113 protein-coding genes, 2 tRNA genes and 1 pseudogene (2 of these 116 cut by a window edge) are annotated in these 115,343 nt (G+C 49.6%); 85 read left to right on the top strand and 31 right to left on the bottom strand.

Translation table 11 applies throughout. The annotated features are described in order from the left end of the window. The 7 genes from NST37_RS17535 to NST37_RS17505 form a co-directional block, all read left to right on the top strand. Positions 1-611: the 3' portion of an LCP family protein gene (locus NST37_RS17535; protein ID WP_003386680.1), read on the top strand. 841 nt of this gene lie to the left of the window's left edge; 611 of the gene's 1,452 nt are visible here — the last part of the coding sequence; its start codon lies beyond the left edge, outside the window; its stop codon occupies positions 609-611. A gap of 201 nt (positions 612-812) precedes the next feature. Next, positions 813-1,127: a hypothetical protein gene (locus tag NST37_RS17530; protein ID WP_003386679.1), complete on the top strand. Its 315-nt coding sequence runs from the start codon at positions 813-815 to the stop codon at positions 1,125-1,127. Positions 1,128-1,204: 77 nt separating this feature from the next. Further along, complete coding sequence (locus NST37_RS17525; RefSeq protein ID WP_003386678.1) at positions 1,205-1,654, top strand: hypothetical protein; 450 nt, start codon at positions 1,205-1,207, stop codon at positions 1,652-1,654. Positions 1,655-1,761: 107 nt separating this feature from the next. Beyond that, the gene (locus tag NST37_RS17520) at positions 1,762-3,765 is read left to right on the top strand and encodes an NADPH-dependent 2,4-dienoyl-CoA reductase (RefSeq protein ID WP_031933471.1); all 2,004 of its coding nucleotides are present in this window, start codon (positions 1,762-1,764) and stop codon (positions 3,763-3,765) included. Between the two features lie 129 nt (positions 3,766-3,894). Next, positions 3,895-4,191: a hypothetical protein gene (locus NST37_RS17515; protein ID WP_039070878.1), complete on the top strand. Its 297-nt coding sequence runs from the start codon at positions 3,895-3,897 to the stop codon at positions 4,189-4,191. A gap of 62 nt (positions 4,192-4,253) precedes the next feature. Then, on the top strand, positions 4,254-5,105 hold the full coding sequence (locus NST37_RS17510) for an MBL fold metallo-hydrolase (protein ID WP_339185617.1): 852 nt from the start codon (positions 4,254-4,256) through the stop codon (positions 5,103-5,105). Between the two features lie 237 nt (positions 5,106-5,342). Then, positions 5,343-6,575: an MFS transporter gene (locus tag NST37_RS17505; RefSeq protein WP_339185616.1), complete on the top strand. Its 1,233-nt coding sequence runs from the start codon at positions 5,343-5,345 to the stop codon at positions 6,573-6,575. A gap of 18 nt (positions 6,576-6,593) precedes the next feature. Here NST37_RS17505 and NST37_RS17500 read toward each other — a convergent pair whose 3' ends face one another. Beyond that, complete coding sequence (locus NST37_RS17500) at positions 6,594-7,382, bottom strand: GDSL-type esterase/lipase family protein (protein WP_339185615.1); 789 nt, start codon at positions 7,380-7,382, stop codon at positions 6,594-6,596. A 174-nt stretch (positions 7,383-7,556) separates the two neighbouring features. Here NST37_RS17500 and NST37_RS17495 point away from each other — a divergent pair, with 174 nt between their 5' ends. Next, a complete protein-coding gene (locus tag NST37_RS17495; protein ID WP_227277895.1) occupies positions 7,557-8,474 on the top strand; it encodes an ABC transporter ATP-binding protein in 918 nt (305 codons plus the stop codon). Then, complete coding sequence (locus NST37_RS17490; protein ID WP_003386669.1) at positions 8,452-9,435, top strand: ABC transporter permease; 984 nt, start codon at positions 8,452-8,454, stop codon at positions 9,433-9,435. The genes NST37_RS17495 and NST37_RS17490 overlap by 23 nt, the downstream gene beginning before the upstream one ends. A gap of 190 nt (positions 9,436-9,625) precedes the next feature. Here the strand turns inward: NST37_RS17490 and NST37_RS17485 are convergent, their stop codons facing one another. The 3 genes from NST37_RS17485 to NST37_RS17475 are packed head-to-tail and all read right to left on the bottom strand — an operon-like array spanning position 9,626 to position 13,365. Then, a complete protein-coding gene (locus NST37_RS17485) occupies positions 9,626-11,044 on the bottom strand; it encodes a hypothetical protein (RefSeq protein ID WP_339185614.1) in 1,419 nt (472 codons plus the stop codon). Beyond that, a complete protein-coding gene (locus NST37_RS17480; RefSeq protein ID WP_003386667.1) occupies positions 11,025-11,594 on the bottom strand; it encodes an RNA polymerase sigma factor in 570 nt (189 codons plus the stop codon). The genes NST37_RS17485 and NST37_RS17480 overlap by 20 nt, the downstream gene beginning before the upstream one ends. A gap of 52 nt (positions 11,595-11,646) precedes the next feature. Continuing rightward, positions 11,647-13,365, bottom strand: coding sequence for a DNA repair helicase XPB (locus NST37_RS17475; RefSeq protein ID WP_174768861.1), 1,719 nt, complete (start codon positions 13,363-13,365; stop codon positions 11,647-11,649). Positions 13,366-13,513: 148 nt separating this feature from the next. On the opposite strand from NST37_RS17475, the gene NST37_RS17470 reads away from it, so the two are divergent. From NST37_RS17470 to NST37_RS17450, 5 genes are all read left to right on the top strand, one after another. Then, a complete protein-coding gene (locus NST37_RS17470) occupies positions 13,514-14,857 on the top strand; it encodes a hemolysin family protein (RefSeq protein WP_003386662.1) in 1,344 nt (447 codons plus the stop codon). Positions 14,858-14,963: 106 nt separating this feature from the next. Then, positions 14,964-15,974 carry an ABC transporter substrate-binding protein gene (locus NST37_RS17465; protein WP_024984975.1) on the top strand — a complete coding sequence of 337 codons (1,011 nt, stop codon included), beginning with the start codon at positions 14,964-14,966 and terminating at the stop codon, positions 15,972-15,974. A 139-nt stretch (positions 15,975-16,113) separates the two neighbouring features. Continuing rightward, positions 16,114-17,175 (top strand): ABC transporter substrate-binding protein, encoded by a 1,062-nt coding sequence (locus NST37_RS17460; RefSeq protein WP_024984976.1) that lies wholly within the window; start codon positions 16,114-16,116, stop codon positions 17,173-17,175. 15 nt (positions 17,176-17,190) lie between these two features. Beyond that, positions 17,191-18,123, top strand: a complete 933-nt coding sequence (locus tag NST37_RS17455; protein WP_024984977.1) for an ABC transporter permease — start codon at positions 17,191-17,193, stop codon at positions 18,121-18,123. Next, on the top strand, positions 18,116-18,913 hold the full coding sequence (locus NST37_RS17450) for an ATP-binding cassette domain-containing protein (protein ID WP_003386658.1): 798 nt from the start codon (positions 18,116-18,118) through the stop codon (positions 18,911-18,913). Before NST37_RS17455 ends, NST37_RS17450 begins: the two co-directional genes overlap by 8 nt. Before the next feature lie 44 nt (positions 18,914-18,957). Here NST37_RS17450 and NST37_RS17445 read toward each other — a convergent pair whose 3' ends face one another. Then, on the bottom strand, positions 18,958-20,184 hold the full coding sequence (locus NST37_RS17445) for an MFS transporter (protein WP_339185613.1): 1,227 nt from the start codon (positions 20,182-20,184) through the stop codon (positions 18,958-18,960). A 117-nt stretch (positions 20,185-20,301) separates the two neighbouring features. On the opposite strand from NST37_RS17445, the gene NST37_RS17440 reads away from it, so the two are divergent. The 7 genes from NST37_RS17440 to NST37_RS17410 all read left to right on the top strand — a co-directional run bounded on the left by NST37_RS17440 (position 20,302) and on the right by NST37_RS17410 (position 26,844). Then, the gene (locus NST37_RS17440) at positions 20,302-22,110 is read left to right on the top strand and encodes an ABC transporter substrate-binding protein (RefSeq protein ID WP_339185612.1); all 1,809 of its coding nucleotides are present in this window, start codon (positions 20,302-20,304) and stop codon (positions 22,108-22,110) included. A 107-nt stretch (positions 22,111-22,217) separates the two neighbouring features. Then, positions 22,218-22,643, top strand: a complete 426-nt coding sequence (locus NST37_RS17435) for a TerB family tellurite resistance protein (RefSeq protein WP_003386654.1) — start codon at positions 22,218-22,220, stop codon at positions 22,641-22,643. A gap of 215 nt (positions 22,644-22,858) precedes the next feature. Continuing rightward, positions 22,859-23,659, top strand: a complete 801-nt coding sequence (gene surE, locus NST37_RS17430) for a 5'/3'-nucleotidase SurE (RefSeq protein WP_003386653.1) — start codon at positions 22,859-22,861, stop codon at positions 23,657-23,659. Then, complete coding sequence (locus NST37_RS17425; RefSeq protein WP_039070888.1) at positions 23,656-24,717, top strand: hypothetical protein; 1,062 nt, start codon at positions 23,656-23,658, stop codon at positions 24,715-24,717. The genes surE and NST37_RS17425 overlap by 4 nt, the downstream gene beginning before the upstream one ends. Positions 24,718-24,870: 153 nt before the next feature. Beyond that, positions 24,871-25,359 carry a hypothetical protein gene (locus tag NST37_RS17420; RefSeq protein ID WP_003386651.1) on the top strand — a complete coding sequence of 163 codons (489 nt, stop codon included), beginning with the start codon at positions 24,871-24,873 and terminating at the stop codon, positions 25,357-25,359. 142 nt (positions 25,360-25,501) lie between these two features. Then, positions 25,502-26,086 carry an RNA 2',3'-cyclic phosphodiesterase gene (gene thpR, locus NST37_RS17415; RefSeq protein ID WP_227277891.1) on the top strand — a complete coding sequence of 195 codons (585 nt, stop codon included), beginning with the start codon at positions 25,502-25,504 and terminating at the stop codon, positions 26,084-26,086. 89 nt (positions 26,087-26,175) lie between these two features. Beyond that, positions 26,176-26,844, top strand: coding sequence for a hypothetical protein (locus tag NST37_RS17410; protein WP_003386649.1), 669 nt, complete (start codon positions 26,176-26,178; stop codon positions 26,842-26,844). A 108-nt stretch (positions 26,845-26,952) separates the two neighbouring features. Here the strand turns inward: NST37_RS17410 and NST37_RS17405 are convergent, their stop codons facing one another. From NST37_RS17405 to NST37_RS17380, 6 genes are all read right to left on the bottom strand, one after another. Further along, on the bottom strand, positions 26,953-27,864 hold the full coding sequence (locus NST37_RS17405; RefSeq protein ID WP_003386648.1) for a M23 family metallopeptidase: 912 nt from the start codon (positions 27,862-27,864) through the stop codon (positions 26,953-26,955). After that, positions 27,852-28,328, bottom strand: coding sequence for a chemotaxis protein CheW (locus NST37_RS17400; RefSeq protein ID WP_339185611.1), 477 nt, complete (start codon positions 28,326-28,328; stop codon positions 27,852-27,854). Before NST37_RS17400 ends, NST37_RS17405 begins: the two co-directional genes overlap by 13 nt. 93 nt (positions 28,329-28,421) lie before the next feature. Then, complete coding sequence (locus tag NST37_RS17395; RefSeq protein ID WP_003386645.1) at positions 28,422-28,742, bottom strand: AzlD domain-containing protein; 321 nt, start codon at positions 28,740-28,742, stop codon at positions 28,422-28,424. After that, a complete protein-coding gene (locus NST37_RS17390; RefSeq protein WP_024984983.1) occupies positions 28,739-29,479 on the bottom strand; it encodes an AzlC family ABC transporter permease in 741 nt (246 codons plus the stop codon). Before NST37_RS17390 ends, NST37_RS17395 begins: the two co-directional genes overlap by 4 nt. Continuing rightward, on the bottom strand, positions 29,476-30,900 hold the full coding sequence (locus tag NST37_RS17385) for a PLP-dependent aminotransferase family protein (RefSeq protein WP_031933465.1): 1,425 nt from the start codon (positions 30,898-30,900) through the stop codon (positions 29,476-29,478). Before NST37_RS17385 ends, NST37_RS17390 begins: the two co-directional genes overlap by 4 nt. 155 nt (positions 30,901-31,055) lie before the next feature. Beyond that, positions 31,056-31,577 (bottom strand): hypothetical protein, encoded by a 522-nt coding sequence (locus NST37_RS17380; RefSeq protein ID WP_003386642.1) that lies wholly within the window; start codon positions 31,575-31,577, stop codon positions 31,056-31,058. A 131-nt stretch (positions 31,578-31,708) separates the two neighbouring features. On the opposite strand from NST37_RS17380, the gene NST37_RS17375 reads away from it, so the two are divergent. Further along, positions 31,709-32,392, top strand: coding sequence for a TerC family protein (locus NST37_RS17375; RefSeq protein WP_003386641.1), 684 nt, complete (start codon positions 31,709-31,711; stop codon positions 32,390-32,392). A 163-nt stretch (positions 32,393-32,555) separates the two neighbouring features. On the opposite strand, the gene NST37_RS17370 is transcribed toward NST37_RS17375, so the two are convergent. Then, entirely contained in the window at positions 32,556-33,644 is a 1,089-nt protein-coding gene (locus tag NST37_RS17370; protein WP_003386640.1) for an HD-GYP domain-containing protein, read from the bottom strand. A 150-nt stretch (positions 33,645-33,794) separates the two neighbouring features. After that, positions 33,795-34,418 (bottom strand): MerR family transcriptional regulator, encoded by a 624-nt coding sequence (locus NST37_RS17365; protein ID WP_339185610.1) that lies wholly within the window; start codon positions 34,416-34,418, stop codon positions 33,795-33,797. A 208-nt stretch (positions 34,419-34,626) separates the two neighbouring features. On the opposite strand from NST37_RS17365, the gene NST37_RS17360 reads away from it, so the two are divergent. From NST37_RS17360 to fabI, 3 genes are all read left to right on the top strand, one after another. Further along, the gene (locus NST37_RS17360) at positions 34,627-35,364 is read left to right on the top strand and encodes a ZIP family metal transporter (protein WP_003386637.1); all 738 of its coding nucleotides are present in this window, start codon (positions 34,627-34,629) and stop codon (positions 35,362-35,364) included. Positions 35,365-35,439: 75 nt separating this feature from the next. Next, positions 35,440-35,607: a hypothetical protein gene (locus tag NST37_RS17355; RefSeq protein WP_227277894.1), complete on the top strand. Its 168-nt coding sequence runs from the start codon at positions 35,440-35,442 to the stop codon at positions 35,605-35,607. 106 nt (positions 35,608-35,713) lie between these two features. Then, on the top strand, positions 35,714-36,487 hold the full coding sequence (fabI, locus tag NST37_RS17350; RefSeq protein WP_003386635.1) for an enoyl-ACP reductase FabI: 774 nt from the start codon (positions 35,714-35,716) through the stop codon (positions 36,485-36,487). A 207-nt stretch (positions 36,488-36,694) separates the two neighbouring features. Here fabI and NST37_RS17345 read toward each other — a convergent pair whose 3' ends face one another. Next, positions 36,695-37,597, bottom strand: coding sequence for a LysR family transcriptional regulator (locus tag NST37_RS17345; protein ID WP_327956445.1), 903 nt, complete (start codon positions 37,595-37,597; stop codon positions 36,695-36,697). A gap of 124 nt (positions 37,598-37,721) precedes the next feature. On the opposite strand from NST37_RS17345, the gene NST37_RS17340 reads away from it, so the two are divergent. The 3 genes from NST37_RS17340 to NST37_RS17330 all read left to right on the top strand — a co-directional run bounded on the left by NST37_RS17340 (position 37,722) and on the right by NST37_RS17330 (position 41,127). Further along, positions 37,722-38,987 carry an FAD-dependent oxidoreductase gene (locus NST37_RS17340; protein WP_243014640.1) on the top strand — a complete coding sequence of 422 codons (1,266 nt, stop codon included), beginning with the start codon at positions 37,722-37,724 and terminating at the stop codon, positions 38,985-38,987. A gap of 90 nt (positions 38,988-39,077) precedes the next feature. Then, on the top strand, positions 39,078-40,313 hold the full coding sequence (locus tag NST37_RS17335) for an MFS transporter (RefSeq protein ID WP_003386630.1): 1,236 nt from the start codon (positions 39,078-39,080) through the stop codon (positions 40,311-40,313). A 4-nt stretch (positions 40,314-40,317) separates the two neighbouring features. Beyond that, positions 40,318-41,127 (top strand): methyl-accepting chemotaxis protein, encoded by an 810-nt coding sequence (locus NST37_RS17330; protein ID WP_003386628.1) that lies wholly within the window; start codon positions 40,318-40,320, stop codon positions 41,125-41,127. Positions 41,128-41,298: 171 nt separating this feature from the next. Here the strand turns inward: NST37_RS17330 and NST37_RS17325 are convergent, their stop codons facing one another. Both NST37_RS17325 and NST37_RS17320 read right to left on the bottom strand, forming a co-directional pair. Further along, on the bottom strand, positions 41,299-43,923 hold the full coding sequence (locus tag NST37_RS17325; RefSeq protein WP_031933460.1) for an ATP-dependent helicase: 2,625 nt from the start codon (positions 43,921-43,923) through the stop codon (positions 41,299-41,301). A 106-nt stretch (positions 43,924-44,029) separates the two neighbouring features. After that, complete coding sequence (locus tag NST37_RS17320) at positions 44,030-45,442, bottom strand: hemolysin family protein (RefSeq protein WP_003386625.1); 1,413 nt, start codon at positions 45,440-45,442, stop codon at positions 44,030-44,032. Positions 45,443-45,651: 209 nt separating this feature from the next. On the opposite strand from NST37_RS17320, the gene NST37_RS17315 reads away from it, so the two are divergent. Both NST37_RS17315 and NST37_RS17310 read left to right on the top strand, forming a co-directional pair. Further along, positions 45,652-46,287 (top strand): YitT family protein, encoded by a 636-nt coding sequence (locus tag NST37_RS17315; RefSeq protein ID WP_339185609.1) that lies wholly within the window; start codon positions 45,652-45,654, stop codon positions 46,285-46,287. Positions 46,288-46,316: 29 nt separating this feature from the next. Then, complete coding sequence (locus NST37_RS17310) at positions 46,317-47,234, top strand: MBL fold metallo-hydrolase (protein WP_031933459.1); 918 nt, start codon at positions 46,317-46,319, stop codon at positions 47,232-47,234. Here NST37_RS17310 and NST37_RS17305 read toward each other — a convergent pair. After that, positions 47,195-47,563 carry a hypothetical protein gene (locus NST37_RS17305; protein WP_024985103.1) on the bottom strand — a complete coding sequence of 123 codons (369 nt, stop codon included), beginning with the start codon at positions 47,561-47,563 and terminating at the stop codon, positions 47,195-47,197. The two genes, NST37_RS17310 and NST37_RS17305, sit on opposite strands and share 40 nt — an antisense overlap. 105 nt (positions 47,564-47,668) lie before the next feature. Here NST37_RS17305 and NST37_RS17300 point away from each other — a divergent pair, with 105 nt between their 5' ends. Continuing rightward, complete coding sequence (locus NST37_RS17300) at positions 47,669-48,529, top strand: PHP domain-containing protein (protein ID WP_024985104.1); 861 nt, start codon at positions 47,669-47,671, stop codon at positions 48,527-48,529. A 139-nt stretch (positions 48,530-48,668) separates the two neighbouring features. Here NST37_RS17300 and NST37_RS17295 read toward each other — a convergent pair whose 3' ends face one another. Together NST37_RS17295 and NST37_RS17290 are read right to left on the bottom strand one after the other, a co-directional pair. Then, positions 48,669-49,070, bottom strand: coding sequence for a GNAT family N-acetyltransferase (locus NST37_RS17295; protein WP_051567433.1), 402 nt, complete (start codon positions 49,068-49,070; stop codon positions 48,669-48,671). A gap of 227 nt (positions 49,071-49,297) precedes the next feature. Then, a complete protein-coding gene (locus NST37_RS17290; RefSeq protein WP_003386617.1) occupies positions 49,298-49,807 on the bottom strand; it encodes a 2'-5' RNA ligase family protein in 510 nt (169 codons plus the stop codon). 168 nt (positions 49,808-49,975) lie between these two features. Between NST37_RS17290 and NST37_RS17285 the strand changes: the two genes are divergently transcribed. Continuing rightward, positions 49,976-50,134 carry a hypothetical protein gene (locus NST37_RS17285; protein WP_003386616.1) on the top strand — a complete coding sequence of 53 codons (159 nt, stop codon included), beginning with the start codon at positions 49,976-49,978 and terminating at the stop codon, positions 50,132-50,134. A gap of 2 nt (positions 50,135-50,136) precedes the next feature. On the opposite strand, the gene NST37_RS17280 is transcribed toward NST37_RS17285, so the two are convergent. Next, the gene (locus NST37_RS17280; protein WP_339185608.1) at positions 50,137-50,841 is read right to left on the bottom strand and encodes an alpha/beta hydrolase-fold protein; all 705 of its coding nucleotides are present in this window, start codon (positions 50,839-50,841) and stop codon (positions 50,137-50,139) included. A 374-nt stretch (positions 50,842-51,215) separates the two neighbouring features. On the opposite strand from NST37_RS17280, the gene NST37_RS17275 reads away from it, so the two are divergent. The 31 genes from NST37_RS17275 (at position 51,216) to sigJ (ending at position 76,040) form a co-directional block, all read left to right on the top strand. Continuing rightward, the gene (locus NST37_RS17275; protein WP_339185607.1) at positions 51,216-51,788 is read left to right on the top strand and encodes a phosphatidylglycerophosphatase A; all 573 of its coding nucleotides are present in this window, start codon (positions 51,216-51,218) and stop codon (positions 51,786-51,788) included. Between the two features lie 174 nt (positions 51,789-51,962). Next, positions 51,963-52,039 (top strand) — tRNA-Ile (locus tag NST37_RS17270). A gap of 40 nt (positions 52,040-52,079) precedes the next feature. After that, a tRNA-Val gene (locus NST37_RS17265) sits at positions 52,080-52,155 on the top strand. A gap of 132 nt (positions 52,156-52,287) precedes the next feature. Then, positions 52,288-53,208 carry a tyrosine-type recombinase/integrase gene (locus NST37_RS17260; protein ID WP_339185606.1) on the top strand — a complete coding sequence of 307 codons (921 nt, stop codon included), beginning with the start codon at positions 52,288-52,290 and terminating at the stop codon, positions 53,206-53,208. Positions 53,209-53,257: 49 nt separating this feature from the next. Further along, positions 53,258-53,440: a hypothetical protein gene (locus NST37_RS17255; RefSeq protein ID WP_339185604.1), complete on the top strand. Its 183-nt coding sequence runs from the start codon at positions 53,258-53,260 to the stop codon at positions 53,438-53,440. Positions 53,441-53,460: 20 nt separating this feature from the next. Further along, positions 53,461-53,856, top strand: coding sequence for a hypothetical protein (locus NST37_RS17250; protein ID WP_339185603.1), 396 nt, complete (start codon positions 53,461-53,463; stop codon positions 53,854-53,856). Positions 53,857-55,944: 2,088 nt separating this feature from the next. Continuing rightward, a complete protein-coding gene (locus NST37_RS17245; protein WP_339185602.1) occupies positions 55,945-56,157 on the top strand; it encodes a BhlA/UviB family holin-like peptide in 213 nt (70 codons plus the stop codon). 12 nt (positions 56,158-56,169) lie between these two features. Beyond that, complete coding sequence (locus NST37_RS17240) at positions 56,170-56,589, top strand: hypothetical protein (RefSeq protein WP_339185601.1); 420 nt, start codon at positions 56,170-56,172, stop codon at positions 56,587-56,589. Between the two features lie 61 nt (positions 56,590-56,650). Next, complete coding sequence (locus tag NST37_RS17235; RefSeq protein WP_339185600.1) at positions 56,651-57,541, top strand: DUF5309 family protein; 891 nt, start codon at positions 56,651-56,653, stop codon at positions 57,539-57,541. Between the two features lie 480 nt (positions 57,542-58,021). Further along, positions 58,022-58,822, top strand: coding sequence for a hypothetical protein (locus tag NST37_RS17230; RefSeq protein ID WP_339185599.1), 801 nt, complete (start codon positions 58,022-58,024; stop codon positions 58,820-58,822). A gap of 63 nt (positions 58,823-58,885) precedes the next feature. Then, positions 58,886-59,077, top strand: a complete 192-nt coding sequence (locus NST37_RS17225) for a hypothetical protein (RefSeq protein WP_280207794.1) — start codon at positions 58,886-58,888, stop codon at positions 59,075-59,077. Positions 59,078-59,127: 50 nt separating this feature from the next. Then, positions 59,128-60,558, top strand: coding sequence for a hypothetical protein (locus NST37_RS17220; protein WP_339185598.1), 1,431 nt, complete (start codon positions 59,128-59,130; stop codon positions 60,556-60,558). Between the two features lie 163 nt (positions 60,559-60,721). Beyond that, on the top strand, positions 60,722-60,943 hold the full coding sequence (locus NST37_RS17215) for a hypothetical protein (RefSeq protein WP_280209588.1): 222 nt from the start codon (positions 60,722-60,724) through the stop codon (positions 60,941-60,943). Continuing rightward, positions 60,943-61,332 (top strand): hypothetical protein, encoded by a 390-nt coding sequence (locus NST37_RS17210; RefSeq protein WP_280209586.1) that lies wholly within the window; start codon positions 60,943-60,945, stop codon positions 61,330-61,332. Before NST37_RS17215 ends, NST37_RS17210 begins: the two co-directional genes overlap by 1 nt. Before the next feature lie 40 nt (positions 61,333-61,372). Beyond that, positions 61,373-61,918, top strand: coding sequence for a hypothetical protein (locus NST37_RS17205; protein WP_327930983.1), 546 nt, complete (start codon positions 61,373-61,375; stop codon positions 61,916-61,918). A 76-nt stretch (positions 61,919-61,994) separates the two neighbouring features. Next, entirely contained in the window at positions 61,995-63,593 is a 1,599-nt protein-coding gene (locus NST37_RS17200; protein ID WP_339185597.1) for a DNA packaging protein, read from the top strand. A gap of 43 nt (positions 63,594-63,636) precedes the next feature. Continuing rightward, on the top strand, positions 63,637-64,998 hold the full coding sequence (locus tag NST37_RS17195; protein WP_339185596.1) for a phage portal protein: 1,362 nt from the start codon (positions 63,637-63,639) through the stop codon (positions 64,996-64,998). A 497-nt stretch (positions 64,999-65,495) separates the two neighbouring features. After that, positions 65,496-66,401 (top strand): FxLYD domain-containing protein, encoded by a 906-nt coding sequence (locus NST37_RS17190; protein WP_339185595.1) that lies wholly within the window; start codon positions 65,496-65,498, stop codon positions 66,399-66,401. Positions 66,402-66,496: 95 nt separating this feature from the next. Next, positions 66,497-66,787, top strand: coding sequence for a hypothetical protein (locus tag NST37_RS17185; protein ID WP_281868036.1), 291 nt, complete (start codon positions 66,497-66,499; stop codon positions 66,785-66,787). 34 nt (positions 66,788-66,821) lie between these two features. Next, positions 66,822-67,046: a hypothetical protein gene (locus tag NST37_RS17180; RefSeq protein WP_281868037.1), complete on the top strand. Its 225-nt coding sequence runs from the start codon at positions 66,822-66,824 to the stop codon at positions 67,044-67,046. Positions 67,047-67,116: 70 nt separating this feature from the next. Further along, positions 67,117-67,467: a hypothetical protein gene (locus tag NST37_RS17175; RefSeq protein ID WP_339185594.1), complete on the top strand. Its 351-nt coding sequence runs from the start codon at positions 67,117-67,119 to the stop codon at positions 67,465-67,467. Positions 67,468-67,529: 62 nt separating this feature from the next. Beyond that, positions 67,530-68,693: an Ig-like domain-containing protein gene (locus NST37_RS17170; RefSeq protein WP_339185593.1), complete on the top strand. Its 1,164-nt coding sequence runs from the start codon at positions 67,530-67,532 to the stop codon at positions 68,691-68,693. Positions 68,694-69,622: 929 nt separating this feature from the next. Then, positions 69,623-69,853, top strand: coding sequence for a hypothetical protein (locus tag NST37_RS17165; RefSeq protein ID WP_339185591.1), 231 nt, complete (start codon positions 69,623-69,625; stop codon positions 69,851-69,853). 312 nt (positions 69,854-70,165) lie between these two features. Beyond that, positions 70,166-70,642 carry a MarR family transcriptional regulator gene (locus NST37_RS17160; RefSeq protein ID WP_003386479.1) on the top strand — a complete coding sequence of 159 codons (477 nt, stop codon included), beginning with the start codon at positions 70,166-70,168 and terminating at the stop codon, positions 70,640-70,642. 64 nt (positions 70,643-70,706) lie between these two features. Then, on the top strand, positions 70,707-71,900 hold the full coding sequence (locus tag NST37_RS17155; protein WP_339185590.1) for an ArsA family ATPase: 1,194 nt from the start codon (positions 70,707-70,709) through the stop codon (positions 71,898-71,900). Then, positions 71,897-72,082 (top strand): hypothetical protein, encoded by a 186-nt coding sequence (locus tag NST37_RS17150; protein WP_003386477.1) that lies wholly within the window; start codon positions 71,897-71,899, stop codon positions 72,080-72,082. The genes NST37_RS17155 and NST37_RS17150 overlap by 4 nt, the downstream gene beginning before the upstream one ends. Before the next feature lie 22 nt (positions 72,083-72,104). After that, positions 72,105-72,464 carry a DUF6463 family protein gene (locus NST37_RS17145; protein ID WP_003386476.1) on the top strand — a complete coding sequence of 120 codons (360 nt, stop codon included), beginning with the start codon at positions 72,105-72,107 and terminating at the stop codon, positions 72,462-72,464. A 48-nt stretch (positions 72,465-72,512) separates the two neighbouring features. Beyond that, complete coding sequence (locus NST37_RS17140) at positions 72,513-73,193, top strand: DUF3995 domain-containing protein (protein WP_003386473.1); 681 nt, start codon at positions 72,513-72,515, stop codon at positions 73,191-73,193. A 122-nt stretch (positions 73,194-73,315) separates the two neighbouring features. Further along, positions 73,316-73,699 (top strand): hypothetical protein, encoded by a 384-nt coding sequence (locus tag NST37_RS17135; protein WP_003386472.1) that lies wholly within the window; start codon positions 73,316-73,318, stop codon positions 73,697-73,699. 108 nt (positions 73,700-73,807) lie between these two features. Further along, entirely contained in the window at positions 73,808-75,133 is a 1,326-nt protein-coding gene (locus NST37_RS17130; RefSeq protein ID WP_339185589.1) for an FAD-dependent oxidoreductase, read from the top strand. Further along, positions 75,111-76,040 carry an RNA polymerase sigma factor SigJ gene (gene sigJ / locus NST37_RS17125; protein ID WP_339185588.1) on the top strand — a complete coding sequence of 310 codons (930 nt, stop codon included), beginning with the start codon at positions 75,111-75,113 and terminating at the stop codon, positions 76,038-76,040. The genes NST37_RS17130 and sigJ overlap by 23 nt, the downstream gene beginning before the upstream one ends. Before the next feature lie 914 nt (positions 76,041-76,954). On the opposite strand, the gene NST37_RS17120 is transcribed toward sigJ, so the two are convergent. Together NST37_RS17120 and NST37_RS17115 are read right to left on the bottom strand one after the other, a co-directional pair. After that, complete coding sequence (locus NST37_RS17120) at positions 76,955-78,148, bottom strand: hypothetical protein (RefSeq protein ID WP_003386469.1); 1,194 nt, start codon at positions 78,146-78,148, stop codon at positions 76,955-76,957. A 182-nt stretch (positions 78,149-78,330) separates the two neighbouring features. Continuing rightward, positions 78,331-78,783: a GNAT family N-acetyltransferase gene (locus NST37_RS17115; protein WP_003386468.1), complete on the bottom strand. Its 453-nt coding sequence runs from the start codon at positions 78,781-78,783 to the stop codon at positions 78,331-78,333. Between the two features lie 402 nt (positions 78,784-79,185). Between NST37_RS17115 and NST37_RS17110 the strand changes: the two genes are divergently transcribed. Then, positions 79,186-80,685, top strand: a complete 1,500-nt coding sequence (locus tag NST37_RS17110) for a malate:quinone oxidoreductase (protein WP_003386467.1) — start codon at positions 79,186-79,188, stop codon at positions 80,683-80,685. 213 nt (positions 80,686-80,898) lie between these two features. Beyond that, entirely contained in the window at positions 80,899-81,468 is a 570-nt protein-coding gene (locus NST37_RS17105; protein ID WP_024985657.1) for a sce7726 family protein, read from the top strand. Here NST37_RS17105 and NST37_RS17100 read toward each other — a convergent pair. Beyond that, on the bottom strand, positions 81,439-82,521 hold the full coding sequence (locus NST37_RS17100; protein ID WP_024985656.1) for a hypothetical protein: 1,083 nt from the start codon (positions 82,519-82,521) through the stop codon (positions 81,439-81,441). The genes NST37_RS17105 and NST37_RS17100 overlap by 30 nt on opposite strands. Positions 82,522-82,867: 346 nt before the next feature. Next, positions 82,868-83,749 (bottom strand): LysR family transcriptional regulator, encoded by an 882-nt coding sequence (locus tag NST37_RS17095; RefSeq protein WP_003386464.1) that lies wholly within the window; start codon positions 83,747-83,749, stop codon positions 82,868-82,870. Positions 83,750-83,869: 120 nt separating this feature from the next. Between NST37_RS17095 and hutG the strand changes: the two genes are divergently transcribed. The 3 genes from hutG (at position 83,870) to mutT (ending at position 86,699) form a co-directional block, all read left to right on the top strand. Further along, positions 83,870-84,856 carry a formimidoylglutamase gene (gene hutG / locus NST37_RS17090; protein ID WP_003386463.1) on the top strand — a complete coding sequence of 329 codons (987 nt, stop codon included), beginning with the start codon at positions 83,870-83,872 and terminating at the stop codon, positions 84,854-84,856. After that, complete coding sequence (gltS, locus tag NST37_RS17085) at positions 84,840-86,027, top strand: sodium/glutamate symporter (RefSeq protein WP_003386462.1); 1,188 nt, start codon at positions 84,840-84,842, stop codon at positions 86,025-86,027. Before hutG ends, gltS begins: the two co-directional genes overlap by 17 nt. Positions 86,028-86,312: 285 nt before the next feature. Further along, a complete protein-coding gene (gene mutT, locus NST37_RS17080) occupies positions 86,313-86,699 on the top strand; it encodes an 8-oxo-dGTP diphosphatase MutT (RefSeq protein WP_339185587.1) in 387 nt (128 codons plus the stop codon). 86 nt (positions 86,700-86,785) lie between these two features. On the opposite strand, the gene NST37_RS17075 is transcribed toward mutT, so the two are convergent. After that, on the bottom strand, positions 86,786-87,040 hold the full coding sequence (locus NST37_RS17075) for a YciI family protein (RefSeq protein ID WP_003386460.1): 255 nt from the start codon (positions 87,038-87,040) through the stop codon (positions 86,786-86,788). 392 nt (positions 87,041-87,432) lie between these two features. Here NST37_RS17075 and NST37_RS17070 point away from each other — a divergent pair, with 392 nt between their 5' ends. The 4 genes from NST37_RS17070 (at position 87,433) to NST37_RS17055 (ending at position 91,654) form a co-directional block, all read left to right on the top strand. Then, positions 87,433-88,086: a hypothetical protein gene (locus NST37_RS17070; RefSeq protein WP_003386459.1), complete on the top strand. Its 654-nt coding sequence runs from the start codon at positions 87,433-87,435 to the stop codon at positions 88,084-88,086. 31 nt (positions 88,087-88,117) lie between these two features. Further along, on the top strand, positions 88,118-88,723 hold the full coding sequence (locus NST37_RS17065) for a DUF4241 domain-containing protein (RefSeq protein WP_122959091.1): 606 nt from the start codon (positions 88,118-88,120) through the stop codon (positions 88,721-88,723). Between the two features lie 149 nt (positions 88,724-88,872). Continuing rightward, positions 88,873-89,394 carry a DinB family protein gene (locus tag NST37_RS17060; protein WP_031932748.1) on the top strand — a complete coding sequence of 174 codons (522 nt, stop codon included), beginning with the start codon at positions 88,873-88,875 and terminating at the stop codon, positions 89,392-89,394. 685 nt (positions 89,395-90,079) lie between these two features. Continuing rightward, positions 90,080-91,654, top strand: a complete 1,575-nt coding sequence (locus NST37_RS17055) for an FAD-dependent oxidoreductase (RefSeq protein ID WP_024985652.1) — start codon at positions 90,080-90,082, stop codon at positions 91,652-91,654. Between the two features lie 296 nt (positions 91,655-91,950). Here NST37_RS17055 and NST37_RS17050 read toward each other — a convergent pair whose 3' ends face one another. From NST37_RS17050 to NST37_RS17040, 3 genes are all read right to left on the bottom strand, one after another. Further along, positions 91,951-92,124, bottom strand: coding sequence for a hypothetical protein (locus tag NST37_RS17050; protein WP_155808082.1), 174 nt, complete (start codon positions 92,122-92,124; stop codon positions 91,951-91,953). A gap of 251 nt (positions 92,125-92,375) precedes the next feature. After that, a complete protein-coding gene (locus NST37_RS17045; RefSeq protein ID WP_339185586.1) occupies positions 92,376-93,755 on the bottom strand; it encodes a DUF4179 domain-containing protein in 1,380 nt (459 codons plus the stop codon). After that, positions 93,752-94,318, bottom strand: coding sequence for a sigma-70 family RNA polymerase sigma factor (locus tag NST37_RS17040; protein WP_238986221.1), 567 nt, complete (start codon positions 94,316-94,318; stop codon positions 93,752-93,754). Before NST37_RS17040 ends, NST37_RS17045 begins: the two co-directional genes overlap by 4 nt. Positions 94,319-94,568: 250 nt before the next feature. On the opposite strand from NST37_RS17040, the gene spoIIP reads away from it, so the two are divergent. From spoIIP to NST37_RS16980, 12 genes are all read left to right on the top strand, one after another. Beyond that, positions 94,569-96,461, top strand: a complete 1,893-nt coding sequence (spoIIP, locus tag NST37_RS17035) for a stage II sporulation protein P (protein WP_327955520.1) — start codon at positions 94,569-94,571, stop codon at positions 96,459-96,461. Positions 96,462-96,893: 432 nt separating this feature from the next. Continuing rightward, on the top strand, positions 96,894-97,229 hold the full coding sequence (locus tag NST37_RS17030) for a potassium channel family protein (protein WP_003386449.1): 336 nt from the start codon (positions 96,894-96,896) through the stop codon (positions 97,227-97,229). 196 nt (positions 97,230-97,425) lie between these two features. Then, positions 97,426-99,309 carry a sigma-54-dependent Fis family transcriptional regulator gene (locus tag NST37_RS17025; protein WP_024985648.1) on the top strand — a complete coding sequence of 628 codons (1,884 nt, stop codon included), beginning with the start codon at positions 97,426-97,428 and terminating at the stop codon, positions 99,307-99,309. Between the two features lie 224 nt (positions 99,310-99,533). Next, positions 99,534-100,865, top strand: coding sequence for a four-carbon acid sugar kinase family protein (locus NST37_RS17020; RefSeq protein ID WP_003386447.1), 1,332 nt, complete (start codon positions 99,534-99,536; stop codon positions 100,863-100,865). Between the two features lie 4 nt (positions 100,866-100,869). Next, entirely contained in the window at positions 100,870-101,910 is a 1,041-nt protein-coding gene (locus NST37_RS17015) for a TRAP transporter substrate-binding protein (RefSeq protein ID WP_339185585.1), read from the top strand. Between the two features lie 67 nt (positions 101,911-101,977). Next, entirely contained in the window at positions 101,978-102,493 is a 516-nt protein-coding gene (locus NST37_RS17010; RefSeq protein ID WP_339185584.1) for a TRAP transporter small permease, read from the top strand. Positions 102,494-102,495: 2 nt separating this feature from the next. Next, positions 102,496-103,770, top strand: a complete 1,275-nt coding sequence (locus tag NST37_RS17005; protein WP_003386444.1) for a TRAP transporter large permease — start codon at positions 102,496-102,498, stop codon at positions 103,768-103,770. A gap of 37 nt (positions 103,771-103,807) precedes the next feature. Beyond that, complete coding sequence (locus NST37_RS17000) at positions 103,808-105,076, top strand: lactate racemase domain-containing protein (RefSeq protein ID WP_003386443.1); 1,269 nt, start codon at positions 103,808-103,810, stop codon at positions 105,074-105,076. A gap of 31 nt (positions 105,077-105,107) precedes the next feature. Beyond that, positions 105,108-106,553: an aldehyde dehydrogenase family protein gene (locus NST37_RS16995; RefSeq protein ID WP_339185583.1), complete on the top strand. Its 1,446-nt coding sequence runs from the start codon at positions 105,108-105,110 to the stop codon at positions 106,551-106,553. A 27-nt stretch (positions 106,554-106,580) separates the two neighbouring features. Next, positions 106,581-107,783, top strand: a complete 1,203-nt coding sequence (locus tag NST37_RS16990) for a hydroxyacid-oxoacid transhydrogenase (protein WP_003386440.1) — start codon at positions 106,581-106,583, stop codon at positions 107,781-107,783. A gap of 33 nt (positions 107,784-107,816) precedes the next feature. Beyond that, positions 107,817-108,821, top strand: coding sequence for a 4-hydroxythreonine-4-phosphate dehydrogenase PdxA (gene pdxA / locus NST37_RS16985; RefSeq protein WP_031932757.1), 1,005 nt, complete (start codon positions 107,817-107,819; stop codon positions 108,819-108,821). A gap of 84 nt (positions 108,822-108,905) precedes the next feature. Then, positions 108,906-109,886, top strand: coding sequence for a D-glycerate dehydrogenase (locus tag NST37_RS16980; protein ID WP_327985538.1), 981 nt, complete (start codon positions 108,906-108,908; stop codon positions 109,884-109,886). Between the two features lie 33 nt (positions 109,887-109,919). On the opposite strand, the pseudogene NST37_RS16975 reads toward NST37_RS16980, so the two are convergent. From NST37_RS16975 to NST37_RS16965, 3 genes and pseudogenes are all read right to left on the bottom strand, one after another. Continuing rightward, positions 109,920-111,175, bottom strand: a pseudogene (locus NST37_RS16975) (HAMP domain-containing sensor histidine kinase). A gap of 267 nt (positions 111,176-111,442) precedes the next feature. Continuing rightward, the gene (locus NST37_RS16970) at positions 111,443-112,261 is read right to left on the bottom strand and encodes a WYL domain-containing protein (protein ID WP_024985643.1); all 819 of its coding nucleotides are present in this window, start codon (positions 112,259-112,261) and stop codon (positions 111,443-111,445) included. After that, on the bottom strand, positions 112,236-113,561 hold the full coding sequence (locus NST37_RS16965; protein ID WP_003386435.1) for a WYL domain-containing protein: 1,326 nt from the start codon (positions 113,559-113,561) through the stop codon (positions 112,236-112,238). Before NST37_RS16965 ends, NST37_RS16970 begins: the two co-directional genes overlap by 26 nt. Before the next feature lie 457 nt (positions 113,562-114,018). Here NST37_RS16965 and NST37_RS16960 point away from each other — a divergent pair, with 457 nt between their 5' ends. After that, positions 114,019-115,343 carry the 5' portion of a TROVE domain-containing protein gene (locus NST37_RS16960; RefSeq protein ID WP_122958220.1) on the top strand. 181 nt of this gene lie beyond the right edge of the window, so 1,325 of the gene's 1,506 nt are visible here — the first part of the coding sequence; its start codon is at positions 114,019-114,021; its stop codon lies off the right edge, out of view.

Here is a 115,343-nt window from a genome sequence, read left to right as displayed (position 1 = left end):
TCATGGATGTCGGAGCCAAGCACATACATACCGACTTGTCCAAGGAGCAGATCAAAGGGCTGGCTTATGATTTCAAAGGCTTGAATTCCGCTTCCGTGACGACTCTGGACAACGGCGCCTACTGGCAAGGAAGCTACACGTTCCTGCCAAAGGAGAACCTGAATTCGATACGTGCCGCGCTGCAAACGGAGATGGGGCAGACGGAAAGCATCGTTGCGAAATTGAACGACTCTCCAATTCTTGCGGCCGGGGACGATTCTTATGCCAGCAGCAAGCCTCGCACGACAAAGAAAACGAGCGAGTCGGCCGCTTCATCGCAACCGGCGAAGCCAAAGAAGGAGCAGGCAGCCAGCAAGCCGAAAGAAACGCAGCCTGACACCGCAGAGGCGGATGAAACAGTCGCGCCGCCGCCTGACATTATGGCGCCTGACGACAACCAGCAGAGCGGGCAGACGACTCCGACACCGGACGCCACCACTCCAGGATCGGGTGCGACGCCAGGCAACGGATCGACGCCGCCGCCGGATATTGTTCAACCAACGCCCACTCCTGCTCCAAGTCAGGAAATGACTCCACCACCAGCAGGGGAAGGCGAGAAAACGACCTCCTGATCCATAACAAAATGACAGAGGAACACCCGAGATGTCGGGTGTTCTTTTTTCGTCGATGCCGTATTTGGAAAAAGATTCATAAAAAAACTTTTTGGATAAATCATTGCAAAGTGGTTTAAAAACACCAAAAGCATGGTAAAATAATAATATGCTGAGAAGACAGATAAATCTGATAAATGAAACGGACAGGGAGGGATTTGGATGACAATTTTTCTGGTCAACCTGTTTCTGGTGATCGCGTTCGTGTACCTGATCAGCCGCCAACAAAACGAAGAAATCATATATGATGAAGATTTTTTTCTCCAGAACCCCTCAGCCCTTGAAGAATACCAACAGATGCCCATCGACTTCCAACAGGCGTTCTTTCGCAAACATAAGGACTGGATCAAGGAAAAATACATGCGCGGCGAAAGCTACGTGCTCGCTTTTTGCCCCAACAAGGAAGTAAGGCGTGCCTGGCTCTCGGAATTCGTCAATAACAAGGACTTGAACAATACACCCACCCCTTCGCCATGAAGGGGTTTTTCGTTGATCCCCCCGGCGTGGTATACTTCGGATAGGAACGTAAGTGTGCAACAGAAGGAGTAGACAAAATGCTGCAAAGACTGATTGAACTATGGGACCAAAACATGCCGGAGAACGGTATGATCCATGATGTGATTTTGCGTTCGGAGCATTCCTTGCTGGAAGACGAAGAAACCAAGGAAGTAAAGCTGATCATTGCTCCAGCCGAAGGGGAGCAGCCGGCTGCGTCTGTTTTTCTCTACGAGCTGGAGCCGGGAAAAAGCTGTGAAGTGGAGATCGAGCTGGAATACCCGGGCCTTGACCTTTCGGAGCAGGGTGAACGCTTGTGGGAGCAGGCGAGAGAGATTGTAGCAGAGGTGTCCCTATCGGAGAAAAAGCGATTCCTGGCCCCTGGCCAGTTGGCAGAAGCCACCTTTATCCTCGACTATCATTTCGTCGTGGAATGCTCCGATGAAGAGGGGACCGAGAAGATTATCAAGCAAGCGGCCAGCGATTTGGGAAAATTGCTGGGGCTGTAGGGGGAGGTCGGACAGAATGAAGAGAAGGAAAATGAAAGGAGCGTGGAGAATTGTATTACGCAAAGAAATGAATGAGCATTCATTCGGATGGTGAGGAGTGAGCTGATATGGCGATCAGACGGGTATTTGAACCGATTCAGATCGGGCAGTTGACGCTGGACAATCGGGTCATGATGGGATCGATGCACGTCGGCCTGGAAAGGCTGGAGGGGGGCGTTCAGCGGCTGGCCGCTTTTTATGCCGAGCGAGCAAAAGGCAAAGTGGGCCTGATCGTAACAGGCGGAGTTGCAGTTCTCCCTGAGGGCGGCATGGGTGAAGCGTACTGCAATGCGTATGCCGACCATCATGTCGAGCAGCTTGGCCATCTTACGCAAGCCGTACATGCGGCAGGCGGCAAGATCGCGATGCAGCTTTTCCATGCGGGCCGCTATGCGTACAAAGAGACGACCGGCCTGGAACCGGTCGCCCCGTCCCCCCTGCAAGCGCCGATCAACCGGACGAAGCCGCGCGAGCTGAGTCCGGAAGAGATCGAACGGACGATTCAGGCGTTTGCCGATGCAGCGCTTCGGGCCAAACGGGCGGGGTTTGACGGTGTCGAGATCATGGGATCGGAAGGATATTTGATCAATCAATTTCTTTCTCCTGTCACGAACCATCGCACTGACGAATGGGGAGGAGACTTCGAGCGCAGGTCGCGATTTGGCATCGAAGTGATGAAACGGGTCAGAGGGGCAGTCGGAGAGGGCTATCCGGTCATTTTCCGCATGTCCGGTCTCGACCTCATACCCGACAGCACCACGATGGAAGAGACGCTCGAGTTCGCCAGACAGATCGAGGCTGCCGGAGCAGATGCGCTCAACGTCGGGATCGGCTGGCACGAATCAAAAGTCCCCACGATCGCCATGATGGTACCGCGCGGCGCTTATGTCTGGGTCGCCAAACAGGTCAAGGAAGCCGTCAACATTCCGGTTATCGCCAGCAATCGCATCAACGATATCAGGCAGGCAGACGCAATCCTGGAGGACCAATATGCGGATATGGTTTCGATGGCAAGACCGCTGCTGGCCGACCCGGATATCGTGAAGAAAAGCATGGAGGGCAGATTTGACGAAGTCAATACATGCATCGCCTGCAACCAGGCTTGCCTGGACCACATCTTCGAAGGCAAGACAGCGTCCTGTCTGGTCAACCCGATGGCTGGCAGGGAAGAGGAGTGGAAGCTGGCGAGTGCGCCTGTGAGAAAAAAAGTAGCTGTTGTGGGAGCGGGCCCGGCAGGTTTGGAAGCGGCACGAGTTCTCGCCGAGCGCGGCCATCAGGTCGTCGTTCTGGAAAGACAGACACAGATCGGCGGGCAGCTGACATACGCGGTTCAGGTCCCAGGCAAATCCGAATTTGCCGAAACATTGCGATATTACCGAACAAAGCTGCGCCTGCTGGGTGTAGAGGTCAGGCTTGGTGTCGAGGCAAGCGCTGATCAGCTTATCGCAGAAGGGTTCGATGAAGTAGTGATTGCTACAGGTGTCATCCCTCGCATTCCGGAGCTTCCCGGCATCGATCTGCCTCATGTAGTCAGCTATGCGCAGATCTTTGAAAAGAAGGCAAGCGTGGGGAGCAGGGTCGTGATCATCGGAGCAGGAGGAATCGCCTGCGACTTGTCCCATCTTTTGGCGGAATCCGCCCAGCTGTCCTCCGAGACAATGAAATATTTGCTGGAGTATCGGATTGTGGAGCCAAAGCAGCTGCAGCGGATGCAGACAAGTCCGAGACGAATCTCGATACTGAGGCGTGGCAAGCATGTGGGAACAGGACTGGGCAAAACGACCCGCTGGGCTGTGCTCGCCAATTTGAAAAGGCAGGGAGTGGAAATGCTGACGGAGGTGGAGTACCGCGAGATAATGCCGGAGGGCGTGCGGATCGTCCATCAGGGGGAAGAGAAGCTGCTGCCGGCAGATACAGTCGTGATCGCGGCCGGAAACACGCCAAACAATCGCCTGTATGAAGCATTGCGGGAAAAGCTGCCGGTCCATCTGATTGGCGGCGCCAGAGAGGCAGGAGAGCTGGATGCCAAACGGGCCATTTACGAGGGAGCGGCGATCGGCAGGAATATATAATCCATTCGCACCATAATAGAATATTGTCGGCTTTTAGGATCTTTTGTCGAAAGACTATCATTTGTACATGTTTTTTTGCAAAATAAAAATGTGCTGTTCAAATCAATTTGAATGGGGGCTCTCGCCTTGATGAATCAAAATGGCATCTTATTGGGAAAACGTCATTTCTTGCACTCTACCGAGCGGGTTGTAAAAGTGGAGGGATGGACGTTTACAATAGCCCCGGGTTTTAAGGTGATTGCCGGCGGCAGTGCCAATCCGCTGCAAACGTTGATCAGCATTTATCACGAAACCGAGAAAATCGCACAACTCGTGCTCAGTCATAGACGCTGCGATTCGGATCTGTCTGTCCAGGCCATCTCCAGTGAAATTTGTCTGGAAATGTCGCCCGCGACTCGTACGGTCAACGTAGCAGTAAAACAATAGGGCACCCAGGCAGGGTGCTTTTTCACTATCCTGACCCTATTTTCAGACAGGAGATGAGGCAAATGAAGTTGACAGAATGGAAGCTGGGGGAGTTTTCCCTGACCTGGCTGCGAGGCGGCCTGACACAGTTGGATGGCGGTGCGATGTTTGGAGTGGTGCCAAAGCCTCTGTGGAGCAAGCGTTACCCAAACAACGAGCTGAACCAGATACCGCTCCGGGCTGATCCCATTCTCCTGCAAGCGGGCGGGAAGCGCATCCTGATCGAATCGGGAATCGGGAAAGATCGTTTGACCGAAAAGCAGAAGCGCAATTTCGGATTGCAGGAAGAATCAGAGGTGCTCGAGTCTCTGCAAGCGGTTGGACTCTCTCCGGAAGATATTGATATTGTATTAATGACCCACATGCACTATGATCACGCCAATGGACTGGTATCGGTCAAGGACGGCGGCCAGTTGTCCTCCACCTTCCCCAGGGCCGTTATTTACGTACAGGAGATGGAGTGGGAGGAGATGAGAAACCCCAACATCCGTTCCCGCAATACATACTGGGAAGAAAACTGGCGTCCGATCGAGCAGCAGGTGCAGACCTTCGGCTCCGAGCTTTCTGTCATCCCGGGTGTCACGATGCACCATACAGGGGGACACAGCCAGGGACACAGCATTGTCAGAATGGAAAGCGGGGGCGAGCTTGCCCTGCACATGGCTGATCTGATGCCGACTCATGCACATCAAAATTCTCTGTGGGTGCTGGCTTATGACGATTACCCGATGGACTCCATTTTTGCCAAGGAAAAATGGGTCAAACAAGGCTTGAAGGATGGAGCGTGGTTTACCTTCTACCACGACGCCATCTATCATGCGGTAAAGTGGAATGAGCAGAACGAATTGATCGGTCAGATCAAAGTGGAAGCATAAAGACGTGCCATTGCGATTCAGAGCCGGGGAGAAGCCCCGGCTTTCTTGCATTTTCATCTGTCCGCCTCCGAGTTTTTCCAACCTTATCAAATAATCGAACATCCTCATCGAAATTTTCCATAATCAAAAAGCTTCAAACTTGATTGACGAATCAAGTGCCGCTCACTACAATAAAAAAAAACTTACGGAACTGTTCGGAATTGGTAGAAGAGCAGAACACCTAGAGGAGAGAGAAAAATGAGTAGGGTCAGCGCAATGTTTCGTGAGTTTCACCCGATTGTCTGGTCATTGGTGGTCGGGACGGTATTTGTACGGGCGGCCAGCTCGATGAGCATGCCCTTTCTGTTTCTGTTTTTGTCCAACCATACGGATATGGACCTCGGGATGATTGGACTGACGATTGGTGCCGGTGCGCTTGCCGGAACAATCGGAGGATTTTTCGGGGGAACCCTTTCGGACAAGTTCGGACGGCGCCGGGTCATGCTCGGTGCCCTTTATGTATGGATGCTTGTGTTCGTCGGTTTTGCATTCGGGAAAAGCCCGCTTTTGTTTCTGCTGCTCAATATTATCGGCGGGCTCTGCCGTTCTTTTTACGAGCCTGTTTCCCAAGCGCTGATGGCGGATGTCACTCCGCCGGAAAAACGCTTCCGCGTCTTCGGACTCCGCTATACGGCGATCAACGTCGGGGTCGCGGTCGGGCCGATACTGGGCGCGATGCTGGCCATGACTTCCGCCGCACTGCCGTTTCTCGTAACGGCGGCCATTTACCTGGTGTACGTAATCAGCTTGCAAATGATGCTGAACGTGTTTGGGATCAAAAAGATCGAGGGGCAGAAGAAGGAAGCCGTCAGCTTTCAGCGAGCTTTTGAAGTCGTGGTCAAGGACAAGGCCTTCCGCCTGTACATGGTGGCTGGCGTCTTCGGGGCGATCGGCTACTCGCAGATGTCCTCTACCCTGGCAAAGTACGCGGAAATGTCTGTGGTTGACGGGACGAAGCTGTTTGCGATCCTGATGAGCGTAAACGCGATTGTCGTCGTGCTGATGCAGATGCCGCTTATGCGCTGGTCGGAAAAACGGACGCCGCTCACCAGTATCGTGGTCGGAAACGTGGCCTATGCGCTGGGGGATGTAGGATTTGCTTTTGCCGGTTCGTGGAGCGTGTTCATCATCGCCATGGTCGTCTTTACATTGGGTGAAATCCTCACCTTTACCGCATCTGACGTGCTGATTGACCGCATGGCCCCGGAGGATATGCGCGGTACGTATTACGGGGCCAAGAGCTTCAGCAATCTGGGGCAGTTCATCGGTCCGTGGATGGGCGGCATTTTCCTGGCTACTTTGGGAGGCAGCGCTTTATTCTGTGTCGTCGCCGCTTTTTCCTTGACCAGTACAGCCTTCCAGTGGGCTGGACAGCGCGCGTACTTGAAGCAGAGCGGGAAAGCGCTCGATGTCGCGCGAGTCCAGGCCTAAAGGGAGCGGGGAGCGAAGTTATTCCAACGCCTGCAGGATCCGGTCGGCAATCCGCTTGTAGCCCGCTGCGTTCGGGTGAAAATGATCCGTATACAAATAAGCTTGCTCCTTGTTTACGAACAGGTCATAGGTCGGCACGACCAGCACGCGGGGATAGCGAGCGGCAATATCGGAAGCTGCGCTGTTCCAATCCAGGACAGGCTGAATCGTATCCGCTGCTGCTTCGGTGTCTCCAAACGGGTTGTACAGGGACGCATAGACAATCGTTGCATCCGGGTTTGCTTTTCTGATTTGCTTGATGATCTCTTCAAAGTTGGCCGTCAGCCGTTTTGTGGCTGCGGCCAATATTTTTTCATCGAGTTCCTCCAGCTCTCCGGACTGCTTGAACAGATCGTTCCCGCCAATGGTAAAGAAGATGAGGTCGGAGGCTGCCAGCTGGCTTTGCACCTGCTTCTGAGACAACTGGGCTACGAGGGAGGGCGATTCTTGCCCGTTGATAGCCAGATTGGACAGCGTGATCTTGTTGCCGCTCTTTTTTTCCAGAGCTTGCCGCACAAGTCCGATGTAGCCAAGCCCGTTGGCGTCACCGACACCTCTTGTCAACGAATCACCGAGCCCGACGATTTGCCGGACTCCTTCTTCCGGGACCAGAGTAGGCGGCTTTGCCTCTTTTACAGGGCCGACTGGGCCTTCTGGAGCAAGCTGGCTCGGGTCAAGAGCGAGCACAAAACCAGCCGCCAGCAGCAGCATCGAGGCCAGCGAGAGAAGTCCAAACACGCGCCATAACCAATTACCGGAGCTTTGCATGGGTACCTCCCGTTTCGGTATTGAATCGTGTTGCATGGTATAATGTGACAGTAAACGTATATTTTGAGTGTACCACAACAGACCCTTTTTTGCCCAAGCAGGGGCAGGTGACAGGATAGGAGGTGCAGCTATTTGACGGAAACGGTATTGTCAATCAAAGGGCTACGCAAGAAAATGGGAGGAAAGCCGATCATCAAGGACATTTCCTTTGACGTATATGCGGGTGAAGTATTTGGCTTTCTCGGGCCAAACGGTGCCGGCAAGACCACGACTATCAGGATGCTGGTCGGGCTTGCGTCGGCAGATGCGGGAGAAATTCACATTGGCGGCATCTCGCTGCACAAGCATTTTCCCCAGGCAATCGCTCAAGTGGGATGCATTGTGGAAAATCCGGAGCTTTACAAGTTTATGACAGGCCGGGAAAACCTGGAGCACTTTGCCAGAATGAGCGGCGGCATCTCGCGTGAGCGGATTGAAGAGATTGTCCGTTTTGTCGATTTGCAAAGAGCGATCGACGACAAGGTAAAGACGTATTCGCTCGGGATGCGGCAGAGGCTCGGGATCGCTCAGGCCCTGCTTCACAATCCGAAGCTGCTGATCCTGGACGAGCCGACCAACGGCCTCGATCCCGCAGGAATTCGCGAGCTGCGCCAGTTTATCCGCAGACTTGCCGAAGAGGAAGGGCTGGCTGTCTTCATTTCCAGCCATTTGCTCAGCGAAATCGAGATGATGTGCGACAGGGTAGCGATCATAGGCAAGGGCAAAGTCATTTCGGTCGGACTTGTCAAAGACTTGATGGAACAGTTTGGCGATCAGGTGGAATGGAGCGTTTCTCCAGAGACGACAGAGGCGGCCAGCCGTATCTTGCGTGCTCTTCCTTTCGTCGAAGAAGCCGTGGCATCCAAGGAAGGCCGGATCATGTGCAAAATGGACACCGAGCGGATCGCAGAAGCCAATCGGACTTTGGTTCTGCAGGGCATCGCCGTCCTGGGCATCGCCGCAAAAACAGTAACGCTGGAGGACCTGTTCCTCGCGCTAACGACAGAAGAAGGGGGAGCAGAACATGGGCATGCTGGACCTGGTGCAAAATGAGACCATCAAGATACTGCGCCGTCGCCGTTTTCTCGTCATTCTGCTCATCCTGGCCATTCTGATCCCGATTTTTACCTATGCCCAATACAGATCCGTTCTCACTGCCCAAGAGCAGATGGGAACAAGCGACTGGAGAGCGCTGCTTCAACAGAAAATCGTCGACACGCAAAACCGGCTTGCCTCCAGCCGATTGCCGGAGGAATGGCGCGAGTTTCTGAAAATCACCGTGCAACAGCAGCAGTATTATCTGGATCACGACATTAATCCGATGGCTCCGGGGGCTCCGACGTTTGCCCGCGGCTTTATGGATCAGGCGATATCGCTGTTTCTGCCGATGATCATCGTAGTGCTGGCCGTCGACCTCGTATCGGCGGAATTCAGCGAGGGGACAATCAAGCTGCTGCTTACCAGGCCCGTCAGACGCTGGAAGGTGCTGACCAGCAAGTATGTGACACTTTTGCTGTTCACTTCGCTCACAGTGCTGATGACCCTGATCCTGGCTGCGCTGATTTCAGGAGTGGTGTTTGGCTATGCAGGCTGGGACATGCCGGTGCTGACAGGCTTCGAAATTGCCGGAGGAGAGCTGGAGACTGCCGGAGTCTTTGCGCTGCCGCAATGGAAGTACCTGCTGATGCAATACGGATTGGGCTGGTTTGTTTCGGTAGTAGTGGGAACGATCACCTTTATGGTTTCGGTATTGGTCCGCAGCGCGGCCGCAGGTATGGGCATTATGATGGCCGCATTGATCAGCGGGGCGATTTTGACCCAGATGGCCTCCTCATGGGAAAGCGCCAAATACTTGTTCGTCGTCAACCTGCAGTTGACCGATTACCTGGCAGGGACGCTGCCTCCGATCAAAGGCATGAGCCTGCCGTTCTCACTGACAGTGTTGACAGTATGGGGGGCGGCATCGCTCGTCGTTGCCTATGCTGTGTTTATCAAGCGGGATGTGACGTCGTAGACGGATTGGTTGGGGGGGCTTGGGCCAATAACGAGACTGTGCTTCAATAACCCGAGCAGAGCCGTTTTGATAGAGCAGGGATTTGAGAGTGAGGGTGATGCCTCACTCCCCAAAATAAAAAATGGCCAGCCAACTTCTGCTGGCTACCCTCATATAACGAAAGACGCGGGAGCGACTACCCGCGTCTTTCTTACTGCCATGTGATTTGCTTTGACGCTTCCACAAGCTGATCCAGTGTAACCCCGTTTGCTGTGACAACGACGTACAGCGATTGATTGTCCGGTTGGGCGTTGAAGTGTACGGCGTGCTGTGCTGCGGCTTCGCCCGCGTTTGCCTGTTTGTCAAAAGTAACCGCAATGGCTTGCTCTGATTGAACGGTAAACAGTTGGGTCGCAGTGAAGGTGCCAGGGATGGACAGACTCCGTTTCCCGTGTTCATTGCGAACCACTTCTACCTTGATCCAGTCTTTGTTTCGCTTGTACTCAGATGTCAAACGAATGACCTTTTGACTGGTTTGCGATTCGTATTGAGCGGAAATCGCATGCAGAGAAAAACCTTCAGGCAGCTGTCCTGCCTGGGGTACAGGCATATCTGAGGCGTGTGCCGCCGTCTCCACATCAGAAAAGCTGGAAAGGGTAATTTCCGACTTTGCCATAGTCGAGACAGCAGGTCCAACGAGCGCAGGTGCGTGCTCCGCGGCAGGCTGTCCTGCTTCGTCGGCATTCGCGTCCAGAGCCAGTGCGCCTACAGGCTGATTGGCAAGCGCTTTGTTCTGTTCGTCCGCTGGAACGCCTGCGATCGTGTTGTGCTGCCCTGGCTGATTTGGCGCGGCTTCCGTATTGCCTTTCGCTTTTGGCTGATCTGCAGGAGGCTTTCCATTTGCATTGCGGGCAGCGATTATCGGCCGTTTGGGTTCGGGCGCTTCATTTCCTTCCGGTTTTGCAGACTCCCTGGCAGACTTCAGCTCGCCGATTTTCTCAGCAGGTACATCCATGGCAATCTGATTGCCAAAAGCCGATTGGTTTGGGCCACCTGCATTCCCATCGGGTTGTCCGGCTTTTTCCTGAGCAGGTGCTGCTTTACTTTCAGGCGGTGCTGCCTGGATTGACTCAGTTGAACTGCCGCCGAAGGCCTGAGTGCCTGATTTTGTGTCCATGGCCGCAGAAGCCGGGCTGTTTGCAGCGGGAGCGGAAACGATGGCGCCTTGCATATCGGCTGCGCTGGACTCCGCTTTCATGCTGATTTCCTGGCTGCTGTTTTGTGTTTGCTGGAAGCCGATCGCACCGACGACAAGCAGGATAGCCGCGGCACCAACCCATGCCATCGAAGAGATGTTCGGTCTGAAGCGGCGCGGCGCAGCCGGTTTGACGACAAGGGCTGCAGCGGCTTGGGGAGTAGACTCTTGTCCGGTCATCTTGTATATCGCTTGCATAATGTTGTCTTCCAATTGCGCCGACGGCTGAGGAACCTCTTTCAAGAACTGCACCTCCTCGCCGTTTGCAAATTGTGCTTCGATCCAGACCATGCACTCTTCACATGTTTCGATATGGAAAAGCGTGCTCTCATTCGTGGTGTCTTCCCAAGCTTTTCTAAATTCCTGGCAGTTCATGTACGAGCCCCCCTTCCTTGCGTGAAAGTAGTTTGGCCAGTTCCTGGCGAGCGCGCAAATATCGGACGCGGGCTGTCGACTCGGCGATGCCGAGCAGCGCAGCAATCTTTTCGAAAGGATATTCATGCGTACAGCGCAGCACGATGACCTCCCGATACGAATCAGACAACAAGGCAAAAGCCTCCTCGATTTCCCTGCGCGTTTCCTTGTTCATGAGCGACTCCTGGGGAGATTCGTCGCGCACCTGGGAAGGGACGTAGGCCAGTTGTTCGTCAGAATCATGGAACTTGCGCCGTCTGATAAAATCGATTGTCTTGTTGCGTGCGAGCGTATGCAGCCAGGAGGAGAATTGACTGTCCCCCCGAAAGGTGGAGAGTTTTTCATACGCTTTGACGAAGACCTCCTGCGTCAGGTCTTCCGCATCGGAACGATTGTTTACCATTTTGTAGATAAACACGTAAATCATGTGCTGATACCTTTGGATCAACTCCCGGTATCCTTCAATGTCGCCCTGGAGAATCCGCTGAATGATTTCGGCGTCGGATTGCATCGAATCTCCGGCCTCCTTCCCTCTATGTGACGCTGGCATATGCTGAAACGTTTCAGTCCAGCGACTCTATTTCTATCACATCGTATTTATATCCTTGTTCTACCAGAAACAACTGGCGATTCATAGCAAATTCTTGCTCTCTCGTATCCCTGGTGACCAAGGTGTAGAAATGGGCCGTGTTTTCTTTTTGTTTTGGCCGCAGTATTCTGCCCAGCCGCTGCGCTTCCTCCTGCCGCGAGCCAAACGTACCGGATATTTGAATCGCGACATTGGCATCGGGCAGGTCGACCGCAAAGTTGGCTACCTTGGAGACGATCAAGCGCGTAAGATCGCCAGCCTTGAAGCGCTGGTAGAGCGACTCCCGTTCTTTTTCCGGCACTTTTCCGGTAATGACAGGGATGTCCAGCAGCTGTGCCATTTGCTCCAACTGCTCCACGTATTGACCGATAATCAAGACCCGGTCATTTCCGTGGCGGTCGAGCAGCTTTCTGACGACATCGAGCTTGCGGGGGTTTTCTGCAGCGATCCGGAACTTTTGTCTCGCTCCGGCATGGGCGTAAGCCTCCCGCCACTTCGCCTCAAAGGGCAGACGGATTTCCTGGCATGTGGCACCGGCGATCCACCCCTGCTCTTCAAGCACTTTCCACGGCATCTCGTACTTTTTCGGGCCGATCAGCGTAAAGACGTCCTCTTCTCGTCCGTCTTCGCGGACAAGCGTAGCGGTCAGTCCGAGCCGGCGCGTCGCCTGAATGCCTGATGTGACGCGAAAAACGGGAGCGGGCAGCAGATGCACCTCATCATAGATGATCAATCCCCAATCCCGCTTGGAAAACAGCTCCATGTGCGGAAAGTCGCTTTCTGCGTCCGGTCTGTACGTCAGAATCTGGTATGTGGCCACAGTCACGGGCTTCACTTCTTTTCGCTCGCCAGTGTACTCTCCGATCATGGCGGGATCAAGGTCTGTCTTGTCCCGTAATTCGGAAATCCACTGCCTGACAGAAGTGGTATTGGTGGTCAGGATCAGGGTTGCTTTTTGAAGCTGGCACAAAGCTCCCAGCCCGATAACGGTTTTGCCCGCCCCGCAGGGGAGCACAAGCACGCCGCTGCCGCCCAAGGCCGATCCGGCGGCATGAAAAGCATCCACCGCTTCCTGCTGGTATCCTCTCAAGGAAAACGCCTTTCCGGAAGCCGTGGTCGGTAAAAGGGAAACAGGGCAATCCTCGCCGCTTGTATAGCCTGCCAGATCCTGTACGGGATACCCCAGGCGGATCAATTCCTGCTTGATCAAACCGCGTGCGTACGGCTTGACCGGATACTCATGCTCTTCCCGATGCTCCTCCAACAATGACGATATCGAGCGATAGCTCGTCAGCTCCTGCAGCAGCAGGGGATCGTCGCCGGTCAAAAGAAGTTGATCCGCTGCTTTTTCCAGACGAATAAGTCCGTAGCGCTTCATCGTCTCATGAATCTCACGGACAATCGTAGAAGGAACTCCGTATTTACTATACGTGCCAAGCACCTCGGTTACCTGCTCAGGGGCGATATGGGCCGCTGCGGCATTCCACAGGGAAAGCGGCGTAATGCGGTACGTATGGATGTACTCGGGGCTTTTGATCAATTCCGCAAAGCCTGCTAACGCCTGACGCGCCTCATTGAACAACGGGTGCTGGGCTTCCAGGAGAATGGTCCGATCGCTTTGCACAATCATCGGCAAATCGGGACGGTACGACAACTTCTTCACCTCGCCGATTGTATGTTCGTTTAGCACCATGTTATCACATCATGATATAGAAAGAAAAACCGCCTTTCCTCAGTGGAAAAATGCTCCAGTCCTTGTTGGCGCAGTGCCGCGGGGAAACTTTTGGGACTGTGTGGGTTACACTAACCCGAAGAAACCCCGATGAAGGAGGAGAGACGGCATGGACGTATGGGGGAACGTGTTCAATCTGTTCCTGATCGTAATCCTCGTCCTTCTCAACGGCTTTTTCGTCGCAACTGAATTTGCCGTGGTCAAGGTGCGGGAATCGCGCATCACGCAGCTGGTGGCAGAGGGCAACAAAAGAGCGGGGAATGTAGAGCAGGTGCTGGACAATCTGGATGCTTATCTGTCGGCCTGTCAACTGGGAATTACCCTCGCGTCATTGGGACTGGGGTGGCTTGGAGAACCTGCCATCGCCCATCTTTTGCATCCGGTCTTTCACTATTTCGGAATGAACGAGGCCCTCGTCGGCAGCATTTCCTTTATTATCGCTTTTTCCATCATTACGTTTTTGCATATCGTCCTCGGCGAGCTCGCTCCCAAATCGCTCGCCATCCAGCGGACCGAATGGGTAGCCCTCCACGTGTCCAGACCGATCCAGTTGTTTCATAAGGTCATGTACCCGTTTATCGCCTTTCTCAATTGGTCGGCTGCAAAAATTTTGAGTCTGGCCGGCATCACGATGGAGCCGCACCAGGAGGCGCACACGGAAGAAGAGATCAGGATTTTGGTCAGCGAGAGCCACAAAAGCGGACTGATCGACCAAACCGAGCTGATGCTGGTCGACAACATCTTTGATTTTTCAGAAACGATGGCCAGAGAAATTATGGTCCCGCGTACAGATATGGTCGTGCTCAATCTCGACGACTCCCTGGAGGAAAACATCAAGCTCGTCCAGCACGGCCGGTTTACCCGCTACCCGGTGGTCGACGGGGACAAGGACCACGTCGTCGGCAGCCTGCATATCAAGGACCTTTTGACCAGCCTGCTGGAAGGCAAGAGCAACAGCCTGGAATCGATCATGCGCCCGATTTTGACCGTCCCGGAGACGATCTCGATCAGCCGTCTTTTGACCATGCTGCAAAAACAGCGGGTGCAGCTCGCCATCATCATCGACGAGTACGGGGGAACGGCGGGGCTGGTTACTCTGGAGGATATTATGGAGGAGATCGTCGGCGACATCCAGGATGAATTCGACGATGAACGGCCCGAGGTGGAAAAAAAGGACGGCCAGCTTTCCTTTGACGGACGAATGCTGCTGGAAGAAGTAAACGACTATCTCGACCTGGATCTCGATGATACAGAGGTAGACACACTCGCCGGCTGGATTTACATGCAGATCGACCATCCGCCGCGAGTCGGGGATACGGTGCGGCATACCGGCTATGAATTCGTCGTCGGCGAGGTCGATCATTACCGGATTACGAGGGTGCTGGTAAAAAAAGTCGCGAAGGAAGCGCCAAAAGAGCAGGAAGGCCAGGAGGAGCCGGTTCCAAACGGCTGAGACAAAGCGTTTGCGATAGTTGCGGCAAAAAATCTTTTCATCCGAAAAAATTGTGCTATAATGGGACACAAGTTTAGCTTAGCAGAGATTAGAGGAGGAAGTTCAGATGAGAAAAGCAGTATCTTTTTTACTATCCGCATGTTTATTCGCGGGGCTGACAGCCTGTGGCAACCAGCCGGAAGCCGCAAGCACCGGTTCGGCTACGCCTGCTGCGGGTGGTGAGCAAGTCGTCAAGCTCGGGTTGACCCAGTTTGTGGAGCACCCGGCACTGGACGCGATCCGTCAGGGGATTGTCGACGGACTGAAGGAATCCGGCTATGAAGATGGAAAAAACGTGGAGCTCGATTATCAGAACGCCCACGGTGATATGAATAATACGGTCTCGATTGCGCAGAAGTATGCCGGCGACGGAAAAGATCTGGTGATAGCGATCGCTACGCCATCCGCGCAGGCAGCCGCCAAGGCGATTACGGACAAGCCGGTCGTCTTCAGTTCTGTGACCGATCCGCTGTCTGCCCAACTGGTCAGCAGTCTGGAAAAGCCTGACAAAAACGTCACAGGCACCTCCGACAAGGTATCCATGGAGCAGCAGCTGAAGCTGGTCAAAACCTTCCTGCCCGAGCTCAAAAAGCTGGGCGTTATTTACACGACTTCGGAGGTAAACTCCGAGGTACAGGTAAAGGAACTGGAAGAAGCGGCGAAAAAAGAGGGCATTGAAGTAGTCAAGGCCGGCATCTCCCAGCTCTCTGAAGTACAGCTTGCAGCACAGGGGCTTGCCGGTAAAACGGACGCCATGTTTATCCCGATCGACAACACGGTCGTATCCTCGTTTGAAGCGGTACTGGGAGCAGCGGAGCAGAACAAAATCCCGGTATTTGCCTCCGATACCGACACGGTGAAGCGGGGAGCAGTGGCTACGTACGGCATCGACTACTATCAAATCGGCAAGCAGACCGGTGAAATGGCTTCTCGCATCCTGAAAGGACAAAAAGTCGCTGACACACCGGTAGAGGTTTCCAAACAAGCTGATTTGTACATCAATGAAAAGGCCGCGGAAACATTTGGCCTGACTGTGCCCGAAGCGCTCAAATCACAGGCGAAAGAGATCGTGAAGTAAAAAGAAGAGAGCGCCAAGCTCTCTTCTTATCTTTTTTTCAAGGATTTGTATCACTTCCCCCGAAAGCACCAGATTACAGCTTTCCAACCTGTTTTAATCATGGTAAGATTAAAAAAATTTCAAATGGGGGTTTTGATACATTATGAGAAAAAGAAAGTCTATCCAATTGGTCCAGAAAATTCTGTGTCCTTTGCTGCTTTTGTCCGTTGCAGCATGTGGGCAACAAAGTACACCGGCAAACAATTCTGCCCAGCCATCTGCTCAGACGCCGGCAGAAGCACCAGCACCTTCTCAGGAAACCAAGCAGGTAAAAATCGGTATCGCCCAGTTTGTGGAGCACCCTGCGCTTGACGCGGCACGCGAAGGTTTTATCGAACAGATGACAAAGAACGGATATGAAAAAGACAAGCAAGTCGTGTACGATATCAGTTCGGCACAGGCGAGCATGGACACAGCGATCCAAATTGCCCAGAAGTTCAACTCCGACAAGGTTGATCTCATCCTGGCGATCGCGACTCCGACCGCTCAGGCTTCCGCGCAGACGACCCAGGACATTCCGATCCTGTTTACAGCGGTGACCGATCCGGTCGAAGCGGGCCTGGTAAAGGCGATGGATAAGCCGGGCGGAAATGTAACCGGTACGTCTGACATGAACCCGGTGGAAGAGCAGCTGAAGCTGGTAAAGGAACTGAAGCCTGACGCCAAGACAGTAGGTGTCATCTACAGCTCCGGCGAAGTCAACTCCAAGGTGCAGGTAGACGCAGCCAAAGCCGTTTCCGAGAAGCTCGGCCTGGCGATACAGGAAGCAGCCGTAACGAGCGCGACAGAAGTGAAGCAGGCGGCTGAATCGATGGTAGGCAAAGTAGATGCTTTCTACGTTCCAACAGACAACCTGGTCGTCTCTTCGATCTCCGCTGTTCTCGGTGTGGCCGAATCGCAAAAAATCCCGGTAGTCGCCGGCGAAGAGAACTCCGTCAAAAGCGGCGCGATCGCAACCTACGGCATCGACTACACAAAACTGGGCGCGCAAACAGCCGACATGGCCGTGAAAATTCTCAAGGGCGAAAGCAAGCCTGCCGACATGGCTGTAGAAATGCAAGCCGACATGAAGCTGGTGCTGAACAAGAAGGCAGCAGAAAAAATGGGCGTGACAATTCCGCAATCCATGCTTGATCGCGCTGGCGAAGTGATTGAGCAATAATCGTAGGAGGATATTATGAATCTGGCATTACACGGAGCAATCGAACAGGGCTTGTTGTTCGCGATCATGGCCCTGGGCGTATATTTGACCTTTCGCATCTTGAACTTTCCCGATCTGACCGTGGACGGCAGCTTTGCACTGGGCGGGGCGCTGGCAGCCAGACTAATCATCGAAGGAACGAATCCGTTTCTCGCTACCCTGATGGCCTTCGTGGCCGGAGGGGTAGCGGGCATCTTTACCGGAGTATTGCACACGAAGGGCAAAATCAACGGTCTGTTGGCCGGGATTCTGACGATGATTGCACTTTATTCCATTAATCTTCGGATCATGGGCAAGGCCAATTTGCCGCTTCTGCGCGAGGACACGCTGTATACCTTTGTGAAAGATCTTGGGGTGCCCAATCTCGCGGTGGGAGGGGTCGTCTTTTTCACCGGGGTTGCCCTCGTTTTCCTGATCGGCATCCTTTTGCTGAAGGCTATTATCGACTGGTTTTTGCAAACCGATCTTGGACTTGATATCCGCGCAACCGGAGACAACTCGAAGATGATTCGCAGCTTTGGAGCCAACACGGATACGACAACAATTATCGGGCTCGGCCTGTCCAATGCGCTGGTCGCAGTTTCCGGCGCCTGGGTCGCACAATACCAAGGCTTTGCCGACGTAGGGATGGGGATCGGGATGATCGTCATCGGTCTTGCCTCCGTGATCGTCGGGGAAGTGCTGTTTGGCAGCTCGTCGATCTTCCGCGCTACGCTCGCCGTTATCCTCGGCTCAGTCGTGTACCGTCTGGTGATCGCGCTTGCCTTGGACGCGGGGCTCAATCCGTCCGACATGAAGCTGATTACGGCGCTCATCGTAATTATCGCGCTGACCGTTCCGGCGGTTGCAAAAAGCGTCTGGAAAAGGCAGCCGTTCCGGGCGACGAAAGGAGGGAGAGGCGATGCTTAAAATTTCACGTGTACGCAAGGTGTTCAACGAGGGGACAGTCAACGAGAAAATCGCTCTGCGGGAAATCAATCTGAACGTCACTCCCGGCGAGTTCATTACGGTTATCGGCAGCAACGGAGCGGGGAAATCCACGCTTATGAACATCATCTCCGGCGGACTGATCCCGGATACCGGCAGCGTCATCATCGACGGAAAAAACGTGACAAAGCTGGGCGAGCACAAACGGGCCTCCTTTGTTGGCCGCGTGTTTCAAGACCCGATGGCGGGGACTGCGCCGAATATGACGATCGAGGAAAATCTGGCGATCGCTTATGCGCGCGGAAAGCGGCGGACACTTTCATTTGGAGTGAACAACCGGAAGCGGGAGCTGTTCCGCGAACAGTTGAGGCAGCTAGATCAGGGGCTGGAGAACCGCCTGAAGACAAAGGTAGGCTTTTTGTCGGGAGGTCAGCGACAAGCCTTGAGCCTGTTGATGGCTACCTTTACGGAGCCGAAGATCTTGCTGCTTGACGAGCATACGGCTGCGCTCGACCCAAAACGGGCTCAATTGATCGTCGATCTGACCCAAAAGGTCGTCGAGCAGTACAAACTGACCACCATTATGGTCACCCACAACATGGAGCAGGCGCTCAATATGGGGAACCGCCTGCTGATGCTGCATGACGGCGGGATCATCCTGGACATTCCTCAGGAGAAGAAGCAAACGATGAAGCCGCAGGATCTCCTGCGGGCCTTTGAACAAGCCCGCGGCGGAGAGTCCTTCAGCGAGGACCGGTATCTTTTGTCCTAGGGGTGTCATGCTGAGCCTGCATTCAAAACGAATACACGGGCTAGTTACGAACCGGAGCCTTCCCGACTAAGCGGGGAGGCTTTTTCCATGCGGCGAAGGAAAACGTTTTGGATCACAGCACCGATCAGAAGCAAGGCCGTCGCGATGGTGAACAGGACGGCTCCGTCGAAGTGCAGAAACAGAAAGCTGCCGGCAAGCGGGCCGAGCGTGCGCGATATGTCCCAGTGCAAGCCGTACACGGCAAAGTACCTGCCCCGCATCGCGGCGGGAGCCATTTTGGATACCATCGTCAGCATATGGTTCAGGCCGATGCTTTCTCCCATGACGAACACCAGTTGCATACACAGCAGCAGGATAATGCTGTCGGCATTCCCGTAAGTCCAGGAGACTGCGGCGAAGCAGATGTAGGAAAAGACCACCAGTCGGCGGGGGGAAAAGCGCTGAGTAGCTTTCACCAGCCAAAACTCAAGCATGATGGCCGAGATGCTTTTCGTCAAAGCGAGCCATGCCAGCACATCGAGATAATTGGCGAAGCCGCTCTTCAGATGAAGCTGCAGGTTCGTCTCGGTTTGGGCATAGAAGAAGCTGATCGGCAGAGCGAGGACCATCATGGAAAGCACAGCGCGATGGGCGCCCACTTTGCGAAACGAGATTTGCTCGTGTGCGCTCGCGCATTCTTTTTGCCCCTGATGCTTCGTTTCCGGCACCTTCCACCAGATGACAGCAGCATACAGAAACAGCGAAAGACCGGTGCAGACAAAGGCAAGAGCAGGTGCCGTCTGATAGACCAGAACGCCCAGAAGAGGGCCGACGGAGGCTCCGATATAGGTTGCCGTACTCAAAAGGGCAAAGGCCTCTGTCAACTGCTTGGCCGTCATGCTGTCGGCCAGCACGGCCCGGCTTGCCGGGATAAACAGAGAACGGCCGATGCCGTTTAGCACGTACAAAAGGGCAAACGCTGCGAGCGAGCCTGCCGCGGCCATTCCGAGCATGCTGAGGCCTTGCAAAAGCAGGGCGAGCAGCATGATCGGCTTACGGCCGTACCGATCGGTTACGCCTCCCGCGATCAGCGTAAAGAGAATGTCGCTTGCAGGCTGCAGCCCGATCACGAGCATAATCAAGGGGATGCTTCCCCCGATTTTTTCGTGCAGGTACAAAATGAGAAACGGCGTTATCATGCTGCGGGACAGCTCCGTCAGCAGCTCGCCGAAGAGCCGGACCCAGAGGATCACAGGGTACCTGGAAAAAAGGCGTGTCGCTTTCTCGTTCATATCTGGTATCCTTTCTGTAATGATTTTTGGGTTGTTCCCGATTGTACGGGGAAAACACCAGGACAAAAAGGGTACAGATTCGGCCCGTTTTTTTTCATGTTTTAGGGGGACTATCGCATGCTTTTGTTCGAACACTACCATCGGCTGTATTCATTTTTTCGGGAGCAAGGCGTATCCCGCCCGATTTCCATCAGTCTGGAGCAGGTCGCATCTCACTTGTGCTGTACGAAGCGAAATGCCGCGACAACGGTAAAAAAGCTGCAGCAACGGGGATGGATAGACTGGCGGCCAGGAAGGGGCAGGGGCAATCAGTCGACGCTGACCTTTCGGCTGCAGCCGGGGGATGTCGTGCTCTCCCTGGCCCAGGAAATGATTCTTCGCGGAGATATTCGCGACGGACAAGAGCTTGTAGCCCTTCACCAGGATGAATGGGAAGGACTTGAAGAGGCGTTTGGGCGTTGGATGGACAGCCAGTTCGGGCTGCATGTCCAAAAAAGACACGGCAAGCGGCTCGATATGCTGCGGCTGTTTGCGTCGAGACCGCAGCCGATTTTGGACCCGGCCAGACTGCTGATGCGTTCAGAGGCAAATCTGGTGCGTCACGTGTTTGACGGACTCGTCCGCTTTGATCCCGCATACAAGACAATAGAACCAGGAATTTCCTTTTATTGGGAAGTGGATAATGGCGGCACAGCCTATACGTTTTATTTGCGCAAAGGCGTACGGTTTCACCATGGCCGTGCCTTGACAGCGGAGGATGTGCGCTATTCCCTGCTCAGGCTCGGCAAACAGGCCTCCCCGCATCGGTGGATTACTCGCTCGATCCGGCAGGTGGAGGTCATTGATTCATACGTCGTAAAAGTCATGCTGCATCGTCCGGATTTTCTGTTTCTTCATGCCCTCAGCAAAGAGTACGCTGCAATCGTTCCGGAGGATTACACGGAGCGTATGGGGGAGGAGTTCGGTAGGATGCCGGCAGGCACGGGTCCGTTTCGGATCGTCCGCAACGACGATTCGATGCTGGTGATGGAGGCGTTCGAGCCGTACTTTGGGGGCAGGCCGTTTCTGGATCGGATCGAGCTGTGGCAGGTGCCGGAACGCGAGACTGCGCCTGAGCTCGGGCAAGCAGACATCCCCCGAATCCTGTATGCTCCCGGCGAGGCTGGCGTTGACGGCGAGACCATGCGAGCTGACTGGCAAACCGTTTACAGGATCGAGCAGTGCTTTCAATACCTGGCTTGCAATGCAGGCAAGCCGGGGCCGCTCCAGGACGATTCACTCCGGGAGGCGCTCGATCTCATTATCGACCGTCCGGCGATGCTGGCCGAGCTGGGAGGGGACAGACAGCCGGCTGTTCATTGGAGTGGAAGTCAGGTCAAGCCTCCAGAGATTGAGCGTCCAAGGGAAGAGCGAATTCAGCAGCTCCTGCGTCAAAGCGGCTACCGGGGCGAGACGCTCAGTCTGTTCACGATGCCCGAATACGATCATGTGGAAGATGCGGAATGGCTGCAAAAGCGCCTGGGGCGATACGGCATCAAGCTGGCGATCCATTATGTCGAGCCCGAAGTGTTGGCGAGCCAACAGATGCGCGGGGCTGATCTCATCCTGGACAGCGCCAATATGGATGAGCGCGAGCACCTGTCACTCCTGGAATTTTTATTTGACGATTCGGCTGCGTTGTCTCATTTTCTCTCGCCTGGGTTTGCCGATGAGGTGATGGAACGTGTTGAGAGAGGGTGTGCCGCAGCAGATGAGGAGCAAATAACGCAAAAAATGCAGGAGCTGATGAAATGGATCGCCAGCCAGCGCCTGTTTTTGCCCTTGTACAGCAATCGGATCGAAGCTAGGGCGGACTCGAGGCTTGGCGGTATCTCGCTTGGTGCACACGGTTGGCCGGATCTTTGTCGAATTGTGGTGAGAACATAAAAAAATGTCACATTTTTGTATGAAACCGCTTTCCTCTTTCATCGTATAATTAGGAAACGATATAACAACAAGAATCAGCGTCCAAGAGTTCGAGGGAGGATATAGAAGTGTATACGAAAACGGAAAAGGACAAACATATTTTGTTTGCATCCATTCGCCTCATAATCTGCGTCGGTCATGCAGATGGTTATATAGGAAACAAAGAAGTGAGCCGAATCCATGAGCTGGTCAACTCGGAGCACTTTACGCTGAGAGAAAGACAGATTCTCATGGACGATATGGATTACCCCAAGCAGCCGGAAACCATCGTCAAGGACATGGTGGACCTGTCTCTGCCGGAGAAGCTCGGTCTGCTCCGGCAGTTGTACAAAATCGCCCTGGTCGATCAAAAGCTTTCGCTTGCGGAAACGTTGGAAATTAGACGAATTTCCTGCTTGTTGGGAATCTCCGAAGAAAAGCAAAAACAGGTGGAAGAATGGATCGTGGAAGGGATTCAATGGCGCGACCGCTGGAAGGAGATCGTCGGCGAATAAGTCCGTGAGTGCTTGGAAGCAGTTTTTTCTGGTGTGAAATGGGAATAGCTATAGAGGCGTGCAAACCGGTCTGCGGTTTTTTTGCACGCCTCTTTTTTCCCGGACAAAAGGTCTTTTTGGTACAATAAGGAGAAGACAGCCTGCCAGAATCCGGACGCGGCTTGCCGGAACAAAGAAATCATGGGCAGCAGCGTCACGAAAAGGGAGGATATGATATGTTGCGAGTATTGTTGACGAATGATGACGGGATTGAGGCTTTGGGCATCCGCAAACTGGCTGAAGCGCTTCTCGCCTTGTCCGATGTAGAGATTTTTGTTGTAGCTCCCGCCGAGGAAAGAAGCGGCGTAGGACACGGCCTGACCTACCGCAGTGCGCTCTCGCCTAAGCCGCATTCCTTTTACGGACTGCCGGTGACCGCGTGGACGATCGACGGAAATCCTGCCGACTGTATCAAGGGCGCCTACCACCTGTTGTTTGAGGAAGGCAAAAAACCGGATATCGTTTTTTCCGGGATCAATGTAGGGACAAATCTGGGACGGGACATTTATTATTCGGGTACCTGCAGCGGAGCGAGAGAAGCCGTTATTTTGGGCATTCCGGGCGTGGCTCTCTCCTATGACAACTGGACCGACCAGGACAATTACGGACAGGTGGAGGAAATCATTCGCCCGCTTTTGCAGTTGTTTTGCGATCAGGCAAGAGAGGATCGACTGGCTCCCGAAGTGTTCTGGAACGTCAACATTCCGCATTTGCCGCCGGAAGAAATCCGCGGAATCGTCCCTGCCGCACTGGCGATGAACCACTACGAAGACAAATACAATCAGGAAGCAGAAGGCTACTGGCTGACTCGCGAATACCCGGACAGAAGCAATCCTACACCTGAAGAAGACTACTATCTGGTGAAACGCGGATACATCGCGGTAACCCCGGTACATATCGACGCGACAGACCGGACACTGCTCGATAAAATGCTGGAGTGGCCGATTGTAAAGCAGTCGGGCAACGAAAAAAAATGACGGTTCACGAGTCCTTTCGTCCCGCTTTGATCCCCGATCCGAAGCGGGTATCGCCTACATCCGATACCCAGGGAGAGGTGCTTGATTCCGCGGTTTATTCCGATCTGTATCATTTGGCAGAGACAGAAGGATTGCCCTACTTTGCCCGAATGTCTGCGGCTGGCGATGTTGAGCTGTTCCTCGTCTTCGAGAGCATTGACGCCTTCAGCGAATCGACACGGGACGCTGTCTCCGTCGAGTTTAAAACGTATCGCAACAAGTTCTTGGCTGTCATCTGGACGCTCACTGATCCGCTCGATCCGTTGGGCTTTCCGCTGTCGTTTGACATCAAGCGAACTGAGGACCGCGGCATGGCGCTGCGGATGCTGGAACAAGCCGAGGTTCCCCTGCACTATTTGGCCTTTGAAGAGGGACGGCTGACGCATATTTATACGGAGGGGATTTCGTTTTCGCCAGAGGAAGCGAGACAAGCGCATGCGATGGTGGAAGCATTGTTTTTCGACAGGGCTGACGAGCTTCCGCATCAGGCCGAGGTACAGGAAGCAGCGGAAGCGCAAAGCGTTCCGCTCTCTTTCCTCTCGGATGCAAAGCTGGAGGAAAAGGGAACGGCCTACTTGATCGACTTTATGCGATTGCAGGACAAACACGGCGCAGATGAAGCCCAGCATTTGCTGATGAGCACCGTCCATCAAGCTGTATGGGTGATGCGGCGCCATGCCAGAAGCGAAGTCAGGGAGAGGTCTTTTACCGTGTGGGCAGCCGAACATGATGGGCTGCTGAGACTCATCGTGACACCGGAGATGTCAGACTTGTTTGAGGTGGTTCATCTGACTGAAGATGAAGCCAATCCTTTTTCACGCTTTCTCTTTACGTTGCCGGAATTTCTTTCGACAGAGGATGCGGTGCCGCTCAGACACGGAGCTTATCCTTTGATTCGCATGGAAGCGGGGCGACTCTACCATCTGGAGCTGGATGAGACGAGTGCGGAGCGGCTAGGAGCTATCTTTGACAGGCTGTATCCGGGAGAGCTGAATCCGTACGAGAACGTGTCGGAGTAGTTTTTTCGGAAGGGCACCCGCATGACGACTGACGATTGTGGAACGAGCATTCTTTCGTGGAAAAACGGGAAAAGAAGTCACCATTCAACAAAGGAAAGTTTAGCCATCATTGCGAAGAGATATAGACAGATTTTCCATGGAAGGGTGAGGAGGATGTTCACAGTACAACCTGAGGGATTTGAGGCGATTTCCGACTGTGCCCGTCGGTTTCAGGAGGATGTGGAAAAGCTCGCAGAACGGTTTTCACTAGAGGTAGATGGCCGCTTTCCCGCCATGGAACTGCATGTCCATCCGCGCTTGCAGGCGACGCTGGAATACGCCCTTTGGGGGGAAGCGGGAGTGGTCGCTGTCAAAGGGAAGCTGAACGCATTGACGGACGATCTGGCCGATTGCAAAACAATTTCGGTTACGATGAAGTTTTCGCTGTCCTGTGACCCGCAGACCGATATCGAGTGGTTGAAGCAGCGAATCGAAGAAATCCTGTACGGGGAAGTGGAGCTGTTTTGGCACAGACCGCCCGCAGGACATATTGGACATATAGAGCTGACCATTGCTTTTCAGGCCGAGCCCGGTGCGAGCAGGATGAACGAATACGTACGCTGCGTTCTGGGCATCGTAACAGGAAAGATGATGGCCGCATAAAGGCTCCCCGTTCGTGCGGGCGGGCTTTTTTTGTCGACAGGAATTTATGAAAATGCACCTATCGACATAAGTGCAACGAAGGCTTCCCCATAAAGCTTGGCGAGGCCACGTTTTCAAATGCGATGTTGCCAGGAGGAGGAATATGTCGATGCGTCTTTTTGTGGCTCTGGATATTCCCGATGACGCTGTCCGCTACATTGCGGGCGTGCAAAAACAGGTGAAGAGCCTGATCAAGGCAGATCGGTGGCAGTCACTGCACAATCTCCATCTCACCCTGCATTTTCTCGGAGAGGTAGGAGAAAAGCTGGTGCCAGAAATCTGCAAGGACATGGATATTGTCAGCGAAATTATTTCGCCTTTTTCTTTGCAGGTCGGAGGCTTCGGCGCATTTCCCCACGCAGAACGTCCCCGAGTCCTCTGGCTCGGGCTTCGCGGACAGACAGACCCGCTCAGACAGCTTCATTTGCTGTTGGGCAAGCGGTTTGATCTGCATCCCGGCCTGACCTATGACAAGAAGCGATACAGCCCGCATATTACGCTGGCAAGAGGCCCCAAGGTTGGCCAGGAAGGGGTGCCTCTAGCGGAATGGAACGAACGACTCCTCTCCTCGGAGCCGCCCGCCTGGGAAGTGACCCGTTTTCACCTCTACCAGTCAGAGCTGCGGCCGGATGGGGCGGTACATACGATTATCCACACGAGCACGTTTGATAAAGAACACGGCAAATAATCGCCATCCGATGAATAAACTGGTAGCAAGAACGATGGCTCAAACCGTGCCAGACCAGGGAGAGCCTGCCAGAAAGCGGTGGGAATCGGATGGGTGAGTTCACGACAGGCATGTTGTATCCACGCAAATATGAACCAAAGGTATTAATCGCCCTGCCCAAATCGAGGCAGCCTTATTTCCATAGGAACATCAACCGGGACTGGAATGCCTTTTTCCTGCGGGATGAGTGGCTTGAGACAGCCCATACCCTGCAATTTATTCTGAACCTATCCCGTCAGTGTGTCCCGCTCCTCTGGTTCCATGACGCCGAAGACAACGGATGGGGGTATCGGCTCTTTGACGCGGGCTTCGAGGTGTCGTCGGCGACAATCAGCTATTCGCTGGATGCAGATATGGCGGAAGCGGAATTTGCCCGCCTCTACCCCCACATAAACCTGCATGAGGCCATAACCGAGAGCGAGGACGTACGGCAGATGTACGATGACATTCTGGACAGAGTCGCAAGGTCCGACCAGTATCGAAGGGAAGTAAGCAAGGGGATTAAACGGGCTTGTCCGCAATGCTTCAACCGGATTGTCGGTCCCAAGCAGGTGCAGCAGCTTCGTTCCCTGTTTGATTTGCAGCTGCTGACGGATTTCGATGATGAGACAGGGGCGTCGCTTTTGTACGATTCAGTCGATTTGTTCAAGGAGATTTTGGGCATCGAGGAAATGGTGTGGGTCAGCTATTCCTATTTGGCGAGCGGCGGTCAGAAATAAGGGAAGGACGTAGTCATGCATGAAAAGATGACCCCGCAACTCTGACGGAGAAAGAAAAAATGTACGAACATGCAAAAACAGGCGGAGTCCGGCGCTTCGCCTGTTTTTTTATTCGCTTCGCCGGTCCGGGCCCGATACCAACTGCCCCTGTACGATCCGTCGTCCGTCCTGAAAGCGGACCGGTATCGAGTGTCCGCTTAAAAGAACAGGAGAATCAGATACCTGGAAATGAAGGTGAGCCTCGCTGGAATTTCCCGAGTTGCCGCAGAGCCCGATCAAATCGCCCGGCTGCACACAATCGCCGACCTCGACGCAGACAGAGTCTTGCTTGAGATGGGCAAGCAGGCTGTATTCGCCAGCTTCGTGCTCCAGGATGACGTGGTTGCCGGCAGGCTGTGTCTCGTTTACCGTTCCGACCGGAGTGTTGTCCGGTATATGGCTTACGACTCCTACGACTTTTCCAAAGGCCGGTGCGAGGATCGGCTGCCCGAACGCGTAATAGCTCTCATTTGCCGCAGGGTCGCCCGTAAAGGTGCGGCCTTCTTTCATCACGAGGAAATCAAAGGCGTATCGTTGGTTCGGATAGGCGTAATGATAATTGACCAGCTCGTTATGGCCTCCCCAGTACGTGAGCCACTCTCCGGCAAACGGAGGAACGAACACGGTACGGGTAAGCATGCTGTCAGTCTCCGGATGTGTCTCGAGGTGCAAAATGACGAGAGAGATGATCGTGCCCTCCTCGTCAAAGGCAGCGGCCAATCCCTTTTCTCCCGATCCGTCTACCCAGACATATCGTTTCGCGTGCTCCAGAAGTATGGTAGATTGCAGCTTGTAGCGATCTACACCGCGGTGGAAGTCTTCTCCCAGCGAGCGAAGCTCAGCGGCAGAGACTCTTTTGCGAAAAGCGGGGCTTGTCTGCGCGTAAATCTGCTCGTATTCCCCCTGCAGAAAGGCGAGAGGGAGCTGTTCCGGCGTGTAGCAGAAAGACGATTTCTTCCGTGTCATTTTTACTTTTTCCATGTGGAGAAGATCTCGTCCACATCGAGCAGCATGATCAATTTATCTTGCACCCGGGCAATCCCGTTCAAAAACTTCCCATCGACTCCACTCACGATCGGAGGAGCAGGCTCAATCAGCGATGCCGGTATGTGCATGACCTCTGAGACCGCTTCGACGACAATGCCAATATCGAGCCCGTCCAGCTGCAAGTCGACAAACCGGCTCTCTTCCGTGAGCGGAAGCGGCTCCAGGCCAAACATCGTCCGCAGGTTGATGATCGGCAGGATGCACCCGCGCAGGTCAATCACGCCTTCGACGAATGGGGGAGACTTGGGAAAACGGGTCACGGGCAAAGGCTTGATGATTTCCTTTACCAACGAAATCGGTAAGCCGTAGTACTCTTTTCCCATTTGAAAGAGAATGGAATGAACCGTGCTTCCTTCTGTGTTCCAGTCCGTTTCTCCGTGTAGTTTCACCGTTTCCATTACCTGGTCCCTCCCGAAATCCTTTTGCAATCTATACCCTTATTGTACCACGGTCAAACGGGATCGGGAGGGAATTTTTCTCAACTCCGTTCCTTACCAGGAAAACAGACCCAGCGAGACAACAACGACGAGCCCGAGGCTTACGCCAAAGCTGAGGAATACATTCTTGCTGAGGGCCATAACACCCAGACAGACGAGGCTGGCGATCAGCAGCAAGGGCTGAATGACAAAGCTGCCGGACTGCACAAACAGAGAAGGAAAAATGAGGGACGCAAAAATGCCCAAAGGAATAAAGCTGAGACCGTTTTTTAAGCGGGGTGAAAAATGCTTGCTGGGCAGACGGAGAAACGCCCTGCGCGAAATATAGGTGAGCACGCCCATCCCCAGAAACAGCAAAAGGGTCTGTGTCGTCATGCGGATTCAGCTCCTCTCGTCTCTTCGGCGGCAGTCTGATCTCCGTCTTCCTGTGTCGGCCAGAAATACCCGATGGCAAAGGCGAGGCATCCGGCGATCAAAACCGGCAAGCCATTTGGCACTACAAACGACAGGAAAACAGACGCCGCCCCGCACAGCAAAAAGGCAAAAATGCGCAGGAGCGACGATAGCTGGTAATAGGCGAGGGCGAGGAACATGGCCGTAAAGCTGAAGCCGAGTCCGAGCGAAGCCGGATCGGGTATCCAGGCGCCCGCTGCCGTTCCGATCCAAGTACCGCCGCACCAGCCTGCGTAAAGGGCAACGCTGACGCTGAGAATATATGGAACATCGCTTTCGCGGTGGCGAAAACGGTTGAGTGTGAGCGCGTACTGCTCATCCGTGAGAAAAAAGGCGAGCCCGTTTACTTGAGCAGTGGAAAAACGCTGGTAATGAGGCGAGATTGACAAGCCCATCAGAAAGTGGCGCAGGTTTAACAGACAAGTAGTCAAGATGATGGCCCAGACGCTTGCCTGTTCAGCAATGAGCGAGCTGCCGGCAAATTGGGAAGCTCCGGAGTAGACAAGCACAGACATCGCGATGCTTTCCCAAGAGGTAAGACCGGCCTGCCCGGCCAGCATTCCGAAGATGGCTCCGTAAATGATGTAGCTGGCGGTGATCGGCAAAGAGTCGATCAGGCCTTCCTTCCAACTGGACGTTGAGGGGGATGCGTTTTTCATAGTTGCAGCTCCTTTCCTTGTTGCAGAACCTCTGCAATGATTTTCATGCCTCGATCAATTTTTTCCGAGCGCTCATGGGTAAAACAGAGACGGATGTATGGCTGCTCGGCCTCCCGCAAGAGAAACATGTCGCCGCAGGTAAAGGAAACGCCTCGCTCCAGGCATCTGGCCATCAGCTTGCGCGGGTTGATCTCTTCCGGCAGGGAGACCCAGAAGTAGAACCCGCCCTTGGGTCGCTCATACCGAATTCCCAGCGGGCTGAAGCGGTCCAGATGACTTTCCATGATGGCCGCCTGTTCACTGTATTGCAAGCGAGCGTTTTCCAGATGCGGCCGTAGAGCGCCGTTTCGCAGGTATGCAGCCAGAGCGAGCTGGCCCAGCGTATTTGTAGTGATAGACAGCTCCTTCATCCGGGTGAGCAGTTGGGCCAATTTGCGGTTGGCCGCCACCCATCCGATCCGCAGTCCGGGGAAGAGCAGCTTCGAGAACGTGTTCAAATATACGACATGGCCCGAATGATCCAGCGCTTTTAAGGCGGGCGGGGGTTCTTTGTCGAGATGGAGGTGACGGTAGGCATCGTCCTCCACGATGGGAAGCCCGTATTTTTCGCTCAAAGCCAGCAGTTGCTTGCGCCGGATGGCCGACATCGTCCATCCGGTCGGGTTGTGGTAGGTTGGGACGGTGTAAAGAAATCGCGGCCGGCAATGGCTCAAGATCCTTTCCAGTACATCTACCCGCAGGCCGTCCGCATCCATCGGGACCGGGACAACCTGCATCCCGAGCGATTGAAAAAGCTGCAGTGAGCCGAAGTAGGTGGGCATTTCCGTCAAGACGAGATCGCCAGGACGCGCTAAAAGCGAAGCGATCAGGTAGAGTCCTTCCTGCGAGCCGCTGGTGATGACCACCTGCTCCGGCGAGGAAATCTGTTCCATGTCCATCCAGCTCACAAGATGCTCGCGAAGCTCCGGCAGCCCCTGGACAGAGGTGAAGTAGTAGGAGTGAAGCTGCTCTGCCGTACTTTTGACGTAATCGGGGAAGCCCGACGATTCCAGGGTGTGCTTGCCGCCATCGCCATGGGCAAAGTTGATGATATCCGGGTATTTGTCCGTTACGCCCAGAAGCTCAGCCATGTGAGAGGGAGCAGGGGCGAGCGTGCCGAGCGTGTGATAATGCCAGTCGATCCTCGCGGGGGCGGGAGCGGGAGTAAGAGCCTCCACATAACGTCCGCTGCCCATCCTGCTGGCGATGATCCCTTCCGCCTCCAGCTCTGCATAAGCCCTGACGATCGTGTTGCGGCTGACTCCGAGCTGCATGGCCAGCTTTCTCTCGGGAGGCAAAGGGGAGCCAATTGCCAGCTCCCCGCTTAAAATTTGATAGCGCAATTGATTGTAGATCTTTGTATAAAGTGCTTTGCGCCCCATGCTGTCGCCTCTTTTTCACCAGTCTATTGCTCAATACTATACGCTCTTCCAAAAATAAATAAAAGAGCCAATTTTCAATCTATAAAAAGCCAAAAAACCGGTCAGGCCAGTGGCTGTGCCGGTTTTGTGCGCTTCGTTTTGACAGCGGACAGTCCTTACGGGTCCCGCAGTTCATGTAAAGAGATGCCTTGTTCCAACGCAAATTCAAAGTCGTCAATATCGTAAAATTGGACGGGGACGACGTATTCCAGAATGCGGTCCTGAAAATCAGGCTGGTCTGTGACAAGTGGAATTTCAAACCGCATCGCGGTAAGCAGCAGCTGTGTTTCCACCGGATCAAACAGTTCGCCCCACATCTCGTTGTCATCCACCTTTACCACATGCAGCGTGACACCGTTCGGAAATGTGAAGGGAATCGTCGACCAGGGAGCGATCAACCCTTTTTCCAGTCGTTTGCGGTTAAACGGATCGTCAAAAAACTGACTCATCTCTCGCATTACCCTTCGCACGTGAAAATCATCGTCTGGGTCCGGCATAATCGGTTCGGGACTATGAATGAACTCTTCCAGCTCGTAGATTGTCGACGAAGGGATATAATAATCTGCAGGTTGCGAAGGAGCCATCAATTCCCCGTAGATGGCCAACATGATCGCTTCGATAACGAATTGTTTCGACATTTCGACAACCCTCCTCGTTACCATCATACTGAAATAAGAGGTTGACAACAACCCTGGACAGGCATAGGATAGGGATTGTTTTTTTACCCGGCAAACGTGGCACACTACTCACCAACAGGGGGGCGCAGGCATTGTTGGATGCAGGATTTTTTTCGGCACTGTTGCTTATTATTACGATTAACATAGTATTGAGCGGGGACAATGCAGTCGTGATTGCCATCGCTTGTCGAAAGCTGACGCCGGCGCATCGGAAAAAGGCGATCTTTTGGGCGACCGGTCTGGCTATTATTGTGCGCATTTTGGCGACAGCACTTGCTGTTTACTTGTTGAAAATTCCTTATCTGTACCTGATCGGCGGGCTCATTCTCGTCTGGATCAGCTACAAGCTGCTGCTCGAGGATGACGGCGAGGAACAGATTAGCGCAAGCGACAGCCTCGTACAGGCAGTCAAGACGATTGTGATTGCAGACGTCATGATGGGACTGGACAATGTGCTGGCGATTGCGGGAGCGGCTGGCGGCGATCTGGTCCTGATCATTCTGGGTCTTGTCATCAGCATTCCCATTATGGTTTTCGGAAGCCAGTTGATCCTGAAGGCTATGGAACGGTTGCCTTGGCTCGTTTACATCGGCTCCGGCATTTTAGCCTGGGCGGCAGCCAAAATGATTTTTGAGGAAAAAGTGGTAAAGCACTGGGTAGAAGGGCTGAGCGGAGTGGAGACAGCGATCAAAATAGCGATCGTTGCGGCCGTGTTAGTGCTCGGGTTTATTCAGCGAAAGCGAAGCGGCGGCAGTAAACCGGCAGAGCAGGCTTGATGTTTGTTTCCTTGTTCGTTTGTTCGTTCAAAATAAAAAAAGCCGGGATGTTGAGCCCAGCTTTTTTATTTTGCCTGGAATGCTGCAGTATGTATATGAACCAGGACAGACAGTTCTTTCGGCATTGTACAATGCGACAAACATAGCTGTCAGGCATTCTTGCTCACACCGAATCGACAATCGTAATGCTCATGAAGTCTTTGCTGTACAGGTCCATCTCATAGGGCGCGGCCACGGGAGAGCCGTCTGCTTCCCGGAGAATCCGGATCGTCGGCCGGTTTACAGCCAACGGGTTCACTGCAGACACGACACCGATCTGCCCAGTATTGAGAGTGACAGTCGAGGCGATCGGATATATCGCGACATGCTGCAAAAACAGCTTGACCAATTCCAGATCGAACATGCTGTTCCCGGCAGCAAACAGCAGCTCAATCGCCTCGCTCGGAGAGTAGCTGTCCCGGTAAGGGCGCTTCGAAATCAGAGCATCGAACACATCTGCGATCGCCACTATTTGCGCGTATTCATGGATTTGCTTGTCGGCCAGTTGGCGCGGATAGCCTGTTCCGTCGTAGCGTTCATGATGCTGAAGAGCGCAGTGGGCAGACAGGAGCGAGATGTTGTACTGGTTCCGCAGCAAATTGAAACCATCCTCGGTGTGATAGCGGATCCGCTGCTTCTCCTCGTCATTCAGCCTCGTCCGCTTGTTCCATAATTCTTTTGGCAGCTGGGTCATCCCGATATCAAACAGAAGCGCGCCAATTCCCAGCTCCATCAATTGCTGCTGGTTGTACCCTTTGGCCAGCCCGATAATTCCGGCGAGCACGGACACATTGACGGCGTGATGAAAAAAGTACCCGTCCAAGACATGCAGGCTGCAAAGGTTGACCAGGATGTCGCGGCGGCTGCTCAGATCAGTCAGGATTTCGCCAAAAACCTTTTGAAAGGCAAGTCCCAAATCAGGGACAGAGGTGCGCCGCTTCAGGACGGTGTTCTCCATTAAGCCGGTCATGGTGGCGTAGACGGCATCGACTGCGTGTTTGCGCGTTTCATCTCGAATGGCGTCTTCCGGGACAATGTCATCTGTATGCTTGTCTTCGATATAGAGAATATCAATACCCATGTTGATCAGGCGCTGAATGTACCGATCCGTCAGTTGGACACCTTTTCCCAAAAGGACATTGCCATTTTCCAAAAAGATCGTTTTGGCGATGATTTCTCCCGGCTTTGCAGAGTGGATGCTTACTTTTCTCACAAATGAGGACTCCTGTCTCTTGGCTTACATACAAAAAGTTCTGAAAGAAGAACCAGTTTGAATAGTAAAAATATAGCACAAAAGACAGGGTGTTCGAAACCTGTTTGTCAGAAAAGGAGGACTTTTTATCCGTGAAAAAAGACGTGTTTTTTACTGTCCGGCTGTCAGATTGCGGTCTGAACGAGTAAACCAGCGGAAGGGATTGAGAGACCAGCGGGGTTGATGCCTGTCCAGCCGCTCCTTTCTGCGTGTCAACCGCTGCTGCATCAAGTCCATTTCAAAGGTGACCCGCCTCATTTCAAGACGCAGAGACTCCTGCATTTCCTCGATGTCGGCCATTTTTTGCAGAATGGTGGACTGTAGCTGGTTCATCGTAGAGAGCTGGGCCAGCTCCTGCTGAAATTGGACGATGGCCTCCGATACGGTCATTTCCATTTCCTGTACGGAGTGCGAAAGCGCATTTGGCCCGGAAACAGACAGAGCCTGTCCGTCAGCGGCAGCCACCTCGCTTTCCGTAGCCATGCACTCCGTAATTTTGCCTTCCTCTATCATTTGTCGCTGTATCTCGCGCAAAGAGTGGTTTCCCTCGTCTTTTCTCTGCTTCACCTCACTCAGCAGGGCAAATCCAGCCTCGCTGATCAGGTAGTGACCCTGCGGATTTTTCAGCCGCTCCTGAGCCGGAACGAACATTTCCAGCCAATTTCTCAGCGTCCGCACATGAACATCCAATCGATCTGCGACTTCTTTGGAAGCCATCCAAACTTGCACATCCATTCGAATCACTCCTTTTCCCCTTCAGGTATTCCCGGTGGCCTCATTATAGCACCATTTTTTCCCGGAAAAAGCTTGTCGACAAAGGTTCTAAAAACTAGTGCTAATTCGGCTAATTCGGACAGGCTGACGCACTTTGTCGAGACACATAATGACCCGGACAGGCGCGTAGAATGGAAGGGATACACCCGGTAGAAGGGAAGGCGGTCTCATGCAGCCAGTCATCCTTGTCGTCCTGCTGAGTGCCGCGGCGGCAAGCAGCATTGGCGGGTTTTTGCTCTGTTTGCGGTCATGGTCCGAAAAGTCGCTCTTTGCAATGATCAGCGCAGGAGCGGGCTTGCTTCTGGCGATTACCCTGCTTGATTTGCTTCCCCATACACTGCATGTGGGAAGCGGGCGGGTGATGCCGTTTGTCCTGATTGGCTTTTCCTGCTTGTTTTTGCTCGATTGGATGGGGCATGCGGGTGAAAATAACACGAGAGCGATGGGGTCAGCCCGGATCATCGGAGTTTTGTCCGGATTTTTGCTTCACTCGTATGTGGAGGGAATCTCGATTTTGGCAAGCTTCTGGATGGACGAGCGACTGGGATGGTCCGTGCTGTTTGCCATGCTTTTGCATAAAGTGCCGGATGGGGTAACCGTTGCCTCCTTGCTGCTGGCTGTCACGCGTTCGCGGAAAAAGGCTTTTTGGGGAGCGGCGGGGCTGGGGGCGGCTACTCTGGCAGGGGCCCTGAGTTTTCAGATCGCGGAGCCTTTTTTGCAAGAAGGCTGGGTCCCTGTGATGATGGCGCTGACAACAGGCGTTTTTCTCTACGTCTCGGCCAGCCATCTGGTGCCGTTTATCCTCCACGAGCGAAAAGGAGGACAGGGACTGTTCTTTTTTGCCGGGATGGTGGCTTATCTTTTGCTGATGACATTTTTTCACAGCAATGCGCACCTGCATGCATAAACACGTTTCCTGCTTGTTAGTCTAAGAACATGCTTTTTGCAGCATGTATCGATCTTCGAAAGGAGAGAAGGAAACGTGGAGAACAAACAGCCTATGTCCGATACGGAAGAGATGGCAAACATGCAGGCGGAATTCCCGGCAACCGGAACACCGCTGAATCCCGTCGAAGAGGCTTGGGCGTTTGCCAATTCCGCTGCCGCCCCTGTCGATGACCTCGCTCGAGCCATGCAGCAGGGAGAGTAGCCTTTTGCTTGGCCCCTTTTGCGTGTTTTGTTCCTAAATTTGCTCGTAACCGCAGACAAGATCGGTTATAATGGCAGGGAAATACGTAGGAAGGGGCCGATACATAATGAATACCATGCTTGCAGGAAAAAATATCGTGATCATGGGTGTCGCCAACCACCGCAGCATCGCCTGGGGAATCGCCCAATCCCTGAGCAAAGCGGGAGCCAATCTGATTTTTACGTATCAGGGAGAGCGCCTGCGCGAAAACGTGGCGAAGCTGACGGAAGAGCTGGAACAAGAATCGCTCTTGATCAACTGTGACGTGACCAAGGACGATGAAGTAGAAGCCGCTTTTGCCCAAATCAAGGAAAAAGTCGGCGTCATTCACGGCTTGGCGCACTGCATCGCGTTTGCCAGAACGGAGGAGCTGGAAGGCGAGTTTGTCAATACCTCCCGTGACGGCTACGCCCTTGCCCAAGACATCAGCGCATACTCGCTGGTCGCTGTCGCCCGCGCTGCTCGTCCGCTGATGACGGAGGGCGGAAGCATCGTAACGTTGACGTACCTCGGCGGCGAGCGCGTGGTGCCCAATTACAACGTCATGGGTGTGGCGAAGGCCGCGCTGGACGCTTCTGTTCGCTACCTGGCGGGCGATCTGGGCAAAGAAAACATCCGCGTCAATGCCATCTCTGCGGGTCCGATCCGCACACTCGCGGCAAAGGGCATTCGCAACTTCAACAGCGTACTGAAAGAGATCGAGGAAAGAGCGCCGCTGCGCCGCACCATCGATCAATCAGAGGTAGGGGACACGGCATTGTTCCTGATGAGCCATCTGTCCCGCGGAATCACCGGCGAAATCATTCACGTGGATGCCGGCTACAACATCATGGGCAAATAAAACACAGTTTCACCCCCCGAAACGACGGACACTTTCATCCGATATCGGGGGGTTTTTTGTCGTTTGTTTTTTGCCGTTCGTTTCTTGTTGTTCGTTTTTGCGGTTTGTTTTTCGGCATAGAGATTCTTTTGGCTGTGGTTTTTGCCTGAAGTCGCTTATGGGGTAGTTGCCATCCGTTTTGCACTTGGATCGCGGCGGCTTGTGAAATCAGTGCCACTCGTGCTCCTTTTGCCACTCCTGCAAAAAGCGGCAGAATGCATTGGCTGCCGGAGTGAGAAGGTGGTTCCGGGAAAGCGCGATTCCCGTAATTTTGGTGAAAGGCTTTTTCAGCCGGACGACGGCGATGCGGGAGCGGGGAAAGCACTTGGCGACCCGATGGGTAAATAGGGTCACGCCCATGCCCTCTTCGACCAGTCCGCAAATCGTTTCAACCTGACTGCTCTCGACAATGATGGTCGGCGTAAAGCCGGCCTCTTCGCATGCGTGCTCACAAATGTTGCGCATGAAATGGCTTGCCTTGATCGCAAGGAAGGGTTCGTCAGCGGCTTCGCTCAAATCGATTTTTTTGCGCTGGGCAAGCGGATGATAGTGGCTTGTCACCAGCACCAATTGGTCCTCAAGCAAGGGAAGGAAGTGAATGTGTTCATCCGTATCGTGATGCAGGGAAAAGGTAGTGAGGGCCAGGTCAATGTCCCCGGCATGCAGCCACTGAAGAAGATGGTCGCTGGTCGCTTCGCGTATCTCCAGATCAATTCCGGGGTAGGACTTGCGAAAACCGGCGATAGCGGGGGTCAGTCCGAGATAGCCGAGGATCGGTACGGCTCCGATCGTGACCTTCCCACGCTCCAGTGTCCGGTGGGCCTGCATCGCTTGCTTGACGCGCTCTACCTCCCCGATGATCCGCTTGGCGTATTGGACGAATTCCAAGCCCGCAGGAGTAGGCTGAATGCTACGGGTGGTTCGTTCAAAAAGGACGATTCCGAGCTCTTCTTCCAGCTTTCTGATCTGTTGGGAGAGGGCAGATTGAGAGATGGAAATTGCTTCGGCGGCTCGTGAAAAATGGCGATGCTTCTCCACGGCCAGGACATATTCAAACTGGTGGAGTTCCATAGGGCAAGTCTCCTTTGATTTATTAGTCCTAGTTATTAACTGTATCGGAAAGATCGATTGAACGAATAAACAAATATTTTGTAAATTTGGGACAAATCAAATTCACTCAAAAGGAGACAGACAGATGCAAAGAAAGCTTACCTTTGATGTCGCTGTAGTGGGAGGTGGCGCGGCCGGTGTCGGGGCAGCCGTAGGGGCGGCTCAGACTGGGGCAAGGACGATCCTGATCGACCGCAACCCGTACTTTGGAGGTGCGGCGACTCACAGCTCTGTATTGACCTACTGCGGTTTTTTTACGCAGGGAGAGCCGCCTGAGCAAATTGTCGGCGGCGTTGGCCAAAACGTCCTGAACCACCTCGCCCGCTTGGGCATGTATGAAGGCCCGAGGCGAACAGCTCGTACAGGAACCGTAATCGTTCTGCTCGATCCCGAAGTGACCAAGCTGGCGCTGGACCGCTGTGTGACGGAAGCGGGGGTGGAGCCTTTGCTGCACGCTCAAGTGATTGGAGCGGAGACGAGCGAAGGGAGGATTTCCGCCATTCAATGCGTGGATCATGCCGGTATGTTCACGATTGAAGCATCCGCTTTTGTCGATGCCAGCGGGGAAGGCGATCTGGCCAGTCTGTCGGGAGGGGAAGTCATCTTTGGAAACGCGGAAGGCCATTTGCAGTCAGCCACGCTGATGATCCGGATCGGCGGAGTAGCAGCTGACGCGCATGCTCATCCTCTGCAGGTAGAGCAGGCCGTTCTGAAAGGAAAAGCGGATGGAATCGAGGGGCTGACCAAGGAGCTGGGAACGATCGTCCGCATGCCCGGAGGAAATCAGGATGTACTCGCGATCCTGTGCGATGAAGAGGTAAACGGACTGGAAGCGGGCAGCATGACCAAGGCTGAGCTGTCCGGCAGACGGCAGGCATGGGCTTATTTGGAAGCATTCAAAAGGTACCTGCCCGGTTTTGAAAGCGCCTACTTGGTGCAGACTGGCCCGCAGATCGGTATCAGGGAGACGAGACATATCGTGGGGGAATACACGCTGACCGGGGACGACGTGCTCCAGGCGAGACGGCAAGCCGATGCAATCGCCCGCGGCGGCTGGCCGGTAGAGCTGCACCCGGAACCGGGAAAACCCAACGTCTGGCATGAGATCAAGGACAAGTCTTTTTACGATATTCCACTCCGCTCGCTCAAGGTCAAAGGCGTTGGCAATCTGTGGGCCGCAGGCCGGATCATCGATTGTGATCCGCTGGCGTTCGCTTCCGCCCGTGTCATGGGAACGGCGTTTGCAACGGGACAGGCTGCGGGTGTGGCAGCGGCGCTTCACGGACAGCAGGACGCAAGTGACTACCAGTCGGTACGCTCCGAATTGCTCCGCCAGGAAGCGATTTTATAAAAAAACATACTGTTAATGCGTTATAGTTAGGTAAGTAATAAATTTAACTCTACTAAAAAAGTTTGAGAGAATGAAATGGAGTGATACAAAATGAACGAACGAAGATGGCAGATGGGCGTTTTGCTCATCGTATGGATGGCTTTTCTCTTCTCTTTTGTGGACAGGCTGTCCTGGCCGCCGATCATGCCGCTCGCTTCCCAGGATCTGGGGCTGTCCAAGGCAGAAGCGGGCAGCTACATGACCGCCTTTTACATCGGCTACGTGATCACGCAGCTGCCTGGCGGCTTGCTCACCGACCGGTTTGGCTATCGCAAAGTGCTGCTGGGCTCGTTTTTCGTTATGGGTCTGTTTACGGTTTCGATGGGATTGATCAATAGCTATCATACAGGCTTTGCTATGCGGGTCCTGGCCGGACTTGGTTCAGGGGCGGTATTTTCCGCATGTGTGCGGGCCATCTTTGACTGGTTCCCGGCAAAGGGACGGGGAACCGCGATGGGCTTTTTTATGACCGCCTCCTCGCTGGGGGTATCGGTAGTAAACATGTTTGTACCGACAGTTGCCAACAGCTATAGCTGGAAAACGGCCTTTTTCGTAGCTGGTGCTTTGCCGCTGCTGGGACTTGTTCTCGGATACTTTTTCCTGCGGGAAAAGACCTCTGCCGCCGAGCAGCGGGCACAGGCGGAATCCTCTGCTGCGTTCTGGAAAGACGTCGCCCATTTGTTTAAAAACCGCAATCTGATGGTTACCGGATTCGCCGGATTTTGCGCGATGTGGGCCACATGGGGCACGGCAACCTGGGCCAACACGTACATGAACAAAGGCTTGGGCATCTCCCTCGTAGAAGCAGGTGTAATCATGTCGATTTACGGAGTTACCGCTCTACTGTGCAAGCCGGTCATCGGGATCTTGTCGGATGTGTTGAAGGTAAAACGGAAAACCTTGCTCTTTATCGTTCTCTTCTTGTTTGGTCCGGTGCTGATGTGGTTTGCGATGACAACTAGTGCCAGCATGCTCTATGTGGTTGCGGCGATTCTCGGCGTGGCTGCCTTTGTCTACAGCCCGATCATGAACAATTACATCGGCGAATTAGTCCCGCGCCGACTTGTCGGGACCGCGACAGGCTTTGTCAACACGATCTGGCAGCTGGGCTCGCTCATCTCGCCGCTTGCCGTCGGCGCCGTACTCGATGCGACAAACAGCTATTTCTTTGCATTTTTAACGCTGGCGATCGGTCCCTTGCTAGGGGCGTTCATCATCCTGCTGGTAAAAGAAGAAGCCGCAGCCGACGGGCTTGAACCGGGACAGGCCAAACGGGCTGGTGCGTAATTCCATGATCGATAAGGTTTTGGCAAGCATGCCTACATTGTCCCTGCTGTTTCCGAAGGCCACTGTGGCTCTTGCAGATTTGACGCACATCAGGTACTACAGAGAAGGAGAGATCCACCTTGGCTTGACTGTCGACCATGAAGTGAATAGGCAATCCATTACGTACAAGACCCTCGAAGGGGGGCAGTCGATCCGCCAGACAGTCCCGCGAGAGTCATCCCGATTTGGCATCGCGTTTCACGCTATAAGCGTGCCTGTCAGAGATGAGGAGGGAGTGCTGAAGGGAGCCTTGACGCTGATCCTCTCCAGTGACCGGGAAGAGAGGACAGCCGTCTTGTCCGAGGAGCTGGCTGCGTCCGTCGAGCAAATGACATCGTGGGCGCAAAATATAGCGGCTACAGCTCAACAGCTCGCCAGCTCCATTGTAGAGATCAACACCAACTGCGAGACGGTGGTCCATGCCGTCGAGGAGAATGCCAAGGTCGTGGATATCGTCCGCTCCATCGCTAATCAAAGCAATCTCCTGGGGCTGAATGCATCCATCCAGGCAGCCCATGCCGGCCAGCACGGCCGCACCTTTGGTGTCGTGGCGGGAGAGATCCGAGCGCTTGCAGAACAGTCTCGCCATTCCGCTGAGAATATTTTGCAAGGCATGAACGACATGAAGCAAAAGGTGGCGACGGTGCTGAAAAAGGTGGAGGAAGAATCGGCCGCTACGCAGGAAATGGCCGCGAGCATTGAACAGATCAATGCGGCCTTGCTGTCGCTGGAGGAAATGGCAAACAGGCTGAAAGAGCTGGCGAAATTTCAATAACGGCCTATAATAAAGGCCTTCCAACAGCCTTTAATAACCTCCCGCGATGAATAAAAGGCTCCCGTCATCCGCATGCTAGAAGCAAACATGCGGAAGGGAGCCTTTGCCTTGTTTCCGATCATTACGAATATGGAAGAATTTCTGATCCACATGGGCGGCGGCATCGACCGTTTATCGGCCCATTTCGGAGATGAACCGGGAGGGCCTGGTTTTTCGTCCGAAGCGCTCGCGGGGGATTCCGACACTCAAGGAGTATCTGGCCCTTGTAATGGCGACGTACAGTAATCTCCGCTCTTCCTCAAGGGCGGCATTGTTTCCTTTTCTCACGGCGTCCAGCGCGTATTCATGAGGAAGGGAGCCTTCAACGAGATCAGGCAGAAAGACGTGGTCGAACTCCAGTCCTTTTGCCCGGTGAATGCTCAAGACGTGTACTCCTTCCCCAGGGAGTGGCTGAACCTCGCGCCACTCCTTTTCCTGTTGGACCATCCGGTCGATGTACTGGAGAAATCCGCCTACGCTATCGTGTCGTTTGGCTGCCGCAATCAGCTGCTGCAGCTCCTCGCTCCAGCGTTCCCGGCCGCCATCCCGCTCTTTTGCCCGCTTTTTCAGGTAATCCCGCAGCTTGCCGTCTTCGCATATGAGCTCCAGCGCCTGGGCCGGCGGACACGAAGCGCAGGCTGCCAGTATCTCGGTGATCGTTTTCAAAGCCTTGCGTTGAAACGGCTTCCAGTGGTTCATTCCAGGCAGCACGTGCAGGATCGGGACATCCTCCAGGATCGCTTGACTGCGAACAGCGTTCCACATCTCCTGGGAAATATAGAGCGTTGGCAGAATTTCTTTCAATGCCGCCGAATCGTCAGGGTCAAGCGACAAGCGCAAGTAAGCTAGTGCCCAGCGAACGGTTTGCCGCTGGTAGAACGATTCCTCCTCCTGCGAGTAGTGAAAGGGAATGCCGGCTTCGCTCAATCTCTCCAGAATAGGGCGGGCTGACTCATTCGTCCGGTAAAGCACCGCGCATTCTCCCACTGGTGTGCCTTCGCGGATGCGGTGGCTGATCTCGTCTACGATCCGGGCCGCTTGCTCCTCTTCGTCGTCCGGCTCGAACAGATACGTTTCGCCTTCTTCGGAGTGAAAGGAAAGGCAGTCCTTTTGCCAGCGGGCCCGATTGTGGCCGATCAGCGAAAAGCCGAGCCCGACGATAGCGGAGCGGGAACGGTAGTTCACTTCCAGTGTAATTGTTTTCGCCTGGGGAAAATCTTTTGTAAAACCGAGTATGTATTGCGGGTCGCTCCCGCGAAAGCCGTAGATCGACTGGTCGTCATCGCCGATCACGCACAGGTTGTTCTGCGGCGCTGCCAGCAGCTTGACCGTCTCGTACTGGATGCGGTTGATGTCCTGAAACTCGTCGATCATCACGTGCGTGATCCGTTCCTGATAGCGCTGCAAAATGTCGGGGTGATGGCGGAGCAGCTCGTAGCAGCCGATCAGCATGTCGTCGAAGTCAAACCAGCCCGTCCGTCTTTTCGCCTCTTCATAGTGAGGATAAAGGAGCTGGGCCAGCCGTTCGGCATCATCGTTTGCCTCCCGCAATCCGGCTTGCTGGGGCAGGAGGTATTCGTTTTTCCAGCGGCTGATGACCGCCAGCGCGTCCATCACTTCATTTTCTTTGCGCGGTCCGATTTCCGCGTGCATGTTCATTGCATTGCTTTCGCGCAGGAGCCGCCACTTTTGCCAGTCCTTTTTCAGCAGTCTTTGCTGATCCCAACGCTCCGGCTGATGAAACAGAAGCATCCGGTAAAAAATGCTGTGGAACGTACCGGCAACAAGTTCCCGGGCCTGCTGCGCAGGGAGCTGGCGGGCCAGCCTGTGCTTGATCTCTTCAGCGGCCTTTGTCGTAAACGTCACGACCATGATCTGCCGTGGAGAAAGGCCGAGCTCGCGGATGAGATGGGAGGTTCGGGCCGTCATCACACGCGTCTTGCCGCTGCCTGCACCGGCCAGAATCAAAAGCGGCCCGTCGGTCGTAAGCATGGCCTCCCGCTGATGGGGGTGAAGCGGCTCGTCGTGGCGCTCAGCCAAATGCTCGATCGCCTTTTTGGGCACCAGCCTTTTGCGAAAAAGCGCCGGTTTGGGCTGAGCCGGGGGAGGGACTGTGACCGAGCCTGCTTCATGGATGGATCGCTTCTTTGGCAGGCGAAAGGCCCCTACTGTGATCGTGTCGTCTTCCTCGTCAGTTTGGCTCGCAGGAACTGCGGCGTCGTTTTGGAGGGTGGAAGCGACATTCGCAGTGGCGGAAGCGCCGTTTGCGGTAGCGGAAGTTCCGTTGGCAAAGGCAGAAACGCCATTCCCAGCGGTGGAAGCTTCAGCAGAAGATGCAGATTCAGCAGGCTGCGAATCAGCGCGTCCACGAGTCCTCGCACCATTATTGTCTGCTCCAGAAGTGGCGGCAATATCTACAGCCCCGCCAATAGCGGCTGCCCCTGTGCCCGAATGAGACAGCGCTTCCGTTGCCGCTGCCGTTTCCAAAGAAGCCGCAAAAGCAGCCCGAATGGCAGGCGGAGCTTCTGAAACGAGCCACTCGGCTGGAGGCTCGTCCAACGCTTCCCAATCGCAGGTGCTGCCCTCCGGATGCAAAAAGTGCGGATCAAAGCTTACACCGGCATACAGCCGAAGAGGTGCGCCGCATCGCAGACAGCGCACTTTTTCGCGCCGGGCGGCCAGGCGCCAAGCAGCAATCATCGAATATGTATCGGGTTGCAACCGGATCAACCGGTCGTCTAGCTGTGCAAATTTCATCATGACACCTCGAATGGAGAGGGTGTTGCGGATCGCTTCCGCACAATGAGGGAAAGAAGAAGTGCCCCCTGCGGGCAGGGGACACTTGCCTTATGTGTGTGACAGGTCAGGACTGGGCGTGCAGCAGGTAGTTGTCTTCGCTATCATCTGCCACCAGTTCTTCCTCGCTCAGATAGGAGATCCCGACTCGCGTGATACGGTGGTTCTCCAGCTCGGAAATCGTAAAAATGTAGTTTTGGTACTGCACCGATTTGCCTTCGGCTACTTCTTCATTCAGTTGGCTGTAGAGCCAGCCGGCAATCGTGTCTACCTCATCCGAGTGAATTTCTACAGATATATAGTCGTTCAACTCCGTCAACAGCGTTTTCCCGGACACGGACAGCTCGTTATTGGAGCTTTCGATGTCAGGACGCTCATTCTCGTCGAATTCATCCTGAATGTCCCCGACGATCTCCTCGAGGATATCCTCCATCGTGATCAGTCCGGCTGTTCCGCCGTACTCGTCGATGACGATCGCCATTTGCGACCGCCGCTTTTGCATGAGCCGCAGTACATGGCTGATTTCCATGGATTCCGGCACCGTCAAGAGCGGGCGGAGGAAATCCTTTAAATCGGCCTTTCCGTTGGTCAGGGCAGACAGGTAGAAATCCGAGATGTGGACAAAGCCGATCAACCGGTCTTTGTCTTCATGCGCGACCGGGAAACGCGAGTGACGGGAATCCCGCATAATTGCCAAATTTTCAGCAAAGGTATTGTCGTCGTACAGACAGACCATATCGATGCGAGGGATCATGATTTCCCTGGCGAGACGCTCCGAAAACTCGAAGACGTTGTCCACCAAAGCCATCTCCGTCTGATCGATATGACCGCTTTTGTGGCTTTGATTGACCAAAAGGCGAATCTCTTCTTCGGTATGCGCCAAATCCGTTTCAGTCGCAGGCTCAATCCCCAAGCGGCGGATAAAAAAGTTCGCCGTTCCGTTGAGCACCAAGATCAGCGGGTAGCTGAGCTTGTAGAAAACCATCAGCGGTCCAGCCGTCCAGAGAGAGGCGGCCTCCGCCTTTTGAATGGCCAGCGACTTGGGAGCGAGTTCTCCGAAGACGATGTGCATGAAGGTGATGATTCCAAAAGCGATCGCCAGCGAAACAGGGCTGACCAAATAGTTCGGCAGACCGAGTGAAACCATTACGGGTTCGACGTATTGGGATATAGCCGGTTCGCCAACCCAGCCCAAACCGAGCGATGCCAGGGTAATCCCGAGCTGGCAAGCCGACAGGTAGGCATCCAGCTGCTTCGTTACCTTCTGCGCATAGACAGCGGATTTGTTCCCTTCGCTCACCAGTTGGGCAAGACGGGTTTGACGCACTTTTACCAGCGAGAATTCTGCTGCTACAAAAAAACCGTTGAGCAGTACCAAAAACACAACGAGCAGCAGATTCAGAAGTATCTCCCCTATCGGACTCTCCAAGAAAGTCTCCACCCTTCCGCCGATGGGCGAAAGGAGGAGATTCACCTCCATTTGTTATTCTCGTTTTGCGCTTTCCTTTCAATGTACGAAAGCAAAGAGGGAAACATTCGATTTCATTATTAAAGGATAGTATACCAATAACGAAAGCAAACAGTCAAAACCATCCGATTTTATCCTGCAGTTTTGAGCAATTCCATACATACGCGGATTTCAGGGGACATAAAGATAATCGAGTAACCCTGTCCCTGGAGGCGAGAAGAATGGAATGGGTACAGAAGGGAGCGGCGATCCTTTTGGGGAGCATCGGGATAGCAGTCGGGGTAAACCTGTTTCTCGTCCCGCACCATTTGATGGACGGGGGGATGATCGGGATTGGCCTGTTGGCGACCTATTTTTTTCAATGGCCCCCGGGCCTGGTCATGATCGCTTGCAGCATACCTGTTTATGCGATGGTGTTTGCCTATGATCGTCCGTTGTTTTTTCAGAGCTTTCACGGAATGCTGATCGAAACGTTAATGATTGACGTATTTGCCCCGCTCAGAGCGTGGAATAACTGGACGCTCCCGACATCTGCGGTAATCGGAGGAGCGCTGATCGGAGCGGGGACCGGTCTCATGCTGGCGTACCAGACCAACACAGGGGGAACCGATCTGATCGCACAATTTTTGGCGCGGAGGTCAAAGGTGCCGGTAGCGTTGTATATCTTGATGATCGACGGAGTCATTGTCTCTATTTCGCTTCCCGCAATCGGGATCGAGCGTGCTGTTTTTTCCATTTGCACCATCATCGCAGTGGCCATTTTTACCCACGGTTTTTACAACATGCGATTCAAGAAGCCTCCATATGTCGTAATCGGGCCGCTCGGCAGGGAAGCTGGGCGCAGATGGAGAAACTAAGAAAAAACAGGAAGAAACGAGGGAGACAGATGGCACAGCATACGTTGGAGATGATCACCGAAACAGTCGGATACTTTCCCGGCAGCGTCAATATCGGGTTTGTCCAGGGAAAAACAGGCGCGATCCTGATTGATTCCGGGCTGGATACCCAGACAGCCAAAAAGATAAAGAAAGGGCTGGACGCGATCGCCCAGCCGCTAAGCGCAATTGTACAGACTCACGCCCATGCCGACCATTTTGGCGGCAATGCCTATCTGTTATCCTGTTGGCCAGCGGCACAGGTATACGCTCCGCCGCTGGAGGAAGCGATCATCCGCTATCCGCTGCTGGAGCCGATCTACCTGGGCATGGGAGCGCAGCCGTTGGATGAGCTGCGCAACAAATTTTTGCTCGCCGAAGCATCGCGCGTCGACCACCTCTTGCCCACAGAAGGCCGCGTAGAAATTGATGAGACCTGCTTTGAAGTCATCCCCCTTCCTGGACATAGCTGGAATCAGGTCGGACTGGCTGTCGATGGCATTTGCTTTAGCGCCGACAGCTTTCTCGGCGAGGAAACTTTGAAGAAGCACAAGCTGCCTTTTTTGGTCGATGCTCACGAAACCCTGCTAAGCTTAGTCAAGCTTTTGGAATCGAATTACCGCGGCTATTTGCCGGGTCACGGGCCATACACCACCTCTCCGGAAGCGGTTTTGACGCAAAACATTCATTGTCATCGCAGGCTGTACGGGATGATCGAAGATATTTTGTCGGAAGAGCGGACGCTGGAGCAAGCGCTGGCGCTCGTCTGTGAGCGTTTACAAATTTCCATTGAGAACGCGACGAGCTACGTGCTCTACCGTACCGCGCTGATGGGCTATTTCATTGGGTTGTTAAAGGAAGAGCGGATCCGGTACCGCTTTGCCGCAAATCAGTGGCTGTGGGGGAAACATGACGGCCTCGATAGGTAGTCCCCGATTTCAGCCAGCTTGTGCTCGGCGGCTTGGCGTATTTCCTTGGGAATAACGGAATACTCTTCTTGTTCGGTATGAAAGATCAGTTTTGCCTCAAGATAGGGGTGGCCCAATTTGACGGTCATCTCACCGGTGTGGGACGGCTTGCTCACAGGATTGGCGGGAATGCGGAGAAAATAAGAACTGCTGGTAGCGGAATCGTAAATAACGACATCATAGGTGGGGGTGTCCCCGCCGGATGGGGAAAAGCCCTGCTGCCGCAGCATCTTGTCGACAAAGGAAAGCGGCTGGACGACACCGGTCAGGTTTTTGCTCTTTAACCGCATGGACATCCTCCTTGGCATATGTAGTAAAAGCGTTTTGCCTAATCATATGTAGGGGAGTTCGGATTCAGAATGACAGACAAGGGGAAAGAAGGAGAGAAAACTTCCATGAACAAACGAGCGGATTTGCATACACACACCCGGGCTTCAGACGGCACATGCGAGCCGCATGAAAACGTGCGTCTGGCCGCCGAAGCGGGATTGGCTGCCGTGGCCATTACGGATCACGACACGGTTGCCGGCATTCCGGCAGCATTGGAAGCAGCCGGGCAGTTGGGACAAGCTGTTGAAGTCATTCCCGGCGTCGAGGTGAGCTCGCTGGCGCGCGGACAGGACATCCATGTGCTGGGGTATTTTATACCGTACGAGGACCAGGCTTTTCTCCAGAGGCTGTCCGGCCTGCGCGATACAAGACATGAGCGAAACAAGCTGATGATCGCTCGCCTGCAGGAGCTGGGCATACCGATCACGCTGGAAGGAGTCTACCGGCGCAAGTCAGGCGAAGATAAAAACATCGGACGGCCGCATATCGCGGAGGAGATGATCGAGCTGGGCGTGGTTCAGTCGATCGACGAAGCCTTTGCCGTTTATCTGGGGAAAGAGGGAAAGGCGTACGTCAACCCGCCGCGGATTACCCCTCAGGAGGCGATCACGCTGATCAAGGAAGCAGGCGGCGTCGCTGTGCTGGCCCATCCCGGGCTGTACGATGACGACGAGCTTGTGCAGGAGCTGATTGCGTTCGGTCTGGATGGCATCGAGGTGTGGCACCCGGACAACAGCCAGGAGCAAAGGGAGCAGTATCAGCGCTGGGCTGAGGCGCATGGTCTGGTCATGACCGGCGGCTCGGATTTCCACGGCTGGCGCGGCGAGGAGCCGTTTCACGCGATGCTTGGTACGCATACCGCGCCATATGATGCGGTGGAAAGGCTGCGGGAGATTGCGGGTAAGCGGAAGAGGCAAGGGGAGTAGCGGCTTGTAGTGCTGACTTGAGGTACAAAGTTGTAGTACAGACTTGAAAAAAGAAAGGAAGCCCCCGCATCGGATGAGGATTCGTCCGTAAGCGGGGCTTGTTTTGTTTTGGGATCAAAGCGATTGTACGGATGCCAAGCTAGATCGCTTTTTCCATCGCGATGTGTTCAATTCCGGCTTCTTCAAACACTTCTCCTGCAGGAGTGTAGCCCAGCTTTTCGTAAAAGCGCTGCGCGTGGGTCTGTGCATTCAGCTTGAGGCGCTTGAAGCCTTGGCGGCGGGCAGTTTCCTCCATAGCGAGCATCAGCAGGCGTCCGAGCCCTGTGCCTCTCTCGCTTTGCAAAACAGCTACCCGCTCGATTTTGCCAACCTCGGGTGCGTACGGACGAAGACGGCTTGCTCCTACAGCCTGTTCTTCCTTATAAACGACAAAATGGATGGTTTCGGAGCCGATGCGGTCGTGCGAGTCAATCTCGATTTCCTCTGGAACCTGCTGCTCTTTAATGAAGACAGTGCGTCTTACTGAAAGAGCGTCTTGCATTTGCTTGTCAGTCTTGACCTCTTCGATTTGGTAGGGGCTCTTGGTTGAGGAGCTAGCCTCATGCGAGTCGTTCTTTTGGATTGGATTGTCTGTTTCGTTTGTTTGGTGGATTTTCGGTTCAGTCAATGGTTTTCTTCCTTTCATAGCGCTCGACGCGATGCAGTATCAAATCAAAAAGGAAAGGCCCTTCCGCAGCAGGGAAGGGCGCAAGGGGGAGGCCCCCATGTTTATTTTTTCAGCAGGAACGTCTGGTACACGCTCCAGATGCCGTCTTCCAGCTCGTAAATGAGGTGGAAGCGGTCCACATCGGAGGTGAGGTCAAACTTGACCATGCTCAACTGCCCGGTAATGTCGCGCAGCTCATCATTGGAGAGGTCCCGGCCAATCGTGAGATGCGGTACGAATGCATACGTTTCCTTTTCTTGCACAACCTTTTCTACGATCTTGGCGTGGAGCTGTTCAAACGGCTCTTTGTTTTGGACCGCCAAGTAAATGACGTTATTGGTCGGATGGAACGAAGAAACCCGGTGGAAATTGGCAGTAAAAGCTTCCGTGGAATTTGCAACCAGCTCCAAATGGCTTACCAAATGAGGCAGCTGAGATTCGTCGAGTTCAAATGCTTCTTTCAGGCGAATATACGGCGGGATCAAAGAGTAAGCTGGATCGTAACGTTTGCGGTATGAGTTGGCGACTTCTTGCACCTTGCTGGATGGAAATACAACGATACTGTACTTCATGTGAATCCCTCCTCTTTCGTTTCTATACAGCCCATATAGCCCATGGAAAAATCCAATAAACTTATTTTAACAGAAAATTCTCCATTTGTGTAATCTTATGCGTCAGCCTGTATATTCCTCCCCGCTCGGGACAGACTGTTAAGGAGCAGGGAGGTGCTATATTCAATCGTGAAAACAGCTATGATGATCATCTTCATTTTTCTCGTTCTTCTGTTGCTGTCCCTCCTTACCTTTTCCCTCATCACGGCAATCCGCAAAACCGAATTCGACGAGGCGTTGGTCTCCCCGGGAAAAGAAGAAGGTCCTCAGGAAGAACAGACAAGGTAAGTTTACCCGAAAAGCGCAGGAAGAATGCGCCGCAGGTTGGCTTGCCAATAGCCCCACGTGTGGTCACCCGCAAAGGTCTCATAGGCCAGGGTGACCGTTTTTGTTTGCAAAATGTCGCGCAGCGCTTCGGTGGCCTGGAGCAAATCGAGGGTGCCGCGGCTCGTCTCTACCGCCGTTTCTTCGAGTCCAACCTCAAGATAGACATGCAACGGTACGGGGAAGTCGGACTCCTGCACCCGGCGGTTGAGGGCGGCGTCCATAGCGGCGGACTGGCAGGCCACCTGGCCGAAGGTATGAGGATAGGAGAGCGCTGCAAACAGCGAGACGACGCCTCCCAAAGACTCGCCCAATAGCGTGCGGGCCATGCCCAGCGGGTAGGTGGAGTAGCGGCTGTCTACGGCGCTGACGACTTCGTCCGCGAGAAAGCGCAGGTACTTTTGGTGTTCCGCCCCGTCCGGGTGGTAGCGGGCGTAGCGGCGTTCTTTGTCTACGGGAAGGAAAACGGAGATGAGATTCGGGATTTCCTTTTCCCGGTGCATTTCCTCAAGCAGAGTGGCGAGACGTCCCATTGACAGGTAGTCGTCGCCGTCCTGGACATACAGGACCGGATAGGAATAGAGCGGGGAATATCGCTCCGGCAGGTAGACGAGGAGACGCTCCGTCGTCCCCAGGTGTTTGCTGGTGAGGATCAGTTCGTCAAGTGCCACTGCGTTGTCCTCCTTTGGGGTGTTGGTTTTACTGTAGCAGAAAGGGAAGGGGGAGGAAAATAGCTTTTTGGGTTGTGGGGGAAGGGAGGGGCGAATTGCTGGGGCGTGGGTGTTGAAAGGTGAAATTGTTGGGGGTGGTTTTCGTATTATACAGTCATGTGGGGGGCTGGAGAGGCTGGGGGTGTATGGGGGAGAGGTGTTTTTGACGGGAGTAGGGGGAGGAGGAGGAGGGGAGCCTTTCGGCTCCTGGATTTGGATGGAGTGTGGTTTGGGGTGGATTTCGACCTTGCGGCCGAAGATTGTCGCAATTTTGTCACCTTGTGATACTATGTAACATAGGTGACTTCACTTAATGGTGGAAGGGGTTGTCTTACATGAAGAAGCAGGTACACAGCAGCGAAGTCAGAAAAGCCGCATTGGATCGTTTGGCAGAGCGCGGTGTGCGCGTAGAGGATATCGCGGAGATCGTATATTTGATGCAATCGCCCTATCATCCTGACCTGACCATGGAACCGTGCATCGAGAGCGTAAAGGCTGTTTTGGAGAAAAGGGAAATGCAGCATGCCATCCTCGTGGGCATTGAGCTGGATACATTGGCGGAAAAGGGCTTGCTTTCCGAGCCGCTGCAGTCTATTATCGCATCCGATGAAGGCTTGTTTGGCTGCGACGAAACCTTGGCGCTCGGTTCGGTGTTCGGGTACGGGAGCATTGCGGTAACGACGTTTGGTCATTTGGATAAGCATAAGATTGGCGTGATCAAGCGGCTGGATACGAAGACATCCGGTGGAAAAGTTCATACCTTCCTGGATGATTTGGTCGCGAGCGTGGCGGCGAATGCCTCGAGCCGGATGGCTCATCGGTTGAGAGATGAGCAGGAGCAGGCAGAGGTGCTGGCTGCAGGTCAGATTCGGGTGGAAGGCAAAAAGGCTGTGGATGAGGCTGGGTGATCTTTAGTTGTGCCTGGTTGGTAGGTGTGGAGGGGCATCCCTATCGGGATGCTCCTTGATTTTGCAGGGTTTTTGATGGTGGTAAAATTTTTTAAAAGAAATTTTGTTTTTCCTCTTGAAATCGGAAAAGAAATCCTGTATATTAAAACATGTGATCGACGTCCGGTACGATTCGGGCCCTTAGCTCAGTTGGTCAGAGCGGTCGGCTCATAACCGATTGGTCGTAGGTTCGAGTCCTACAGGGCCCACCATTGAACGTTTGTGGTGAAGTCACAATAGCAAATATCCCATGATCCGGTAGCTCAGTTGGGAGAGCACCATCTTGACAGGGTGGGGGTCGCTGGTTCGAACCCAGTCCGGATCACCATATATTGATATATCAACGGTTTGAGCGATTTTACAACACTTTGAAAAATAAGTGGTCGCACACAAACACGCTTTTATAAAGAAAGCACACTTTCTTTCAGAATCAAAATCTGAAAAGGGAGTGTGCTTTTTCGTGTTGTTAAAGTTTGCGATCAAAGATTTTAAGGATGACCGCGAGTACAAAAATTTGTCACCGAAAACTATCGAATCCTATATGTCTACCCTAAATGAGTTTCAGGATTATTGTGGTAGGCAGGAAATTGTTGGTATTAGTGATGTTACGCCTAACACTGTAAAGAGTTACCTTATGTATTGTCAAAAGGAACGAAACAACAATATCACTACTCGTAACAGTAAGTTGCATGTTCTGAAAATCTTCTTTAACTATCTTGAAGAAATCGAAGTCATTACCCAGAAACAGAATCCAGCCAAGAAAATCGGTTATGGCAAAGAGGATATAAAAATTGAAGTATTCCAAGATCGGCACATTCAACAAATGCTAGGTTACTACAGACGGCTAAAGCAGCGTGAAAAATCATTCTTTGCTTATAGGGACTACACCATGATTGTATTTCTGCTTGGAACGGGAGTTCGGTTAGGTGAAATGGTCAATCTGTCATGGAATGAAGTCGATTTAAAGAACGGTACTATCATCGTCTTTGGTAAGAAACGTCAACAAAGTTCAATTCCGATTACTGAAAAATTAATCAAAGAACTGTGTGAGTACAGGGTTTACTGTGAACAAACATTTGGAGAAATTCCACAGTATGTTTTTACTGACGTTGAGGGCAAAAAACTAACAGACAACGCAGTTAAATGTGTATTTAAACGATTGAAGGAGATCATGAACTTTTCTGATTGCCGACTGTCAGCCCATACATTCAGACATACATTTGCCCACAGGATGCTAATGAATGGGTGTGACGTGTTTACACTCCAAAAAATGCTTAGACATTCAAATATCGCCATGACACAACGGTACTTAGCCATTTGGGGCGTTGCCTTGGCTTCACAAAATGAAAAATTCAATCCGTTAAACTCCTTGGAGATATAAGGACAAGCCCATGACACCATGCCAACAATCCGATCAAGGGGGTGAAGTAATGTCCTTTGCATTACGACTTTGGCAAGATGACCAACTTCACGCTCAAATGGAAGAGATCATGTTGCAGCACATGTCACTGATTAAAGAGGTATCTACAGCAAATCTTGAGCGCAAACAGGAAATCATGCAAGAAATTGAGCAATTACGCCAACAACGTGAACGACTATTAAACCAAATATAAGACCTAGGGAGGATTCAGTAATGAACAAAAACACCGCTTATGCCACTTTAGAGTTTTCAATATCGTTTGCAACTGGACTTGAGCAATATGTTGAACAATCAATCAGCGGTATGACGAGTATCTCCATTCTCAGATGTGACGGTGAACTAATTACATTTAACGTAATTGGCTCTAGTATTCAATGGGAACCCGATTGGGAAACAGAAAAAGAAACATTTGCAAATGTAAGGTTCTATGTGTCACGCGAATTTGAATGTGAATCGTGGGAATTGGAGTATGCTGCTAGTTATCTGCTCAGTAATTTGGACATAGAAGATAAGTTATATCTTGAACATTCTGATGGATCACCAATCACAATGATGACGCATAATGTTGAGATTGACTGGTACACAAAGCCATTAATTGCAATTGCGTAGTGTAGGGGGAGCGGTTAATCCGCTTCTTTTTTTTGTACTTAGCATGGCAGAAACAAGTGATAAACACCCAGATAAACAAAATGGTGGACTTCCTCCACGAAAGGAAACCCACCGCAAACGCTAAACTTCTCGCCATAAGAGAGTGCTTGTATAAGCTCTCTTGTCCCTTACGTTTTATTATACAAAACTGGAATAGAAACGCAACTTTAGGAAAATGAAAAACACCGAATAAATAAACTGTAACGGTTTTAGAATAGCCCCTCATCCTTACAGCCACAAGGGTTTGAGCGTTTGTTTAAATTTTATCTATTATGAGAAATAGACGTAAAAAAACTAGCGTTTTTAAAAAGTGCCATCGCCCTTACAGTCGCAAGGATTACAGCGTGCAGTGCAATTTTATCTATTATGAGAAAAGAAAAAACGTTATAAAAATGTCCAAGTTCAGAAAAATGCTATATCCATTGATACATAAGGATTTCTCTGCCTTAACAAATATTAAAATATAAAAATATAGTAGAGAAACGCTGATATATCAACACTTTTGGAACATAGCATATAAAAATAATTCTGTACTAAGGGAGATACAACGCAAAACAGTCCAAGGAAGAAAAGCAGAATGGTATTTATCAGAATAGGTATTACAGCGAGAATAAAGGAAAAAAGTAAAATGTAACGGTTTTTAAAAGCGTCTTCGCCCTAACAGCCACTAGGGTTTTAGCATTTTTGGGTCTAAAAATATATATGGAAGTAAGTGAAAAAACGTTATAAAAATGAAGAATGCTGTAACCATCGATACATAAGGATTTCTCTGCCTTGACAAATATTAAAAAAATACACTTAACGTATATAAACGTTGATATATCAACACTTTCGGAACATAACACATAAAAATAATTCTGTGCTAAGGGAGACATGGCATCCTGATATACCCTATAGGGGTAGTGACGTTTTTAGAAACTTCTGTATCGCTTGTGTATCTTGGGAAAATGAGATCTTTAACTATTCATTTTTATCGATATTCGTCATATGAAAAGTGGTAATAATCTATATATAATAAGCGTTTTATTAGGTATGGGGGTATACAAAAGTTAATGGTATTTAAGGGAGACAAGTATGTTTCCTTAGCCAATTGCTTGCTCTTCATCATTTTTAGTAATAAGAAGAACATTGGTGTTCATGTCCTCAAGAAACTCCACACTTTTTTAATTCTATCGTCAAAAAACCTTTGATTTCATTGAATTATTCACGATGTCAAAAGGTTACCATATAGAGAATGTAACGCTGAGTTTCAATGTTCAAAGAAGCCCCATAATACAATCATTGTTATACCAATCATTTCATTACCTGCCGAATTTAATGATAATCGTCTTTAAGGGAACTAGACAAAACGAACATCCACCAATTCCTAAATACCTTGATTTTACTGGATTTGCTGCATTTCCGATAATCGTCTTTTAGGGAACGTTAGGAAAATAGAACACACTCCATTTTACGATACCTTAATTTAACTGAATTTGTGGCATTTAAGATAATCGTTTTTAAGGGAAAGAACGAGAACGTGAACTATGGCGTGAAAATAAACGAAAAATAAGAGGTGTCCAAGTTTTTGAATGACCATTCGCACTTACAGCCACAAGGATTACAGCATCCAAGACAATTTTATCTATTATGAGTGAAATGTAAAGATACTTTACCAAATGGAAAAAACGTTACCGTTTTAGAAAAACGCTGTAACCATTGATATATAAGGGTTTATATATAAAAAAGTGCATTTTGATTTTTATTCAATTAGAAAAATCTTTGTAATATCAACGTTTTCAACCAGTTATACATAAAAATAATTCTGTGCTAAGGGAGATACAACGCGAAGAATACACAAAACAAAAAGTATTACCATTTAGGAAAAGCAGAATGGTATTTATCAGAATAGGTAATACCTCCGGAGTAAATTTCGTTGATTGCCTATTCAGTATAGACAATGAATGAAGATTGCCCCCTAAAAATCCTCTCATTAAATATTTGAAAGGTCATCCCCGACCTTTCTTTTTTTTATTTAAAATTTTTTAACATTGAAAGGAGGTGATTTAATTGGATGCTAATGGCTTACCAGTTGAGATGATAGTATCACAGGGTATCTTTGCAGTATTATTCGTCTGGCTTTTCTTAGATAGTCGTAAAGAATCGAAAGAAAGGGAAATTAGGTTGCTTGAACAAATTGACAAGCAAAACCAGGCACAGGATAGAATTGTTCAGGCAATTGAAGGTTTAGAGAAACAAGTAACTGCATTAACGAAACCATAAGGAGATGTTTGAATGGAAGAGAATCAAACTTTCACGCAAGAACAGGTTAATGAACTATTGCAGCAAGAGAAAGCAAAATGGGAATCGGATGTATTGAGTCCACTGCAAAAAGAATTGCTTCAATATAAGCCAGCGGAGAAATCCGATGCTGAGAAAGCACTTGAACAAAAACAAGCCGATCTATGGCAAAAGGAAATCAATCTGACGCTCAAATCAGAAGGACTTGACGCATTTGCCGAGTTTTTTATTGTCAATGATACAGATGAACTAACGGCAAAGATTAACAAGTTCAAGGAAATCATAAACAATATGAAGATCGATAACTCGTATAAGCCGAACGATCATAAATCTACCGACAAATACAGTCAACACGAGAAAAGCGGTAATGTGGTCGGTATGATTGAAACTAAATTAGCAAGTTTATTTAAGTAGTCATTCAATCGGATGGCTGCTTTTTATTTTCTGAAATCAAATTACTAGGAGGAATTTTATAATGCAAAAATCCAATAATCTTACTGCAACTGAATCTATTAGCTTGGCGAAGGAAATCACCAAGATTGGTGTACAAGATACACCGCTCGTTTCCTTGCTCATGTCCAAAGGACGTACAGAGAAGGCAAACGGAACGGTACATACTTGGAGAGAGCGCACACTTGATCAAACCAATGACATTAGTGTTCCAGAAGGAAACGAGAATGTAACCTTCTATCAATCAGGACGTGCTGAACTGTCAAACGTATTGGAGATTTTTGAAAAAGGTGTTAGCATTTCTGGTACAGCAAACGCTATTTCCGTAACTGGTCAAGGTAATATTTTCTCTGCCGAAGTTGCTGACCGTCTGATTGAACTTAAAGTCAACATGGAGAAAGCCGTTACAAAAGGTGTGAAAAATGACGGTTCCGCTACTCCATTCGTTCGGAAAATGCAAGGTCTTGAAGGTTGGGCTGATCCTGCTAACCTGATTACTGGCGCTACTTCTAAAGTAATTACAGAAGCAGAAGTCAAAGCCATCATGAAAAAATTATGGGATCAAGGTCTGCCAACTGGTGAATACTTTGGATTGGTCAATGCTGATATGAAAGAACAGATTGATGCATTGTACAAAGACAAATACTCATATATTGCCCAACAAAATGTATTTGGTCTGATCGTTGATACAATCCGTACAAACTACGGAAATCTGAATCTGATTCTTTCTCGTCACGCATCTGCTGACAAGTTGACAGTATTCGATCCGAATTATCTATCTCTTGCTTTCTTGCGTGACGCTCGATTTGAACCACTCGCAAAAGTAGGCGACAGTGTACGTGGTCATGTCGTTGCTGAAGGTACTTTGAAAGTTGCATCCAAGAAAGCCGTAGCTGTTTACACGCTTAAAGCATAATTTCATACATACATACATTCATAACTGGGGATAGGGCTTAATTGCTCTATCCTCTTATTATTTTCGGGAGGAAACGATTGATATGACAGAGAGACAAAGATGGATGGTGAAACGCAAAAGTAAACGTATAAGATTAATCCAGATTGCAAATTACATTGGCTGCTCACAGAGTTTATTGTCCAGATGGGAATGTAACACATGTGAACTATCGCCATATAAATTAGAGAAATATAAGTATTTCATTGAGTCATACAAAAATAAATCGGAGGTGAATGTTGTGGAAGATAAAACATGACGCTTCCCTAGTGTACTGGATATATCAGGACACTAGGGTTTTTATTATGGGAGGAAATAAAGATTTACATAGATAGTCCATTGTAGAAAATTGTCAAAAAGCAATTTTAAGAGTACATAATTGATAGTCAGGTACACATATGGAAGTGAAGGTTTTCTTTCACAACCATGTAGATGAAACAAGAATTGAAGCAAAAGTATCCAATTTGGTGCGCAGATCATGAGTTTGGGAAGTTTGATACTGTTCTAGGTGATGATATTGATGCCTTGCTAGGATGTTCCCTGCTCAAAGCCATCAAAGGATACAACATCAACTGGTTTTATGATTTTAACGATATGTACGGCATTAATTTAACCAATTGCAAAGAGCCAATTGGCGTAGATATGGCATTGGTCAAACACAAATGTTGGGATAATCATTTAACGATGATGAGTGCAAGCGACTACTTTAATCCGCAATCAGCAAACATAAATAACATTAAAAAGAATCATCGTGGACATTATGGTAATAAATATGCTGGCTCAACATTGCTTCAAATTTGGTCTTACTATGACATACCACTTCCACAATCAGACCGTGGTAAAGCAATATTACTTGCGGTGGATGTTGCTTTTAAAGGCCATTATAGTAAACGATTCAATTACATTCATAATCATTATCTGAGAGAACTAGGTTTTGAAGAATTAATTGACGTACTTAATCGTCATACTATGGATGAGATGTATAAAGTCATCTATGCGTATAATCTGCATGGGAAAATTAGAATCAATGGAAATGGAAAGCTTCAAACCAACATTAACCTTGCCGAGCTGCAAGGTTTTTTTGACTTCGATATATCTTTGCCTAAGGATGAATTTCAACATGTTAGAGCATATAAGCGCAAAGGTGAAGATATCGTTGGTAAAAAGACGTATAACATGGACAAGATATTCTCACTTGCTTTGACTTCACAAGACCATGTGTCATTTACTGAGAAGTTAATTTAATAGTTTTTTCAATGGGGATGTGCTACGGTACGTCCCTTCATTATTTTACAGGAGGAATCAAAAATGAAAGATTACTTTTTCTGCTACAACGGTTCAGTAGCAAGCTATTTGAAACACATCAAAGGGATTTCCTTCATTACAGAAGCCATTCAGCCGAGAAATGGTTCGCGTTTTTGGCTATTTGAACAAACAGAAGAATTATCCAAGGCATTAACCGAGTATAGACAACTTAAACAGCAGCAAAAACAAGCGTAGCAGTTAGCTGCGTTTTTCACGTTTCAATAAAACGATTGGGAGATGAGACATTGACGGAAACAATTAAACAATTAAACGATCTATATATAATTCAAAGGAAAAAATACTTGATTCAATATCCAAAACAATACATTACATGCCAAGCAGGAGAAGCCAGGAATGGTAAGAGAACAAAACTGTTAACTGATTGGCACATGGAAAAACATCTAAATGGCGATTTTACCTTAGGAACATTTGGTGGAGTATTCAAGACCAAGTTTATTACCTTTGACGTGGATTATCATGACAAGCAAATGGCAAAGTGGATTACTTATAAAATTGCAAAGACATTTGATGATCTTGGAATTAATGACTATTACATAAGTTTCAGCGGTAACAAAGGGTATCATATTGACCTATTCTTTGATGATTTAATTGCAATTGAACAGGCAAAGAAATTCTTTAATCATGTACTCGATGAAGCAGATATTCGCCAATATTTTGACGATGGTAATAAAGTTGAATATCGACCAACAGATAAACAAGGCATTAAATTGCCACTTGGCAAACATCAGAAGTCAAAGAAGTATTGTGGTTTTTGCTTAGTTGAAAATGGATTAAAAGTAATGACCAGAAAGCAAAGCGAAAAATATCTTATGTCAATTAAGAAAATCCAATCAACCGATATATTGGGCATTCTTAATGAACGCCCAAAGGATAACATTGATAGGGATATATTTATCAAAACAGAGGATGCTATTGCTCAACATAAGCCATTACCACAATATGAACAATCAGAAGAATCAACTGCAAGTATAGCTATTGACTATTTACAAAATGGTTTGAAGGTGAGGAGCAGCCGAAACAAGGTTACTGTATTGCTTGCATCATATCTAAAATACACAGGACTTGAACCAGAAGAATGTAAACAGATTCTATATGACTGGATGCAGAAGCAGGACACTAATACGTATACAACCCCATTGAAGGATTGCTTCAAGGATATTGATAATGTGGTCAGATATACATATCAAAATGACTACCAGTTATCATCAATAAAAAGAGATTTGACGGTTACATTTGAGGAAATTGATTCAATCATACAGAACTGCCCAGAGAAGAATCAAAAATTACTTGCATATGCCTTGCTGATTCATAGTAAACGCCACTCAAATGAGGAAGGCGTATTTTTTATGACCTTTGAGCAGATGCACCAAGCAACAGGTTTATTTGATCAAGCACTTCAACGTCAAATAAATAAACTTGCAGAACTTGGAGTAATCGAAATTGTTAAGCGTGATCAAAAAGTAGCAGGTGATAAGCATAAGCCGAATCAATATCGGATGACATTGAAAATGGTATCTGAAAATGATGGTGCTAATCAAATGTCAATGAGTGAAATTATTCCATTTTCAAGTGTACTCCAATATTTCTATGATGATAGTCAATTGAAAAAGGTATTACCACGTAGACAATTTGAGCAATTGGTTAAGGTTGGATAATTATATAAATATAAATGGGATTGCTAAAAGTTTATTACCCTACGCTACGCTACAAAGTAATAATAATACTTATTGTTAGTGATATCGTACACACTAATTTTATAACGCATTGGATTACTTGGAATTCTACAGGATTAAACAATAAAACTGGAGGGTTTATCATATGAAAACTGAAATCAATCAAGCATTAGAACAAATGAAGCAAATCAATGTTGAATTGAAAGAAAACAATATCCGTCTACAGAACCTAGCCGAAAAAATGAGGATCGTGATTGATGAGCAGCAGATTATGAACGTGGATATGAAAGAGATTAATGGACGTTTGGACGCATTGATAGAGCGTTATGAAGAGCGAGAGCAGCGTCAACTAAAGGCGGTGCAGTAATGAATATCTATGATGTTATTGCCAAGTTGCCGTTGTCAAAATCGCAATATGTCAAATACAAGTTCAATCTTTGGTTTGATACGGATAAAACTATGACCGAGGAACAATTTTTAAAGACGGTCAATAAAAAGACGATGAACAGTTTTAACAAATGGGAACGTACAGACGAGTTTAAGCATATTGCTAGCATGGTTTTGGCAACAAAGACCGCACAGGATTTAATTGACATGTACGAAGCAGTAAGGGATAAAGCAATCAAAGGTGATGAGAAATCAGTCAAATTATTGCTTACACTTCAAAAAGAGATTGAACATCATAAGCAACAAGCGTTAAAGGCATTCGGGAATAGTATTGAACAAGAGGAAGAAGATGACGATTTGGAATTGTAGATAATAATAATCGAATGTATAATTAGAAGGGGAGGGAAAAATGGAATACTGTATGACAGATTATGATTATTCAATACTTGAACACTATGGGTATGAACAATATCAAAAAGTCGCTAATGATTTAATTGCATATATGTCCGAGTGTGAAATAAAGGATTTGAACGAATATTACTTCCCACACATTCCGCAACGTGTTTATTTAAAAAGTTGCATTGCTAGGTCATATCAATATTTTGAATGTCACTATGAGTTTAACGAAGACATGCGTTTAGTAGGCGGCTTATATTCAGGTAAATCAAATATAGATTATGTATGGCATGCATGGGTTGAGTTTATTGATAATGACCGAGAAATTGTTTTCGATGGTGTATTACAACGCTTTTATGATAAGCACAAATACTACGGTAAATTCCAATGCATTCCGATCAATGAATATCATGAAGATGCATTAGAGGAATTTGAATACGAAGAAATCGCAGAAGAAATTGAAACCAAATGTAATAAAGTAAAACATGAAATGGCTTTGAATGGATATTATGACAAACCAATTGAAGAAATAAGAGAATATGCGTTAACTAAGGTATAAGGTATTGCAAATTTGACGCAAGGGGTTTCCTAACTTGGGAATCCCTTTTTTGTTTTGTATGAGAGGATGTGAAACGGTGGTAGTTTTAACGAGAAAACAAAAACTAGAAAAGGTAATGTGTTCATTTGAACTGTTTGCAAAGAACTTTATTAAGATTATTGATAATAATGGTGATTTGGTTCCATTCGTTTTGAATAAGGAGCAATCCGAGTACATAGATACAATGAAAAAGTACAATGTGATCCTAAAGGGACGACAGATTGGTTTCACAACACTATCCCTTGGTTATATGCTTTATTCGGCGATTACGAAGCCAGATACCAGTTACATGATAATGACACACCACAATAGCGTAAGTAAAAGTTTGTTCGTGAAGGTCAAGAAAATGTATAAGAATCTTCCACATGACAAATATCCCGATTTGTTCCCGAAAGATAGTTTAAACAATAGGGATGAGCTTTTCCTATCCAACGGCTCAAGAATAATCATTTCTACGGCTGGTGGAGATGATGCCATATCGGGAAATACGTTTCAGTTTATCCACTTTTCCGAGATGGGGAAATATCCAAATAATGTACAAGAAGAAATCTTATCAACTGCCATTCCAGCATTAGCAAAGAATGATTCGGCAATGATTTGGATTGAATCGACAGGTATGGGCTACAACTATTTTGCTGAACTTTTTCTAAAGTCATATCGTGGCAAGGAAAGCGTATGGAATGCCAAGTTTTATTCTTGGTTGGCTGATGCTTACCGTCAACAGTTTAAAGTATCATTCGATGAAGCTGAGGAATGGCATAAACTCCATAATAAGGGAAACAGATTGAGAGAAAAGGATTTAGAGCATGATGAGCGTATTTTGTTTGAGAAATATGGAGCTACATTGCGGCAACTGATGTTTAGGCGGTATTACATTGCCACTAATTCAATTGATAAGTGGAATCGTGAGTTTCCTACAACGCCTGATCAAGCATTTCAGACGAGTAATGAATCTGTATTCTCTACGGATAAGATTGTTGAGCGTTTGCAATTTGTGAATGAGCCACTACTAAATAATGAATTAAGCGATTTGCCGGAGGTGTTAAAACCTTTCGTGGGCAAGTCGCTTTTTATTTGGGCTATTCCAATTCGAGGGAAAAGGTATTATACAGGTGCAGATACGGCAAGCGGGGGAGGTAAGAACTCTGACTTCTCCACGATCAGTATTTTTGATGATGATGGTCAACAGGTAGCAAGTTTTTACTCTAATGAAATACCTGTTTATAAGTTTGCAGATGTGGTTGATTCATTGGCGCGATACTATAATTTCAGTTTTCTTGTCATTGAGTCCAATTCCTATGGCTTGCCACTGATTGAGAGGATCAGGAAAGAGAAAAATTACTTGAACATGTACAAGCATAAGACCTTTGACCAAAAAGGAAAGAAACGATTAAAAGTTGGCTGGCAGACAACAAAAGCCAACAAAGCAATTCTCATTTCTGACTTCAAGGAACAATTTGAAGTTGGAATGATCAATATTGAGTGCAAACAGACGCTTGAACAAATGAAGATTTTTGTTGACCAAGATGGAAAACTTGGAAACAAGCGTGGTACTGGTGACAGCTACCATGATGACTTGGTTATTTCCGCAGCTCTAGCGATCCAAGGAATGAAAGCAGGGAAATGGTACGTTTAAAACACAGGTTCACGATGAACCCATCAATGAAGGAGGTAAATCCATGAGTATAGATCAATATATTCGTGAGCACCATGACGGTAATCCAGAATGGTTTGTTGAGGAATGCAATTCGGTTGCCAATATGCAAAGAATCAATAAGATTGTTGATATAAAAGAATACTTGTCGGGTACTCATGTTATTCTTCAAACTCCATCGTACATGTACAATGGCAAAGAGTTTAAGCCGAGAAAGATCGTTTTGCAATATGCGAAGAACGTATTGAATTTTAGTACGTCATACTTACTTTCCCATCCGGTCACTTTGACTGGTCAAGATAGCATAGTTAAGGAATACAAGAGAGTTTATAAGAAGGGAAAATATGACCGAGTAGATTTTGATGTGCTGGATAAGATTACGAAATATGGATTCGTGGCTGAATATGTTTATCTGGATGAAAACAAGGAGATTAAATCCAAATTGATTGATCCTGCCGACTCTTATCCAATTTATGATGATGAGAACAATTACATAGCGTTTATTGAACATTATACAACGGCTGACAATGTGAGTTACTATACGGTCTACTATCCTGATAAGGTGCAGAAGTTTTCTAATAAGGGTAGCCAGTTAAAATTGATTGGGGAATACAATAATCTTAGCGGTTTGCCTATTGTCTACAAGAATCAAAATGAATTAGATAGTACAACAGGCAGAAGCGATTTAGAGGACATTTTTACGATTATTAATAGCATGGAGGATTTGTTGTCCAAGTTTACTGATTCCTTCTACAAGCATCATAATCCAATTCCAGTTGTGATCGGACAGCAGTTAAAAGGGGAAGGTATCAATCCTAACGTGGTCGGGCAAGGTATTGTCCTTGATGATGGCAGCGACTTCAAGATGGTTAGTAACCAATTGGATTATAAATCGTTTGAGACAATTTATAAGACATTGATGACTACGTTACTCGATATTTCTAATACGCCGGGCGTTGCAATGGGAAAAGTGGACATTTCCAATTTAAGCGAGGTCAGCATCCGTCTACTTTATAGTTTATCAGACCTAAAAGCCAGTATGAATGAGAAATATATGCGTGAAGGAATGGAACAACGATTCGATAAGATCAGAAAGTTGCTGGAACTGAAGGGTATATGGATTAGTGAAGAAGCTTATGATTCTCTGGGTATTGTATTCCAGTATGCTAGACCGCAGAGTGCTAAGGAGATTATTGATAATCTTAAAGTGCTTAGTGATATGGGTGCAATTAGTATTGAAAGTATTCTTGAGCGTTCACCTTATACGAATGATCTGGTGCAAGAGTTGGAACGATTGAAGGATAATCAGATGGGAAATAATACGGGAAATAATGTTGATCAAAATGATATGGAATCTGATGATTTGGGATATGATATTGGGAAATAATTATAGAATTTATAAGGGATTGAGTAGAAAGGGATAATATCCACTCGCGCACACATGTTATACTAACTGTTTCATCTGGTGAAACAAGCAATAATAGGATGGCAAGGGGGACGTGAGATTTCAAAAATTTTGCGTTCCTTCTGCTGATTATTCAACTTGATCCTGATTTCTGGCTAATTGTGTCTAACTTGACCACTAACTCCTAGAGATTGTGGTCTATTTTTCACCTAATTTATGGTAATTGCTTATAACCTATCTTATAGGCAAGTGTTTCTGAGTGAAATCAGATTAATGTTCGGGATTAGACGTGATAAAATCAAGTTTTCATTGGGATTGTTCGATACCCCTAATGGCATAAAAAGTGCTACAGCATACTCAATTACACACCCTCGAAAAAAATACTATTGACCACTATCTTTGATTATTTCTGAATCTATGTACCCATTTCGTGTGAGGTGGTAATATATAAAGAGAATTAATTCAATTGGAGGGGGATTATGGATATTGAATCTCAAGAGGTTAGAAACAATATTCTTTTTAAAAATCGGAAGATTGTTGTTGCTGTAATAGCCATATTCGTAATTGGATTAACATTTTACATTTATCTTGAAAAAAGTTATAGAGAACATGTGCAACAAGCAGAATACTATGTGAATATCGGAGATTATGATAAAGCATACGATGAAATCAAAGATTTAAGTCCCAAATCAGATGACGTGATGCTATTTGAAAAGGTAAAAATGATCACATTTTCAAGTACAAAATTATTCGCTATCAAATTCATTGATGAGAAAGAAACTACGAGCGATTTTACAAATTTTGAAGATGGATTAATCAATCTTGTTACTGGCATTAAAGAATTAGATATGAAGAGGGCTACTGAATTAGGGATAGATAAAGAAATGTTAGAAATAAAAAATCAATATTTAGATTATCTAAAGAATTACTACAATTTATCTGAGACAGAAGCACTAAAACTAAATATTTCATTTAATGATTATGATTACAAGGATGGAAAAAAGGTATATAATCAGACATTTTTAGATCAAACTAAATCTGCAATTAATTATGCTAATAGCATTTTAGAAAGAAAACAAAATGCACAATTAGAGCAAGCAAGAAGAGATGCTAATCCTTTAGAAATTACCGAGAAAAATGGTAAAGTTGATGGCGATTATATTTATGTTACTGGTGCAGTGAAAAATAACGGTAGTAAGTCATTATCATACATAAAAGTTAAGGTGACCTATTTAGATGTAAATAATCAAGTAATAGATACAGATTGGACTTATGCTGTAGCAAGTGAAGGATTACGACCAAATGAACAAAAGTATTTTGAAGTTATGACAAAACATAGAGCCAAGATGAAAAGATATTCAGTCGAAATCACTGAGTATCAATAATGTATTCGACCAAATACTAGGTTTTTGCTGATAAATAACTCGAATAGACCTATGTTTATGGTTAAATTCACCTATAAAAAGGATGGATGCTGTACATGGAACAAATTGAAAAGAAAAGTCATAAAAAAACGATCATAGGTTTAATTGTAGTTGGCTTAATTTTATTTTTCATTGCGTCCAGTTGCGACAACGATAAGGGGAAAATCTCATCTGCTTTGTATGGCAAAGTTGCCAGAGAAATTGTAGAAAATGGTGGAGACCCACAGTTCAATATTAATTACATTGAAGTGAAGGGGAATAATGCAGATATCAGTTACGATCTTCTTGGTGGAACTTTTAAAACATCTGCGATTAAAACTAAAGATGGAACTTGGGTTGTAAGATAATCTAGTTAATTGTCTTTATTAGGAGGCGTGTTAATTGGAGTTAACCAAAACTCAGAAACAAGTTTTAAAGGTATTATTTGAAAATAATGATAAATGGCTTAATGCAACAGAAATAAAAAATAAAAGCAAGGAATTTATCAATTCGGCCCATATTAAGGTAGCATTAATAAAATTAAGGGATAATGACTATGTTTTTTATGATTATTCTGAAGATAAGTTTCAAATTTCTCCTGATGGTGAAAGTGCTTATCGATCTTGAGTAAAAATATGTAATTAGCACTCTATCAGGAGTGCTTTCTTTTTTCCCTATATAAAAGGAGGAATAATAAATGACTAATCAAGAACGATTGCTGATGGAAACTAAGTCCATCACTCTTACACCTGATGAAATGTCCGTCTATCTATCCGAAAATGGATTGAACGCTACCGAATCATACAATGCAACCGACAAAGCACAAACAAGAAAGGTATATGAAACGGCATTATCCATCCTTGAATCAATTGCCAATCAACCGCACTTGATGAAGAATTACACTTCAGATGACCAGACCGTTTCCCAATTCCATGAAAATCTATTGGCTAGGATTGACCAATTGGAAAACAAAATCCGAAAAATGAAGAGTGAAGAATCCAAAGCAGCCAATACAAATGGCTCTTTTTTTATGTTGTTTAATCAGTAGAATGCTCTCCTTTACAATGCAGGAGCGTCTAGGGAGTCACCTAATAGAAAGGAGAATAGTCAATGGTTAATCTGTTTCAATCCAACGCAGAGGATTTTCAATACATATTGGATTCACTTGGTCAAACTGTCCAAATAAACAATCAACCAGTCAATGCAGTCATTTCCAATTCAACCTTATCAACTGATACAGACGATAAGAAAATTAGCACTCTCACAGCCATTTCTAGGGGTGATAGAGTCCATTTCAACAATGAGGACTGGATTATACTGTCAGAAGTAAATGGACAGCGTAATGGGCGTTACAGAGCGTATATGCGTGTCAGTGATTATTCAATTAAGTTTAATTTTCAAGGTATGGTAAAAGCGTTTCCTACTATTGTAGATGGTAAAGTATTTGACGTGGAAACAGGACAATACATGCCCTTGCCTAATAGTAAAATCCTTGTCACGCTACAAGAAAATCAAGAAACATTGCTAATAACCGTAGGGCAGCGTTTTATTAAAATGGGCAGGGCATGGGCAGTTGAAGGTATCGACAGAACACAGAAGGGCTTGCTGATTTTGTGGTGTAAGCAGGATCAGTTTAATGAAGCCGTTGATGATATTGAAAATGAAATTGCTGATGCAGGAAGTTATGTCTATGCATTGGATATAACGAATACTGATACAACCATTCAGAAGGATAGCACATTGGAATTGAATGTATCAGTTACTTTAAATGGGCAAGTGGTGACCGATAAAACGGTTGTGTTTAGTTCGAGTGATTCTAATATCGCTACAGTTGATGAAAATGGGCTTATTACTGCAAGGAATACAGGATCGGTAACTATTACTGCTCAATTGGCAGATAAGACAGAAGTGAAGGATACAATTTTATTGACTGTTGAAGAAGTTCCTTCCGCTTCTTTTTCAATAATGATCACAAGTACTTCTTCTAAACCTAATGAAATAGATGTTGGAGGATACAGCAAAACATATAACGCAAATGTCTATAAAGGAAATAAAAACATTACAGATGGTTCTCAACCTGTAACATGGGCGATTTATGCCGATAATCAAACATCGAGTACAACAAGAGCAGTAATCACAAGCCAGAATGGAACAAGTTGTACAGTTAAGTCAAATGACAATTATGATCAGGGCTACGTTCAACTGAAAGCAACACTTAAAAGCGACAACTCAGTAACGGCATGGTACCGAATTAACATTGTTTCATTGTGGTAATATTAATGTTCTTGCTTGCATTGTTACTTTCATTGAGACCACTTGACTTCTTTTTCCGACTACTATATATTTATGATAATTGAATCTGGAAGTTAGTGGTTTGATATATCAAATACAATCCCAGTCATTGATACGACAACATTTCGTTTAAGTATTCTTGACAGGGTGGGGGTCGCTGGTTCGAACCCAGTCCGGATCACCATACATAAGAAGCTGAAACCCTTGAGAAATCAGGGGTTTTTCTTATTTTATCGTTTCCCACCCTGATAACAATTCGACAACCTTTATTAAGAGATTTCGAGCGTTTCTCTCCATCATCGATGGCGAGGGGATTGCATCAAGTCTTAAAAGAAATGGCCGATGAAATTGAGCAAAAACTGAGCGAACATACTGAAGAGGCAAACGGCCTTGATGAGGTGAGAGAAGCAGCGATTTATTAAACAATGCGAAGGCAGAAATTGAAGCTGGCAACGAAAATAAAGCAGTAGAGTTTATGGATCAATCAAAAATCATTATTGAGAAGGTTAGAAATCAGCTGTACAACTACAAGTGACGGTCAAATCCTTTTTTCAGCTCGAAAAATTCCTACGAGGTAAAACAAAAATTCAAAGACATAGAAAATTGCATAAAGAATATATTCCAAGGTTCTGCATCCCCCAACTATTCATCTTGTATTTAAATACGAAAGCGGATGATTTTCGTTTCGAGGAGGGAGCATTGAAATAGAACTGTTAACCGACCCGGGCAGCTTGCTCTGACGGTTTAGCGGATAGATACACATTGTTCATTTTCGAGCATTTGCAAAAGAGTTCGTAGACGCAGTTGCAGAAGGGAACTACGAAGAAATTGCTCGCAAAGTTGATGATATGCAGGATTGGGACGTAGAGTTATTAAAAGAGGTCATCGAGAATTTTAAGGAAGATAATGAGTTGGAACAGATCGATAAATTTGAGGTAGAGTGTACCTTCAAGCCTGTCTATAAAGATGGCAGTGTGTATAAGCAAGAATCTTTTTACCACTTTAATGATGGAAGCGGACTTTCTTACGAATATGCATTGACGACAGATGGCGAACCAAATGACCTAACCCTGAGTATCGAGTTTCACTATGAGGGTGATTATATAAAAGTCATATTTGAAAGCGGGTTAACGGTACTTTGATGGTAAAGGAGTTTAGAAGGTCACTTAATTCGTGAATAGATCAATAAGGATAATCCATCGAGGAATAAACCTTCCCCATGATTGACCCATTGTCCTTCGAATACATGTCATATACGTGCATGTCATATACGCCTCCTGCAAAAGTACATTCAGTTGTCGCCTCACAAAAAGAATCACCCCGGTAACCACATTTATGGTCTTTACAAAAAAAACCAAGCCCCTCCGCATAAACGAGTTGACATTGCTACGAAAACGTATTAAATTGAATTCAAACACTTACTACGAAATCGTACTAAAAAAGGAGCTCCCGGCATGCATAAGCTATATGATCTTTTTCTCAAGACCGGTTTGCGCCCTTTCGCATTCATGACCGACATGCTGCAACTTGAACAGAAAGTGACTCGTTCGGATCTGGCGACGCTGCTTATTCTGCTCTTTCGGGGGGACCTGACGATGACGGAATTGGCGGCCGAGATGGGGGCGCCGCTGAGTTCGATGACCAGTATTGCCAAGCGGCTTGAGCGAAAAGGCTATATCGCCCGAGCGACATCTCCAAAAGACCAACGGGTCAAGCTCGTCATGCTGACACAAGAGGGTATCCGACTTGCGAAAGAGTGGGAGCGCATCATGCTGGGGATGCTGGGCAAGCTGGAAGCGGCGTTTACGCCGGAAGAACTGGAGCAATTTACGCTGCTTTCGTATAAGGCCATCAAAGTCTTCCAAGACGAGGAACCTGTAAAGCTTGAGGAAACAAAGAACCGTCCGGTAAAGATCAAGATCGATGAGTGACCGATTCAACCGGACTCTTCTATTTCACAATTACTACGAAATCGTACTAAGAGGAGCAATGGATATGAGAATCATCATTTACACGGGCAAGGGTGGCGTCGGCAAGACGAGTATAGCCGCGGCGACAGCGGTGAAAATGGCAAAGCAGGGGAAACGGACGCTTATTCTCAGCACGGACGCGGCACATAGTTTAGGGGATTCACTGGCCGTGCGGATCGGGCCGGAGCCAGTCCCAATCTGCGAAAACTTATGGGGGCAGGAAGTGAACAGCCTGCGGGAGACGGAGAAAAATTGGGGAATTGTCCAAGGGTGGCTGACCGCACTGCTCGACAAAGCACAGCTTACCGATATTGCTACGGAGGAAATGCTCGTGTTTCCTGGCATGGAAGAGCTGTTCAGTTTATTGCAAATCAAGGAACACGCGCAAAGCGGAAAATATGATGTGGTCGTCGTTGATTGTGCGCCGACCGGAGAGACGCTGCGGCTGCTCAGCTATCCCAATGTCTTGAATTGGTGGCTCGAAAAAATGTTTCCAAACGAACGCAGGCTGATCAAGCTCGTTCGGCCGGTCGCCAAGTTCATCAACAACGTAGAGCTTCCCTCGGATGATGTCCTTGACAGTGTTGAGCAATTGGCGCGCAGCCTGGAGGAGCTGCAGCGGATTGTTTTGGACCCGGAGATGACATCGGTGAGGCTGGTGCTGAACCCCGAGAAGATAGTGCTTTCCGAAGCGAAACGATCCTTCACGTATCTGAATTTATTCGGGTTCAATACGGACGCGGTCATCGTGAATCGGGTGCTGCCGAATGAGGCGGGAGAAGGATTTTTCGCATACTGGCGAGACCTCCAAAAGAAATATGAAGAAGAAATCGTTATGAACTTCCAGCCGCTGCCGATTCTCAAAGCGCCCATGATGCCAAAGGAAGTCATCGGATTGCCTGTTCTCGAAGAGTTGGCGGATATCGTTTTTAAAGATCAGAATCCTTCCACTATTCTTTATCGAGGCAGAACAGAAAAGATCCGTGAAGAGGATGGAGGAATGGTTCTAGAGCTGTCGATTCCTTTTGTGGAGAAAACGGATTTGGATTTGACGCAGACTGGCGACGAACTGACGGTACATGCAGGTGCCTACAAGCGGAAGGTGATTTTGCCAAGACCGCTTATAGGCCGGCAGGTGACAGGTGCGAAGTTTTCAGAGGACCGGCTGCTCATCCGTTTTGGTAAGCGAAATATGGCAGAAGGGAATGAAGGGCAATGAGAAGCGACGAGCTTCAAATAGAACGGCTGTTGGAGCATCTGAAGCGACACCAGGCGGGGAAGCATGCAAGAAACACCGTCAAGGAAGGGCTGCTGGCTTCCCGTGCGGTCATCGACAGCCTCATTGACTTGTTGGAGGAGCCAAGCCGCACTCCATACGCACGCAAAATTGATATTTCATAAATCGGGAGAGGATGAGGAACAGATGGTGAGTGGGGTCAAACGTCATGTCGGGCTTACACTTGTGCTGACCGGACTGTTTCATACGGTCTTGGGGCTGATTGGATTTATGAATCACCTGCAGCCAATGGTTGCCGAGGGTCTATGGGATACGGTGGGGAGTGGGCAGTGGGAGCGGGCAACCGCATTTTGGTATCTGATGCTCGGCTTCGTGCTGATTCTTCTCGGCTATACGGTGGATTGGCTCATGAAAAAGAAAGGGATTGCCCCGCCTGTTTCTCTCGGATGGATGCTGTTTGCCATCTGCTTGATTGGGATTATCGTGATGCCGACTTCAGGTTTTTGGCTTGGTTTGCCTCAGGCGTGGCTTTTAACGCGAAAGTGAAAGGTTACGATTCACCGGTCGCCAAATCAAATTAGAGGGTGCTAAGTGGTGGAACACAAGCTTGATTCGTCGTTACGTAATGGCTGGAAAGCCTACGCCCACTTTACAAAGAGGTCAGGATGGGCGGCTTATGCGGGTTGCGTCTGGGCCCTCCTGTATGCGGTCTTTGTCCGATTCTATCAGGCTGCGGGAGGAACAATCGGTCTTTCGGCTCCGATTGTTGATCCCACCGGCGGCATATACAAAGCAAGCTATGTCGTGGGTGTCATTATCATGTTGTGTGGATTTGTCTTGTTAGGACTCGTTAAACCTTGGGGGAAGGTTGTCCCTTTATGGATGCCATGGATCGGCGGAGTCAATGTCTACCGAGGATTTCTGTTATTCCCCACCCTTCTCTGCTCTGTCTTTTTAATCGCTCATGGAGCAGCCGGAATCATTACAAGAGTCCTCTTTTTGGCTGGCTTCATAGACTTGAAAATGCCGACATTTAGCGATGAAGTGGATATGCGCATCGATGCATTATGGGACTTGTTCGTTTACCAACCATGGTTTTTCATCATGGGAGTATTGTCTGGCTTGTCGGCAGCGCATTATGCACAAGCGAGAGATGTTTCGCTTTCTGCTTTGAAACGCGGCACACTGATTTTCTTGTTTTTAACATGTCTCGTTACGGCGATTTTTGCAGCAGCCATCGTGTTTGACTTTGTGGATAAATTAAGCTTTTTTTAAGGCGTTCCTTCCCTAGGTGTTGCGTAATAGTCTTTGCTTGTGCAGACGATGACATCTAAGCTGATCGGGAACACAAATGTTTTTATGTCCTTTTATCACAAGTTCTATGGAGGTGTATGGACATGAATTGGCATGACATTGCCTTGGTAGTAGCTGGAATTATCGGAAGCGGCGTGGCGCTGGTTCACGGCATTTTGACTCAACGGCTCATGGTCAGGCCGTTGGCGAAAGCGGAGTCTTTATTTGCCGAGGCAGAAGTCAGATGGATCGTGTCGTGGCTCTTGCAGTTCAGCACGTTCAACTGGTTTCTTGGCGGGCTCGCTTTGATTGCTTCCATCTGGTTCGGGCCGGACGCAAGGCTCGTGACGGGCCTGCTCGTTGGCAGCTCCTACCTGTATGGCGCTTTCATCAACTGTAAGGCAACGCGCGGTCGTCATCCCGGCTGGATGCTCTACACGGTTGCGCTCGGTTTGATTGCCTTCGGCGTCAACGGATCGGGCGGTTGAGCCGACTTTCACAAGAACCTGAAAGAATCCCCGACCAACGCAATATTTGTCACAAATCCATCCTTTCGATTCGTCTTGTTTGTAAAAAGAATGGAAGGGAGAATGGGCATGAGAAAATATGATGCAGCGGTAATCGGCGGAGGGCTTTCCGGATTGACAAGTTCGATTTATTTGGCAAAAGCAGGTTTATCTGTAGTTCTGTTGGAAAAAGCGAATCAATTGGGCGGTCGTTCCGTTACGGTAAAAAAGAATGGGGCCATGCTGAATTTGGGTCTTCATGCGCTCTATAAAGGAGGGGCCGCCGAGGAGGTGTTAAACGAACTGGGAATCCCGGTCAAAGGGGGGATCGTGCCCGCAAAAGGCGGCATGGTGTGGAATAACAAGCTTTACCGACTACCTGGAAATCCTTTCGCGATTCTCACATCCAAATTGTTATCTGCTTCCGCCAAGTTGGAAATCGTTCAATTTGTGGCACGACTGGCAAAAATCGATCCAAAGGCTTTGCCGCCGATCAGTTTTCGGGAATGGGCGGAAAAGGAAATAAACGATCCGATGATACGGCACCTCATTTACGCTGTCTGCAGAACCAATACGTTTGTGCCATATCCTGCACTTCTCTTGGCTGCTCCCGGAGTCAGAAGGCTGCAGCTCGTTTTTAAAGGAAATCAAGTGATATATGTCGATAGAGGGTGGGGCCAGATGGTCGAAAGTCTGCGGCAGGAGGCGATCCGGGCAGGAGTTGCCATTCTGTGCGGAAAACATGTAGCCGAGATTGAGCATGACGGGAGAGTAAGGCAAATTCGCTTTCATGATGGCGAAACATTGGAAATCCCATATGTCGTTGTAACGGCAGGACCGGGCGAAACCTGCAAGCTCGTTAAAAACGCCGAGCACACATCGCTCAGGGAGTGGCGGGATCGGGCGAAACCAATTTATGCTGCATGTCTGGACGTCGCGCTCCGCAAGCTGCCCTACCCCGATGATCCAAAGCGCCATTTCACCTTCTTCCTGGATCAACCGATCTTTGTTAGCACCCCATCTGCCATTTCCGATGCAAGTGAGGACGGTTCCGCCATTATTCATGTGTGCAAGGATATCGGCTTTGGCTCTGATCATCCCAAAAACGACGAAAGTCATTTGGAGCGGGCTTTGGACTTCATTCAGCCGGGATGGCAAAAAGAACTTGTTGCAAGGCAGTTCTTGCCAAAAATCACGGTTGCCCATGATTTTGATTCCATCGATTGCTTCGGCAAACGCTACGGCCCTTCTGTCCCAGAGGTGCGCGGTTTGTACGTTTCCGGGGATTGGACGGGTCAAAGCGAAGTATTAGTCGATGCGGTTTTTGCCAGCGCGAAGCGGGCTTCCGAGGAGATTCTGCGAGAATACAACAATGCGGAGGGGCGTGCAAACGGTGGAAGTGGAAGAGCTGTATAAAAGTCTGGGGCCTTCGCTGATTTCTCTTGCTTATCGTATGATGGGCAGTATGATGGATGCCGAAGATATCGTTCAAGAAACGTTCCTTTCGATAGAAAAGGTTCCCGCCGATACGGTTAGGAATGCGAAGGCTTATTTGTTCAGGAGTGTGAGCAACCGGTGCATAGACCGGTTGCGGGCGCAAAGCAAGCATCGTGAAACATATGCAGGACCTTGGCTTCCGGAACCGATTGTGAGCGGGGGAGACGGACAAACCGACCCTTTGGAAGGATATATTCGGAAAGAAACCATTTCGATGGCCTACTTGCTCTTGATTCATCAGCTTTCATGGACCGAGCGGGTTGTATTCCTGTTGCGAGAGGTCCTGCAATTCGAATATGAGGAAATAGCGGAGATCGTCGACAAAAGCAGTACGAATTGCAGGCAAATATTTCGTCGGGCCAAAAGGAGCTTGGGCAAAATTCCTCAAGTGAACGTCGGCATAGAGCGAAACACCATCCATTTGATTGAACAGTTTGCGCAAGCCCTTTTGAGTGGGGATATGAAAATACTGCTCGAAACGCTAACTGCGGACACGATCCTCTATATGGATGGTGGAGGCAAAGTGAAAGCCCCCTTGCGTCCGCTGTTTGGCCATGATCGAATCGCCCGTTTTTTTATCGCTATTCTTCCGGAGTTCCCTCCGGATTTCTCTTTTACGCTTCGCGAACTGAATGCCCAGCCCGGATTGGTGTTTTATGCAGGCGAGCAGCTCTTTGCTACGATTTCTTTCGATATTCAGAATGATCGGATTGTGAACATGTATGCTGTCTTGAATCCCGATAAGCTAAAAAGTATCATGCGTTTTGTCAGCAATTCAGATAAGGCACCCCAATTGATTAAATCTATCTCTTGGCTTCTATCATGATATGACCGAGAGATAAACAAAGCAGCATGGAGCGTACGTTCTTAATCATTGGAAAACTCTCTGCGGACGTTCAATTTTGAGCAAAGCCTATGAAAAAGAAAAAGATCGCCCACAATGTTGCGGGACGATCTTTCTTTTGTCTTTAGCGGCATTGTAAGGCTATATGACCCTTATACAGAACGCGTTAAGGTGTTTGTTAGAATGTGATTCCTTTTGAAATGTTTTGGAACCCTTGAACAGAAATATGCGGATGATAACGGCCATTTTGTCTGTTAACAGAAGAACAGTTGATTGCAAGGGTAGGTTAGTGCATTAGGAAAGAATAGAAGCACATTTTGGCAAGTGCCTAGCACAGAGAAATTCCAGAAAAATATAGTGTAATAGGCTCACATAAATATTTCATAAAGGAAGTGGCCCTATTGCCAGGATTTGAAAATAAGATATGGGGTTTTCGGTATCATGATTTTATCAGAGACCCATGTTGTTCAAGGGTTTTGGGACAATGTGTTCCTTGTCCAAGGAGAAGATACAATGACCTTTCATTCTACATTGGATTTAATCATCCAGCGGTAAACCGATCTGCACAGGCAACGATCTATTCATGTGCAGCACCTGCTGTACAGGCTGCCTATAGTATCTTAACTGGTGCATGTGGTGCTGCTGGTGGACCTTCGCCTGCTTGTGCCGCTGCAGTGATTGCTGCAATTCCAGCCGCTAACAACGCAGCAAGAACAACGTTTAGAACATGTATGGCTAATACAGATGTACCAGAAAGTTTGTATAGGCAAGTCAATATAGGAATCTATCATAGGAGAACAACTCTCTAATCCACATTAACAACACAAAACACCTCCTAATCATAGGAACCACATACGATTAGAAGGTGTTTTCCATTTGCTTCTACTAAACAGCCGTTACTTAATATTATCCAACACACTTTTCATAACCTGCGGCGAGTCCTGGCGATCGAACAAGTTATACCGTTCCTTAACCGCTTGATATACCTGCATGAGCGCTTTCTGGCTCTTGGTTTTCCGGTATTCCTGCACGAGCTTTGCAAAGGAAGGGTGCCGAATCACATCGTTTCGCCAGTCCCACACACGCGGTTTTAGAACTTCACGCCGCACTTGTTCGACCATCCCGATCAACTTCGGGCCAAGATCGGTACTTAGCTGAGCTGCTGCTTTTTTCACTTCAGGACGATCGAGCAACATGACACCGTCGGGAAGGGAGTAAAGGGGCTTGTTATTCACATACAAGAATTCTTGAGAGCGATTGGCAACAGCCTCTGACAGACGGTCTTGTTTGACTTCGAACTGAAAGTACTCCCGCTCTGTCCCATTGAATTTGCTCGGGAAAAACAAATAAATGAAATCGAAGACGCCATGATAGTAAAACTGCTGATCCGGATAAATGTATCCTTTGGCATCGACTTGAAATCCCGGGAGGCCCGCCTCGATGGCCCAGCGAACTGCTTCGCTTTGGCTGTCCTTCGGGGCAACACTGCCCTTGTAAGGTCTCGCGTTTTTGTATATGCGATACAACGTGTCCGCAACAAATTGCTTTGTAATCGATTGACTGTTCCATTCCTCCGGCTTTACAAATCCGGCCTGAACCAGTGCTTTTATGCGCGAGTCAAGCTCAATCTGCCCCCGTTTTTTTCTGAATTCCGCATATTGTTCCCATTTTTCGGATGCTGCCAGCTTGGCGATTTGCTGTTTTATAGTCACGGGGTCGTAGCCTGCGGGGTATACAGGTTCTAACACCCCTATGTGATTAAAGAGCTCGAGCAAATATCCGTTTCTGGATAAATACATTTCATCTATCATAAACGAGCGAATGGAATCAGTGCCGTATAGATCTGCTACAATCTCGTATATATCCATCCGGTTTTTTTCTACAAGAGCAGCATCATATGGATTTTTGACCTGCAGGGAATCTTTCAGAAGGGAATAAAGCAGTTCCACTTCTTCCAGTGTGTTGATAGTGGGCATCTTGTAAGTGACACGATATGTATGCGTCCCTGATGGAGCTGCTTGAATGGCTGGCACGAATGAACCAGATAACAGCATGACGGTGATCATGGAAGCCAGAATGCTTTTTTTCATCGGTTTTGGTTCCTCCCTCTTTTATCCATTACGAAAACGCTTCATTGCATGCAAATGTTTCCTTTTTCTTCCTATTTTTCTCACGGAGCTTGCGTAAAGCGTCGATAAAGCTGTTCACTAAAAACGATTCGTTGGGTTTGAGAGGATCTGACCTCCATGATCGTGAGCAACTACCAGACTGATCAGTTTGCTTCATCATCCTTCGAAAGACGCGCCATGATTTCGCCCCATGGAGCTTTGCCCAGAACCTTGAATCCTAATTTTTCATAAAGAGTAGCAGCTCCTTGGTTGTCAGGGTGATAGGCGACCATGATATCTGTGGTATCAGGCTTTGCTTTTATTCTGGCAATGACCTGTTTCATGGTTTCCATTCCGTAACCTTTGCCTTGGTGACGGGAATCGATCATCAGCCGATAAATCCAGTATTGCGAATCGTCAGGATCTATCCCAAACATCACAAATCCAACCATGCGTTCATCTTTGTAGACAGCCAGTGTTTCGAAATTCGGCAAAAATTTTGACTGTGCCAAGGAATACACATTTGAAGCGATGAATTGTTTTTGGTCCTCACGGGGCTGCAGCTCAATGCATTCTTCCCAGTTTTCAGAGGTTACTTCTTTGAGAACAAGATTCACGGCGATATCTCCTTTTGTTTCATTTAGGAAAATTATACCATACGGCTTCGCTGTCGAAATTGGATTTTTACGAAATGTGTATTTTGAAAAGTTCAACCACTTGCAATAAGATCGCCACCATCGAAACACATCTTTCTGAGATTCAAAAACCAATCTGTGGACGTCTCCTTTCTCTTAATCACAACCTGATATCATTTCTCAAATTTTCCGGCTTATTAATAGCATTTAGCAATCCATTTAATAGCAAATATTTAATTCTATATATAATAGTGTTACACTATTACTTAGGTTATCAATCATGCAGAAAAGGTGTGTGAACAGGTCGCACCCTGGCTTGCTGTGGAGCCTAAGCAGGAGGGCCTACATCTTTTCTTCAAATATTAGCGAGGTAGGACGGTAAACATGAGCGACAGACAAACCAAAACAGACGTTATCTTAATTGGTGCCGGAATCATGAGTGCAACGTTGGGAACACTGCTGAAAGAATTGATACCGGATTGGAACATTACAGTGTTTGAAAAGCTTGCAAGCCCAGGAGAGGAAAGCTCTAACGAATGGAATAATGCAGGAACGGGGCATTCAGCACTGTGCGAGCTTAACTACACCGTCGAGAAACCGGACGGATCCATTGATATCAGCAAAGCTGTAAAAATTAATGAACAGTTTCAGGTTTCAAGACAATTCTGGTCTTATCTTGTAAACAGCAATCTGATCCGCAATCCGCAGGACTTTATCAGGCCGTTGCCTCATTTGAGCCTGGTGCAAGGTGAAAAGAATGTATCGTTTCTCAAAAAACGTTTTGAAGCGCTGTCAAACAATCCCCTGTTCAAAGGGATGGAATACTCCGAAGACCCTCGAAAACTGATGGAATGGATTCCGCTAATTATGAATGGGCGGGTATCGAATGAACCGATTGCGGCAACAAAAATCGACTCTGGAACAGATGTCAACTTCGGTGCTTTGACACGGATGTTGTTTGACCATCTGAAAAGGAAAGACGTCGATATCCACTTCAAGCATAATGTTGATGATATTAAACGCAACCGCGACGGCCTGTGGGAATTGAAAGTGCGAAATCTCGACAGCGGCACCGTTGAACGCCATACGGCCAAATTTGTGTTTATTGGCGGCGGTGGAGGAAGCCTGCCTTTGCTGCAAAAATCCGGTATTCCTGAAGGGAAACATATCGGAGGCTTCCCGGTAAGCGGTCTGTTCATGGTTTGCAAGAATCCGGATGTGATCGAGCAGCATCATGCCAAGGTATACGGGAAAGCCAAGGTTGGCGCGCCGCCAATGTCTGTTCCGCATCTGGACACAAGATATATCGACAATAAAAAATCGCTGCTCTTTGGGCCGTTTGCCGGTTTCTCGCCGAAGTTCCTAAAAACCGGTTCGATGTTTGATTTGCTCGGTTCCGTAAAACCGGATAACGTCTTGACGATGCTGGCAGCAGGGGCAAAAAACGTTCCCTTGACCAAATACCTGATCCAGCAAGTGATGCTGTCCAAGGAACAACGCATGGAAGAGCTGCGCGAGTTTATCCCGAACGCGAAAAGCGAGGATTGGGATATTGTCGTAGCGGGCCAACGTGTGCAGGTGATCAAAGATACGCCTACTGGCGGCAAAGGAACGCTGCAATTCGGTACGGAAGTAATCTGTGCAGCGGATGGCTCGATCGCCGCATTGCTCGGCGCTTCTCCGGGGGCTTCTACCGCTGTTTCCGTCATGCTGGACCTGATGAAAAGATGCTTCCCGCAGCATATCAATGAGTGGGAACCGAAAATAAAAGAAATGATTCCTTCTTATGGTATATCCTTATTGGAGCACCCGGAACTTATCCGTGAAATTGATTTTTCCACAGCGCAGACGCTTGGTCTGCACAGTGAACTGGCTCTCGTCTAGCAGACGGTCGAAAAATAGAAGGAAAGAAACGGCCTTTGTCCCGAATTGCATGGGGTGAAAGGCCGTTTCGTTTTGCCTGCAGTTTTCGGCAACGGGTTGAAGGATAGAACTCTACACTGCATGAGAGCTCGGGCTTGAGTATGACTAAGCAGGAATATACAAGTAAACGTCAAAGTATACTAAGGCCAAGAAACTAAGGAACGGGATGTTAAGATGGAAAAATTACGTGATCAGGATGTTAGAGAGGCGTTATTGGAAGATCTCTCGAAAATTTACAAGGATGAACCTAATACACGTATAATTAATGAATTAGGGATTGATTTTGGAGCCTCTAGGGTAGATATTGCTGTTGTAAACGGAATATTACATGGGTATGAAATTAAGAGTGAAAGTGATACTCTCAAACGATTGCCAAAGCAAATGGAATATTATAATAGGCTTTTTGAAAGGCTAACTATTGTTATTGATGAAAAATTTTATGATGACATTCAAAAAATCGTACCAAACTGGTGGGGTATCACCATTGTTAAGAAGAGATCAGGCAAGGTTTTGTTCATTAAGAAAAGAAAGGGACGTATGAGAACGTCCCAAGATAAAGAATTGCTATTAAAACTTCTCTGGAAAGATGAATTGGAGAAACTTGTTGATGTTCTTGGTTATCCCAAGAAAATGAAGCAGCTACGAAAAAAGAAACTCTTAGAATTGTTTTTACAGGAAAAAGATATTAACGTAATTCGGCAGTTTGTATATCATTCACTCAAGACTCGCGAACACTGGCGATAGCCCAAAGGTATTTTGAAGTTGATCAGTTACAAACTCGATGTGATGGTTAATTCCTATTTCGATTGGTTTTCCATGGTTTGTAATCTCTAGTTTGCCTAATGAACAATTAAGAATTGCTTTGTCACCAGCTGAAAAATGTTCACCTGAGTAATAATCGCTTGTCACTATAGTTTTACAAATATTAACAAAGGTTTCAACACCATTGTCCCCTAACAGAGTTGATTTACCTATTACGTAAAAGTCGTTAGTGGTGTAGAAAATCTTTAAATATGTGTTGTAGTAATCAATTATCTTACCTTCTTCTGGTTCGGGTGCCAGGCGAACAGTATAGTCAGCATAGTTTAATTCTGGAAACTCGTTCAGTAATTTTATATAAGTGTTAAAGTCATCTCGTGGTGCAGCCTGTTTTACGGACATAGCCGAAACATCGTCACTGTTAGCTGGACATGAGGTTAGTGCCAATATAACAGATGATTTTTTTAGTTGAGAGTAGGTTTTTAAAGCACTTCTAATCCTATTAAATCCTTGATATTTTTCAGCGAAATCAACAATAACAAATATTTTTTCCACATCATTAAATTTTGTTTCGAGCAACTCTTCGATCCTTTTGTAAATAAATGGATCAAGTGTACTATCAAAAGTATTGCAACGAATACGAACTGCAACCTTTTTTAATTCAAGGTCCTTGATCGAGTTTATCCACCATTCCGGAGAGTCATGATGGAAGCATGGGATGAAATTTAACTCTTTTTCGAGAAATCTACTTGCACAATAGCTAATAATGTTTTGAGAATCATCTGTAATTAGCTCTTCATCTGGATTGCCAATAATATCGTAAGACTGTCTAAAATCGTAAATAAACTCTCTATTCTCTACTTTTTCATAAAAGTATGAACCTAAGGTTTTAAACGATGTCCACCAAGTTTGTTTATTTTTAGAACTAATTCGTTTAGATTCAATAATTGGGACTATTGAATCTTTTGTAGCACTTTTAAGATTATGATATGCATTCATCTCGGAAGCAGAGTGCCTTAAAATTGGATAGTAGAACATGAAATCCCCTCCCTAAGACCTAGTTTAGTATGACTATGTTCTCTCTTAGTTGACAGAATCCTTCCAAATGTCGGAAAATGTCGGAAGAATAATATAGGAAATTGGGTAAGTTCGTCAAGTAATTGTAGTGGAATGTGAGTGTATTAATTTAAAAAAAGGGTAACAACAATGTAGTTCTTGATTTAGCTCAATTGGGAGAGCACCATCTTGACAGGGTGGGGGTGGAGTCTTAATAATGTCTGGATCACCGTTAAGACTCCATCCCTTGTTACTCGAGGTTCTACTAAATGTTTAACAATATATTATTCCTGATTTAATTAGGCCAAAACAAAAACTTATTCTCCATTCACCCAAACTTCCTCCGAATCCCGCCGAGAAAAGCCTGAACCGCCGGAGCCAAATAACGATTCCGCATAAACATCAAATAAACGGTCCTCTCCAATGCCGGGGAATCAATCGCCTTCCACACGATAGACGGGTCCGTCGATTCAGCCAAATAATTTTCGGGAATAATCGTGACGCCCAAATTTTCCCTCACCAAGGTCAAGGCAGTCTCAAACCGTTCAATTTCAAACTTAATGTTCGGCGTCACCTGTTCAATGGAAAAGGCTGTTACAATATCCTCCCTCGTCTGAAAACCTTCCGTGCTAATGATAAAGGGCTCACTTTCCAGCTCGTGCAAAGAAACCGTTTCTTTATGCGCCAAAGGATGATCCTTGTGCAGCACGAGCACCAATCGTTCATCGTACAACGGGATCGATTCGATATCCTCCTCATGTACATACTGGTTCGTAATGAGCAGGTGCGTATGATACTTCCGCAGCGACTCCTTCACAGCCTTTCCGCCCAGCACTTCGATCAGCTTGATGTTGATGGAAGGATAACGCCCTTGATACTCACGGATCACTTTCGGAATCCAATGCTTCACCGACTCGATGATGCCGACAATCAGCTCGCCGCTGCCGGTGAGCTTTACTTCTTCCATTTCCTTTTTCAACATATCCATTTGGGAAAGCAGCGAAATCGCTTTTTTATAGAAAATCTTCCCAGCGTCCGTCAGCTCCATTTTTCTCGTGTTTCTTTCAAGCAGGGGAGAGCCGACCTCTTGCTCCAGATTTTTGATGGCGTTGCTCAGCGAAGGCTGTGAAATATGCAGCTTTTGCGCGGCTTTGGAGTAGCTCAGTTGATCGGAGACGGTTACGAAATAATACAATTGTTTGATATCCACAATAAATTCCACCTCTATTTATAGTTTGAAACTATAAAATTATTTAAATTATATATTAGAAATAATAAGTATGTCATTATATAATCAAAAAAACACATATACTTAAAAGGTTCAGAAAGGATGAAAAGATTGCCTACGAAAGTTTCAGCTGATGTATGGACCGGCCGGACTGATCATACGGAAAGAAGAAGCAGTTTTCGCTACCACCAGGTTGTGGAATTGGTGGATCTGGATCAATGGCAGCCTTCCGCGGACAACACATGTGCGATGATTGGGTTTGAATGTGAGGAAGGAGTTCGGCGCAATCAAGGACGAGTAGGCGCAGCCAAAGCTCCGAACGCAATTCGGCAAGCGCTTGCAAGCCTTCCCTGGAAGCTGCAGGAAGGCAACCGCATCGTCGATGTCGGTAATATTCGCTGTGAAAATGAAAAGCTCGAAGAAGCCCAGGAGGAATTGGGCCAGGCAGTCTCCGATATTTTGTCCAAGTCGGCGGTGCCGATTATTTTAGGCGGCGGACATGAAACGCTGTATGGCCATTATTTGGGCGTCCGCAAACACACCGGAAAAGAAGCTTCGCTCGGAATCATTAATATCGATGCTCATTTCGATTTGCGCTCCTATGAAAGCCAGCCTTCCTCCGGGACGATGTTCCGACAAATCCTGGAGCATGACAAAAACAGCCGATATTTTGTCCTCGGGATCCAGCGTTTCGGCAATACGCAGGAGCTGTTTGACAAGGCGGACGAACTCGGTGTCCGGTACGTGTATGAAGAAGACATGACCGCTGAACAGATGGACGACATTATCTCCGAGCTAAAAGAATTCATCGAAAAACACGATCATGTCATGCTCACGCTTTGTACCGATGTGTTAAATGCGGCGTTTGCGCCGGGAGTGAGCGCTCCGTCGCCTTTCGGATTGACGCCAATGGTTGTCCGCAGCTTGATCCGCACCGTTGCCACTCATAAGAAAACGCTTTCTTTTGACATTTGCGAAGTGAATCCGGTTTTGGATGAAAACGGCAGAACGGTAAAATTAGGTGCTTATCTGACAAACGAAGCCATCATGGGATTCTTAGGGGGACACAACGATGACGTTGGCACTTAATCAAGTCAACACGATTTTTCTCGCAGTAGCTCTGCTCGTATTGGGAACCTTCCTCGTAAAAAAGGCCGGATTCCTGCAAAAGTTCTGTATTCCCGCACCCGTCGTCGGAGGGCTGTTGTTTGCGATCATCGCAACGGCCTTGAAGGCGACAGGCGTTTTGGAAATTACCTTGGATACTTCCCTGCAAAGCCTGTTCATGCTCACGTTCTTCACGACAGTAGGACTGGGAGCGAGCTTCAAGCTCATCAGACTGGGCGGCAAGCTGCTCGTCATTTACTGGATTGCATGCGGATTCCTCGCTTTGATGCAAAACGTGATTGGCGTCTCCCTGGCTTCGCTGTTCGGCATTCATCCGCTGATCGGGATGATGGCAGGCGCGGTTTCCATGGAAGGCGGACACGGAGCGGCAGGTGCCTTTGGACAAACCCTCGAAGACATGGGGATCCAATCCGCACTGGCCATCGGGATTGCGGCAGCTACCTTTGGACTTGTAGCCGGAGGATTGGTAGGCGGACCGACTGTCAAGTACCTGGTCTCCAAATACAATCTGAAACCGACCGAAACAGAAGAAGGAACGGCGAAGGTAGAAGAAAAAGTCGAACCGATTACGACAAACGTCTTCTTCATTCAGGTACTGCTCATCACGTTCTGTATGGCATTGGGAACGTATTTGGGCGAGCTGTTCTCAACGGCAACCGGTTTTGTTCTTCCCGGTTATGTAGGAGCGATGTTTGTGGCGGTTATCGTGCGCAACATCGTTGACAAATTCAAACCGGCAGCTATCGACATGAAAAGCATCAATCTGATTGGCGACGTGACGCTTGGCATCTTCCTGTCTATGGCACTTATGAGTATCAAATTGTGGGAAGTGGCCAGCCTTGCGCTGCCAATGCTGGTGATCGTGCTGGTGCAAGTTGTCTTTATCGTCCTGTTCGGTGCCTTCGTTTTGTTCCGGCTGCTTGGCAAAGACTATGACGCCGCGGTAATGGTCGCAGGGTTCACAGGACATGGACTTGGAGCTACACCGAATGCGATGGCGAATATGGCCGCGGTGACCGAGCGCTTTGGGCCTTCGCGAAAAGCTTATCTGGTCGTCCCGATTGTGGGTGCCTTTCTGATCGATGTGTTCGGCATGCCGATCATTATTACGACGATCAATTTGTTCAAGTAAATTGCACGGTAAAGTCCTTCCACGCTGGAATTGTCCGGCTGGAAGGATTTTTTTGCTTGCAGCAATGCTTTGGAGAGCGGGGAGAGCCTTCTTTTGGGCCCTCCAACGTTGTATGTCCTTTTATAACCTGGATGGGGCAAGGATTTCGTTTTGAGAAAACAAGCTTGAAAGGAAAATGGAATTCGGCAAGAATGAAATACAGATAATACCATAGGAAGGGAATTTCGAGCTGCTCGCGGTTGTGCCAGCAGCAAACAAAGGCAAATGTTATAGGACGTGACGCAGATGATTGAAGTAGCCGCGGCAATTATAGGAAATGAACAAGGACAGATATTGATTGCAAAGCGCAAAAAGGGAAAGTCTCAGGAAGGAATGTGGGAATTTCCCGGCGGCAAAATCGAGGAGGGCGAAAGCGTTGAGGCTTGCCTGAAAAGGGAATTGCTGGAGGAAATGAAGATCGAAATCGATCCGTACGAGCCCTTTGCCGTGAATGACTATCGATACGGCTCCACACATATTCGTTTGATAGCATACAAGGCGCTATACGTTGGCGGTGAAATCGTTCTGACAGATCATGATGAGTTTCGCTGGGTGCATCCCAGTGAACTTCATGAGTATCCGTTTGCGCCGGCAGATCTGAAGTTTGTGCAAATGCTGCAGGAGACCGTATAATCGCTTGAAGGCCAAAATCCCTGGCTTGTTTTTTTTACTAAAGAAAAAACGCCTCCAAAACAGGCGTTTAATTAAGGAAAGCTATGCTACTTGGTCAGCCACTCTTTTACGGACAAGGTAGAAGAACCCGATTTGATCAAGGGATCGGCGTTCCCGATGGCAATGGCTTCTTCCAGCGATTCCGCCTTGATGAGGTATGCTCCGCCTGAAACATCGCTAAAAGGTCCGTATAGTTCCAGGCGGTTGTTTTGCTTTAATTGTTCCAAATGTTCGTAATGTCCCGGAATGTCGGCTGAATTGAAGCTTTCGGTTCGATTCGTTATGAGCAAATATCGGTTCATGGTTTCTCCTTGTGAAACAGTTTTTAGCGTTATTGTAACACAAGTTTCTCAGGTTTTTGCTGGAGAGCTTGAGAGAATGGTTATATATTCCAATCGCCAAGCATGATGCACCTTGTAAAAAAACCGGTTCGTTAACATGTCATTGAGGTTCAGGAATCTATTGAATGTGGTAGAGTCTATCAGTCTGTTTTATTGGCTTTTCCCACTCGGATGGTATCGAGGATGGCATACTGCTGCCGTGAATCTCGGGATTACGAGATATAACCGGCACCGGTGCGGTCTATGGACAGCTTGCAGGAGCATACGATGGAATGTCAGGAGCCGCCAAGGGTGCTCCAAAAAATGGTTAAATAAGGAAATCATATCGATACTTAAGTATGGTGGTTTGAACATTGAAAATACAATACGTTCAAAAAGAAGTGTTCCTCGGCAATCAAAAGTACTTTTGTCTCACAGTTGATACGGTCAATCTGTATTCATGCGAGTTCGACAAGAATATGTACATGATTTTCGGGGATCAGCGGGCATTGCAGGAGCTTGCTTGCATTTTTCTTCTCGCCAGTCAGAATAGAGACAAAATCATTTATTTGCGCCATACGGATAAGTTTCTGCCCGAAGATTTGCATTCGTTTTCTACAAGCGACAGAAATGATGAATTGGTTTTGCTGCACCATTCTTTGCAGGCGAACACCGGACTCTGGAAGGACCTGAGGGAGCGGTTTCGCACCCAAAAAGGGAACAAGAAAAGCTATACCTGCAACCCGAGAAGGTTTGCCGATCTCGGTCATGACGATTATCAAAAGTTTGCCTTCGCAGAAAACAAAGACAAGATATTGGTCAAAAGCAAATATGAAACGCTGTTTTTGATTGGCAGCAAAAGCGTATTTGAAGTGGCTTCCGGCTTGTTTGAGCCGCTTTCCAGAGCTGGTGCAGGAGAATATCGAAGAAATGGCGGACACGCTCATGTGCATCTCGACATTTTTACAGGAAAGCACCAGGGGTTATGCGTCGATTACTACGACAAGGCATTATGGAACAAAAAATAATGGATTCAGGGAAAGGTAGGAAACCGCACAAATGTCAAATCTGTTGAACGAATTAGCCAATGCCGAAAGCAAAACGCTGCGCCCAGAGATTCTCGAACAGCTTAAAGTGATTTCCGGCAAGATTGTCGCCTGTGACCCTCTTATTTCCCGGCATACCCCATTTGAGAGGACTATTCAGCCAGGTGCGTACCCGGTCATTGCCTGGTGGCACGTGGAAGAAAACTGCATCGCAGGAGCTGAACTGAAGCTTTCCGAGTCCCGGCCGGTTCGTTGGGAAATGGCTACAGTGCCTGGGCAGAATGTAGAAGAACTGGAAGAGGGGTATATATTCGGCTACCCGGTTGATACGGGCCTCGGATGTTTTGCTGATTTAAAAGCGATCGAGAAAATGGACGAGCTGGAGGAAAAGCTGCAAAGCGAACGCGGCGAGGATTTTATCAGCTTATACGACGACTTGATCGATGACTTGATGACCGAGCATGACGATGAATGGTGCAATGCGGTTACAGACGAGGATGCGGGACTCAATGTAATTATTTTTCGCTCAGGATACGGAGACGGCTTTTACGCTACTTATTGGGGGATTGACGAAAGCGGAAAAATTGTTTCGCTCGTAACCGATTTCCAGGTCATCTAACAAGCGATTGAAATAGAGAACAAGCTCGCTTGGCTCAAACAAAATGGCTACCAAACATTGTTCCTCCATTAGTAACAGCGACAAACGACATGAGCAGTCGCGTGATGAAAGGAGAGTCTTCGACAGAAAGCAAAGAAAGGAGCAAGTCTATGAATTTTCAACTGAAGGAAGCCATTGAAATTCTTGAGCGAACGCCACAGGCTTTGGAGCATTTCTTGTCCGGTGTATCCAATGGATGGCTGCAATGCAATGAAGGCGAAGGAACCTGGAATGTCTCCGAAGTGATTGAGCATCTGATAGAAGGAGAAAAACACAATTGGATACCGAGACTGGAATTTATGCTTCAGGAAGGAGAGGGGAAACCGTTTCCCCCGTTTGACCGTTATTCGCACTTGAATGAAAAGCTTGAACGATCGATTGAACAAAAGCTGCTGGAATTTACAATGATCCGAATGCAAAATATCGCCAAACTAAAGGAGCTTGTTGAACCGGAAGCGCATCTTGAGGTGACTGGCTCTCACCCTGCATTCGGTACAGTGAAGGTCCGAGAACTGCTGTCTACGTGGGTTGTTCACGATTTGACACATATAGCGCAAATCGTACGGGTAATGGCTGAAAGGTACAGAACGGACGTGGGGCCTTGGAAAGAGTATTTGGGCATATTGAAATAGCGAATTGCCTGTAAACGTGTAAGGACTGGAAAAAGGTCGTTCCATCAGAGAAAATTAACTTTCGATAGCAGACATCCTTTTGAAGCTGGTCTAAGCTAGGCTTGCCCGTTGTAAAGTCTTCTTTTCCGTTGATGGAACGCCGTGTGCGATGAAAGTCGCCCGCACGGTGTAGGCTCGAACGAAGCTCCTCGCAAGAAGAAGGAGATAAGTCGAGAATAGCGAAGAACCAGCGCCCATTTCAAATTTGCATGTCTTTGGCGTAACAAAACGCGCAGACGGTTCCGTAGTTGTCTTTTTAACCTTTGCGGAGCCTGCCGGTGCTGCCTCGGTTGCCTTTCAGTACTCTACAGACCAGGATACATGGGTAGATGCAGAGCCAGACAGACCTGTTACGTCCACAACAAGCTACCTGAACATCCGGCTGCCCGATCGTGCTTCCGGTTTGTATTATTTCCGAATCATCGTCGAAGAGGGCAAGCGTGCTGGAGTATCCAATGTGGCGAGTGGAAATATTTAGCAAAATCAGGGAGCAGCCATCAACGGCCCTCGGGGTAGCCCGGGGGTTTTTTCGTATTTCTCGAAGAAGATAAAAAAGGAAATTTTATATTTATTGAAACATTTTTTGCCAATTAATCGTAACTATAAGTAGAGATACCCAAAAACTGGAGAAAGCGAGGGAGAGAGAATGAGAGAGCTTCATGCCGATGTTGTGATTATTGGCGGGGGAACAGGCGGATGTGCAGCAGCTCTGGCCGCAGCCAAATCAGGAAAATCAGTCATTATGACGGAGGAAACGGAATGGATTGGCGGCCAATTTACCAGTCAAGCAGTGCCGCCGGATGAGCATCCCTGGATTGAACAGTTTGGCTGTACGCGCAGCTATCGCACATTCCGCAACAGTGTCCGCGATTATTACCGCAATCACTATCCGATGACGGCCGAGGCGAGAGCAATTCCCAATCTGAATCCCGGCAATGGCTCCGTCAGCCGTCTCTGCCACGAGCCGCGGGTCGCTCTGGCTGTTTTTTATCAGATGCTCGCTCCGTATATAAACAGCGGGAGATTGACTGTTCTGACCAACCACAAGCTTCATTCCGTCTGTGTGGACGGCGATGAGGTGCTGTCCATCGTTGTAGAAGATACAAGGCATCATGAGCAGATCGAACTCGCGGCTCCCTATTTCCTGGACGCTACCGAATGCGGCGACGTGCTTCCTCTGGCAGGCGTGGAATATGTGCTCGGAGCAGAATCGGTGGAGGAGACAGGCGAGCCAAACGCCGTCGTCGGTCCGCCGCAGCCAAACGATATTCAGGCATTTACGTACTGCTTCGCCATGGATTATCTGGAGGGTGAAGACCATACGATTGAAAGGCCGGAAACCTACGGCTTCTGGAGAAGCTACAAACCGGATTTCTGGCCGGACAAGCTGCTTAGCTGGACAGGCTCCAATCCGCGAGACACCACGCAAGCTGTACGATATGAGCTGTTTCCGGGAACCGAGTATTTTCCGTTATTCACGTATCGCCGGGTAGCAGACCCCAAAATTTTCCGGGACGGCTTGTACAAAAGCGGGGTTTCCCTCGTCAACTGGCCGCAAAATGACTACTGGCTGGGCTCTATCATTGATGTACCGGAAGAAGAGCGGCAGCGCCACCTTTACATGGCTAAGCAACTGAGCATGTCGCTTCTGTACTGGATGCAGACGGAGGCTCCTCGACCGGATGGAGGACAAGGATACCCCGGGCTGCGTCTCCGCAAGGATGTCGTCGGAACAGAGGACGGGCTTGCCATGTACCCGTATATTCGCGAATCCCGGCGGATCAAGGCTGAATTCACTGTACTTGAGCAGCATGTCAGCGCGGCATGCCGTCAAACGGGGAAGGCGGAACCATTCCATGATTCCGTCGGTGTGGGGAGCTATCGCATCGATTTGCATCCGAGTACCGCAAACCGCAATTACGTCGATGTCTCCACCTATCCATTCCAAATTCCGCTGGGCAGCCTCATCCCGGTGCGCGTGAACAACCTTTTGCCTGCAGCGAAGAACCTCGGCGTCACCCACATCACCAATGGCTGCTTCCGGCTTCATCCGGTGGAGTGGAACGTCGGCGAGGCTGCCGGATATTTGGCGGCATACTGCCTCGAATACGGCCTGACCCCTCGGGCTGTCCGCAATACGCCTGCGGAGCTGCAAAAGTTCCAGGCATTCTTGTATTCGGAAGGTGTGGAGTACTTCTGGCCGACGATGTACGCGGTGTAGACGAGGATCAGCGAGTGGTTCAGCGGTAAACGAACTGGCAACGCAAATAATCCCGATCAAGTCTTCCGAGTCCGGTATTGCGCCGGACTCGTTTTTTCATTAATAGGGAACCGGAAGGATAAAAGATAGAAGTATGAGAAACAGCCAGATGGCCTCTAGTGCCTCGGATTTTGAAACGGCTTGAAACGGTGGGACTCATTGGTCTTTTTCTGCAATGGGGGATAGAGGGAAGTGTAGTCGGATTAGAGTAGGTGCTTCAGTATTTTAATAGGAGAGGGGTAGCCGTACAAATAGCCTTACCTGTCCTTGCCATCCGTGAACATTCTTACGAGCTGCACAGATGCAATTAACGATAAAATCCAGGCAATGGCCGCCAGTCCGCTGTCCAACGAATGGCCTGTTGTAGCACTTGCCAGCGAATAGATCGCAACGGCCCCAAAAAGAACCATCAGCATTTTTAAAATTTGCATGAATCCTCCTATTTTTGCGGGAATCAGGTACGAATCATCCTGTTTGGATTAGATAGGGAAGCGACCCCGTTTAGCAGACCGCGATGTATTTACTTGCGTTAACTCACTGTTTTTTTATTATTTTACAAAAAAGGAAATAAGGATACAAACTGGACCTAAGAAAAAAGCTGACACTTTCGAGAGTGTCAGCTTCCGTCTGGCGGTGACATGGGCAGTCTGGCCGTCCCCAAAGCCTAGCGAACTCGTATAGCTTATTTGCCGTCAATGATGGGAACAAGCCCATCCATCTTGATTTCCTGAAAGTCGATTCTCTCCGTGTCGACCTGGTAAGCATCCTTTTTCGGAACAGAATATGTGCGAATGAAGGAGCCGTTTTGAAAAATTTCATTGTCGTAATTCAAGCCGTCTACTTTCAATACGGTTTCTTCCGACAATGCCTCTCCTGGCAGCAGCACATGCAGCTTTTGATCTTTGTAGTAAGCCTGGAGGATTCGGCCGGTCTTGTTTCCAAACGGCGCTTCCAGCGGGAATTGCCCGCTTCGCTCCAGCGTAAAATGGCCTGTTTTCATTGTTGAAACGGTTGCACCATCAAACTTCAGAGACAGCTTTTGCGGAACATCGCCATAGTACAGGGAAGGAATCATATCCAGATAGAAGGAGTCAGCCATATGTCTATACCCCTGAATGGGGTTGCCGTCAGTTGCCGGCTTGTACTCCCTTCCCTGGTCATCCACCAGACGGGGATTGATCAAGCTTTGGAGTTCAAAGCCTTCCTTCGTTTTTGCCTGCAGATGTACCCGCGTAAGGGTCGGCGTCATTTCTATTTCTTTCATGGCGAGTTCGCGAAGCAGGTCCTGTTTCCCGAGCTGGGGCTGGTTGTTCGTAGCTGTCGGCTGAATGCTTTTCTTTGCCGAGACGACTTCCTCCGGCAAGGGCAGGGGGACTTCCACGAGCACCTCTTCGCCATTGTGGGATTGTTTCACGAGCTGGATGGGCAGAGCCGGGTTTGGCTGTTTCAAAAGCGCATCCATGTCGTCGTCATCCATCATGTATCTCGACTTGAAAATAAGATAGTGGGTACCGTCGATTTGCTTCCATTCGTAGGACGTGCCACCTGTTTTCCCGATTTTTCCAATAGCGGTAGTCAGTTTTGCAAAAACGAAATCCGCTTTTTTCTCTTCATCATTTTCGCTTGCGACGTCGTCGATGATTTTCCCCGAGATCAGCATCGTGAAGATGACCCTGCGGTGGTCGATCATCGCTTCCTTGACCTCAACGGTATAACCGTTTTGCTCTTTTTTTACCGAATGCAAAATGGGGTAGCCGTTTCTAAGGGCATTGGCAAAACCTTCGTCAGGGGCCAGCCATTCGAATTTCGCCGTTGACTGGATCGCGTTGTTTTTTACGAATAGGCCTCCAAGGCCAAGTGGATTCCACACGGCTATTACCAGCGCACAGGAAACGGCGGCTCCGGTCATCCAAGCAGCTGTTTTCCACCGGAACTGCCGGTTTCGCTTTTCCACTTTATCCATCACTTTGGCTTCCAGCTCGGACAGGCGGAACGGATATTTTTGACGAAGCTCCTGCTTGGCTGATTCGGCAAATTCTCTCCATACACGATCTTCCTTCATCTTCCGGCCTCCTCGGACATGATCTTTCTCAACTGCTTTCGCGCCCGGCTCAATCTGGTCCGGACAACCTCCTGCGACACGCCCAGGATGTGGGCAAGCTCCTTGATCGTCAAATCCTCGTAGTAGTGCAAGATGACGACCTGCCGATACTTGGGGGCAAGAGACATGACCACTTGAAAAATGTCTTCCCGATGCAGCCTGTCTTCCACTTCCTCCTCGACGCTGTCTTTGGCGTCCTGATCCAGCATGCTGCCCAGACGCTCATCCACCACCGTCCAAATATGGCGGAATGACCAGGAGCGAAAGTGCTTTTTCGCTTCATTCATGGCAATCTTGAACAGCCAGTGCTTGATGTCGCCTTCGCCGCGAAAGGAATCCAGTGCGCGATACGCTTTGATAAATACTTCCTGTGTGATGTCCTCCGCAACCGCGTGGTTTTTGACCGTCAGGCAGAGCAGATGGTACACCTTTTCCCCGTATTGCTGCATCAGCCATCTGAGGGTCGCTTCCCGGCTTCTCGTGAGCGTGATCGGCAGGGCTTCCAAGTCGTTCAATTGTTTCACCTCATTTATTGTTCCTACCAAGATTGATCCGGCTGAAGCAGAAAGTGTGACAAGAAACTTCATTTTTATCAGGGAACGAAGCCGGGATCGTTTGTACCCATTTTTTTATTGATTTCCGTTCAACATTTCCGTTTCATTTTACAGACAAAAAATGTCGCACGGTGAAGGAAAATGTAGATGAATCTAGAAAATCTAATCATTAGGATAGATTTTCCAATGCCGAATACTCGAACAGAGGGGAACGAGATTGTTGCATGCACGATTAAAAGTCGCTTTGATCGCCAGTTGTTTTTTGTTTTTGCTGCTGCCGCCATCTTGGGTGCGGGCGGCTACCCATATCGAGGTAGCTGTTGATCAGCTGAATATTCGCAGTTCTCCGGGTACAACCTCCCAAATCGTCGGAACCATCACCAAAGCTACACGGCTGCCGATCATCAAGCAGCAGAAAGACTGGACACAGGTGAAGCTCACGGATGGGAAGACAGGCTGGGTCATCAATAAATACGTCAAAATGATTGAAATTCAGCAACCGAAATATGTTAAGAGCAATGTAGACATGCTGAATGTTCGGGCCGAACCGAATGCGACGGCACAAATTTTGCAAATCATCGACAAAACCGGCGTCTATTTGCAAACCAAAAAGCAGGGAGATTGGGCACAGATCAAGCTGTCTGACAAAGTGAGCGGCTGGGTCAATGCACGTTTTCTAACGGAAACGTCTGCTCCTGCCCCCAAACCGGCACCTGCTCCTGCGCAGCCGCCTGCGACCACGCAACCACCGGCTTTATCGCAGAATCCTGCGACCACGCAACCGCCAGTTTTTTCGCAGAATCCAGCAGCACCGCCAGTGCCAACGCCAATCCAGGCGACGACGCAGCCGCCATTGACGACACAGACTCCTGGTCCGTGGGAAGCACCTGTACCGTCAACAACACCTGCTGTCCCGGCTGCTCCGCCATCCTCATTTACGCCAAGCAACGGACAAGCCTCCGGCACGATTATGCTGTCGGAAGGCTATGTAATATTTAGCGCGCCGGATTTTCTAAGTCCCGTGATCGGCCAGCTAAATGCCGGCACGGCCATCAACCATTACGGATATGCGGATGGCTGGTACAAGATCAGCTTCAACGGCGTCTATGCCTATATTTTCAATCCTGTTGCAGGAGGGCAGCCTGGACAGGGACAGCCGGTCAGCACTCCAGGGGCCGGGGTAAGCACTCCGAATCCGGCGGGACAAGCTCAGGCATCGATTCGCGTAAAAAATCCCGACACGAATTTACGGTCTGGCCCCGGAACCGAGTACGCCGTCATTGGAACCGTTCAGCCCGGTGAAGTATACCCAATCGTGCAGACAGCAGGAGACTGGTATGTGATCCGTCGCGGCGACAATACGACCGCCTATATCGCAGGTTGGGTCGTTGATCGCATTCAGCCGGGAGGCCAGCCGGCGAATGGAACGAACGGCCTTGGCGTCGGATACAACCACGGCATGGTCGGAAATGAGACCGTCTACATCTACCACACACATAACCGCGAGTCGTGGCGAAATGTGGCCAGAAATACACAGGGCAGCTCAGTGGATGACCCCGAGATCAATATTACACTGGTCGGAAAAAGGCTCGGTGAGCTGCTGCAAACAAGAGGCATCCCCACGATGGTGAACCGGGACGACTTTGCGCAAAAGCTCGCGGAGCAAAAGAAAAGCTATTCGCTTTCCTATTCGGAATCGTACAAAGCTGTAAGCGCAGCTGCTGCGACAAGTCCGTACCTGAAATACATTTTCGATATTCACCGCGACAGCGACGAGCCTCGCAGCAAGGTTGCCATTACGTTGAATGGCAAGACGTATTCGCGCATCTTGTTTGTGATCGGGACGGCCAATCCGAACTATTTGGAAAACAAGAAGCTGGCGGAACATCTGCATGCCCGTCTGGAAGCCTCGTATCCCGGCTTGTCGCGGGGAGTTATTCTGAAAGGTTCAAACCAGGGGAATGGCGAGTACAATCAGTCCATTTCCGGGGGAAGCCTGCTTTTGGAATTTGGCGGAACGAACAACACATTGGAGGAGTGTTACAATACGGCAGAAGCGTTTGCCGATGTGTTTTTCAATTACATGCTGGAATCCCAAATCGCTTACCACTAAAAGCACGATTCTTTTCGCAGCATCTGCGGAGAGAATCGTGCTTCTTTTTGCAAGCTGTGAAAATCGTTTGGTCATAAAGGTCAGGGTGTTTACAATCTGCCTGCAGCCAAGCGGCTCTGAGGGTTGCTTGTCGGTCCAGGTGGGTACGGCTATCAGGAGGGTTAAACAACGGCAAAGGCTTCAGTCCAACTGACCGTACTCCTTTACGCGACGCAAAGTGTCTTTCGGGACGAAGAACTCGGCCTTTCCGATGATTATTGTGGAAGCCCTCGGGCCAGAATGGGAAGCCCAGACACCGACAGAGGGAACTCCCAACGGGGAAGGCGCTGCTAGGCCACGAAAGCCTTGGATATTTTTGCAGACAGGGGGGAACAATTTTAGGCAAAACGAGCTGGTGTAAAATGGAATTCAGCCGGAAATGGAGCACCTGCCATGATTTCATTTTTTTTGACTCTGACACGCATGCTGAAAGGCTTGCTGCATGCTTTCAAAGAAAAAGATTTTCAGGTTATTTTTACGCTGGTCGTCCTTTTGCTGCTGTCTGGCACTATTTTTTATCATAATGCGGAAGGGCTTTCCATTCTCGATGCTTTGTATTTTTGTGTGACAACCCTGACGACAGTGGGGCATGCCGGCTTTATTCCGCAAACGAACGAGGGAAAAATATTTACCATGATCTACATTTTTGCGGGAGCGGGACTCACCTTCAGTGTTGTCGGCCGGATCGCCATCGGAATCTACCTCTCCCAGCGAGACAGGAGCAAATAATCTGGAGCAGACGGACCTCATGGCTTTTACGATGAGGTTTTTTCTGTTTCATCTACAGGGGTTGAACGGAAAATCAATGCTCGTCCAAGAGAATTTCCCACCCCCTATTGAAAAGGGAAAAGTAATTCTTGTACACTGTATGTATCAAATTGCAACATGGAGCATGGTGATATGTTGCGCAAAAGAGGGGTTTTTCTTGACTCGTATCCTGGTAATTGCCCCGTATCCGGGGATGCGCGATGTTTTTCTCGAAGTAAAAGAGGACATGCCAAGCGGCGCTCAACTGGATGTGGAAGTAGGCGACCTGTACAAAGGCTTGGCCTTGGCGAAGAGCCTTGAAGAGAACGGATATGACGTGATCATCAGCAGGGGGGCGACCGCTCGCCTGCTCCGAAAGCACTGCAATCTGCCGGTGGTGGAAGTGAAAATATCCGGCTACGATATTCTGCGGACCTTGACGCTGGTCAAGGGCTACACTGGCAAAGTCGGCTTGATGAGCTACCTGAACACGATCCAGGGCGCCGATGCGATCGGAACGCTGCTGGATATGAACCTGACCTTTTTTCCCATTGATCAGGAGGAAGAAATCGAAAACGGCTTGAAGCTGGCTCTGGCCCAAGGCGTCCAGGTGATTATCGGCGACGTGATTTCCACCTCGATGGCAACGAGGATGGGCTTGCAGGCGATCTTGATTACCTCGGGAAAGGAATCGGTGACAGAGTCGATTTCCGAAGCAGTGCATATGGCGTATTACACCCGGCGCGAAAAAGCGGCGCGGCAGCGGATGGAGGCCGTGATTCAGCGCTTTCCGGAAGGCATCGTTGCCGCTGACAGGGAGGGACGCGTCTTCGTCTTTAACCAGCAGGCAGAGGAATTGTTCGGGATCAGATCTGAGCATGCGCTGGACAAACAGATCGAAGAGCTTCATCCGCTGTTGAATTTGGACAGCGTGTTGAAAACAGGAGAGCGGTCTGCAGAGGAAGTAGTCTCGTTAAACGGTGAAAAAGCGCTGCTCACCAAACAAGCGCTGCTGCTAGATGAGCAAGAGGACGGCGGGTTTGCGGTCATTTCATCCGCACGCCGGATACAGAAAGCGGAGTCGCAGATTCGCCAGTCCATCACGGGCTTTGAGCACCGGGCCAGCATGCATTTCAACCAGCTTGTGGCAGGTTCGGACAAAATGAAAGAGACGCTGAAAATAGCGATACAAGCAAGCCAAACCGAATTGCCCGTGGTGATTTACGGGGAACCGGGGACAGGCAAGCAAAGTCTCGCCCAGGCGATCCACAATGCGGGACGTCGAAAGGACTTTCCGTTTGTCTTCTTCAACTGCGAGGCCTATACGGAGGAGCAGCTACCTCTGGAGCTGTTCGGGAGCGAAGGAGCGCTGATCAAGCGCGGGGCGTTTGAAATGGCCCATGGCGGCACCCTGTTCATCGACGCTATCGGCAAGCTGCCGCTATCTGTGCAGGCGATGCTGTTCAATGTCCTGCAGGAAAACAAGGTGAGCCGAATCAACGGTACAACACCGATACCCGTCGATGTTCGGGTTATTTGCGCCAACGGCCGAAACTTGAAGAATTGTATCGAGGATGGCAGCTTCCGCGAAGATGTATTTCACCTGATCAACGGGTTTTCCCTCGTGATTCCGCCGTTGCGCGAGCGAAAAGAAGACATCGACGACCTGGTTCGCTGGTTCATCGCTTCTTTCAATGCCCGATCCGGGAAACAGATCGTCGGGGTGCGCCCGGAATTGCTTCATTTGTTAAAGAGGGCCGACTGGTACGGCAATATTCAGGAATTGAAATCAGCCGTTGAGAAAATGTGCCATGCTGCAACAGGTCCTTTCATCGAGCGGATGGAAGCGGAGCATATCGTAACCGAGCTAGGCAAAACGGCAGACGCCCAATCGCTGGGAAGCGGGATTGACATCAGCGGAAAAACACTGGAGGAAATCGAGCGGGAAGTGATCTGGCGCGTGCTGCAGGAAGAGGGGCAGAACCAGTCGGAAGCAGCAAAACGACTGGGGATCAATCGGTCGACACTGTGGAGAAAATTAAAGCAAGCGACAAGCGAATAGACGGAAATCTTCAAAAAGCAACGAGCAGATAGCTTGTTGCTTTTTGTTATGGGAATCATCAGTTTTCTTAAAATGTTGCAAAATGAATCGAAGAATCGAAAAATTAGTATTGAATTTTGCAACTAATTCGTGTATTTTAATTATGCAACACATGAAGTTGTGCGAGGTGCTGAAGAGGTGATCGGCTCGAACGGGTGCCATGCAGCAAAGAGGTGATTGTTTGATTGGCTAGGATAGTCGTTATCGCGGACGATTTGACCGGAGCAAACGATACGGGTGTGCAGTTTGCAAAGAAAGGCTTTCGGACTGTATCGCTGTTTGATCCGTCAAAGCGTCAAAGCGGACAAGCAGCTGACGTCTGGATTATCAACGCGGAGACCAGGTCGCTTGATCCGGCGGAGGCATATGCAAAAAACAAGGAAATGGCGGCACATTTGCATCTCCATACCATTCCCTGCGTCTACAAGAAGATCGATTCAACCCTGCGCGGGAATGTGGGGATTGAAATCAACGCACTCATGGATGACGGGCCGTTCGATCTGGCGGCGATTATTCCGGCGTATCCGGCCAACAACCGGACGACGATCGGCGGTTATCACTTGGTCAACCAGGTTTTGCTCGAAGACACCGAGTTCGCCCGCGACCCAAAATCGCCTGTGAATGAATCGCATCTGCCGACTCTTTTGGGCAAACAAACGAGCCGGGCGGTGGGACATATCGATGTAAGAACGGTTCGCGGCGATCGCGACAGGCTGGTTGCTGCAATCAACAGTCAACATGCAGCGGGCTTGCGGCTGATCGTTTTTGACGCCTTTGACCAGTCGGATATGCAAAAGGCGACAGAAGCACTGGTTGCTTCCGGTAAGCGCGTGCTGTGGGTGGGCTCTGCGGGGCTTGCCGATGCATTATCCAATGAGCTTGCCCCCCGAGGAAATTTGAAACCGCTTCAATTTACAGACAAAGGGGAAAGCGTTGCGATTGATGCTCCTGTTTTCGTGATTGCCGGAAGTGTAAGCGCTATTACGGCGGAGCAGATTGAGGTACTGAGGGGCTTGCCGAAGTTCCGCATCGTGACGGCCGATCCGCTGGCTCTATTAAACGAAGAGACTGCTTATCAGGAAAGGATGCGGGTAGAAGCAGAGATCGTATCAAGCATTGACGATCAGCTTGTGCCCGTACTGAGTACAGATTCTTCCGAAAGCATGCGAAGGGCAGTTGCAGAGTGGATGGAACGCACGGGAGAAAGCGGTTTTGCAGTCGGCAACGCGATCGCGGATTTCCTGGGAGAAGTGGGGAAAAGCGTGTTTGCCAGGCGCATGCTGAGCGGATTTGTTCTCACCGGCGGCGATATTGCCTACCGTACCTGCCTGCACCTGGGTGTAGAAGCACTGCAAATCGTAAGTGAAGTGGAAGAAGGTATTCCGCTTTCCGTCATCATCGGCGGTTTGGCGGACAAGCTGCCTGTCGTGACCAAGGCAGGAGCATTTGGCAATCGTTTTTCCTTGGTGCATGCCGTGGAAAAAATATACAAAACGACTTTGATAGAGGGGGAATAGAAGAATGAAAAAAATGTTTAGCACGCTGGTCGTCTCGACTATGGTTCTTTTGACCGCATGTGGCGGCGGAGGCAGCGAGGCAAAACCTGCTGACAGCGGAAATGCCGGCGGACAGCAAGCAGCCGCTTCGGGTGAAGCAGTCACTTTGAAGGTAGGTCACACGCTGGCCGACACATCCCACTACCAGGTGGGTCTGGAGAAGTTCAAAGAACTGGTAGAGAGCAAAACCAATGGCTCCGTCAAGATTGAAACCTTCCCGAACGGTGCGCTTGGCGGAGAGCGCGACATGATCGAGGGTCTGAATGTCGGCTCCATTGACATGGTCCTTTCTTCGACTGGTCCGATGAGCGGTTTTGTACAGGAAGTAACGGTTGTGGACCTGCCGTTCCTGTTCCGCGACGCTGATCATGCACACAAAGTGCTGGATGGTGAAGTGGGAACCGATTTGCTGGCGAAGGTTGAAAGCAGCATGGGTGTGAAAGCGCTTGCTTGGTGGGAAAACGGGTTTCGCCACGTCACCAACAACGCCCATCCGGTCACGAAGCCAGAGGATTTGAAGGGCTTCAAGATCCGTACGATGGAAAACGACATCCACATGGATTCCTTCAAGGCGATGGGCGCACAGCCGACGCCGATGGCTTTCACCGAGCTGTTTACGGCTCTGCAGCAAGGAACGATTGATGCGGAAGAGAACCCGATTCCGGTTATCATGACCTCCCGTTTCTACGAAGTGCAAAAGCACCTGTCCCTGACTCGCCACTTCTACTCTCCTTCGATCCTGATGATGTCGCAGGCCAAATTCGATGCGCTTTCGCCAGAACAGCAAACGGCGATTGAAGAAGCGGCGCTGGAAGCAGGGAAATTCGAGCGTGAAACCGTGGCCGAGATGGAGAAGCAGTACTTGAGCGAGCTGAAGTCCAAAGGCATGGAAATCGTGGAAAATCCGGACCTGCAGCCGTTTGTTGACGCGGTGAAACCCGTTTACGAAAAATACGAACCGCAATTCGGCAAAGAGCTGATCGAGAAAATTCGCAATACTCAGTAAGGTCTGGAGATTGATGGAGGCGGATAGGGGGACCTATCCGCCGATTCATAAGGTGGGGTGAAGTCTTTTGCAGGCGATAGTAAAAGCGATTGACGGTGTAAACAAGGTGTTGCGTTACGCAATTGCATTGCTTCTGGCCGTGATGACGGCATTGATCGTATACCAGGTGGTTGCGCGCTTGCTGAGCGGTTATATCAATATCGATATCCCCCGTTGGACGGAGGAGCTCGCTCGCTACGCAATGATTTGGCTTGTATTGATTGGAACATCTCTGGCTGTTCGCTACAGTGCATTGATTGGAGTGGAGGCAATCGCAGAACGCCTTCCCGCCCACTTGCAAAAGGTGCTTCGTATCATTGTATTGCTCGTTTCCATGGTCTTTTTCGTCGTCTTAATCGTGTATGGTTTTCAAATGCTTACCCATGTTGGAAAACAGCTTTCCCCAGGTTTGAAAATCCCCATGACCATTCCGTATGCATCGCTGCCGATTGGCGGAGTGTTCATGTTGCTAAATTCGATAGCGGTTCTGATCGAAGTGGTCACCGGAAAAATGAACCGCGAATTTTTCAAAGGAGCTGAATAACGATGGCAGCTGTCATGATGATTTCGCTGTTGGTGCTGCTCCTTTTGAGCGTGCCGGTCGCTCTGTCTATCGGCCTTGCTTCCACGGTCGCTTTTATGAACGACGGATCGATGCCGCTCATCGTTTTGATCCAGCGGATGTTTGCCGCACTCGATTCGTTTCCGCTGATGGCGATTCCCTTCTTCATCCTCGCCGGTTCGCTGATGGAGTCGGGGGGTATTTCCCGCAGGCTCGTCAACTTTGCCAATTCGCTGGCAGGGGGAATGACGGGAGGCCTCGCAGTTGTAACGGTCGTGACGGCCATGTTTTTCTCCGCGATCTCCGGTTCCAGCGCGGCGACTACTGCTGCGATCGGCTCGATCCTGATTCCGGCGATGGTGAAGAAGGGATACGACATCCGCTTTGCCGGAGCGACACAGGCTGTATCCGGAGAGCTGGGGGTCATTATTCCCCCGTCCATTCCGATGATCTTGTTCGGTATTTCCGCTGGAGTGTCCATCGGCGATCTGTTTATCGCGGGATTCCTTCCTGGGATCATGATCGGCGGCTCGCTCATTCTCGTATGCTGGTACATTTCCAAGCGGCGCGGCTACAAAGGCGAGACGGGCATTACCTGGTCGCATCGCTGGCAAGCGTTCAAAGAAGCGCTGCTTGCCCTGTTGATGCCGGTCATTATCCTGGGCGGAATTTACGGGGGGTTCTTTACACCGACAGAAGCGGCAGTGATCGCCGTCCTGTATGCATTGATCGTCGGCGTGTTTGTGTACCGTGAAGTCAAATGGAAGCAATTGGTGGAGATTTTCTCCAAGTCGGCAATTACGACGTCGATCATCATGATTATCATTTCCGCGGCAGGAATGTTCGGTTGGATTTTGACGCGCGAACAGGTGCCGCAAAAAATTGCCGCCGCGTTTACCGCTTTTTCCGACAATCCGATTATCTTCCTGGCCTTGATCAATTTGCTGCTGATCTTTGTCGGCATGTTCTTTGAAACGTCTGCTTCAATCATCATTCTGGCGCCGCTGTTGACGCCAATCGCCGTTCAGCTTGGCATTGATCCGGTTCACTTCGGCATGATCATGATCGTCAATCTGGCGATGGGGATGGTAACGCCGCCGGTAGGAGTGAACTTGTTTGTCGCCTGCCAGATCGCCGGGATCAAGCTGGAGGAGCTGACGAAAGCGCTCATTCCGTTCTTTATCATGCTGATCGTCGACATTCTGATCATCACCTATGTACCGGCGATCTCCACTTGGTTGCCGAGCTTGTTGAAATAACGACGTAAGTTCAAAGCGGGAGGCGCATATTTGTACCATGAACTTTCCAAAAATGATCAAAATCAGACAACGATTCACGGGACCAGTCGTTGCGGACATTGACGGAACCGTCAGCAAGCAGCTCGACAGCGCAGGGCTGAAGCAGAATGTCAAGCCGGGGATGCAGGTAGCCATTACAGCGGGCAGCCGGGGCATTGCCAACATCCATTTGATCATCCGGGCTGTCGTCCGCGAGCTCAGGCAGATGGGAGCTGAACCGTTCATCGTGCCGACGATGGGCAGCCATGGAGGCGCGACGGCAAAAGGACAGGTGGAAGTGCTGGAGAGCCTGGGGATAACGGAGGCCTTTTGCGGAGCGCCGATCCGTTCTTCGATGGAAGTGGAGCAGATCGGCCAGACAGAAGAGGGCATGCCGGTTTACGTGGACAAGAACGCTCTGGCAGCGGACGGGATCATCCTGATGGGGCGGGTCAAGGTGCATACCGATTTCAAATCGCCGATCGGCATTGAAAGCGGATTGATGAAAATGGCCGCCATCGGGCTTGGAAAACACAAGCAAGCCTTGCTGATCCACAGTCACGGGGTGACAGGCATCCGCGACATCATGCCCAAAGTGGCGCGGGTCATGCTGGCCCGTACAAAGATTCTTTGCGGCATCGCCATCGTGGAAAATGCGTTTGAACAGACGGCGCTGATCGAAGCGATCCCGACGGCACAGATTGAAGCCAGGGAGCGGGAGCTTTTGGCAGAGTCAGCGGCCTTGATGCCAAAGCTGCCCGCAGAAGAGATCGACATTTTGATCGTGGATGAAGTGGGCAAGAACTACAGCGGCACGGGAATGGACACGAATATCATCGGCAGGCTGCGGATTCAGGGGACGCCTGAACCCCAGTCGCCGCGCATCAAGTACATCATCGCCAGCGATCTTTCCGAGGCGTCGCACGGCAATGGGCTTGGCATCGGCCTGGCTGATCTGACCACGCAGCGTTTCTTTGACAAGCTTGACTTCAAAGCGATGAATGAGAATGTCATCACCAGCACATTCCTTGCCCGGGCGAGCATTCCGATCGTGCTCGAAAGCGACCGGGCAGCGTTAGCTGCAGCGCTGCGCGCCAACTGGGGCGTAGAGCCGGAAAAAGCTCGCATCATGCGGATTCCGAGTACACTTCATCTGGAGTACCTCTACGTATCGGAGGCGCTGCTGCCGGAAGTGGCCGAATTGCCGCATGTGGAAGTGGTGGGAGAATTGGCGGAGCTGGAGTTTGACGATCAGGGCTACCTGCCAAAAATGCAGCACCATCCGTAAGATCAAGCAAAAAAAGAGAGGAGTGTACGCCATGCAAGCACAGACTGGAAAAGGCACCACCGTGTACGGAAACTATATTGACGGGAAATGGCAAGTAAATGATGATATGTTCGCCGTGATGAACAAATATACGGGAGAAGAGCTTGCTCGTGTCAGCAAAGCGTCAAAGGAAGACGTGGAGAAAGCGGTAACGAGTGCTCTTCATACCTTTCATACGAAAAAGCTGAGTCCGGTGGAGCGCTATGAAATTCTCATGCGCGCGGCGGACATCATCAAAGAGCGCAGGGAGGAGCTGGCCCTGATTCTGGTCGCGGAAGTAGGCAAGGTCCTCAAAGACGCGCGGGGAGAGATCGATCGCGGCATTCAGACGGTGATCGCTTCTGCGGAGGAGGCGAAGCGAATCGCTGGGCAAGGCGTTCCGCTCGGCCAGCCGGGAAATGAAAACAAGATGGCCTTTACCGTTCGGGTACCGGTGGGGGTGATCGGAGCCATCACTCCGTTCAACTTCCCGTTCAACCTGACGGTGCACAAGGTCGGCCCTGCTCTTGCGGCGGGCAATACGATTGTGCTGAAGCCGGCGGAAATGACGCCGATCATCGCCATGAAGCTGGCCGAAATTCTGGAAGAAGCAGGGCTCCCGGCGGGCTTTCTCAACGTGGTGAACGGATTTGGTCCGGAAACGGGTCAATATTTGCTGGAGGACGAGCGCATCGCGATGTTTACCTTTACAGGCAGTCCTGGTGTGGGACGCCACATCAAGAGTACGACGGGCATCCGCCGGGTCACGCTGGAGCTGGGTAACAACTCGCCCAACATCGTCCACCGGGATGCGCCAGACCTTGGCAAGGCAGCCGAATTGTGCGTCACACGCGGCTTTTCGAACGCCGGGCAAGCATGCATATCCGTTCAGCGCGTTTACGTGCACCGCGACGTGTACGACAGCTTCGTGGAGCAGGCGGTCAAGGTCGCTCACTCGCTCAAGGTGGGGGATCCGACCGATCCGGCGACAGATGTCGGTCCGATGATTTCGGAAAAAGAGGCGAAAAGGGCAGAAGCGTGGATCAGCGAAGCCATCGCACAAGGGGCAAAAGCGGCATGCGGAGGAAAGCGGGAAGGAGCGGTTCTTTACCCGACCGTACTGGTGGATGTAACGCCTGAGATGAAAGTGGTCTGCCAGGAGCTATTTGCTCCGGTAATCAGCATCATTCCGTTCGACGACATCGAGGATGCGTTCCGCCAGGCAAACGACAGCAGACTTGGACTGCAGGTCGGTCTGTTTACAGCCAACCTGCAGCTGGCGATGCGCGCTGTCCATGAACTGGAGTTCGGCGGAGTCATCATCAACGACGTATCGACATACCGTGCTGACGTGATGCCATACGGCGGAGTGAAAGACAGTGGCATCGGCAAGGAGGGCCCGCGCTGGGCAGTGGAGGAAATGACGGAAGAGCGGGTTGTCGTGATCAATCTGTCTTAATCGACAGGGAAGAGGAGAGAAGCGGGTATGAGACATACATGGGAGTTCTTTTCTACAGAGCGGATCGTATACGGGAATGGCTCGATTCGCGAGCTGGACAAGATTTTGCAGCGGATCAAAGCGAAAAATGTTTTTTTGATCACAGACCCCGGCATCAAGGGGGCGGGGATCGCCGATAAGGTGCTCCGTCTGTTGGAAGAAGCGCAGTATCAGGTGGTCGTTTACGATCAGGCTGTTCCGGAACCGCCGATCCAAACGGCGATCGATTGCTATGAATTTGCCAAGGCGCATATGGATACGGACGCGATTATCGGTCTGGGCGGCGGGAGCAGCATCGACTTGGCCAAAGTGGTAGCGCTGCTGATGGCCCATGGCGGACATCCGTCCGATTACTTTGGCGAGCACCGCGTGCCCGGCCCCATCGCTCCATTGATCGCGATCCCGACTACAGCGGGGACCGGTTCGGAAGTGACTTCCGTTGCCGTATTGGCTGACCTGGAAAACAATCTGAAAATCGGCATTTCGGACAACTATTTGCGCCCAGCGGTAGCTTTGCTCGACCCCGAGCTGACCGTCGGCCTGCCTCCGTACGTGACTGCCTGCTCTGGCATCGACGCGCTTTCGCATGCAATCGAAGCGTATACGGCGAAGGATTTTCGCTACATTCGGGCGGAAGGCGAATTGCTGTTCCAGGGATCGCTGCCGCTTGCCGACGCACTGGCGTATAAAGCCATCGAACTGATCGCGAAAAATCTCGTCCTGGCGGTTCAGCAAGGCAGCAATCTGGAGGCACGCGGAAACATGCTGCTCGGCAGCCTGCTTGCCGGCATGGCCTTCTCCAATGCGGGAACAGCGGCTGCCCACGCGCTGGCATATCCGATCGGCGGCTTGGTCAAATCGCCGCATGGTGAAGTGACCGGATTGCTCCTGCCTTATGTCATGGCGTACAACACAGACGTGGAACAGGAAAAAATGGCCAAAATCGCGCTGGCGTTCGGGGTGAACCCGGCAGGCAAGACGGAAAAGGAGTTGGCAGAGGTGGCCTGGCAGGAAGTATTCAAGCTGGTCGAAGCGATCGGATTGCCGACCCGCCTTTCCCAGATCGGCATTAAAGAAGAGGATCTGGCCGAGATCGCCAGCAAATCGCTCGGCATCAACCGGCTGATCCGCAACAACCCCCGTGTGCCAACCCAGAAAAGCCTGGAAGAGCTTCTGCGCAAAGCGCTGTAGCGGCGACTTTTGAAAGAACGGAGGAAAACGGCTATGACGATCAACAACAAGCCGATTATCGCGATCACGATGGGGGATGCTGCCGGGGTAGGTCCGGAAATCATCATGAAGGCGCTCCGGGATCGAGCGATTTACGATGCGTGCCGTCCATTCGTGATCGGCGACGCGAAAATGCTGGAGCGTGTCAAAGGAGTCGTAGGCTCGGACCTCGTCGTGCGCTCGATCTCATCTATTGAGAAAGCCGCGTTTGAACCGGGCATTGTCGAATGTCTGGATTTGGATCTGCTGCCTCACGATCTTCCGTTCGGAGTTGTTTCGGCGGAGGCTGGCAACGCTGCCTTTCGCTATCTGGAAAAGGCCATTTCGCTTGCAAATGAGAAACTGATCGATGCGATTTGCACGGCGCCGTTAAACAAGGAGGCATTGCACAAGGGCGGTCATCTTTATCCGGGTCATACCGAAATTTTGGCGGAATTGACGGGGACGGAAGATTACTCCATGATGCTCTCCGCACCGAAGCTGAAAGTGATTCACGTGACCACGCACATCGGACTGATCGACGCGGTGAAAAAGATCAATGCAGAACGTGTCTACAAGGTGATCAAGCTGGCCCATGAGACACTGCAAAAAGCAGGCTATGCCCAGCCGCGCATCTGTGTCTGCGGCATCAATCCACATGCGGGGGAGAACGGCTTGTTCGGCTACGGCGAGGAGGAGGAAAAAATTGTTCCCGCTGTGGAAAAGGCCCAGCAAGAAGGCATCCAGGCGGTGGGGCCGCTGCCTGCGGATACGCTGTTTTTCCGGACGGTGCGCGGCGATTTCGACATCGTGGTGGCGATGTACCACGATCAGGGCCATGGTCCGGTAAAGGTGCTTGGATTGGAGGCGGGCGTGAACATTACAGTCGGCCTGCCGATTATCCGTACCAGCGTGGATCACGGGACTGCCTTTGACATCGCCGGAAAAGGCATTGCCGATGAGCTCAGTTTGAAAGAAGCGCTTCGGCAGGCGATCGAATTGGCGCCGAAGCGCGTATAAAGTGAGGAAGCAGATAATGCACCAAACGAGACAGCAGTCGAGATGACCCTGCTGTCTCTTTCCATACCGGAGGTGGAATGTACGGTGAAAGACAAAATTGTGATAACGAGAAAAATTCCCCAGCCAGCGCTTGAACTGCTGCAAGCACGAGCTGAGGTATACATGTGGGATTCTGAGGAAGAGCAAATACCGCAAGACGTGCTGCTGGGGGAAGTACAAGACGCGGCAGCGATCTTCACCAATGTATCCGATTCGATCAATCGGGCGGTATTCGATGCATCTCCGTTCTTGCGCGTGGTCGCGACGATGGCGGTAGGCTATGACAACATTGATGTGGCGGAGGCGACCAGGCGCGGCATTCCCGTCGGCCACACCCCTGGCGTTTTGACGGAAACGACCGCCGACCTTACGTTTTCGCTGCTGATGGCAACGGCCCGACGCATACCGGAGGCCGACCGGTTCGTGCGGGAGGGCAGGTGGAAGAGCTGGTCCCCGATGCTGTTGACCGGACAAGACGTATGGGGGGCAACGATCGGGATCATCGGCATGGGGCGGATCGGCGAAGCGGTAGCCAGACGCGCCAAAGGCTTTGACATGTCCATTTTGTATCACAACCGCAGCCGCAGGCCGGAGGCGGAAGCAAAGCTGGGGTCCCGGTACTGTGAACTGGAAGAATTGCTGCTGGAGTCGGATTACGTCATCCTGATGGCCCCGGCGACAAAAGACACGCGAAGGCTGATGGGAGAGCGGGAGTTTTCGCTGATGAAGCGCAGCGCGATTTTCATCAACACGTCGCGTGGCACAAACGTGGACGAGGAAGCCTTGTATAAAGCGTTGAAGGAGAAGCGGATCTGGGCGGCCGGACTGGACGTTTTTCAGACTGAACCGATCAGTACGGACCATCCGCTATTGGAGCTGGACAATGTAGTGGTTGCCCCGCATATTGGCAGCGCCAGCATCGCGACGAGAACAAAAATGGCGATGATGACGGCGGAAAACATTTTGCGCGGTTTGTCCGGGGACCGGTTGCTGCATACAGTGAACAGCGAAATATATGGAAGGTAGATAAATAGAAGTCCCTCCCATGTGCGATCAGGGTCAACCGACTTGCTCGGCTTCGGGAAAAATGAGCGTAAACTTCGTTCCTGCTCCAGGCTTGCTTGCCACTGTCACCGTCCCGCCCATGGCGTGTATCACTTGATAGGAATACGTAAGCCCGAGTCCGGTACCGTTTGACTTCGTGGAAAAATAAATGGAGCCGAGCCGTTTCATCTGGCTTTCAGTCATGCCGATGCCGTTGTCTTTGATCTTCAGAACGACGCGGTCCTCCTCGGACGACAGCCTGAGGATCACTTTTGCGTCGGAGACCTCCGAGCACGCTTCGACCGCATTTTTAATGAAGTTAACCAGCACCTGCTTGATTTCGGATTTGCCAGAACAGGTACCGGACTGTCGGGAGCATGGACCTCCAGCTCGACATTGTGCATGTTGGCGTACGGAGACATCACCTCCCGAATCACGTAAAGCTGCTCAGAGAAGTTGATTACCTCATGGCGGGCGGTCAACGGTTTGGAAATGGAGAGATACTCCGAGAGAATGAGCTCGGTCCTTTGAACCTCGCCGAGGCAGATGTTGATGTACTGTTCAAGCTTGGGCAGATGTTTATGGTCTTCTTGAATCAGTTTTAAAAAGCCTTTAACCGCTGTCAGCGGATTTCGCACCTCGTGAGCGAGGGAGGCCGCCACATGGCTCATTGTTTCGATTTTCTCGTTTTGAGCGTGCCTGATGAACATTTCTTTATCTGCTACGGATTTTCCAAACAAAGTAAGCAGGAGCCACGTGCCGAGCGAGTTTTGCATCGGTATGACGATCAGGTGGTAGGCGAGGTGCTCCTTCACGTCGTTCGGAAAAAAGGAGTACGTAAGCACCAAGGGAATAACCGAAAAGGCAATTCCCGCCAGAAAGGTAACAAACGTTCTGCGGTAATTCGCTTTGTACAATTTGTAAAAGAGAAGGGATAAAGAGAAGGTGCAGGCCAAGATGATCATCGCGACCGGCATTCCTTCCCCGCCTAGGTACAACCGGTAAATGACAAATTCGACGAGAAGGATAATGCCTGTTTGGACACCGCCGTAAACCAGTCCAAAAAACATGATGACGTAGCGAATATCGAAGATGACTCCGTCTACGACATTGGATGCAAAGGTCATGGCGAGAAACAGACAGAGTGAACTCGTGAGGAGAATAAAAGTCTGGCTGTAGTTTCTGATTTTATCGCGGTAGTAGATATTAAATGCGACAAAAGGGATTAAAGCGAAGAAGATTTGCAGGATAATCTCTTTTAATAGACTCATTTAGCATCCCCATCACAGATTGTCCGTTGTATATTTCTTACTATTTCGACATTTCTTCCCTAAACCCTTCGAGGTCCCCCCTGTTGATTCCTTGCGCTGATTGCGGTTAAGGAGAAATGCAAATGAACAATGAACAAGGAAAAAAGCCAGGTGAGTCCATTTCCCCCTTTCCCGGCGGGAGCGTCTCAACTGGCTATTTGTTTTATGGCTCGACATGGTGCAAATCTCTTTTTTAGTGCTGACAGATGTTTGACTTGTAAACAACTGTTAGAAAAGCGGATCCACTGATTCGATCCCGTACCGGGAAAGTGCCTTGACCGCGGACTCATACATTCGCTGCTTTAGACGCTCTCCTTCCATGACGCGGACCCGCTTGCCCAGGAAGCGAAGCTTGGACAAAATGTATTCGCTGTCGTCAGCGAGAAAAGTAAGCCTGATCCGGTACGTATTCGTCTGATCCAGATACTCCACTTCCTTTTCGAAACAGGAGAAGGCGTACAATATCCTCGACAGCTCCCGGTTGTACGAACGGACGACCTCGATGACAGCCGTTTCCTTGCGCGCCTCCAGAGTGGCTTCGATTCTCTCTCTGATCTCAGCTGCCTCGCCTGGATCTACCGGCTCCTCGCTGACAGAAACGATGCTTTGCAGCCTGGTCGACATATAGGCTTGATAGCGGAAATGATACCAGAGCAGATACCATTCCTTTTTGACCATCGAATACTCCAGCTTATAAGGAAGGCCCTTATGTCCCGTGTTTACCCGGCCGTTTTTTGTCCGGTACGTCATGCGGATTCCCTGATTCTTTGCCAGAATGCGCCGAAGCAGTCTGAGAAGAGGGTGGTAGACGTGCCGCTCCTTGCTTTTTGCCTTTTCTCCAAGGCTTTCCGTGAAGGCAACCGTCTCTACCGGCTCCAGAAGGGATTGCAATTTGGTTCGCGTTTCCGGGGCAAAAGCCGCTTCTGCCGACGGGTGGGCCAGCATTGCTTTCAGCCAGGATCGCTCATGGGCAGTGATGGGCAAAGTCCCGTATTCGTCCAGACGGGAAATGAGCTGATAATTAAAGATTTTCTCGAAAAGGTTCATAATAGGACTGAATCTCCTTCCACTCCGCAATAAACTCCCGCCGCAGCCGCACAGGCTCAAGAACCTCGCAGCTCGAACCGAAGCTGCGGAGCCAGGGCTTGATCTCCGTTGTCCCGTTCACCGTGATCTCGTAAATAAACCAGTCATCGTTTTCCTCGGTAATCGTGCCCCATTGCCCCTGGAGCAGGACCCGCTCCTTGACGAAATCCGGCTGCTGTTTGTCCGGTCTGAAAAAGCGGACCTTGACCTTTACCGGCGCACCCGTGTCGACGAGCCAGCTCAAGCGTGTTCTCGCCTCCAGTTGAGCGAGCTTTTGCGCAAACTCCGCTTCCGGCACCTCTTCGCTCTCCTCGACCTGCGTCAGTCCTTCCACTCTGTATTTCATGATCCCCTGGCGGTAGTTATTCCCGAGAAGGTACCAACGGCCATATTGATGGTCATACACCACCTTCAAGGGCAGGACGTGCTCTTCTCTGCCTTCTGTCTCCCTTTCAAAGAGGGGATTCGTATTTTGGGAAGCATAACTTTTTCCCGTTTTAGGAGAAAAGTAAAGAAATCTGACCTTCCGGCGGAGACGGATTGCCTGGAACAGGGGAAACAAGTGCGCCTCGTCCAAAATGCGCGAGTAGTAGTGATATTTGTACAAAAATGAATCGGTGACAGCAAGAGGAAGCTCTTTTTGCTTCAGCGCTTTCTTCAAGGTGTCCCGCAGCAGGTACCCCTGTACGGAAGGAACTTGGGTGTTTGCCATCACATCTACAAAGTCATACAGATCGAGCAATTCGTCGTCCGTAAGCTGGGCTACCAGATCGTTGTATACACGATAGCGGTAGGGCCGTCCGCCAGCCTCCCTTTTGATCACGCCGACCTGCTCCAAATACTTCAAATCGGAGCGAATGGTTTTCTCGTCGGGAAGAGAAACATCGGCAGGCAGTTCATCGCAGCAAATGTCCATCAGCTCTGCAGCTGTCAACGCCTTTTCCTGAAGGGCAGCAACGATGAGGGACAGCCGGTGGCTTTCCGATTCTTTCAGCGACTTGGCCCTGTACAAAAACAACAGGATCGGGTCTGACGACTCATAGTAGCTGAAGCGGAGCATGTCTGCGAATTCCGTTCCCTGCTTTTCCGGAAGCTCCGCATGGATCGTCTGCACGATTTCTTTCAGCCGCCGAAGCGTCTTGTCAAAGGTATGGACGGAGATGCCGAGGCGCTCCGCAAATTGCTGGCGGTTGTAGGCGCCGCTCGTAAGCACCAGCATTCGCAGGAATTGGATTTCTTTATCAAAGCTCTCTTTCGCCATGGCAATACCCCGTTTCCGCTTAATCGTCCTTTCTCATTTTACCAAACAGCGAAAAATGGTCAAAATGGAAAAGTTTCTCTCATGTCGTAATACTTTTGCCATGTTCGCGGGCATAAAAATAGGCGATGATGAATGTGCGAGGTCGACGCCGCACGGCGGCGCCCGCGAAGATCAGATCATTGAGGCGCTCGGATGGGTTACTTCGCCTTCTAAGCGATCGGTCGTTGGTTCGAGTCCAACTCCTGTACACGTACAGGATAGCTCAGTTGGTAGAGCAATCTGTACCTATCCAACCTTTTCCTCAATGATCCCTTTGATAAATAAGATGAAGCGAGGCGCTTGAAAGGGCTACTTCGAAAAATATGGGATTGGTATTGAAAGGTTGCCCAAGAGCGGCAGCCGGTGCCTTTTCACCTCTTTCCTCGCTTCCTTTTTTACGCATAAGGAGGGTATACCCATGAGCTTTGCGAAAAAGGTATTCTCCGGAATCAAGCCAGCTACATACAACAGCGACGGATACCCCGCATTCAAGCGTTCGGCAGAAGAGCAGTACCTGCAGACGCTGTTGACCAATACATTGGGACATACGTTTTACGCCGATACACAACAGCTTTTGGATGAAGCCCAGCAGCTCCACCATGAGATGGCCAAGCAAAACCCGCAGTTCATGGCAAAGGCAATCGTTTTTGCCCGCAACGAGGGATTTATGCGCTTGCAGCCGTTGTTTGGCCTGGCTGTCCTGTCGGGCTGCCGCCCAGACCTGTTTGCCAAGGTGTTTCTTCAGGTCGTTCGTATTCCTTCCGATTTGTCCGATTTTTTGACGATCCTGCAAGGCATGGGACGAGGGGAAGGCGGAAGGGCGGTCAAGCGGCAGGTCAACCGTTTTTTGGCCGGAGTGTCGGAGTATTGGGCGCTCAAATACAACGGCCGTGGCCGCGGCTACAGTCTCGGTGATATCATCGCCACCGCGCATCCAAAGCCGAAAGACGACAAGCAGCAGGCGCTGTTCCGCTATTTGCGCGGACATGAGACGAACCTTACGCTGATCCCGCAGGTGGAAGCATTGGAAAAATTGAAGCAAGCGGAGTCGGAGGCGGAGCAGATTCACTGGATCGAGGCAGGGAGGCTCCCTTATGAAACGGTGACTGGGGCTATCAAGCCGTCCAGGGCCGTGTGGGAAGCGCTGCTTCACCAAATGCCGGCATTCGCTCTCCTGCGTCATCTGAATGCGCTGGATCGGGCAGGCGTGTTTGAGAGCAAAGAAAGCCTCGCCTATGCGGTGAAAAGGCTGACTGACCGCCAGGCGCTGGCAAAAGCAAAAATCCTTCCGTTTCGCTTTGCAAAAGCATTCAATCAGGTAGACCATCCCGAGCTTCGCGATGCGCTCAGGGAAGCGGTCGAGCTTACCTTTGACAATCTTCCCGAGCTGGGCGAGCATACCGCGATCTTCCTCGACATCTCAGGCTCGATGGACGGGGAGTATTTGCAGATAGGCTCTGTATTCGCACTGGCGCTTTTCAAAAAAACGAAAGGGAACTCCTTGTTCTGGCTGTTTGACACAGATGTGCATGACGCGAAGCCTTCCCGGCACGACAGCATCTTGAGCCAGGCGGAGCGAATCCGCGCCAGAGGGGGGACCGATACGGGAGCCCCCGTGAGGAAGCTGATCCGGGAGCGGAAGCGGGTCGACCAGATCATCATCATAACCGATGAGCAGCAAAACAGCGGAAGCCCCTTTTATCTGGAGCTGCAAAAATACCGTTCGAAAATAAACCCGGAAGC

Origin of the sequence: Brevibacillus sp. FSL K6-6036 (assembly GCF_037964015.1) — a bacterium.
Lineage (GTDB): Bacteria > Bacillota > Bacilli > Brevibacillales > Brevibacillaceae > Brevibacillus > Brevibacillus borstelensis.
Note: the sequence above shows the minus strand (reverse complement) of the source record. Positions and strands in the feature narration are given on the sequence as shown.

Bases quoted from the DNA above. Each gene is read 5' to 3' on its own strand.
- NST37_RS17135 (WP_003386472.1), top strand. From the start codon at position 73,316: ATGAATTGGCATGACATTGCCTTGGTAGTAGCTGGAATTATCGGAAGC.
- NST37_RS16965 (WP_003386435.1), bottom strand. From the start codon at position 113,561: ATGGCGAAAGAGAGCTTTGATAAAGAAATCCAATTCCTGCGAATGCTG.
- NST37_RS17380 (WP_003386642.1), bottom strand. From the start codon at position 31,577: ATGTCGAAACAATTCGTTATCGAAGCGATCATGTTGGCCATCTACGGG.
- NST37_RS17160 (WP_003386479.1), top strand. From the start codon at position 70,166: ATGCATAAGCTATATGATCTTTTTCTCAAGACCGGTTTGCGCCCTTTC.
- NST37_RS17385 (WP_031933465.1), bottom strand. From the start codon at position 30,900: ATGGGGCGCAAAGCACTTTATACAAAGATCTACAATCAATTGCGCTAT.
- thpR (WP_227277891.1), top strand. From the start codon at position 25,502: ATGTCGATGCGTCTTTTTGTGGCTCTGGATATTCCCGATGACGCTGTC.
- NST37_RS17400 (WP_339185611.1), bottom strand. From the start codon at position 28,328: ATGGAAACGGTGAAACTACACGGAGAAACGGACTGGAACACAGAAGGA.
- NST37_RS17480 (WP_003386667.1), bottom strand. From the start codon at position 11,594: ATGCAATCCGACGCCGAAATCATTCAGCGGATTCTCCAGGGCGACATT.
- NST37_RS17190 (WP_339185595.1), top strand. From the start codon at position 65,496: ATGGATATTGAATCTCAAGAGGTTAGAAACAATATTCTTTTTAAAAAT.
- NST37_RS17465 (WP_024984975.1), top strand. From the start codon at position 14,964: ATGAGAAAAGCAGTATCTTTTTTACTATCCGCATGTTTATTCGCGGGG.
- hutG (WP_003386463.1), top strand. From the start codon at position 83,870: ATGAAAAGATTGCCTACGAAAGTTTCAGCTGATGTATGGACCGGCCGG.
- NST37_RS17000 (WP_003386443.1), top strand. From the start codon at position 103,808: ATGAACTTTCCAAAAATGATCAAAATCAGACAACGATTCACGGGACCA.
- NST37_RS17060 (WP_031932748.1), top strand. From the start codon at position 88,873: ATGAATTTTCAACTGAAGGAAGCCATTGAAATTCTTGAGCGAACGCCA.
- NST37_RS17110 (WP_003386467.1), top strand. From the start codon at position 79,186: ATGAGCGACAGACAAACCAAAACAGACGTTATCTTAATTGGTGCCGGA.
- gltS (WP_003386462.1), top strand. From the start codon at position 84,840: ATGACGTTGGCACTTAATCAAGTCAACACGATTTTTCTCGCAGTAGCT.
- NST37_RS16990 (WP_003386440.1), top strand. From the start codon at position 106,581: ATGAGACATACATGGGAGTTCTTTTCTACAGAGCGGATCGTATACGGG.
- NST37_RS17055 (WP_024985652.1), top strand. From the start codon at position 90,080: ATGAGAGAGCTTCATGCCGATGTTGTGATTATTGGCGGGGGAACAGGC.
- NST37_RS17470 (WP_003386662.1), top strand. From the start codon at position 13,514: ATGGACGTATGGGGGAACGTGTTCAATCTGTTCCTGATCGTAATCCTC.
- NST37_RS17300 (WP_024985104.1), top strand. From the start codon at position 47,669: ATGAACAAACGAGCGGATTTGCATACACACACCCGGGCTTCAGACGGC.
- NST37_RS17255 (WP_339185604.1), top strand. From the start codon at position 53,258: ATGTCCTTTGCATTACGACTTTGGCAAGATGACCAACTTCACGCTCAA.
- NST37_RS17150 (WP_003386477.1), top strand. From the start codon at position 71,897: ATGAGAAGCGACGAGCTTCAAATAGAACGGCTGTTGGAGCATCTGAAG.
- NST37_RS17450 (WP_003386658.1), top strand. From the start codon at position 18,116: ATGCTTAAAATTTCACGTGTACGCAAGGTGTTCAACGAGGGGACAGTC.
- NST37_RS17170 (WP_339185593.1), top strand. From the start codon at position 67,530: ATGGTTAATCTGTTTCAATCCAACGCAGAGGATTTTCAATACATATTG.
- NST37_RS17065 (WP_122959091.1), top strand. From the start codon at position 88,118: ATGTCAAATCTGTTGAACGAATTAGCCAATGCCGAAAGCAAAACGCTG.
- pdxA (WP_031932757.1), top strand. From the start codon at position 107,817: ATGACGATCAACAACAAGCCGATTATCGCGATCACGATGGGGGATGCT.
- NST37_RS17045 (WP_339185586.1), bottom strand. From the start codon at position 93,755: ATGAAGGAAGATCGTGTATGGAGAGAATTTGCCGAATCAGCCAAGCAG.
- NST37_RS17175 (WP_339185594.1), top strand. From the start codon at position 67,117: ATGACTAATCAAGAACGATTGCTGATGGAAACTAAGTCCATCACTCTT.
- NST37_RS17275 (WP_339185607.1), top strand. From the start codon at position 51,216: ATGAAGAAGCAGGTACACAGCAGCGAAGTCAGAAAAGCCGCATTGGAT.
- NST37_RS17105 (WP_024985657.1), top strand. From the start codon at position 80,899: ATGGAAAAATTACGTGATCAGGATGTTAGAGAGGCGTTATTGGAAGAT.
- NST37_RS17490 (WP_003386669.1), top strand. From the start codon at position 8,452: ATGCTGGACCTGGTGCAAAATGAGACCATCAAGATACTGCGCCGTCGC.
- NST37_RS17530 (WP_003386679.1), top strand. From the start codon at position 813: ATGACAATTTTTCTGGTCAACCTGTTTCTGGTGATCGCGTTCGTGTAC.
- NST37_RS17315 (WP_339185609.1), top strand. From the start codon at position 45,652: ATGGAATGGGTACAGAAGGGAGCGGCGATCCTTTTGGGGAGCATCGGG.
- NST37_RS17030 (WP_003386449.1), top strand. From the start codon at position 96,894: ATGATTTCATTTTTTTTGACTCTGACACGCATGCTGAAAGGCTTGCTG.
- NST37_RS17295 (WP_051567433.1), bottom strand. From the start codon at position 49,070: ATGCAAGACGCTCTTTCAGTAAGACGCACTGTCTTCATTAAAGAGCAG.
- NST37_RS17205 (WP_327930983.1), top strand. From the start codon at position 61,373: ATGGAATACTGTATGACAGATTATGATTATTCAATACTTGAACACTAT.
- NST37_RS17195 (WP_339185596.1), top strand. From the start codon at position 63,637: ATGAGTATAGATCAATATATTCGTGAGCACCATGACGGTAATCCAGAA.
- NST37_RS17475 (WP_174768861.1), bottom strand. From the start codon at position 13,365: ATGGTGCTAAACGAACATACAATCGGCGAGGTGAAGAAGTTGTCGTAC.
- NST37_RS16970 (WP_024985643.1), bottom strand. From the start codon at position 112,261: ATGAACCTTTTCGAGAAAATCTTTAATTATCAGCTCATTTCCCGTCTG.
- NST37_RS17505 (WP_339185616.1), top strand. From the start codon at position 5,343: ATGAGTAGGGTCAGCGCAATGTTTCGTGAGTTTCACCCGATTGTCTGG.
- NST37_RS17510 (WP_339185617.1), top strand. From the start codon at position 4,254: ATGAAGTTGACAGAATGGAAGCTGGGGGAGTTTTCCCTGACCTGGCTG.
- NST37_RS17075 (WP_003386460.1), bottom strand. From the start codon at position 87,040: ATGAACCGATATTTGCTCATAACGAATCGAACCGAAAGCTTCAATTCA.
- NST37_RS17340 (WP_243014640.1), top strand. From the start codon at position 37,722: ATGCAAAGAAAGCTTACCTTTGATGTCGCTGTAGTGGGAGGTGGCGCG.
- NST37_RS17185 (WP_281868036.1), top strand. From the start codon at position 66,497: ATGGAACAAATTGAAAAGAAAAGTCATAAAAAAACGATCATAGGTTTA.
- NST37_RS17015 (WP_339185585.1), top strand. From the start codon at position 100,870: ATGAAAAAAATGTTTAGCACGCTGGTCGTCTCGACTATGGTTCTTTTG.
- NST37_RS17250 (WP_339185603.1), top strand. From the start codon at position 53,461: ATGAACAAAAACACCGCTTATGCCACTTTAGAGTTTTCAATATCGTTT.
- NST37_RS17290 (WP_003386617.1), bottom strand. From the start codon at position 49,807: ATGAAGTACAGTATCGTTGTATTTCCATCCAGCAAGGTGCAAGAAGTC.
- NST37_RS17345 (WP_327956445.1), bottom strand. From the start codon at position 37,597: ATGGAACTCCACCAGTTTGAATATGTCCTGGCCGTGGAGAAGCATCGC.
- NST37_RS17365 (WP_339185610.1), bottom strand. From the start codon at position 34,418: ATGGATGTGCAAGTTTGGATGGCTTCCAAAGAAGTCGCAGATCGATTG.
- NST37_RS17005 (WP_003386444.1), top strand. From the start codon at position 102,496: ATGGCAGCTGTCATGATGATTTCGCTGTTGGTGCTGCTCCTTTTGAGC.
- NST37_RS17330 (WP_003386628.1), top strand. From the start codon at position 40,318: ATGATCGATAAGGTTTTGGCAAGCATGCCTACATTGTCCCTGCTGTTT.
- NST37_RS16995 (WP_339185583.1), top strand. From the start codon at position 105,108: ATGCAAGCACAGACTGGAAAAGGCACCACCGTGTACGGAAACTATATT.
- mutT (WP_339185587.1), top strand. From the start codon at position 86,313: ATGATTGAAGTAGCCGCGGCAATTATAGGAAATGAACAAGGACAGATA.
- NST37_RS17155 (WP_339185590.1), top strand. From the start codon at position 70,707: ATGAGAATCATCATTTACACGGGCAAGGGTGGCGTCGGCAAGACGAGT.
- NST37_RS17130 (WP_339185589.1), top strand. From the start codon at position 73,808: ATGAGAAAATATGATGCAGCGGTAATCGGCGGAGGGCTTTCCGGATTG.
- NST37_RS17420 (WP_003386651.1), top strand. From the start codon at position 24,871: ATGTTCACAGTACAACCTGAGGGATTTGAGGCGATTTCCGACTGTGCC.
- NST37_RS17405 (WP_003386648.1), bottom strand. From the start codon at position 27,864: ATGGAAAAAGTAAAAATGACACGGAAGAAATCGTCTTTCTGCTACACG.
- NST37_RS17410 (WP_003386649.1), top strand. From the start codon at position 26,176: ATGGGTGAGTTCACGACAGGCATGTTGTATCCACGCAAATATGAACCA.
- fabI (WP_003386635.1), top strand. From the start codon at position 35,714: ATGAATACCATGCTTGCAGGAAAAAATATCGTGATCATGGGTGTCGCC.
- NST37_RS17215 (WP_280209588.1), top strand. From the start codon at position 60,722: ATGAAAACTGAAATCAATCAAGCATTAGAACAAATGAAGCAAATCAAT.
- NST37_RS17515 (WP_039070878.1), top strand. From the start codon at position 3,895: ATGAATCAAAATGGCATCTTATTGGGAAAACGTCATTTCTTGCACTCT.
- NST37_RS17425 (WP_039070888.1), top strand. From the start codon at position 23,656: ATGACGGTTCACGAGTCCTTTCGTCCCGCTTTGATCCCCGATCCGAAG.
- NST37_RS17305 (WP_024985103.1), bottom strand. From the start codon at position 47,563: ATGCGGTTAAAGAGCAAAAACCTGACCGGTGTCGTCCAGCCGCTTTCC.
- NST37_RS17440 (WP_339185612.1), top strand. From the start codon at position 20,302: ATGCTTTTGTTCGAACACTACCATCGGCTGTATTCATTTTTTCGGGAG.
- NST37_RS17485 (WP_339185614.1), bottom strand. From the start codon at position 11,044: ATGAACTGCCAGGAATTTAGAAAAGCTTGGGAAGACACCACGAATGAG.
- NST37_RS17235 (WP_339185600.1), top strand. From the start codon at position 56,651: ATGCAAAAATCCAATAATCTTACTGCAACTGAATCTATTAGCTTGGCG.
- NST37_RS17210 (WP_280209586.1), top strand. From the start codon at position 60,943: ATGAATATCTATGATGTTATTGCCAAGTTGCCGTTGTCAAAATCGCAA.
- NST37_RS17320 (WP_003386625.1), bottom strand. From the start codon at position 45,442: ATGGAGGTGAATCTCCTCCTTTCGCCCATCGGCGGAAGGGTGGAGACT.
- NST37_RS17445 (WP_339185613.1), bottom strand. From the start codon at position 20,184: ATGAACGAGAAAGCGACACGCCTTTTTTCCAGGTACCCTGTGATCCTC.
- NST37_RS17495 (WP_227277895.1), top strand. From the start codon at position 7,557: ATGGGAGGAAAGCCGATCATCAAGGACATTTCCTTTGACGTATATGCG.
- NST37_RS17310 (WP_031933459.1), top strand. From the start codon at position 46,317: ATGGCACAGCATACGTTGGAGATGATCACCGAAACAGTCGGATACTTT.
- NST37_RS17390 (WP_024984983.1), bottom strand. From the start codon at position 29,479: ATGAAAAACGCATCCCCCTCAACGTCCAGTTGGAAGGAAGGCCTGATC.
- NST37_RS17360 (WP_003386637.1), top strand. From the start codon at position 34,627: ATGCAGCCAGTCATCCTTGTCGTCCTGCTGAGTGCCGCGGCGGCAAGC.
- NST37_RS17335 (WP_003386630.1), top strand. From the start codon at position 39,078: ATGAACGAACGAAGATGGCAGATGGGCGTTTTGCTCATCGTATGGATG.
- NST37_RS17395 (WP_003386645.1), bottom strand. From the start codon at position 28,742: ATGACGACACAGACCCTTTTGCTGTTTCTGGGGATGGGCGTGCTCACC.
- NST37_RS17225 (WP_280207794.1), top strand. From the start codon at position 58,886: ATGAAAGATTACTTTTTCTGCTACAACGGTTCAGTAGCAAGCTATTTG.
- NST37_RS17500 (WP_339185615.1), bottom strand. From the start codon at position 7,382: ATGCAAAGCTCCGGTAATTGGTTATGGCGCGTGTTTGGACTTCTCTCG.
- surE (WP_003386653.1), top strand. From the start codon at position 22,859: ATGTTGCGAGTATTGTTGACGAATGATGACGGGATTGAGGCTTTGGGC.
- NST37_RS17325 (WP_031933460.1), bottom strand. From the start codon at position 43,923: ATGAAATTTGCACAGCTAGACGACCGGTTGATCCGGTTGCAACCCGAT.
- NST37_RS17520 (WP_031933471.1), top strand. From the start codon at position 1,762: ATGGCGATCAGACGGGTATTTGAACCGATTCAGATCGGGCAGTTGACG.
- NST37_RS17145 (WP_003386476.1), top strand. From the start codon at position 72,105: ATGGTGAGTGGGGTCAAACGTCATGTCGGGCTTACACTTGTGCTGACC.
- NST37_RS17240 (WP_339185601.1), top strand. From the start codon at position 56,170: ATGGAAGAGAATCAAACTTTCACGCAAGAACAGGTTAATGAACTATTG.
- NST37_RS17100 (WP_024985656.1), bottom strand. From the start codon at position 82,521: ATGTTCTACTATCCAATTTTAAGGCACTCTGCTTCCGAGATGAATGCA.
- NST37_RS17455 (WP_024984977.1), top strand. From the start codon at position 17,191: ATGAATCTGGCATTACACGGAGCAATCGAACAGGGCTTGTTGTTCGCG.
- NST37_RS17525 (WP_003386678.1), top strand. From the start codon at position 1,205: ATGCTGCAAAGACTGATTGAACTATGGGACCAAAACATGCCGGAGAAC.
- NST37_RS17120 (WP_003386469.1), bottom strand. From the start codon at position 78,148: ATGAAAAAAAGCATTCTGGCTTCCATGATCACCGTCATGCTGTTATCT.
- NST37_RS17050 (WP_155808082.1), bottom strand. From the start codon at position 92,124: ATGCAAATTTTAAAAATGCTGATGGTTCTTTTTGGGGCCGTTGCGATC.